This is a genomic window from Massilia sp., from assembly GCF_032106685.1.
Classification (GTDB): domain Bacteria; phylum Pseudomonadota; class Gammaproteobacteria; order Burkholderiales; family Burkholderiaceae_D; genus Telluria.
This window is the reverse complement of record NZ_DAMCPG010000015.1, coordinates 1-99,378: the sequence shown is the minus strand read 5'-3', so window position 1 is coordinate 99,378 and position 99,378 is coordinate 1. Positions and strand designations below refer to the sequence as shown.

General features: G+C 66.5%; 75 protein-coding genes and 1 tRNA gene. 57 read left to right on the top strand and 19 right to left on the bottom strand.

The genetic code is table 11. From position 1 onward, the window contains the following. Window positions 1-168: 168 nt before the first annotated feature. The 13 genes from RT688_RS11065 to sodC all read left to right on the top strand — a co-directional run bounded on the left by RT688_RS11065 (window position 169) and on the right by sodC (window position 15,340). Window positions 169-244: transfer RNA gene (locus RT688_RS11065), tRNA-Trp, on the top strand. A 36-nt stretch (window positions 245-280) separates the two neighbouring features. Beyond that, a complete protein-coding gene (gene secE / locus RT688_RS11060; protein WP_313704931.1) occupies window positions 281-670 on the top strand; it encodes a preprotein translocase subunit SecE in 390 nt (129 codons plus the stop codon). After that, entirely contained in the window at window positions 670-1,293 is a 624-nt protein-coding gene (gene nusG / locus RT688_RS11055) for a transcription termination/antitermination protein NusG (RefSeq protein WP_313704930.1), read from the top strand. The genes secE and nusG overlap by 1 nt, the downstream gene beginning before the upstream one ends. Window positions 1,294-1,405: 112 nt before the next feature. Next, window positions 1,406-1,837: a 50S ribosomal protein L11 gene (gene rplK, locus RT688_RS11050; protein WP_313704929.1), complete on the top strand. Its 432-nt coding sequence runs from the start codon at window positions 1,406-1,408 to the stop codon at window positions 1,835-1,837. Further along, window positions 1,837-2,535, top strand: a complete 699-nt coding sequence (gene rplA / locus RT688_RS11045; RefSeq protein WP_313704928.1) for a 50S ribosomal protein L1 — start codon at window positions 1,837-1,839, stop codon at window positions 2,533-2,535. Before rplK ends, rplA begins: the two co-directional genes overlap by 1 nt. 274 nt (window positions 2,536-2,809) lie before the next feature. Beyond that, complete coding sequence (gene rplJ / locus RT688_RS11040; protein WP_312550424.1) at window positions 2,810-3,334, top strand: 50S ribosomal protein L10; 525 nt, start codon at window positions 2,810-2,812, stop codon at window positions 3,332-3,334. A 69-nt stretch (window positions 3,335-3,403) separates the two neighbouring features. Further along, on the top strand, window positions 3,404-3,781 hold the full coding sequence (gene rplL / locus RT688_RS11035; RefSeq protein ID WP_036245558.1) for a 50S ribosomal protein L7/L12: 378 nt from the start codon (window positions 3,404-3,406) through the stop codon (window positions 3,779-3,781). Between the two features lie 280 nt (window positions 3,782-4,061). After that, a complete protein-coding gene (rpoB, locus tag RT688_RS11030) occupies window positions 4,062-8,171 on the top strand; it encodes a DNA-directed RNA polymerase subunit beta (RefSeq protein ID WP_313704927.1) in 4,110 nt (1,369 codons plus the stop codon). A 153-nt stretch (window positions 8,172-8,324) separates the two neighbouring features. Beyond that, window positions 8,325-12,569: a DNA-directed RNA polymerase subunit beta' gene (gene rpoC, locus RT688_RS11025; RefSeq protein WP_313704926.1), complete on the top strand. Its 4,245-nt coding sequence runs from the start codon at window positions 8,325-8,327 to the stop codon at window positions 12,567-12,569. Window positions 12,570-12,716: 147 nt separating this feature from the next. After that, entirely contained in the window at window positions 12,717-13,217 is a 501-nt protein-coding gene (locus tag RT688_RS11020) for an arsinothricin resistance N-acetyltransferase ArsN1 family B (protein WP_313704934.1), read from the top strand. A 230-nt stretch (window positions 13,218-13,447) separates the two neighbouring features. Next, entirely contained in the window at window positions 13,448-14,032 is a 585-nt protein-coding gene (locus RT688_RS11015) for a PEP-CTERM sorting domain-containing protein (protein ID WP_313704925.1), read from the top strand. Between the two features lie 412 nt (window positions 14,033-14,444). Beyond that, entirely contained in the window at window positions 14,445-14,627 is a 183-nt protein-coding gene (locus RT688_RS11010; RefSeq protein ID WP_313704924.1) for a hypothetical protein, read from the top strand. A 185-nt stretch (window positions 14,628-14,812) separates the two neighbouring features. Then, on the top strand, window positions 14,813-15,340 hold the full coding sequence (sodC, locus tag RT688_RS11005; protein WP_313704923.1) for a superoxide dismutase [Cu-Zn] SodC: 528 nt from the start codon (window positions 14,813-14,815) through the stop codon (window positions 15,338-15,340). 212 nt (window positions 15,341-15,552) lie between these two features. Here sodC and RT688_RS11000 read toward each other — a convergent pair whose 3' ends face one another. From RT688_RS11000 to RT688_RS10990, 3 genes are all read right to left on the bottom strand, one after another. Then, the gene (locus RT688_RS11000) at window positions 15,553-17,190 is read right to left on the bottom strand and encodes a M28 family peptidase (RefSeq protein ID WP_313704922.1); all 1,638 of its coding nucleotides are present in this window, start codon (window positions 17,188-17,190) and stop codon (window positions 15,553-15,555) included. A 70-nt stretch (window positions 17,191-17,260) separates the two neighbouring features. Beyond that, complete coding sequence (locus tag RT688_RS10995) at window positions 17,261-19,582, bottom strand: M28 family peptidase (protein ID WP_313704921.1); 2,322 nt, start codon at window positions 19,580-19,582, stop codon at window positions 17,261-17,263. A 128-nt stretch (window positions 19,583-19,710) separates the two neighbouring features. Beyond that, window positions 19,711-20,385, bottom strand: coding sequence for an energy transducer TonB (locus tag RT688_RS10990; protein WP_313704920.1), 675 nt, complete (start codon window positions 20,383-20,385; stop codon window positions 19,711-19,713). Window positions 20,386-20,701: 316 nt separating this feature from the next. Between RT688_RS10990 and RT688_RS10985 the strand changes: the two genes are divergently transcribed. The 5 genes from RT688_RS10985 to RT688_RS10965 all read left to right on the top strand — a co-directional run bounded on the left by RT688_RS10985 (window position 20,702) and on the right by RT688_RS10965 (window position 27,282). Next, entirely contained in the window at window positions 20,702-21,346 is a 645-nt protein-coding gene (locus RT688_RS10985; RefSeq protein ID WP_313704919.1) for a response regulator transcription factor, read from the top strand. Window positions 21,347-21,373: 27 nt separating this feature from the next. Beyond that, the gene (locus RT688_RS10980; protein WP_313704918.1) at window positions 21,374-22,249 is read left to right on the top strand and encodes a hypothetical protein; all 876 of its coding nucleotides are present in this window, start codon (window positions 21,374-21,376) and stop codon (window positions 22,247-22,249) included. Next, on the top strand, window positions 22,246-23,757 hold the full coding sequence (locus RT688_RS10975) for an ATP-binding protein (RefSeq protein ID WP_313704917.1): 1,512 nt from the start codon (window positions 22,246-22,248) through the stop codon (window positions 23,755-23,757). Before RT688_RS10980 ends, RT688_RS10975 begins: the two co-directional genes overlap by 4 nt. Before the next feature lie 32 nt (window positions 23,758-23,789). Beyond that, complete coding sequence (locus RT688_RS10970; RefSeq protein ID WP_313704916.1) at window positions 23,790-25,478, top strand: M14 family zinc carboxypeptidase; 1,689 nt, start codon at window positions 23,790-23,792, stop codon at window positions 25,476-25,478. A 109-nt stretch (window positions 25,479-25,587) separates the two neighbouring features. Beyond that, window positions 25,588-27,282 (top strand): PQQ-dependent sugar dehydrogenase, encoded by a 1,695-nt coding sequence (locus tag RT688_RS10965; RefSeq protein WP_313704915.1) that lies wholly within the window; start codon window positions 25,588-25,590, stop codon window positions 27,280-27,282. A 229-nt stretch (window positions 27,283-27,511) separates the two neighbouring features. Here RT688_RS10965 and RT688_RS10960 read toward each other — a convergent pair whose 3' ends face one another. From RT688_RS10960 to RT688_RS10950, 3 genes are all read right to left on the bottom strand, one after another. Then, entirely contained in the window at window positions 27,512-29,323 is a 1,812-nt protein-coding gene (locus tag RT688_RS10960) for a DUF885 domain-containing protein (protein WP_313704914.1), read from the bottom strand. A gap of 12 nt (window positions 29,324-29,335) precedes the next feature. After that, window positions 29,336-30,469 carry a branched-chain amino acid ABC transporter substrate-binding protein gene (locus RT688_RS10955; protein WP_313704913.1) on the bottom strand — a complete coding sequence of 378 codons (1,134 nt, stop codon included), beginning with the start codon at window positions 30,467-30,469 and terminating at the stop codon, window positions 29,336-29,338. Between the two features lie 91 nt (window positions 30,470-30,560). Continuing rightward, entirely contained in the window at window positions 30,561-31,046 is a 486-nt protein-coding gene (locus RT688_RS10950; RefSeq protein ID WP_313704912.1) for an Lrp/AsnC family transcriptional regulator, read from the bottom strand. A 138-nt stretch (window positions 31,047-31,184) separates the two neighbouring features. Between RT688_RS10950 and RT688_RS10945 the strand changes: the two genes are divergently transcribed. The 5 genes from RT688_RS10945 (at window position 31,185) to RT688_RS10925 (ending at window position 45,781) form a co-directional block, all read left to right on the top strand. Next, window positions 31,185-33,155, top strand: coding sequence for an aminotransferase class V-fold PLP-dependent enzyme (locus RT688_RS10945; RefSeq protein ID WP_313704911.1), 1,971 nt, complete (start codon window positions 31,185-31,187; stop codon window positions 33,153-33,155). A gap of 303 nt (window positions 33,156-33,458) precedes the next feature. Further along, window positions 33,459-41,954, top strand: coding sequence for a GH36-type glycosyl hydrolase domain-containing protein (locus RT688_RS10940; RefSeq protein WP_313704910.1), 8,496 nt, complete (start codon window positions 33,459-33,461; stop codon window positions 41,952-41,954). Continuing rightward, window positions 41,951-42,805: an outer envelope protein gene (locus RT688_RS10935; RefSeq protein WP_313704909.1), complete on the top strand. Its 855-nt coding sequence runs from the start codon at window positions 41,951-41,953 to the stop codon at window positions 42,803-42,805. The genes RT688_RS10940 and RT688_RS10935 overlap by 4 nt, the downstream gene beginning before the upstream one ends. A gap of 149 nt (window positions 42,806-42,954) precedes the next feature. Continuing rightward, window positions 42,955-44,025 (top strand): sugar-transfer associated ATP-grasp domain-containing protein, encoded by a 1,071-nt coding sequence (locus RT688_RS10930; RefSeq protein WP_313704908.1) that lies wholly within the window; start codon window positions 42,955-42,957, stop codon window positions 44,023-44,025. A 112-nt stretch (window positions 44,026-44,137) separates the two neighbouring features. Beyond that, a complete protein-coding gene (locus tag RT688_RS10925) occupies window positions 44,138-45,781 on the top strand; it encodes a CehA/McbA family metallohydrolase (RefSeq protein ID WP_313704907.1) in 1,644 nt (547 codons plus the stop codon). Window positions 45,782-45,962: 181 nt separating this feature from the next. Here the strand turns inward: RT688_RS10925 and bfr are convergent, their stop codons facing one another. Both bfr and RT688_RS10915 read right to left on the bottom strand, forming a co-directional pair. Beyond that, a complete protein-coding gene (bfr, locus tag RT688_RS10920; RefSeq protein WP_312551072.1) occupies window positions 45,963-46,433 on the bottom strand; it encodes a bacterioferritin in 471 nt (156 codons plus the stop codon). 104 nt (window positions 46,434-46,537) lie between these two features. Then, window positions 46,538-46,750: a bacterioferritin-associated ferredoxin gene (locus RT688_RS10915; RefSeq protein ID WP_313704906.1), complete on the bottom strand. Its 213-nt coding sequence runs from the start codon at window positions 46,748-46,750 to the stop codon at window positions 46,538-46,540. Window positions 46,751-46,960: 210 nt separating this feature from the next. Between RT688_RS10915 and RT688_RS10910 the strand changes: the two genes are divergently transcribed. The 4 genes from RT688_RS10910 to RT688_RS10895 all read left to right on the top strand — a co-directional run bounded on the left by RT688_RS10910 (window position 46,961) and on the right by RT688_RS10895 (window position 50,067). Continuing rightward, window positions 46,961-47,218, top strand: a complete 258-nt coding sequence (locus RT688_RS10910; protein ID WP_312551070.1) for a FeoA family protein — start codon at window positions 46,961-46,963, stop codon at window positions 47,216-47,218. A gap of 3 nt (window positions 47,219-47,221) precedes the next feature. After that, window positions 47,222-49,102 carry a ferrous iron transporter B gene (locus RT688_RS10905; RefSeq protein ID WP_313704905.1) on the top strand — a complete coding sequence of 627 codons (1,881 nt, stop codon included), beginning with the start codon at window positions 47,222-47,224 and terminating at the stop codon, window positions 49,100-49,102. Between the two features lie 2 nt (window positions 49,103-49,104). After that, window positions 49,105-49,368: a DUF6587 family protein gene (locus tag RT688_RS10900; RefSeq protein WP_313704904.1), complete on the top strand. Its 264-nt coding sequence runs from the start codon at window positions 49,105-49,107 to the stop codon at window positions 49,366-49,368. A 159-nt stretch (window positions 49,369-49,527) separates the two neighbouring features. Continuing rightward, the gene (locus tag RT688_RS10895; protein WP_313704903.1) at window positions 49,528-50,067 is read left to right on the top strand and encodes an REP-associated tyrosine transposase; all 540 of its coding nucleotides are present in this window, start codon (window positions 49,528-49,530) and stop codon (window positions 50,065-50,067) included. Window positions 50,068-50,114: 47 nt separating this feature from the next. On the opposite strand, the gene RT688_RS10890 is transcribed toward RT688_RS10895, so the two are convergent. Beyond that, complete coding sequence (locus RT688_RS10890) at window positions 50,115-50,981, bottom strand: DUF72 domain-containing protein (RefSeq protein ID WP_313704902.1); 867 nt, start codon at window positions 50,979-50,981, stop codon at window positions 50,115-50,117. Window positions 50,982-51,130: 149 nt separating this feature from the next. Between RT688_RS10890 and RT688_RS10885 the strand changes: the two genes are divergently transcribed. Genes RT688_RS10885 through RT688_RS10875 form a run of 3 tightly spaced genes read left to right on the top strand, consistent with a single transcriptional unit; the run spans window position 51,131 to window position 52,992 of the window. Further along, a complete protein-coding gene (locus tag RT688_RS10885) occupies window positions 51,131-51,802 on the top strand; it encodes a glutathione S-transferase (protein WP_313704901.1) in 672 nt (223 codons plus the stop codon). A gap of 6 nt (window positions 51,803-51,808) precedes the next feature. Next, a complete protein-coding gene (locus RT688_RS10880) occupies window positions 51,809-52,585 on the top strand; it encodes a 5'-3' exonuclease H3TH domain-containing protein (protein ID WP_313704900.1) in 777 nt (258 codons plus the stop codon). Between the two features lie 14 nt (window positions 52,586-52,599). Then, window positions 52,600-52,992: a response regulator gene (locus RT688_RS10875; RefSeq protein WP_313704899.1), complete on the top strand. Its 393-nt coding sequence runs from the start codon at window positions 52,600-52,602 to the stop codon at window positions 52,990-52,992. On the opposite strand, the gene RT688_RS10870 is transcribed toward RT688_RS10875, so the two are convergent. Continuing rightward, window positions 52,958-53,710 carry a GAF domain-containing protein gene (locus RT688_RS10870; RefSeq protein WP_313704898.1) on the bottom strand — a complete coding sequence of 251 codons (753 nt, stop codon included), beginning with the start codon at window positions 53,708-53,710 and terminating at the stop codon, window positions 52,958-52,960. The genes RT688_RS10875 and RT688_RS10870 overlap by 35 nt on opposite strands. A 240-nt stretch (window positions 53,711-53,950) precedes the next feature. Here RT688_RS10870 and RT688_RS10865 point away from each other — a divergent pair, with 240 nt between their 5' ends. Beyond that, window positions 53,951-55,777 carry a sensor domain-containing phosphodiesterase gene (locus RT688_RS10865; protein ID WP_313704897.1) on the top strand — a complete coding sequence of 609 codons (1,827 nt, stop codon included), beginning with the start codon at window positions 53,951-53,953 and terminating at the stop codon, window positions 55,775-55,777. 239 nt (window positions 55,778-56,016) lie between these two features. On the opposite strand, the gene mnmA is transcribed toward RT688_RS10865, so the two are convergent. Together mnmA and RT688_RS10855 are read right to left on the bottom strand one after the other, a co-directional pair. After that, window positions 56,017-57,120 carry a tRNA 2-thiouridine(34) synthase MnmA gene (gene mnmA, locus RT688_RS10860; protein ID WP_313704896.1) on the bottom strand — a complete coding sequence of 368 codons (1,104 nt, stop codon included), beginning with the start codon at window positions 57,118-57,120 and terminating at the stop codon, window positions 56,017-56,019. Then, a complete protein-coding gene (locus tag RT688_RS10855; RefSeq protein ID WP_313704895.1) occupies window positions 57,117-57,617 on the bottom strand; it encodes an NUDIX hydrolase in 501 nt (166 codons plus the stop codon). The genes mnmA and RT688_RS10855 overlap by 4 nt, the downstream gene beginning before the upstream one ends. Before the next feature lie 247 nt (window positions 57,618-57,864). On the opposite strand from RT688_RS10855, the gene RT688_RS10850 reads away from it, so the two are divergent. From RT688_RS10850 to RT688_RS10840, 3 genes are read left to right on the top strand one after another with little or no spacing between them, the layout of a single operon-like run. Next, window positions 57,865-58,977, top strand: a complete 1,113-nt coding sequence (locus RT688_RS10850) for a Re/Si-specific NAD(P)(+) transhydrogenase subunit alpha (RefSeq protein WP_313704894.1) — start codon at window positions 57,865-57,867, stop codon at window positions 58,975-58,977. A gap of 10 nt (window positions 58,978-58,987) precedes the next feature. Then, the gene (locus RT688_RS10845) at window positions 58,988-59,347 is read left to right on the top strand and encodes an NAD(P) transhydrogenase subunit alpha (protein WP_313704893.1); all 360 of its coding nucleotides are present in this window, start codon (window positions 58,988-58,990) and stop codon (window positions 59,345-59,347) included. Further along, window positions 59,344-60,807 carry an NAD(P)(+) transhydrogenase (Re/Si-specific) subunit beta gene (locus RT688_RS10840; RefSeq protein ID WP_313704892.1) on the top strand — a complete coding sequence of 488 codons (1,464 nt, stop codon included), beginning with the start codon at window positions 59,344-59,346 and terminating at the stop codon, window positions 60,805-60,807. Before RT688_RS10845 ends, RT688_RS10840 begins: the two co-directional genes overlap by 4 nt. A gap of 173 nt (window positions 60,808-60,980) precedes the next feature. Here RT688_RS10840 and RT688_RS10835 read toward each other — a convergent pair whose 3' ends face one another. The 4 genes from RT688_RS10835 to RT688_RS10820 are packed head-to-tail and all read right to left on the bottom strand — an operon-like array spanning window position 60,981 to window position 65,305. Next, complete coding sequence (locus RT688_RS10835; protein ID WP_313704891.1) at window positions 60,981-62,162, bottom strand: UbiH/UbiF/VisC/COQ6 family ubiquinone biosynthesis hydroxylase; 1,182 nt, start codon at window positions 62,160-62,162, stop codon at window positions 60,981-60,983. A 2-nt stretch (window positions 62,163-62,164) separates the two neighbouring features. Next, window positions 62,165-63,493: an aminopeptidase P N-terminal domain-containing protein gene (locus tag RT688_RS10830; protein ID WP_409521907.1), complete on the bottom strand. Its 1,329-nt coding sequence runs from the start codon at window positions 63,491-63,493 to the stop codon at window positions 62,165-62,167. Continuing rightward, window positions 63,490-64,209 (bottom strand): N-acetylmuramate alpha-1-phosphate uridylyltransferase MurU, encoded by a 720-nt coding sequence (gene murU, locus RT688_RS10825; protein ID WP_313704890.1) that lies wholly within the window; start codon window positions 64,207-64,209, stop codon window positions 63,490-63,492. The genes RT688_RS10830 and murU overlap by 4 nt, the downstream gene beginning before the upstream one ends. Window positions 64,210-64,234: 25 nt before the next feature. Continuing rightward, the gene (locus tag RT688_RS10820) at window positions 64,235-65,305 is read right to left on the bottom strand and encodes an aminoglycoside phosphotransferase family protein (RefSeq protein WP_313704889.1); all 1,071 of its coding nucleotides are present in this window, start codon (window positions 65,303-65,305) and stop codon (window positions 64,235-64,237) included. 95 nt (window positions 65,306-65,400) lie between these two features. On the opposite strand from RT688_RS10820, the gene RT688_RS10815 reads away from it, so the two are divergent. The 5 genes from RT688_RS10815 to RT688_RS10795 all read left to right on the top strand — a co-directional run bounded on the left by RT688_RS10815 (window position 65,401) and on the right by RT688_RS10795 (window position 71,408). After that, window positions 65,401-67,629 carry an LPS-assembly protein LptD gene (locus RT688_RS10815; protein ID WP_409521906.1) on the top strand — a complete coding sequence of 743 codons (2,229 nt, stop codon included), beginning with the start codon at window positions 65,401-65,403 and terminating at the stop codon, window positions 67,627-67,629. Window positions 67,630-67,680: 51 nt separating this feature from the next. Continuing rightward, the gene (locus RT688_RS10810) at window positions 67,681-69,099 is read left to right on the top strand and encodes a peptidylprolyl isomerase (protein ID WP_313704887.1); all 1,419 of its coding nucleotides are present in this window, start codon (window positions 67,681-67,683) and stop codon (window positions 69,097-69,099) included. 4 nt (window positions 69,100-69,103) lie between these two features. Then, window positions 69,104-70,168, top strand: coding sequence for a 4-hydroxythreonine-4-phosphate dehydrogenase PdxA (gene pdxA / locus RT688_RS10805; RefSeq protein ID WP_313704886.1), 1,065 nt, complete (start codon window positions 69,104-69,106; stop codon window positions 70,166-70,168). Window positions 70,169-70,179: 11 nt separating this feature from the next. Then, entirely contained in the window at window positions 70,180-70,956 is a 777-nt protein-coding gene (gene rsmA / locus RT688_RS10800; protein ID WP_313704885.1) for a 16S rRNA (adenine(1518)-N(6)/adenine(1519)-N(6))-dimethyltransferase RsmA, read from the top strand. A gap of 260 nt (window positions 70,957-71,216) precedes the next feature. Beyond that, complete coding sequence (locus tag RT688_RS10795; RefSeq protein ID WP_313704884.1) at window positions 71,217-71,408, top strand: hypothetical protein; 192 nt, start codon at window positions 71,217-71,219, stop codon at window positions 71,406-71,408. Between the two features lie 168 nt (window positions 71,409-71,576). Here RT688_RS10795 and RT688_RS10790 read toward each other — a convergent pair whose 3' ends face one another. Together RT688_RS10790 and RT688_RS10785 are read right to left on the bottom strand one after the other, a co-directional pair. Beyond that, window positions 71,577-72,257, bottom strand: a complete 681-nt coding sequence (locus RT688_RS10790; protein WP_313704883.1) for a hypothetical protein — start codon at window positions 72,255-72,257, stop codon at window positions 71,577-71,579. A 23-nt stretch (window positions 72,258-72,280) separates the two neighbouring features. Beyond that, the gene (locus RT688_RS10785; RefSeq protein WP_313704882.1) at window positions 72,281-72,877 is read right to left on the bottom strand and encodes a hypothetical protein; all 597 of its coding nucleotides are present in this window, start codon (window positions 72,875-72,877) and stop codon (window positions 72,281-72,283) included. Window positions 72,878-73,092: 215 nt separating this feature from the next. On the opposite strand from RT688_RS10785, the gene RT688_RS10780 reads away from it, so the two are divergent. Both RT688_RS10780 and hrcA read left to right on the top strand, forming a co-directional pair. After that, window positions 73,093-73,809, top strand: a complete 717-nt coding sequence (locus tag RT688_RS10780; protein WP_313704881.1) for an HAD family hydrolase — start codon at window positions 73,093-73,095, stop codon at window positions 73,807-73,809. A gap of 61 nt (window positions 73,810-73,870) precedes the next feature. Next, on the top strand, window positions 73,871-74,887 hold the full coding sequence (gene hrcA, locus RT688_RS10775; RefSeq protein WP_313704880.1) for a heat-inducible transcriptional repressor HrcA: 1,017 nt from the start codon (window positions 73,871-73,873) through the stop codon (window positions 74,885-74,887). Between the two features lie 328 nt (window positions 74,888-75,215). Here the strand turns inward: hrcA and fur are convergent, their stop codons facing one another. Continuing rightward, window positions 75,216-75,650, bottom strand: a complete 435-nt coding sequence (gene fur, locus RT688_RS10770) for a ferric iron uptake transcriptional regulator (protein WP_313704879.1) — start codon at window positions 75,648-75,650, stop codon at window positions 75,216-75,218. A 79-nt stretch (window positions 75,651-75,729) separates the two neighbouring features. On the opposite strand from fur, the gene RT688_RS10765 reads away from it, so the two are divergent. From RT688_RS10765 to RT688_RS10690, 16 genes are all read left to right on the top strand, one after another. After that, entirely contained in the window at window positions 75,730-76,341 is a 612-nt protein-coding gene (locus tag RT688_RS10765; protein WP_313704878.1) for an outer membrane protein assembly factor BamE, read from the top strand. A 7-nt stretch (window positions 76,342-76,348) separates the two neighbouring features. Next, a complete protein-coding gene (dapB, locus tag RT688_RS10760) occupies window positions 76,349-77,158 on the top strand; it encodes a 4-hydroxy-tetrahydrodipicolinate reductase (RefSeq protein ID WP_313704877.1) in 810 nt (269 codons plus the stop codon). Between the two features lies 1 nt (window position 77,159). Then, the gene (locus RT688_RS10755; RefSeq protein ID WP_313704876.1) at window positions 77,160-77,486 is read left to right on the top strand and encodes a barstar family protein; all 327 of its coding nucleotides are present in this window, start codon (window positions 77,160-77,162) and stop codon (window positions 77,484-77,486) included. Window positions 77,487-77,857: 371 nt separating this feature from the next. Then, a complete protein-coding gene (gene leuS / locus RT688_RS10750) occupies window positions 77,858-80,500 on the top strand; it encodes a leucine--tRNA ligase (protein ID WP_313704875.1) in 2,643 nt (880 codons plus the stop codon). Between the two features lie 3 nt (window positions 80,501-80,503). Further along, window positions 80,504-81,016 (top strand): LPS assembly lipoprotein LptE, encoded by a 513-nt coding sequence (gene lptE / locus RT688_RS10745; protein ID WP_313704874.1) that lies wholly within the window; start codon window positions 80,504-80,506, stop codon window positions 81,014-81,016. A gap of 21 nt (window positions 81,017-81,037) precedes the next feature. Then, window positions 81,038-82,051 carry a DNA polymerase III subunit delta gene (holA, locus tag RT688_RS10740; protein WP_313704873.1) on the top strand — a complete coding sequence of 338 codons (1,014 nt, stop codon included), beginning with the start codon at window positions 81,038-81,040 and terminating at the stop codon, window positions 82,049-82,051. A 183-nt stretch (window positions 82,052-82,234) separates the two neighbouring features. Continuing rightward, entirely contained in the window at window positions 82,235-83,500 is a 1,266-nt protein-coding gene (locus tag RT688_RS10735; RefSeq protein ID WP_313704872.1) for a glutamate-5-semialdehyde dehydrogenase, read from the top strand. 39 nt (window positions 83,501-83,539) lie between these two features. Continuing rightward, the gene (locus tag RT688_RS10730) at window positions 83,540-83,956 is read left to right on the top strand and encodes a CopD family protein (protein WP_313704871.1); all 417 of its coding nucleotides are present in this window, start codon (window positions 83,540-83,542) and stop codon (window positions 83,954-83,956) included. 222 nt (window positions 83,957-84,178) lie between these two features. Then, window positions 84,179-85,396: a class I SAM-dependent RNA methyltransferase gene (locus tag RT688_RS10725; protein ID WP_409521905.1), complete on the top strand. Its 1,218-nt coding sequence runs from the start codon at window positions 84,179-84,181 to the stop codon at window positions 85,394-85,396. Window position 85,397: 1 nt separating this feature from the next. Further along, window positions 85,398-86,678, top strand: coding sequence for a multidrug effflux MFS transporter (locus tag RT688_RS10720; protein WP_313704870.1), 1,281 nt, complete (start codon window positions 85,398-85,400; stop codon window positions 86,676-86,678). Between the two features lie 389 nt (window positions 86,679-87,067). After that, window positions 87,068-89,224: an HDOD domain-containing protein gene (locus RT688_RS10715; RefSeq protein WP_313704869.1), complete on the top strand. Its 2,157-nt coding sequence runs from the start codon at window positions 87,068-87,070 to the stop codon at window positions 89,222-89,224. Between the two features lie 40 nt (window positions 89,225-89,264). After that, the gene (locus RT688_RS10710; RefSeq protein ID WP_313704868.1) at window positions 89,265-91,502 is read left to right on the top strand and encodes an EAL domain-containing protein; all 2,238 of its coding nucleotides are present in this window, start codon (window positions 89,265-89,267) and stop codon (window positions 91,500-91,502) included. A gap of 13 nt (window positions 91,503-91,515) precedes the next feature. Beyond that, entirely contained in the window at window positions 91,516-93,090 is a 1,575-nt protein-coding gene (locus tag RT688_RS10705; protein WP_313704867.1) for a hypothetical protein, read from the top strand. 234 nt (window positions 93,091-93,324) lie between these two features. Continuing rightward, window positions 93,325-96,099 (top strand): pitrilysin family protein, encoded by a 2,775-nt coding sequence (locus RT688_RS10700; protein ID WP_313704866.1) that lies wholly within the window; start codon window positions 93,325-93,327, stop codon window positions 96,097-96,099. Window positions 96,100-96,430: 331 nt separating this feature from the next. Further along, complete coding sequence (locus tag RT688_RS10695) at window positions 96,431-97,663, top strand: putative DNA modification/repair radical SAM protein (RefSeq protein ID WP_313704865.1); 1,233 nt, start codon at window positions 96,431-96,433, stop codon at window positions 97,661-97,663. Beyond that, entirely contained in the window at window positions 97,660-99,153 is a 1,494-nt protein-coding gene (locus tag RT688_RS10690) for a UdgX family uracil-DNA binding protein (RefSeq protein ID WP_313704864.1), read from the top strand. The genes RT688_RS10695 and RT688_RS10690 overlap by 4 nt, the downstream gene beginning before the upstream one ends. Window positions 99,154-99,378: the final 225 nt, after the last annotated feature.

Sequence of the window (99,378 nt, the reverse complement as noted above, 5' to 3'; positions counted from 1 at the left end):
CCGCGAAGGCGGCCGTACCGTCGGCGCCGGCGTGGTTGCCAAGATCATCGCCTAAGTAATTTGTAGTAAGTAGTACTTTTAGAGGAGGAATTGTTTCCTCCTCTAAAAAAACATTCCCCGCCATGCGCGCGCATGGTGTAGAATGTGTGATTCAGCTGAAGTCTTCGTAGGGGTGTAGCTCAATTGGCAGAGCGTCGGTCTCCAAAACCGAAGGTCGCGGGTTCGATTCCCTCCGCCCCTGCCACCGAATTCTGGTGCGCAGCACCGAAAGTAAAGAAGAATGTCTAATCAATCCGTGCAAACCGTTAGCACCTCGAATGACAAGTTCAAGGTTGCCCTGGCGGTGGTTGCTGCGATTGCAGGCGTAGTCGGGTTCTTTTACCTGAAAGGCCAGAACAAACCAGCCTTGGTCGCCGCCGGCGCCCTCGTGGCTGGTTTAGTTTTTGCTGTCCTGCTTTTGTGGACGTCCACCACCGGCCGCGAGTTCCTGAACTTCGCCAAAGAGTCCGTTCGCGAAACCAAGAAGGTTGTTTGGCCGAGCCATAAGGAAGCGCGCATGATCACCATGATCGTGTTTGCCTTCGTCGTCGTGATGGCGATCTTCCTCTGGGGCACGGATAAGATTCTCGAGCTCCTGCTGTACGACCTGATCCTGGGATGGAAACAATGATGAGCGAAAACGCTGACAACGTGCCGGGTGAAGTCCCGGCGGCCGGCGTTCCGGCACAAGACGCTGCTGCGCCGCTGAGCGTCCCGGTCAGCAACAAGCGCTGGTACGTCGTACATGTCTACTCCGGCATGGAAAAGAGCGTCATGCGTGCGCTCACCGAGCGCATCGACCGCGCCGGCATGCAGGAACAATTCGGCCGCATCCTGGTCCCGACCGAAGAAGTCGTGGAAGTCAAGAATGGCAGCAAATCGGTTTCCGAGCGCCGCTTCTTCCCTGGCTACGTGCTGGTCGAGATGGAAATGACCGACGAGACCTGGCACCTGGTGAAGAACACCAGCAAGGTCACCGGCTTCATCGGCGGCAAATCGAACAAGCCGACCCCGATTCCGGCGCGCGAGATCGACAAGATCATGCAGCAGGTCCAGGAGGGCGTCGAAAAGCCAAGGCCGAAAGTGCTGTACGAAGTGGGCGAGCAAGTCCGCATCAAGGAAGGCCCGTTCACCGACTTCAACGGCAACGTCGAGGAAGTCAACTACGAAAAATCGAAGGTGCGTGTCACTGTCACCATCTTCGGCCGCGCAACTCCGGTGGAACTGGAGTTCGGGCAGGTAGAGAAAGTCTAAAACGCTTTAATCGGAGCGTCGCAGCAGCAAGGCGGAATCCGGTAAGAGGAGCCCCGCCGAGCGAGTTGTAGCGGTGGGGCGCTACTACTCAATGCCAATCTAGGAGCCATTCATGGCAAAGAAAATTATTGGCTTTATCAAGCTGCAAGTCCCGGCTGGTAAGGCAAACCCATCCCCACCGATCGGTCCTGCACTCGGTCAGCGCGGCCTGAACATCATGGAATTCTGCAAGGCGTTCAACGCCCAGACCCAAGGTTTCGAGCCAGGCATGCCGATCCCGGTCGTGATCACCGCGTTCGCCGACAAGTCCTTCACCTTCGTGATGAAGACCCCGCCGGCAACCTACCTGATCAAGAAAGCCGCTGGCATCACCAAGGGTTCCGCCAAGCCGCACACCGACAAGGTGGGCTCGCTGACCCGTGCTCAGGCTGAAGAAATCGCAAAAACCAAGCAGCCGGACCTGACCGCCGCCGACATGGACGCCGCAGTGCGTATCATCGCCGGCTCGGCACGTTCGATGGGCATCACGGTGGAGGGTGTGTAATGGCTAAGCTGTCCAAGCGCGTCAAAGAAATGAAAGCGAAAGTCGACCGTAACAAGGTCTACGCCTTCGACAACGCACTGTCGATCGTCAAGGAATTCGCAACCGCCAAGTTCAACGAGTCGATCGATGTCGCCGTTCAGCTGGGCGTGGATCCGAAGAAGTCGGACCAGGTCGTTCGTGGTTCGGTCGTCCTGCCAGCAGGCACCGGCAAGACCGTGCGCGTCGCCGTGTTCGCTTCGGGCGACAAGGCTGAAGCCGCCAAGGCAGCCGGCGCCGACATCGTCGGCATGGAAGACCTGGCAGAGCGCGTCAAGGCCGGCGACATGCCGTTCGACGTCGTCATCGCTTCGCCGGACACCATGCGTATCGTCGGTACCCTGGGCCAGATCCTGGGCCCGCGCGGCCTGATGCCGAACCCGAAGGTTGGCACCGTGACCCCGGACGTGGCTGGCGCCGTCAAGAACGCCAAGGCCGGTCAGGTCCAGTACCGTACCGACAAGGCAGGTATCATCCACGCGACCATCGGCCGCAAGTCGTTCTCGGACGCCGATCTGAAGGCCAACCTGGCCGCGCTGATCGACGCCCTGAACAAGGCCAAGCCGGCTACCTCGAAGGGCGTGTACCTGCGCAAGGTCGCGATCTCGTCGACCATGGGCGCTGGCGTCCGTGTCGATCACGCTTCGATCGCCGCTGCTTAATTAAAGCAAGAATCAAGTCCCCGCAGAACAGCGCGGGGCGCATCTTTGGGCTGCCGGGGCAGGAACACCGCTCCGGCAGGCAATCAAAGACCGTTGGGCCGAATGCAGAGGTTGGGCAGGAGGTTAAAAGCACACCCAACGCAGATGGTGTACCCGAACAAGTTTTGTAGTCCACGCTGCGTGAGTTCATCCGCGTTAGATTGACTTCTTAACTTCGGACGCCGTGTTCGAACCGATGCAGACATGTTGTCCGCATCATTTAAGGAGATTGACCGTGGGTCTTAATCTGAATGACAAAAAGGCCGTCGTCGAAGAGGTAAGCGCTAAAGTTGCAACCGCGCAAACCATCGTCGTGGCTGAGTACCGTGGCATCCAGGTTGCTCACTTGACCAAACTCCGTGCAGCCGCACGTGCCCAGGGCGTCTACCTGCGTGTTCTGAAGAACACGCTGGCTCGTCGCTCGGTTGAGGGCACGCAGTTTGCCTCGCTGGCCGATTCCATGACCGGTCCGCTGATCTACTCGATCTCGGACGATGCCGTTGCAGCAGCTAAAGTCATCAACGACTTCGCTAAAACCAACGACAAGCTGGTCGTGAAAGCCGGTAACTACGCTGGTAAGGCACTGGATGTCGCCGGCGTGACCGCGCTGGCAAGCATCCCGAGCCGTGAAGTCCTCATCGCCCAGCTGCTGGGCGTCATGCAGGCACCGGTGTCGGGCTTTGCACGAGTTCTGGCTGCAGTCGCAGCACAAAAAGGCGAAGGCGCCGCTGCTCCGGCAGCGGAAGCCACCGAAGCGTAATCGCTTCGCGACTTTCTGTTCAAGTAGAACCAAACCTGTACTACACACACACAATATTTGGAGTTTCAAATGGCAATTAGCAAAGAAGAGTTCCTGGACGCAGTTGGCGCAATGTCGGTCATGGAACTGAACGACCTGGTCAAGGCTTTCGAAGAGAAGTTCGGCGTGTCGGCAGCTGCAATGGCAGCACCGGCAGCTGGCGGTGCCGCTGGCGGCGCAGCTGCTGCTGAAGAGCAGACCGAGTTCAACGTTGTTCTGGCCGAAGTCGGCGCGAACAAGGTCGGCGTCATCAAGGCCGTCCGCGAAATCACCGGTCTGGGCCTGAAAGAAGCCAAGGACCTGGTCGACGGCGCACCGAAGACCGTCAAGGAAGCCCTGCCGAAAGCTGACGCTGAAGCCGCCAAGAAGAAGCTGGAAGAAGCTGGCGCCAAGGCCGAGCTCAAGTAATACATACGCAAAGGGCGCCGTTCAGGCGCCCGGAGCCGGAGTCAAAGCTTGCACACCCCTGCCGGAAGGCGGGGGCTGCGGCTTTGGCTCTTTTGTCGTCCCTGCGGCAAAAACGCTATCCCTGCAGTACCGGCATCACGCAGCACAGAATAAATCGTAACACAGCAGTACGGTTGTCCTTTTCATCTGGCGGAACAAGAAGAGACTTGAGGCCTTGTATGTGGTGACCGCCACTGGCAATCCCTGAATTCTCATCCTTTCTGTCACTCACGGAGTGTCCATGCACTACTCATTTACTGAGAAGAAACGCATTCGCAAGTCGTTCGCGAAGCGCGCCAACGTTCACAACGTTCCATATCTTCTGGCTACCCAGCTTGAATCCTACGAGAATTTCCTGCAAGCGGACGCCGTCCCCTCCGTGCGCAAGAACGAAGGCCTGCAATCGGCTTTCACCTCGATTTTCCCGATCGTGTCGCATAACGGCTTTGCGCGCCTCGAGTTCCTGTCCTACGTGCTGGGCGACCCCGCGTTTGACGTCAAGGAATGCCAGCAGCGTGGCCTGACCTTCGCTTCGCCGCTGCGCGCCAAGGTGCGCCTGGTGATCCTGGACAAGGAATCGCCGACCAAGCCGGTCGTCAAGGAAATGAAAGAGCAGGAAGTGTACATGGGCGAACTGCCGCTCATGACCGCCAACGGTTCGTTCGTCATCAACGGCACCGAGCGTGTGATCGTCTCCCAGCTGCACCGTTCGCCGGGCGTGTTCTTCGAGCACGACCGCGGCAAGACGCACTCGTCGGGCAAGCTGCTGTTCTCGGCCCGTATCATTCCTTACCGCGGCTCGTGGCTGGACTTCGAGTTCGACCCGAAGGACATCCTGTTCTTCCGCGTCGACCGCCGCCGCAAGATGCCGGTGACGATCCTGCTGAAGGCCATTGGCATGACGCCGGAACAGATCCTGGCGAACTTCTTCGTCTTCGACAATTTCACCCTGCGCTCGGAAGGCGCCGAGCTGGAGTTCGTGTCCGAACGCCTGCGCGGCGAAGTCGCGCGCTTCGACATCGTCGATCCGAAGACCGGCAAGACCATCGTGACGAAGGATAAGCGCATCAACGCCAAGCACGTGCGCGACATCGAGGCGGCCGGCATCAAGGCCATCTCGGTACCGGAAGACTACCTGGTCGGCCGCGTGCTGGCGACCAACGTCGTCGACGGCGACACCGGCGAAGTCATCGCCAACGCCAACGACGAGCTGACCGACGAACTGCTGGGCAAGCTGCGCGACGCCAACATCGAATCGATCCAGACCCTGTACACCAACGACCTGGACCAGGGCGCCTACATCTCGCAGACCCTGCGCACCGACGACACCGCCGACCAGATGGCCGCGCGCGTGGCGATCTACCGCATGATGCGTCCTGGCGAACCGCCGACCGAAGAATCGGTCGAGGCCCTGTTCAACGGCCTGTTCTACAGCCCTGAGCGCTACGACCTGTCGGCTGTCGGCCGCATGAAGTTCAACCGCCGCATCGGTCGCGACGAGCTGACCGGCGACATGACCCTGTCGAACGACGACATCCTGGCCGTGATCAAGATCCTGGTCGAGCTGCGCAATGGCCGCGGCGAAGTCGACGACATCGACCACCTGGGCAACCGCCGCGTGCGTTGCGTCGGCGAACTGGCAGAAAACCAGTTCCGCGCCGGCCTGGTGCGCGTCGAGCGCGCCGTCAAGGAACGCCTCGGCCAGGCCGAAGCGGACAACCTGATGCCGCACGATTTGATCAATTCGAAGCCCATCTCTGCGGCTATCCGCGAATTCTTCGGTTCGTCGCAGCTGTCGCAGTTCATGGACCAGACCAACCCGCTGTCGGAAATCACGCACAAGCGCCGCGTTTCCGCACTGGGCCCGGGCGGCCTGACCCGCGAACGCGCCGGCTTCGAGGTGCGCGACGTGCACCCGACCCACTACGGCCGCGTCTGCCCGATCGAAACGCCTGAAGGCCCGAACATCGGCCTGATCAACTCGCTGGCTCTGTACGCCCGCCTGAACGAATACGGCTTCCTGGAAACCCCGTACCGCAAGGTCGAAGGTTCGAAGGTCACCGACAAGATCGACTACCTGTCGGCGATCGAAGAGGGCCGCTACATCATCGCCCAGGCCAACGCCAAAATCAACGACGAAGGCCAGCTGATCGACGAACTGGTGTCGGCGCGCGAAGCCGGCGAAACCATCCTGGTCTCGCCAGAGCGCATCCAGTACATGGACGTGGCCCCGGGCCAGATCGTGTCGGTCGCAGCCTCGCTGATTCCGTTCCTCGAGCACGATGACGCGAACCGTGCACTGATGGGCGCCAACATGCAGCGCCAGGCGGTTCCTTGCCTGCGTCCTGAAAAGGCCGTGGTCGGCACCGGCATCGAGCGCACCGTCGCGGTCGACTCGGGCACGACCGTGCAGGCCGTCCGTGGTGGCGTCGTCGACTACATCGACGCGGGCCGTGTGGTTATTCGTGTCAACGACGACGAGGCGCAAGCCGGCGAAGTCGGTGTCGACATCTACAACCTGATCAAGTACACCCGTTCGAACCAGAACACCAACATCAACCAGCGTCCGATCGTGCAGGTGGGTGACCGTGTCGCCCGCGGCGACGTGATCGCCGACGGCGCATCGACCGACCTGGGCGAACTGGCACTCGGCCAGAACATGCTGGTGGCCTTCATGCCGTGGAACGGCCTGAACTTCGAGGACTCGATCCTGATCTCGGAAAACGTGGTCAAGGACGATCGCTACACCTCGATCCACATCGAAGAGCTGTCGGTCGTCGCGCGCGACACCAAGCTCGGTGCGGAAGAGATCACCCGCGACATCTCGAACCTGGCGGAAAACCAGCTGGCTCGCCTCGACGAGTCGGGCATCGTCTACATCGGCGCGGAAGTGACCGCCGGCGACGTGCTGGTCGGTAAGGTGACCCCGAAGGGCGAAACCCAGCTGACCCCGGAAGAAAAGCTGCTGCGCGCGATCTTCGGCGAAAAAGCCTCGGACGTGAAGGACACCTCGCTGCGCGTGCCGTCGGGCATGGTTGGTACCGTCATCGACGTGCAAGTGTTCACCCGCGAAGGCATCCAGCGCGACAAGCGCGCCCAGCAGATCATCGACGACGAGCTGAAGCGTTTCCGCCTGGACCTGAACGACCAGATGCGTATCGTGGAAGGCGACGCCTTCCAGCGTCTGGAGCGTATGCTGATCGGTAAAGTCGTCAACGGCGGTCCGAAGAAGCTGTCGAAAGGCGCTGTCATCACCGCCGAGTACCTGGCCGACCTGGACAAGTTCCACTGGTTCGACATCCGTCCGGCCGACGACGAGACCGCCAACGCACTGGAGGCGATCAAGGAGTCGATCAACGAGAAGCGCCACCAGTACGACCTGGCCTTCGAAGAGAAGCGCAAGAAGTTGACGCAAGGCGACGAGCTGCAGCCTGGCGTGCAGAAGATGGTCAAGGTCTACCTGGCCGTCAAGCGCCGCCTGCAGTCGGGCGACAAGATGGCGGGCCGCCACGGTAACAAGGGTGTGGTCTCGCGTATCGTGCCGGTCGAAGACATGCCGTTCATGGCCGATGGCCGTCCGGCTGACGTCGTGCTGAACCCGCTGGGCGTTCCGTCGCGTATGAACGTCGGCCAGATCCTGGAAACCCACCTCGGTTGGGCAGCCAAGGGCCTGGGCTGGCGCATCGGCGAAATGCTGGCGGCGCAAGCGAAGGCAGCGGATCTGCGCACCTTCCTGGGCAAGATCTACAACGAAACCGGCCGCAAGGAAGACCTGGACAACTTCAGCGATGAAGAAATCCTGAGCCTGGCGCACAACCTCAAGAACGGCGTGCCGTTCGCGACCCCGGTGTTCGATGGCGCCCACGAGGAAGACATCCGCCGCATGCTGGACCTGGCGTTCCCGGACGACATCGCCGCCAACCTCGGCATGACCCCGTCGAAGAACCAGGTCACGATGTACGACGGCCGCACCGGCGAAGCATTCGAGCGCAAGGTCACCGTCGGCTTCATGCACATGCTGAAGCTGCACCACCTGGTCGACGACAAGATGCACGCCCGTTCGACCGGTCCGTACTCGCTGGTGACGCAGCAGCCGCTGGGCGGTAAAGCCCAGTTCGGTGGCCAGCGCTTCGGTGAGATGGAGGTGTGGGCACTGGAAGCGTACGGCGCATCGTACGTGCTGCAGGAAATGCTGACTGTCAAGTCGGATGACGTGAATGGCCGTACCAAGGTGTACGAGAACCTGGTCAAGGGTGACCACGTGATCGACGCCGGCATGCCTGAATCGTTCAACGTGCTGGTCAAGGAAATCCGCTCGCTGGGTATCGACATCGACCTCGAGCGCAACTAAGAAGCAGGACGGAGGGGCAAGGCTGAGAGATTGGTCTTGCCATCCGGGCGGGAGCCCCAAAGTACTCCTGTCCGACTCCTGAATTGCCGCTTGGTTTGAGGCGCTGCGCAAGCGGCGCCTCGCAATGAAATTTAGTCACCTCTGGAGTGATACATGAAAGCACTGCTCGATCTATTCAAGCAAGTACAGCAAAATGAAAGTTTCGACGCCATCAAGATTGGCCTGGCGTCGCCTGAAAAAATTCGTTCGTGGTCGTTCGGTGAAGTCAAGAAGCCCGAGACCATCAACTACCGTACCTTCAAGCCGGAGCGTGACGGCCTGTTCTGCGCCAAGATCTTTGGCCCGATCAAGGATTATGAGTGCCTGTGCGGCAAGTACAAGCGCCTGAAACACCGCGGCGTGATCTGCGAAAAGTGCGGCGTCGAAGTGACGCTGGCCAAGGTGCGTCGTGAGCGCATGGGCCACATCGAGCTGGCCTCGCCGACCGCGCACATCTGGTTCCTGAAGTCGCTGCCGTCGCGTCTGGGCATGGTCCTGGACATGACCCTGCGCGACATCGAACGCGTGTTGTACTTCGAAGCATACGTCGTGACCGATCCTGGCATGACTCCGCTGAAGAAGTGCCAGATCATGTCGGAAGACGATTACGCCGCCAAGTACGAAGAGTACGGCGACGACTTCACCGCGTACATGGGCGCCGAAGGCATCCGTGAACTGCTGCGCTCGATCGACATCCACCGCGATGCCGAAGCCCTGCGCGTCGAGCTGAAGGAATCGAAGTCCGAAGCGAAGATCAAGAAATACGCCAAGCGCCTGAAAGTGCTCGAGGCGTTCCAGCGCTCGGGCATCAAGCCTGAATGGATGATCATGGAAGTGCTCCCGGTCCTGCCGCCGGAGCTGCGTCCGCTCGTCCCGCTGGACGGCGGCCGTTTCGCGACGTCCGACCTGAACGACCTGTACCGCCGCGTCATCAACCGTAATAACCGCCTGAAGCGCCTGATGGAACTGCGCGCGCCGGAAATCATTACGCGTAACGAAAAGCGCATGCTGCAGGAAGCAGTGGACTCGCTGCTGGACAACGGCCGTCGCGGCAAGGCGATGACCGGCGCCAACAAGCGTCCGCTGAAGTCGCTGGCCGAAATGATCAAGGGTAAGGGCGGCCGTTTCCGTCAAAACCTGCTGGGCAAGCGCGTCGACTACTCGGGCCGTTCGGTCATCGTGGTCGGCCCGCAGCTGAAACTGCACCAGTGCGGCCTGCCGAAGCTGATGGCCCTGGAACTGTTCAAGCCCTTCATCTTCAACAAGCTGGAACTGATGGGTCTCGCGACCACCATCAAGGCCGCCAAGAAGCTGGTCGAAGTGCAAGAGCCGGTCGTCTGGGACATCCTGGAAGACGTCATCAAGGAACACCCGGTCATGCTGAACCGTGCACCAACCCTGCACCGTCTCGGTATCCAGGCGTTCGAGCCGGTCCTGATCGAAGGCAAGGCAATCCAGCTGCACCCGCTGGTCTGCGCGGCGTTTAACGCCGACTTCGACGGTGACCAGATGGCAGTCCACGTCCCCCTGTCGATCGAAGCGCAGATGGAAGCCCGCACCCTGATGCTGGCCTCGAACAACATCCTGTTCCCGTCGAACGGCGAACCGTCGATCGTGCCGTCGCAGGATATCGTGCTGGGTCTGTACTACGCGACCCGCGAGGCGATCAACGCCAAGGGCGAAGGCATGATGTTCCCGGACGTGTCGGAAGTCATCCGCGCGTACGACAACAAGGAAGTCGAACTGGCGACCCGCATCACCGTGCGTATCGTCGAGTACCCGCGCGTTGCCGGTACCGATGAATTCGAACGCACCGTGACCCGCTACGAGACCACCGTCGGCCGTGCAATTCTCTCCGAGATCCTGCCGAAAGGCCTGCCGTTCTCGGTGCTGAACCGCGCCCTGAAGAAGAAGGAAATCTCGAAGCTGATCAACACGTCGTTCCGCAAGTGCGGCCTGCGTGCGACCGTCGTCTTCGCGGACAAGCTGATGCAGTCGGGCTTCCGCCTGGCGACCCGCGCCGGCATCTCGATCGCCGTCGACGACATGCTGATCCCGGACGTCAAGAAGGGCATGATCGCGACCGCCGAAGCGGAAGTGAAGCAGATCGAGCAGCAGTACGCCTCGGGTCTGGTCACCGCCGGCGAGCGTTACAACAAGGTCGTCGACATCTGGGGCAAGACCTCGGACGAAGTCGGCAAGGCGATGATGGACCAGCTGAAAGTGGAACCGGTCACCAAGCGTGACGGCACCGAAAGCACCCAGGAATCGTTCAACGCGATTTACATGATGGCCGACTCGGGCGCCCGTGGTTCGGCAGCCCAGATCCGCCAGCTGGCCGGTATGCGCGGCCTGATGGCGAAACCGGACGGCTCGATTATCGAGACGCCGATTACGGCGAACTTCCGCGAAGGCCTGAACGTTCTGCAGTACTTCATCTCGACCCACGGCGCTCGTAAAGGTCTGGCGGATACGGCACTGAAGACCGCGAACTCGGGTTACCTGACCCGCCGCCTGGTCGACGTGACCCAGGATCTGGTCGTCATCGAGGACGATTGCGGCACCACCAACGGCACGCACATGAAGGCGATGGTCGAAGGCGGTGAAGTCATCGAGCCGCTGCGCGACCGTATCCTCGGCCGCGTTGCCGGTACCGACATCGTGAATCCGGAAACCCAGGAAACCCTGTTCGAAGCCGGCACGCTGCTGGACGAAGACATGGTCGAAGAGATCGAACGCGTCGGCATCGACGAAGTGAAGGTCCGCACCCCGCTGAACTGCGACACCCGCTACGGCCTGTGCGCCAAGTGCTACGGCCGCGACCTGGGCCGCGGCTTGCTGGTCAACGCCGGCGAAGCGGTTGGTGTGGTCGCTGCACAGTCGATCGGTGAGCCGGGTACCCAGCTGACCATGCGTACCTTCCACATCGGTGGTGCGGCATCGCGTGCGGCAGTGGCCTCGTCGGTCGAAGCCAAGTCGAACGGCACGGTCCGCTTCACCGCGACCATGCGTTACGTCACCAACGGCAAGGGCGCCCAGATCGTCATTTCGCGTTCCGGCGAAGTGCTGATCACGGACGACCACGGCCGCGAGCGCGAGCGTCACAAGGTGCCGTACGGCGCGACCCTGATCGTCAAGGACGGCCAGCAAGTCAAGGCCGGTACCGCGCTGTCGACCTGGGATCCGCTGACCCGTCCGATCATCACCGAGTACGCAGGTACCATCAAGTTCGAAAACGTGGAAGAGGGCGTCACCGTCGCTCGCCAGGTGGACGAAGTGACCGGCCTGTCGACCCTGGTGGCAATCGATCCGAAGCGCCGTGGTTCGGGCAAGGTCCTGCGTCCGCAGGTCAAGCTGCTGAACGAAGAAGGCCAGGAAGTCAAGATCGCCGGCACCGAGCACGCCGTGACGATCGGCTTCCAGGTCGGCGCGCTGATCATGGTCAAGGATGGCCAGCAGGTATCGGTGGGTGAAGTGCTGGCACGTATCCCGACCGAATCGCAGAAGACCCGCGACATTACCGGTGGTCTGCCGCGCGTTGCCGAACTGTTCGAAGCACGTTCGCCGAAAGACGCGGGCATGCTGGCGGAAGTCACCGGTACGGTTGCATTCGGTAAGGAAACCAAAGGCAAGCAGCGTCTGGAAATCACGGACATGGACGGCAACAAGCACGAGTTCCTGATCACCAAGGACAAGCAAGTGCTGGTGCACGACGGCCAGGTGGTGAACAAGGGCGAGATGATTGTCGATGGTCCGGCCGATCCGCAGGACATCCTGCGCCTGCTGGGTATCGAAGCGCTGGCCCGTTACATCGTCGACGAAGTGCAGGACGTCTACCGTCTGCAGGGCGTGAAGATCAACGACAAGCACATCGAGGTGATCGTTCGCCAGATGCTGCGCCGCGTGCAGATCACCGACGCCGGCGACACCGACTACATCGTCGGCGAGCAGGTGGAGCGTTCGGAGCTGCTGGAAGAGAACGACAAGGTCAACGCCGTCGGCAAGCTGCCGGCACAGTACGAAAACGTGCTGCTGGGTATTACCAAGGCATCGCTGTCGACCGACTCGTTCATCTCGGCCGCATCGTTCCAGGAAACCACCCGCGTCCTCACCGAAGCGGCGATCATGGGCAAGCGCGACGGTCTGCGCGGCCTGAAGGAAAACGTCATCGTCGGCCGCCTGATCCCAGGCGGTACGGGTCTCGCATTCCACCGCGCCCGCAAGGAGAAGGAAGTGTGGGAAGCGGAAGAGCGCCAGGCGCTGCTGCAGCAGGAGAAGGCCAACATGGCTGCCGAGCTGCAGGCGATGGAAGACCAGGCGCAGGCGCAGACCACGGAGCATCACGGCGACGCCGAGTAATCAGATTAGCTGCTGAGCTTTGCTAGCGAAAACGGCACCCCTTGGGGTGCCGTTTTTTTTCGTCCATTTCTTGTCAATGGATGGCCAATGCGCGCTACCATGGTTTGCAACTTGCTCAACATGCAACCTGAACAACCTGCCCACATCATGCCTTCGCTATCCATTCACCTCGTCGGCAGCGCCGATGCCGCAGCGATCTGCGTCATCTACAACCACTACATTACGCAGACCACGATATCGTTCGAGGAAGAGCCGATCACGCCCGCCGACATGGCCCAGCGCATTGCGGATGTGGCTAGCGCGAACCTGCCCTGGCTGGTCCTGATGGATGGCGACACGCTGGTCGGCTACGCCTACGCCACCAAATGGCGGGTGCGCCCGGCATACCGGTTTTCGGTCGAGACGTCGGTCTACCTTGACCGTCAACGGACCGGGCAGGGGGCCGGGCGCATGCTGTACGAGGCCCTGCTCACCGAGCTGCGCCAGCGCGAACTGCACCTGGCGATCGCCGGTATCGCCCAGCCGAACGACGCCAGCGTGCGCCTGCACGAGCGGCTGGGGTTTCGCAAGGTTGCGCATTTCAGCGAGGTGGGCCGCAAGTTCGGTAACTGGATCGATGTCGGTTACTGGCAGCTGCAGTTGGGCTGACCCGGCAAGGCCGACAAATGGAGGGGAGCGGAGAACGTGGAGGAGGTGGTCGAGCGCTTCGTCGATCAGGGGTGGTCATTGTCGGGCCCGATTTTCTGTCGAAAAACCTTACACACCCCGATATGCAGCACGAATTTCCTCAGGTAACTAATTGACTCAAATAATTATTTTCTCGTAGGCATGAGTATTGCTACTAGGATCGTGTCCAACCCAAACTAGGAAGCAATAACATGAAAAACAAGCTCATCGCAGCAGCCGCTTTCGCACTTCTTGCCAACACCGCTTCGGCCGGCGTCATCGTCAACGGCGATTTCGGCACCGGCGATTTCACCGGCTGGGAGACCGAAGGCAACGTGATGGTCACCGGCACGGTCGAGACCAAGGTGGCGGCCCTGTATGCAGGCCTTGGCGCCGGTGTCTACACGACGATTTCGCAGGCGATCGAACTCGATGCCGGCGACGTGCTGACCGGTTACGCCCAGTTTTATGCCGTCGACTACCTGCCTTATAACGACAGCAGCTTCGTCTCGATCAACGGCATGAACCTGTTCGCGCGCGACGTGTCGAACACCGGCCAGGCGAACAATTCCGGCGCGGTGAAATTCAGCTATACGGCCGCCACCGCGGGCGTGTACCAGCTGGTGGCCGGCGTCGCCAACATCGGCGACAACGTGAATAGCAGCTACCTGAACGTGTGGAACTTCGCGATCGCGAATGCCAACCAGGTACCGGAACCGGGCAATGTCGCCCTGTTCGGCCTGGGCCTGTTCGGCGCCGCCGCCGCGCGCCGCAAATTCGCGGCCAAACGCGGCTGAGATTGCCCGCCAGCGGGACGCCGCCAGCGCGTCCCGTTCTTTCCTTCCCACGCAAGCGGCGCAGCGCCGCCCGGCATGGCGCATTCGTTCGCATCGCGGCTGAGCTGCGGCGAAAATGGATCGCCAGCCCTTCCTTCCGTAACGAGAATCACACCTTCCGTTATCGCGCTCGACTTGGGCGAACCGATGAGGCGAGGGAACAGCTCATCCATAGCATGGATATTTGGAATCAATTATGCAATGAGCGTGAAAATTATTTATTCGGCATGAATCGATAAAGACAAAATGCCAAACGGGTAAAAATAGTTTTTGCCATCATAAAATTGCAATGCTAGTATTTATTACCGCTTTTTTATGGCGGAAACAGCAGGATTTTCAATCGCATAAATATTCCAATAATGGAGAGTGCACGATGAATATCTTTAAAAAAGCCGTATTTGCCGTCGCCGTGGCGTCGGGCGTGATGGTGTCCGCAATGGCGCCGGCCTGGGCGCTGCCGTCGTACGAAACCTGCCTCGAAATGCAGGAAATCTGCTATGCCGGTGGCGACTGCACCACCTTCCGCCGCCTGTGTCACGTCTACGGCCTGGACTGAAATACCGCAAGGCGCAGCAATTCATAAGCGTCCAGCGCGCGCAACGAACGACATTGGACCGGCCCAGGCCGGTCCTTTTTTTTGCCGCCGGCTTGACCGGGCAAGCCGGACGGCCCGGTTCGGGCGGATGTTCTACACTGATGCGCGTTGTCTCGTTCAATAACTGTCGAAGAAAGGGATATGCGATGAAAGCTCAATGGATCTGCGCGGCGCTGCTGTGCTCCACCTGGCTGGGAGCGTCCGTGCACGCCGCCGAGATGCGCGCGACGATGAACACGGTGTCCGATGCCGGCGTCGGCAAATCGGCCGGCACCGTCACCATCAGCGAAACGAAATACGGCCTGGTGTTCACGCCTGCGCTGACCGGCCTGCCGCCGGGCGTGCACGGCTTCCACGTCCACGAGAACAACAGCTGCGCGACCAACCAGAAGGATGGCAAGCCGGTGCCGGCGGGCGCCGCGGGCGGCCACCTGGATACGACCGGCAGCAAGAAGCATGGCCTGCCGTGGGGCGATGGCCATATCGGCGATTTGCCGGCGCTGTATGTCGAGAGCTCGGGGGCGGCCAACAATCCGGTGCTGGCGCCGCGTTTGAAGCTGTCCGACGTCAAGGGCAAGGCCTTGATGGTGCATGCGGGCGGGGATAATCACTCGGATCACCCGGCGCCGCTGGGCGGTGGCGGGGCGAGGATCGTGTGCGGGATTATTGAGTGAAATAATATTTCAACGTAAGGCGTCACATGAAATAATATTTCAACGTACTTCGGCGACAGTAGTGCGTGCCATTGTGCAGGAGCCGTACCGCGTGGACACAGGTGTCCACCCTACGCCAATGCATTGGCCACCGCGCAGAACATTGTCGACAATGTGCAGGAACAAAAACGCCCGGTCATTTGACCGGGCGTTTTGCGTTTACCGCTGACGAATTACTTGGCGGCGGCGGTGCGTGCCTTGCCGAAAGGATCGCCGGCTTTCCAGGCCGGCATCTTCGGCGCATCGGCGACCATGCGGCCCAGGTTCAGCGTGAACTGCGCCTGCTGCACCATGCCCGACAGGTCCCAGCTCGGATCGTATTCGTCGTTCGCTTGGTGGTACTTGGCGCGGTAGGTCTTGGCCTTCGCGCTGTTCGCTTCGGCGTCCTTGGCCCAGGTGCTGCCGGCGCCGACCGAGAAGGCCGGCACGCCGGCTTTCGCGAAGCTGAAGTGGTCGCTGCGGAAGTAGCCGCCGGCCAGGTCCGGCCTGGACGGGGCGACCGTCAGGCCCATGGCCTTGGCGGTGGCCGCTGCCATGGCGCCCAGTTCGGTGCGCTCGCTGCCCGGCACGCTGACGTCCTTGACCAGGCCGACCCAGTTCAGGCTGTCCAGGTTGAGGTTGGCGGCGGTCTTCTCGATCGGCCACAGCGGTTTCGCGGCATAGGCCGCGCTGCCCAGCAGGCCCTGCTCCTCGGCCGCGACCCACAGGAACATCTGGCTGCGCTTGCTCGGTGCGCGCGCCGCTTCCTGCGCCATCGCCAGCAGGGCGGCGGTGCCGGAGGCGTTGTCGACCGCGCCATTGAAGATGGTGTCGCCTTCGGTGCCCTGCTTGCCCATGTGGTCCCAGTGCGCGCTGTAGATGACGACTTCGTCCTTCAGCTTCGGATCGGTACCCGGCACGATGCCGGCCACGTTGTACTCGTTCAGGGTGCGCACGGCGGCGCGCGCCTCGCCTTTGACGCGCGCGTTCAGCACGACCGGCTTGAAGTTCTTGTCTTCGGCGGCGGCGCGCAGCTTGTCGAGGTCCTGGCCGGCGGCGGCGAACAGCTTGCGCGCGGTGGCGTCGGTGATCCAGCCCTGCATGCCGGTGCCGAGATCGGCGTCGGCCAGCTGGAAGCGCTCGGCGGCGGCCCAGCTGTTCTGCACCACGCTCCAGCCGTAGGAAGCCGAGGCGTCGGTGTGGATCAGCAGGACGCCGGCCGCGCCCTGGCGCGCCGCTTCGGCCAGTTTATAGGTCCAGCGGCCGTAAAAGGTCAGGCCGGCGCCGTTGAAGCGGTTCGGCTCGGCGGCGGTCGGGGCCGGGTCGTTGACCATCATGACCAGCACCTTGCCCTTGGCGTCCAGGCCCTTGAAGTCGTCCCAGCCTTCTTCCGGCGCGCTGATGCCGTAGCCGACGAAGACCAGTTCCGCGTCCATGCTGTGATCCGGCTTGGCGTCGCCCGGACCCCAGACCCAGTCGGCGCCGAAGTTCAGGGGCAGCGCCTGGCCGCCGGCGACAATGCCGACATTGCTCTTCTCCGGCAGCGCGCGCACGCCCGCGATCTTGACTTCCTGGCGGTAGCTGGTGCCGTTGGCCGGCAGCAGGCCGGCGGCCATGGCCTGGGTCTCGAGATAGGTGACGGTCAGTTCGCCGCCGCGCTGGCCGGTGCCGCGGCCCTCGACGGCGTCGGATGCGAGGAAGGCCAGGTGCGCGCGCAGCGGCGCTTCCTTGACGGTGGCGGCGGGCGCCTTGCCTGCGGCGTGGGCGGGATAGGCGAGCGCCAGGCTGCTGGCGAGGGCGGTAACGACAACGGAGGAGACGATCTTGTGCATGGAATCCTGCTGCGATGGTTAGTGGAAGCGCACTGCTGAGTGCGCGCCACATTGTAGGGCATTGTTGTTTCTAGTAGAACCACAGCGTGTCCGCGGACACCGATGTTCCGCTCAGCGGAATGGGCGGCGCGGCGCCGACGGGCCGTGGCGGCAGCAGGTGTTCCGGCAGGCCCGGCACGATTTCCTCGACCCGCACGGCGAAGATCGGATCGCCCAGCACGCCGATGCGAAAGTGCAGCAACGCGTCTTCCATCCCGTAGACGACGATCTTCAGGGTCTTGGCCTCCTTGTCGGTCAAGACGCGGCCGTTCATCGTGGTGCGCAGCGCGCGTGCGCCGATCACCTCCAGGCGGATCGCGGGCGCGTGGTTCTTGGAGACCAGCGTGAAGTCGGCGTGGCGGTCGGGCGCCTTGCCGTTGCGCAGGATGCGGATGAAAGGGAATTCCAGGCCGGTGCGCGGCGCCCAGGCATACCACTGCTCGGGCTTCTCCCAGCCGAACACGTTCACGAAACGATGCGGCCGGCTCAGGTTGGCGAACAGCGCTTTTTCCCATGCGTCGAGCGGCCCGGCGGGCTTCAGCCAGTAGGCGTCCCAGGTCGGCATGTCCTTGTAGTAGACCAGGCGGTTCGCGCGCGCGGGCGGCGCCTCGTCGAATTCCTCGGCCGTGCCGGCCAGCGCCAGCGAGCCCAGTCCCGCCAGCAGCAGGGCGCGCGCCACGTAGCGCCGCGCATGCAGCGCCAGCAGCACCGTCGACAGCCCGAGCAGCAGCGCCAGCATCGCCACCGGCAGGTTCATGCGCTGCGGCGAGAGCACCAGGAAGGTCTCGCGCAGCGCCGGCAGCACCAGCAGGATCGCCGGCGCGCTGCTGGCCAGCAGCAGGGCCAGGCGCGCGTTCGGCGGCCAGGCGGCCACGCGGCGCGTGTGCAGGGCGGCGAAGCAGGCGAGGGCGGCGACCAGCGGCCAGGCGACCAGGTAGCTGGCGCCGGGCGCGCGCCAGCTCGCCAGCAGCAGCACCAGGGTCCATGCCGCCAGCGCGGCCAGCGCCGCCGCCGTGACGCCGGTATGCCGCTGCAGGCGGCGCTGGGCCAGGACGAAGCCGGCCGCCGCCAGCGCGCATACGCCAACTAGGTAGGCCAGGGCATGGCGCGCCAGCTGCGGCGCCGCCGGGTTCCAGGCGCGGTGCAGCTCGGGCACGTGCAGCCACAACTGCCAGGCGCCGATGCCCAGCGCCACCGCGATCGCGGGCACGACGAAGACCGCCTGCAGGAAGGGGACGTAGCGCAGGCCCGCGCGCTGGCAGGCAAGGCAGGCCGCGCCGAACAGCAGCAGGCAGGTCAGGCGCGCGAGGGGCCACACCACCTCGCCGCTGTAGTGGACCATGGCCCCGAACGGTAATTCGAAAAACACCTGCACACCGGCGCGGCGCGGGTCCAGCGCCGCGTTCCCGAACTGGCGTGCCAGGCGCAGCATCGCGTCGCCGGTTTGCTGGACGGTCGACCCGTCCAGGCGCGCGAGGCTGTCGCGCTCCCCGTCGCGGTCCAGCGGCAAACCGATGTTCGCGAACTGCAGCACCGGCGCATCGAGCTTGTCGAGGGCGCCGATGCGCAGCGCGCCTGGCGCGAGCTGGTAGATGTCGTGCATCAGCGAGGAGCCGCGCACGCTTGGCGCGGCGCGGCGCCAGCCGTCGATCGCGCCGACGTTCGCGCCGCGCGCGTTGTACAGCATCAGCGGCCCGCCGCTGCCGCCGGCATCGAAACGCAGCGCCAGGCCGACGTCACGCGCCCACGGATGCTGCTCGGCGAAGGCCTGCATGCCCAGGCCGCCGGCATGCTCGCCGTCGGCGAACAGCACGATCACGTCGTTCGCCAGGGGCGGCCCCGTGCGCAGCGCACGCAGCATCTCGAGCAGCGCCGCCGCCGGCGCGCCCTTGGCGGCGCCGGCGCTGGCGGGGGCGCTGTCGTAGTGCGCCGCGACCAGCAGGGCCCGGCGGCGCAGCCGGTCAGGGCTGGTTCCGGGCAGCCGCACCAGCACGTTGTGCACCACGCCGACGATGGCCTCGTAGTTGGCGTTGTAGTCGACGTAGTTCTTCTGCACGGTCGCGCGCTGCACCTGCGGATCCAGGCCGAGCGTCTGCAACTGCCCCACGAAGTAGCCGCGCGCCCGGCGGTTCGCGTCGCTGGCGATCGGGCGCGGCGTTTGCGCGAGCATGGCCAGGTGCGCGAGGGCGCGGCCGGCGGCGAACTGCGCAGCGGGCGCGTCGACCGGCGCGGGCGGCGGCCGCGGCGCATCCGGCTCGCGCAGCGCCAGCCAGGCGACGAGAACGACGAACAGGAGGGCGGCGGCAATGCCGGCCGGCGTGCCGGGCGCAGTCCGGTCTGGATCGGGGATCATGGGTCAGTCCTTGCGTTGTTATCGTTATTGCGGGCCGAGCTGCTGCCTGCCCTCGTTCGAGGGCGCTAAAAGGCACAAAAAAACCCGCCAGGCTGAGGGATGGCGGGCACAAACGGGGATTGGTTCGGCTAGCCTTCGAGCTTCCAGTCGAAGGCGATCTGGCCCCAGCCGGCTTCCGGCACGCCGTTGTTCATGCCGGGCTTGAACTGGCACATGCTCAGGGCGTTCAGGGCGGCCTTGTCGAGGTCGCGCGAGCCGCTCGACTTCTGCACGCGGGCATTCGCGACGCGCCCGTCGGTGCCGATCAGGAGCGCCAGGACGACGGTGCCGGTTTCCTGGTTGCGCGCGGCGCGCGCCGGATAGGCGGGCGTGGCGCAACCGCTCGCTTCGGCCAGGGCGATGCTGCGCATCGCGCCGTTGTTCGCGGCGGTGTTCGATGGCTGGGCCGGGACCTCGGCCTGCATCGGCTGGGCCGGCTGCGGCGGCGCGGGATCGATGTCGGTGGTGGCGCGCACCGGGTTCTCCATTGGCGGCGGCGGCACCTCGACTTCGACCTTCGGCACCACGATCTCGGGCGGCGCGACTTGCGGCATCGGCCGCGGCGGATCGGGCGGCGGTGGCGGCGGCACCAGCGGCTCGGGCGTCATGAAGACGGTCAGGTCCTTGGGCAGGTTCGGCAGCGAGATGACTTTCGCATTCATCATGTTGACCACGCCGACCGCGATCAGCGCGTGCAGGCCGGCGACCAGGGCGAACTTGCCGGCCTTGCCGCCGTTGCCATCGTAGGTATGAGAGAAATGCATGGCGATCTCCTTTTGTTGGTGCCCATGCGGCGGCCGGGAAGGCCAATGCAGGGCTTTTACTACGGAAGGAACAGCATGTTTCTAACTTGTGGAATAAATATATGCTACATGGTAGCAAAGAGTAAAGCGTTTTCTCGGCAACCGTGTCGATCTCTTCCTGAAGGCATGGGCCGCGCATCGCGACCGGCGTCGCCTGCTCGCCACCCGTTCCGTTGTATGAAATAATCAACCCTCAAGGATTCATGTTCCGTTTATTGGCACACATAGCTACCAGGGATTGGTAAGCGAATGTAAAGAAACACCAGGGAGAAGTAGCGTGCAGACAAAAGCAATCCGCGTGATGCTGGCCGACGACCACCCGATCGTGATGACCGGCTTCGCCATGTCGCTGGCGGCCGAGGGCATGGACGTGGTGGGGCAGGCGCGCACGCCGAGCGATGCGGTGGCGCTGTATGCCGAGTGCCAGCCGGACGTGGTGATCCTCGACATCCGCTTCGGCACCGAGCTGACCGGCCTGGACGCCGCGCAAAACATCCTCAAAAGCGACCCGCGCGCGAAGGTCGTCTTCCTGAGCCAGTTCGACCAGGACAGCCTGATCAAGGAGACATACCGCATCGGGGCGCACGCTTTCGTCACCAAGGACTGCGATCCGGCAGACCTGGCCACGGCCGTGCGCCAGGCGCATGCGGGCAAGCTGTATTTCCCGCCGCAGATCGCCGAGCGCCTGGCCAGCATCGCGGTGCGCGGCGACGTCTCGCCGCAGTCGCAGCTCGACGAGCGCGGTCTCGAGATCTTCAAGCTGATGGCCGAAGGCCTCACCAACGCCGAGATCGCCGAGCGCTTGAACCTGTCGACCAAGACCATCAGCAATACCAGCCAGTCGATCAAGGAAAAGCTGGGCGTGGAGCGCCAGGCCCACATCACCCGGCTGGCCGTGAAGTACGGCCTGATCGAGCCCTAAGCGCCGATGCGCCGCGCCGCGCGAGCGATGCGCCGCCTGGCCGCCGCATTGGCGCTGGGCCTGGCCGCCTGCATGTCGAGCGCCGCCGCGCCGGACAAGACGCAGGGCTACCGCTTCGAGATCGTCACCGGCGACGACGACAGCGCCGTCACCGCGCGCATCACGGACGACCTGTACAAGCGCCTGGTGCCGACCTTCGCCGCCTTCCGCACCGAACTGGCCCAGCGCCGCCGCATGGTCACCATCGCGGTGGGGCCGGACGCGCTGCGCAAGGTCGCCGCGCGCCGCTGCGACTGCGTGGTGATCGCGGCCTTCACGTCTAGCCAGGTGTGGCGCGCAGTGCTCGAGAAGCTGCCGCCGGCGCGCGCGGCCGCCATGACGGCGGTGTATGCCGAGCCGGCGCCCGCGGACCAGCTGCAGCTGGTTAAGCTGCTGTACCGGCGTGCGGCGCGGGTCGCGGCCATCATCGGCCGGCACACGGCCTTCTACGTCCCCAGCCTGCAGGGCAGGGCCGACCTGGTGCGGGCCGCGCCTGACGACGACGTCAACGACCTGCTGGCGCGCGTCAAGCGCAGCGAGGTCTTGCTGGCGCTGCCCGACAGCGCGGTGTACACGCCCGAGAACGTGCGCAGCATCCTGCTCTCGACCTACCGCAGGAAACAGGCGGTGATCGGCTTCTCGGCCGACATGGTGAAGGTGGGTGCGCTCGCTTCCACCTATTCCGAAGTCGAGGACATCAATGCCCAGGTGGCGGAAGTCGCGGCCGCTTTCGTGGCCACCGGCGAGCTGCCGGCGCCGCAGTTCCCGCATTACTTCCGCACCGCGATCAACGAGGGCGTGGCGCGCTCGCTCGACATCGACGTGAGCGAGGAGGCGCGCCGCTTCGCAAGGCCGCGGCCATGAACCTGCGGCGCATCCTGCAGCCCTGGCGCAGCTGGAGCATCGGCCTGCGCATGGCCTTCATCACCATGCTGCCGGTGGTGTTCCTGTTCACCTCCTTCGTGTGGTACTCGTGGTACGCGCACCGCGCCCAGGTGGCCGAAGAGCTGGCCGAGCGCGGCCGCATCCTGGCGCGTGCGCTGGCCGAGACCAGCGAATACAACGTCATTTCCGGCAACCTGACCGACCTGCGCCTGACCATCAACGGCCTGGTCCAGTCCGATAAAAGCATCTTCCGGATCGACGTCGTCGACGCGCACGGCAAGCGCGCGGTGCGCGTCACCTCCGAATCGGCGCTCGACGCCGAGCCGCATTACTACGAGGCGCCGATCCGCAAGCAGGTGGTGTGGATCAACCTGTTCTCGGACAACGGCATCCCGCACGTCTCGGCCTCGAGCGACACGCGCCCGCCGACGCTGACCACCGAGGTGGTCGGCGCGGTGCGGGTGACGATGTCGCCGGCGCACCTGCTGGCCAAGCAGACGCGCCGCTTCCAGGTCGAGGTGGCGATCGCCGCGCTGGCGCTGGCCGCCAGCGGCGTGCTGGCCTGGGTGCTGGCGCGCTCGCTGACGCTGCCCCTGCGCGACGCGATCGGCGCCCTGCGCGAAATCCGCGGCGGTAACTTCCGGGTCGCGCTGCCGGTGACGACCGGCGGCGAGGTCGGCGAATTGCAGGGCTCGATCGGCGAGATGTCGGTGGCGCTCGACCAGTCCAAGCAGGACCTGGAGAACAAGGTGGCGGCCCGCACCCGGGACCTGCTCGCATCGCGCAACGAGGCGCTGCGCGCGGACGCCGACAAGCGCAAGCTGATCCAGAAGGTGAACAGCATCATCGAGGACGAGCGCAAGAGCATCGCGGTCGAGATCCACGACGAACTGAACGCTTCGCTGATCGCGGTGCGGCTGGAGGCGCAGAGCATCGGCATGCTGGCCGCGAAGGCCGTGGCCAGCGCCGAGGTGGAAGAGATCCGCGCCAAGGCGCAAGCCATCACGCGCCTGGCGCTCGATTTGTACGCCAACGGCCGGCGCCTGGTGCGGCGCCTGCGCCCCGAGGTGCTCGACATGCTCGGCCTGCACGGTGCGGTCGAAGAGATGCTGCGCCACTACGACAGCGGTTCCGGCTGCCGCTTCGCTTTTCATTCGGAGGGCGATTTTTCTCGCCTCGGCAACGAGCTGGCGATCTCGGCCTACCGCATCGTGCAGGAAGCGCTGTCGAACGTGATGAAGCACGCGCAGGCGTCGAACGCCGAGGTCACGCTGGCGCTCGACGACGCGCACGAGGTGCTGCGGATCGTGGTCGAGGACGACGGCCAGGGTTTCGATCCAGCCGTCAGCTCGGAGGGCATCGGCATCATCGGCATGCGCGAGCGCGTCTACGCACTGCACGGTACGATGGACGTGCGCTCGGCGCCGCGACGCGGCACCACGGTCGAGATCACCTTGCCACTGACGAGTCCAACTCCTGTATCGTAACGTTTTAGTCCAACCACCCTAGCCGGATCCCCATGTCGAACGAATTGAAGACGCCCTACGAACAGGGCAACCAGAACCAGACCACCACCTGGAGCGATTGCATCGCCTGGTACGAAGAGCTGGCGCGCCGCTACCCGAGCGTGCTGCGCTTCGGCGCGATCGGCACCTCGGATGCGGGCGTGCCGATCCACGCCGGCGTGGTCAGCAGCGACGGCGTGTTCAGCCGCGAGGCGATCAAGGGGAGCGGGCGTCCGGTCTTCTTCAACAACAACGGCATCCACCCGGGCGAGCCGGAAGGCGTCGACGGCTGCATGGCGCTGGTGCGCGACTTCTGCACGCAACCGTCGCGCCTGGCCGCACTGGGCGAGACCGTATTAATCTTCATCCCGCTCTACAACGTCGACGGCAGCCTGAACCGCGCGAATACCTCGCGCGTGAACCAGGACGGCCCGGAGCAGTTCGGCTTCCGCGGCAACAGCCGCCACCTCGACCTGAACCGCGACTTCGTCAAGTGCGACACCCTGACGGCCCAGGTCTTCAACAAGTTCTTCACGTCCTGGGATCCGGACGTGATGGTCGACACCCATACCTCGAACGGCGCCGACTACAGCTACACCATGACCCTGATCCACACCCAGCCGGACAAGCTGGGCGGAGACCTCGGCGCCTTCCTGCGCGACACCATGCTGCCGGCGATGTACGAACAAATGGAAGCGCGCGGCTGGCCGACCTGTCCGTACGTGAACCCGGTCAAGGACAGCCCGGACCACGGCATCGCCGACTTCCTGGAAACCGCGCGCTTCTCGACCGGCTACGCGGCCCTGCACCACACCATCGGTTTCATGCCCGAGACCCACATGCTGAAGCCCTTCAAGGACCGCTACGACTCGATGCGCGCCCTGGTCGAGACCGCGCTCGACTTCACGGTGAAGCACGCCGCGCAGATCCAGGCGCTGCGCCGCGCCGCGAAAGAGGCGGGCCGCACCCGCGTCGAATGGCCGATCCACTGGACGATGGACGAGCAGAATCCCGGCAGCTTCCGTTTCAAGGGCTACGAGGCCGGCTACAAGACTAGCGTGCTGGGCGACTACAGCCGTCTGTACTACGACCGTTCCAAACCCTGGGAACGCGACATCGCCTGGTACAACCGCTTCAACGCCGACATCACCGTGCCGGCGCCGAAAGCCTACGTCATCCCGCAGGCCTGGCGCGAAGCCATCGAGCGCCTGGAACTGAACGGCGTGAAAATGGAGCGCGTGGCCGAGGACCGCATGGAAGAGGTGGGCTACTACCACATCGTCTCGGTCGCCTCGCGCCCGAACGCCTACGAGGGCCACATGTTCCACGACGACGTCCAGCTGGACCGGCGCCGCGGCCAGGTCCTGCTGCGCGCCGGCGACGTCATCGTTTCGCTGGACCAGGACCGGGCGCGCTACGTCGTCGAAACCCTCGAGCCGCTGGCCCACGACAGCTTCTTCCGCTGGGGCTTCTTCAACAGCGTGCTGGAAAAGAAGGAAGCCTATTCCGACTACGTGTTCGAAGACGAAGCCAAGCGCCTGCTGAACGAGGAACCCGAGCTGGCCGCGAAGTTCGCCACCTGGAAGGCCGCGAACGCTGCGCTGCTGTCCAACCAGGAAGCCGTCCTCGACTTCATCTTCGCCAACTGCGCGAAATACCGCGAACCCGAGTGGGGCCGCTACCCGGTCTTCATGCTCGGCTAATCGCCGACGAGTCCCGTAGGGTGGGCACGCTGTGTCCACGCGGGGATACGCGCCGCCATCGCCGCCGCAACCGCTCCGGTAACGCACCTGCAAACCGATAAAAAACACCATGAGACACCCCACCCACGCCGCCATCGCCGCCGCCTGCCTCACCCTGACCGGCCTCGCCTGCGCAGGCCCGGCAACCACCGCCGGCCAAACCTACTTCAACCAGAACTGCGCCAGCTGCCACACCGTCGACAACAAACTGTCCTCGCGCGCCGGCCCCGGCCTCTATAACGTCATTGGCCGCAAGGCCGGCGCCGTCCCCGGCTACAACTACAGCGACGCCCTGTCGAAAGCCGGCGCGGCCGGCAAGACCTGGACCCGCGAAGAACTCGACGTCTTCCTGCGCGACCCGAACAAGGACGTCCCCGGCACGACGATGCCGATCGGGATCGCCGATGCGAAGCATCGCGCCGCCGTGATTGCCTACCTGGCCACGCAAAGCGGCAAGGCCGCCGCGCCCGCCGCAGCGGTAGCGAGCAAGCGCGCCGCCGCCGACAAGACCGGCGCCTCGCTTGATGACAAACCGGGCGACCTGCACCACATCAAGCCGACCGAGCTGGTCAAACCCTACGCCAGCGAGAGCGCCGGCAACGGCCCGAAACTCGCCGCTCGTCCGGAGGGCGTCATGCCGGCCGTCCCGCCAGGCTTCAAGGTCGGCATCTACGCCGAGGGCCTGGGCAAATCGCGCCTGCCGCTGCGCGCGCCGAACGGCGACATCATCCTGTCGGAAGCCGCCAAGGGCCAGGTCACGGTCCTGCGTTCGAAAGACGGCGAGAAGGCCGACACGGTCAGCGTCTACGCCACCGGCCTGTCGCGTCCCTACGGCATGGCCCTGTGGCCGGCCGACAAGCCGCAGTACCTGTACGTCGCCAACGTCAACTCTGTCGTGCGCTTCCCCTACAGCGTGGGCGACCTGAAGGCGAAGGGCGAGCCGGAAACCGTGATCGAGAAGATCAGCGACACCAGCGGCGGCCACGTCACGCGCACCATCGCCTTCTCGAAGGACGGCAAGACCATGTTCCTGTCGGTCGGTTCGGCCACCAACGTCGCCGCCAGCATCGGCCCGCAGCCGCCGCAGCCGCTGGCGCAGTGGGAAGCAAAATATGGCGTGGGCGCCGCCTGGGGCGAAGAAACCGAGCGCGCCGCGGTGCTGGCTTTTGATGCGGACGGCAAGCACCGCCGGGCGTATGCGAACGGCCTGCGCAACTGCGTCGGCATGATCGTGCACCCGACGACGGGAGACCTGTTCTGCAGCGTGAACGAGCGCGACGAACTCGGCGACAACCTGCCGCCGGACTACGTCACGCGCGTCAAACAGGGCGGCTTCTACGGCTGGCCGTGGTACTACATCGGCGCCAACGAAGACCCGCGCCTGAAGGGCATTCGCCCGGACCTGAAGGACAAGACCATCGTGCCCGACACCCTGATCCAGTCGCACTCGGCGCCGCTGGGCATGGTCGTGTACCAGGCGCCGAAAGGCGCGAAGCACGCCTTCCCGCCGGAGTACGAGGGCGACATCTTCGTCGCGCTGCACGGTTCCTGGAACCGCGGCATCCGCACCGGCTACAAGGTCGTGCGCGTGTTCATGAAGAACGGCGTGCCGACCGGGCAGTACCAGGACTTCATGACCGGCATGGTGCTCAGCGACCGCGATGTGTGGGGGCGTCCGGCGGCCGTGGAGGTGGCGGCGGATGGGGCCTTGCTGGTGGTGGATGATGGCGGTGGGGTGGTGTGGCGGATCGTGCCCGGTAAGTAAGGCTCTGGCGCGCTACCCGTGACGTATCCCGTAGGGTGGGCGCGGCCGGCGTAGGCACGCCGTGCCCACGCTGCTTGAATGGTCCGATAGCGGGGCAGGCAACAGCCCCGGTTGCCCCAGCGGGTCAGTGGAAGGACCCAGACTGCTACTGCATCTGGCGGAGCAAGCCTTGTTTTCGCTTCGGACGTTCGTTCTTTGCGTCGAACGTCCGAAGCGAAGCATCGCGTTTTTACTTGCTCTGTGCAATCCACCGATCCACCTTCGCCTCCAGCAGCGACAGCGGCAGCGTCCCTTCACCCAGCACGATGTCGTGGAACTTGCGGATGTCGAACCTGGCTCCCAGCGCGCTCTCCGCGCGGCGGCGCAGTTCCAGGATCTTCAGCGAACCGATCTTGTAGCCCAGCGCCTGGCCCGGCCAGACCATGTAGCGTTCGATCTGCGCGCGCGAATCCGCTTCGCTGTAGCCCAGCGTCTCCTGGAAGTACTGGATGCCCTGTTCGCGTGTCCAGCCCTTGGTGTGCATGCCGGTGTCGACCACCAGGCGCGCGGCGCGCAGCATTTCGTCGTTCAGGTGGCCAAAATAATCTTCCGGCTTGTCGAACAAGCCCATGTCCTTGCCCAGGGTTTCCGCGTACAGCGCCCAGCCTTCGGTGAAGGCGTTGTTGCCGCCGAATTTGCGGAAGTTCGGCAGGCCCAGTTCCTGCACCAGGGCGATGTGGAAGTGGTGGCCCGGCTGGCCTTCGTGCAGGTAGAGCGTGACCATGCCGGTGCTGCCGTACTGGCGCGGGTCGTTCACGACCGACCAGAACACGCCCGGGCGCGAGCCGTCCACGGCAGGCGGGGTGTAGTGGTCCGAGGCCGTGGCGCGGCTCAGTTCCGGTTCGAGGCGCAGGTCGAGCGGCGACTTCGGCATCAGGTTGAACATCGACGGCAGCTTGGTGCGCAGCTGGGCGTCGAGCTTGCGGTAGACGTCGATGACTTCCTGGTCGGTCTTGAACGGCTTGTATTTCGCCTGCTGCGAGACCCAGGCCGGCAGGCCGGCGGCAGGACCCGTGTAGCCCATCTTCGGACCGATGCGGCCGTACTCGCCCTGGATGCGCGCGACTTCCTTCAGGCCGATCTCGTGGATCTGGTCCGGCGTCAGGCTGGTCGTGGTCTGGCTCGCCACGCGGACCTTGTACCAGTCGGCGCCGTTCGGCAGCGCGTTCCAGCCGGTGCTGGTGCGCGCGGCCGGGATGTATTCCTTCTCGAGGAAGTTGGATAAGCGCGCCAGCGCCGGGTTCAGTTTGCCGCCGATGATGTCGCCATACAGCTTCGTCAGGCTGCGCTTGTCGGCGTCCGAGAAACCGGCCGGGAAGCTCTTCACCGGCGAGTAGTAGATGCTGGCGTCCGGCGAGCTGGCGACCAGCTGGCGGAACTGGGGCAGGGCAGAAGTCATGACCGACTTCGGATGCACGATGCCGCGCTTGATCCCTTCGCGCATGTTGGCGATCGCCTGGTCGATCCAGGGGCCGAGCTGGTCCAGGCGGCTGGCGTAGGCGCGGTAATCCTTCACGCTGGACAGCGGCTGGGCGCCCTGGCCGCTGGCGTAGTTCGCCAGCGTGACCGGCAGGCTGTCCATCTGGTTGATCGGCAACAGGTGCTCGGGGAAGGGCTCGAAGCGCAGCGCGGTGGCCAGTTCGTAGTCGAGGATGTCGTAGCTGGTCTGGTCGCGGCTGCTCAGCTGGTCGCGCTTGATCGCATGCAGGCGCTTCTGGAACGATTTATACCGTTCAAACTGTTTGGCGCGTTCCGCCGGCGCGATCGACATGCCGATCTGGTCGATGAAGCGGTTGTCGCCGCTCTCGCTGGCGGACACCGGATCGAAGCGCGCCACGGCGTCGTAGTACGCGTCGGCGAGCAGGTTGAGGGCCTTGCCGGCCTGCGGATGCACGGCGGCCTGGCTGGCCGCGGCGCTTGCCGGCTGTTCGGCGGCGAGTGCCGGCGCGCAGGCGATGAGGCTTGCCGCGGCGAGTGCGCCGAGCTTGAAAAACGGGGTCATGTGGGTGTTTCCTTAATAGCTGGCCAGTGGCGCCAGGGCGCCGTTCTTGAAGGTGTAGACGGTGACGGCGGTCTTCTTGATGTTGCCCTTGTCGTCGTAGCCGTAGGTGCCGACCACGCCCTGGTAGCTCAGCGTGCGCAGCTGCTGCGCCACCGCGGCCGGCGCGGTGCTGTTCGCCGCTTTCATGGCCTCGGCGATGAACATGGTCTGGTCGTAGAAGGAGGGGGCGTAGACGTCCGGGTCGCGCTTGAAGCGCGCCTTGTACTTGGTCAGGAAGGCCGGGCCGCCCGGCTGCTTGGCGATGATCGCGCCGGCCTGGGCGCAGCGCACGTTCTCGCCGACGGCCGGGCCGCCGAGCTTGGCCATCTCGGGGCTGCACAGGGTGTCGCCGCCGAGCAGCGGCACGTTCAGGCCGAGCGCCTTCATCTGGCGCGCCATCGGCGCCCCTTGCGGCGCATAACCGCCGAAGAAGATCGCGTCGACCTTCTTCGCGCGCAGCGAGGTGAGAATCGCGGCGAAGTCGCTCGCCTTGTCGTTGGTGAATTCGTGGCCCGCGACCTTGATGCCGGCGGCCTGCGCCTGGCGCTTGAATTCGGTGGCGACGCCGGTGCCGAAGGCGGTGCGGTCGTCGATCACGCCGACGTTCCTGACCTTCAGTTCCTTCGCGGCGTAGCTGGCCATCGAGCCGCCGACCTGCGAATCGCTGGCGACGATGCGGAACACCGTCTTGTAGTTCGCCTGCGTGATCTTCGGATTGGTGCCGACCGTGGACATCAGCGCGCCGGCGTCGTTGTAGACGCGCGAGGCGGGAATGGCGACGCCGGAGTTGTACGGGCCGAGGACGAACTTCACGCCGCCGTCGACCAGCTTTTGCGCCACCGTCACGCCCTGTTTCGGGTCGCCGGCATCGTCTTCGGACTGCAGCTCGAAGCGCAGCAGCTTGCCCGCTACCTTGATCTTCTGGGCGTTCAGGTCTTCGACGGCGAGGCGTACGCCGTTCTCGTTGTCCTTGCCGGCAAAGGCATTGGCGCCCGACAGCGGGCCGGTCACGCCGATTTTCACGACTTGTTCCTGCGCCAGTGCGGTGTTGGAAGCGCACAGCAGCGCGGCCAGCGCCAGCGGCGCCATGTTCATTTTCGATGGCATCAGCCTGTCTCCGTTATTGATCCAAACGGCCGCCATCATCGCATGAAAAAGCGCAGGTCGAAAACCCGCGATGTCTCCAGGAGCGGAAGACTCAGGCAGGCAAACCGTGCGCGATCAGCTCCAGCGGCAGGGCGGTGCTGCACTTGATCTGCTCCATCGAGAAGGCCGAGGACACGCCGGTCAGCTGGGCGGTCTTGATCAGCTTCTTGTAGAAGCGGTCGTAGCCCTCGATGTCGGTGGTGGCCACTTTCAGCAGGTAGTCGACGTCGCCGCTCATGCGGTGGAACTCGAGCACTTCGGGCAGGGCGACGACGGCGGCCGCGAAGCGCTCGAGCCACTTTTCGTCGTGCTCCCGCGTGCGCACGCTGACGAACACGGTGACCGGCAGGCCGACCTTTTGGCGGTTGACGATGGTGACGCGGCTTTCGATGTAGCCCTCTTCCTCCAGGCGTTTGACGCGCTTCCAGCACGGGGTGCTGGACAGGCCCACTTTTTCGCTCAGGCCCGAGATCGACAGCGTTGCGTCTGCCTGCAACGCCGCGAGGATGGCGCAATCAAATTTGTCTAGTGAATTCATTCTATTTATAGCTCACTATGAGAACAAACATGCTTAGTTTTGGATTAAATGGAACGAATATAGAACGTGCGCTTCGACACATATCCGTAACATATTGCTGAACAATAACACGATCCTTGCCTCATTTTTCAGTTTTTTATGGACGCAGAAATCTACCTCGACGCGAACGCCACTTCTCCCGTCCTGCCGGCCGCCATCGCGGCGGCGCAGGCCGCGTTGCAGGAGGATTTCGGCAATCCCAGCAGCAGCCACGGCGCCGGCCTGCGCGCCCGCGCCATCCTCGACGCCGCGCGCGCCAGTGCGCGCCGCGTGCTCGGGGCGGCCATCGGGCGGGTGCTGTTCACCAGCGGCGCCACCGAAGGCATCCAGACCGCCGTGCTCTCGGCCCTGTGCGCGCTGCGCGAGCGGCGCGCCGCCGGGCTGCCCTGCGGCGACCTGCTGCTGTACGGCGTCACCGAGCACAAGGCGGTGCCGGAAAGCCTGGCGCACTGGAACCGCATCCTCGGCACCGGCTTGACCCTGCAGGCGTTGCCGGTCGACGCCAGCGGCCGCCACCGGCTCGACCTGCTGCGCGAACTGGCGCCGCGCACCGCCTTCCTGTGCACGATGGCGGCCAACAACGAGAGCGGCGTGGTGTCCGACCTGGACGGCATCGCGGCCGTGCTCGAAGAGACGGACAGCCCCGCGTTGTGGATGGTCGACTGCGTGCAGGCGCTGGGCAAGCTGCCCTTGCTACTGGACCGCACGCGCATCGACTACGCGCCCTTCTCGGGCCACAAACTGTATGCGCCGAAGGGCATCGGCCTGCTCTACGTGCGCGCCGGCGCGCCCTTTACGCCGCTGGTCTGCGGCGGCGGCCAGGAAGCCGGACAGCGCTCGGGTACCGAGAACATGGGAGGCATCGCCGCGTTCGGCGCCGTGCTGCGGGCGCTGGAAGAGGGCGGCACTTTCCGCTCGCACGCCGACATGCTGGCGGCGCGCGAGCGGCTGGCGGGCGCGCTGCGCGAGGCTTTCCCGGCGATCGAATTCAATGCGCCCTTCGAGCACGCGCTGCCGACCACCCTGAACTTCGCCGTGCCCGGCTGGACCAGCAAGGAACTGCTCGACCTGTTCGACGCCGCCGGCGTCCGCGTCAGCGCGGGCTCGGCCTGTTCGGCGGCGAAATCCGCGCCCAGTTACGTGCTGCAGGCGATGGGTTTGTCCGACTGGCGCTGCGCCAACGCGGTGCGCCTGTCGTTCGGGCCGCTGTTCGATGCCGCATTCATCGACGAGGCCTGCCGGCGCATCGCGCGCTGCGGCGAAGCCTTGCGTAAGCCGGTGTTGTCCGCCTCGCGCTGCGGTGGCGGACGCGCCGGGGTCTACCAGTTCGTCGGCGACGAGGGCTGGCTGGTGTTCGATCCGGACCGGCGCGAGTGCGTGGCGATCGACCTGGGCCCAGGCCTGGCCGAGCGCGTGGCGGCAATGCTGCGCCAGCACGGTTACCGCCTGCGCGCGGTGCTCGGCACCGGGCTTGAGGAGGAAGCCGTCAGCGCCCTGCGCGCGCGGTTTGACGTCGGCGGCTGGCCGGCCTACTGCGATGCGGTGCGCATGGAGGACGGCGCGCCGGCCGAGGCGATCCGCCTGGGCCGCGAGATGCTGGTGCGGCGCCCGGGCCAGCCCGGCTACCTGCTCGGCAGCCTGGAAGACGGCGTGGTGCGCCAGGTACGGCTGGCGTTCGGCGCCGCTCCCGCGCAGACGCAGGCGCAGGCGGTGGTGTGCGCGCCGGCCGGCATCCGCGCGCCGGCTCCGGCGGCGCAGGACACGGCCACGCTGCAGGGCGCGCAGCTGGCGCGCTTCTTCGAGGAGCACCCGGACACGCTCCTGATCGACGTGCGCGAAGCCTGCGAGCACGCGGCCGGCACGCCGACGCTGCTCGGGCGCGCAGCCTACAATTTGCCGCTGTCGCGGCTGGCCGAGTATGCCTTCTGGCTGCGCGGCGAAGCGCGGCCGCTGGTGTTCTTCTGCCGCAGCGGGAACCGCAGCCTGAAGGCGGTGCAAGTCCTGCAAGGACTGGGGCGCGGGCAGGTCTGGCACCTGGCCGGCGGCTTGGCCTTGAACCGCGCCGGGTAGTCGTAGCGCATACCCATATCGCGTGGTAAATCGCACACTGCCCATCACCGCCTGGGCAGCGAGGCTGCCCACCCTACGGCGCCGCCCACGCGCTGATCGATAACGGTTGCGCGGCCACCGCCGCACCGCTACCCGTTTCGTTCCGGCGGCCGCCACCTTGCGCCCCACGCAACACCAGCGTACGTTAGCGCACGGTTTCTCATCCGATGACGCCTTAGCATGACGCCAGTCGTGCATCGTGTTCCCTCCAGACCGGCCAGGCCGCGCAAGGGCCGGCATGCATGCTCATCGTCGAGGCCCCTGTTGAACGAAGAATCGCATCTCCTGCCCGGCGCGCAGCGTGAAGGGTACCAGCCTGTCCGCCCATTCGGCGCGGACGAGGCCCCGCTGCGCGCCGAGCCGTTCAGCGCCGCGCAGATGGCGGTGCATGGGCGCCAGCTGGCCGCGCGCCACGAACTGGTGCGGGACGGCTTCCCCGGGCGCCTGCTGGCGCGCCTGGAGCGCAATGCCGACGCGATCCGGGATGCCTGTGCCGCCCTGGCGCATGCGGCCGGCGGCGCCGACCCGCTCGCGCCGGCCGCCGCGTCGCTGCTCGACCATTACCCCCTGATCGACGAACAGGTCCGCTTCGCGCGCCACCACCTGGCGCCGGGCGACACCCGGGCGCTGCCCTGCCTAACCAACGGCAACGCCCGCGCCTACCAGCTCGCGCTCGAAGCCGTCTCCCATGGCGACGGCCGCCTGGAGCGCGACAGCCTGGCGCGCTTCGTCGCCGCCTACCAGGAAGGCGCGCCGCTGCTGCTGGCCGAACTGCGGGCGATCCCGGTCATGCTGCGCCTGGCCCTGGTCGAGAACCTGCGCCGCCTGGCGCTGCGCCTGGCGCAGGCACGCGCGCAGCGCGCGCTGGCCCGGGACTGGGCCGAGCGCATGATCGCCACCGCCGGCGTCCGCCCCGGCGACCTGGTCCTCGCGATGGCCGACATGGCGCGCACCGTGCAGCCGATGGGAAGTGCGTTCGTGGCCGAACTGGCGCGGCGCCTGCAGGGACGCGGCGGCGCGCTGGCCCAGGTGCTGCAATGGCTCGATACCCGCCTGGCCGACGAGGATTCCGGCATCGGGGCCGAAGTGCGGGCGGACGACCAGGGCCAGGCCGCCGACCGGGCTTCGCTCGCCAACAGCATCGCCAGCCTGCGCCTGCTCGGCGTGGTCGACTGGGGCGACTTCCTCGAAACCGTGAGTCCGGTCGAGCAGGCCCTGCGCCAGGACCCCTGCGGCAGCTATGGCCGCATGGACGCCGCCACGCGCGGCCACTACCGGCGCGCGGTCGAGCGCCTGGCGCGCGCCTCGCGCCGCGGCGAAGCCGACGTCGCCGCCGAGGCGCTGGCGCTGGCCGGCGCGGCCCCGGAGGGGGACGGACAGGACGCGCGCGGGCGCCACGTCGGCTACTATCTGGTCGGCGACGGCGCGCCGGCGCTGCGCGCCAGGCTGGGGATGCGCGCCGCGCCATTGGCCGCGCTGCGCCGTGCCGCACGGCGCAGGCCGCTGCTGACGTATCTCGGCGCCGTTGGCGCCTTGACCCTGCTGTTCACGGCGGCGCTGCTGGTGCACGCCTGGCGCGGCGGCGCCGGCGCCCCGCTGTTGGTCGTGTTCGGCATCCTGGCCGCGTTCGGCGCCAGCGAGCTGGGGCAGGCGCTGGCCAGGATGATGGCCGCGCGCCTGGCGACGCCGAGGCCGCTGCCGCGCATGGATTTGAGCGCCGGTATCCCGATTGCGGCGCGCACGCTGGTCGCGGTCCCGGCGCTGCTCGACAGCGAAGAAAAGATCGCGGCCCTGTGCGGCGCGCTCGAGGCGCATTACCTGGCCAACCGCGATCCGAACCTGCGTTTCTGCCTGCTGAGCGATTTCGCCGACGCGGCGCAGGAAACCGTCTTCGGCGACGCCGAACTGCTGGAGCAAGCGCGCGCGGCGATCGCGGCCCTGAACGCGCGTCACGGCGCAGCGACCGGACAAGGCTCGCCCTTCCTGCTGCTGCACCGTCCGCGCAGCTGGAGCGCGGGCGAGGGCGCGTGGATCGGCCGCGAGCGCAAGCGCGGCCAATTCGCCGACCTGAACGCCTTGCTGCGCGGCGGCGCGCGCGAGCGCTTCTGCCTGGTCGAAGGAAAGCTCGAGGGCCTGGAAGAGGTCCGCTACGTGATCGCGCTCGACGCTGGCGCCAGCCTGCCGCGCGACGGCGCGCGCCGGCTGGTGGCGGCGATGATTCACCCCTTGAACCGGCCGCTGCTGGACGCGGCCGGCCGCCGCGTCGTCGCCGGCCACGCGCTGCTGCAGCCGCGCACGACATCGGCGCTGCCCCCGGAGGATGCCTCGCGCTACGCCCGGCTTGGCAGCGGCAACGGCAGCGGCAACGGCATCCATCCGGCAGCGCGCGGCGCGCCCGAGCTCGACCAGGACCTGTTCGGCGCGTGCGTCTACGGCGGCCAGGGGATCTACGAGGTCGATGCCTGCGCGCGCGTGCTGGACCGCCTGCCGCAGGGGCAGGTGCTGGCGCACGACCTGCTGGCCGGCTGCTGCCTGCGCGCCGGCCTGCTGGACGAGGTGGCGCTCGCCGCCCCGGTCCCGGCGCGCTACAGCGACGACGTCGCGCGCCGCCACCGCTGGATCCGCGGCGATTGGCAGCTGGCCGGCTGGCTGCGCGCGCGCGTGCCGGGCACGGACGGAAAGCGCGAGCCGAATCCGCTGCCGCCGCTGGCGCGCTGGCACCTGTTCGATGGCCTGCGCCGCAGCCTGGTCGCGCCGACCCTGCTGGCGGCGCTGCTGCTGTGCTGGGCGCTGCTGCCGGAGCCGGCGTTCTGGAGCGGCGCCGCGCTGGCCGTGTTCTTCCTGCCGGCCTTCCTCGGCATGTTCGTCAGGCTGGCCGACCAGCCGCACGACATGCTGTGGCGCCAGCACCTGGCCAACTGGTGGCGCGACACCCGCTTCGCGCTCGGCCACGCCGCGCTGGACACCGCCTTCCTGCCGCACCGGGCCTGGTACGGCATGGATGCGATCGTCCGCAGCGGCTGGCGCATGCTGGTCTCGCGCCGCAAGCTGCTGCAGTGGCGCTCGACCCGGCTGGTGCGCTCGAGCACGGACATGGAATCGAACTGGCGCAGCATGTGGTTCGCGCCCGCGTTCGCGGTGGGCACGGCGGTGCTGCTCAGCTTCCTGCATCCGTTCGCGCTGTTCGCGGCGGCGCCCTTGCTGCTGCTGTGGTTCCTGTCGCCGGTCCTGGCCTGGTGGCTCAGCCTGCCGCACCCTCCGCGCGCGCCGCGTCTCTCCGCCGCGCAAACCCGTTTCCTGGCCGCGCTGGCGCGCCGCCACTGGGACTATTTCGAGACCCTGGCCGGCGCGCAGGACAACTGGTTCGCGCCGGACCGGCTGCAGGAGCACCCGGACACGATGCTGGCGCACCGCACCTCGCCGGCCAGCATCGGCATCGGCTTGCTGTCCACCCTGAGCGCCCGGGACTTCGGCTTCATCCCCCAGTCCGCGCTGCTGGCGCGGCTGCGCGCGAGCTTCGACAGCATGGCGCTGCTGGAGCGCCACCACGGCCACTTCTACGCCGGCTACGACACGCGCACGCTGGCGCCGCTGGCGCCGGTCCGCATCGACACCGCCGCCAGCGGCAACCTGGCCGGCCACCTGCTCACCCTGGCCGCCGGCCTGGAGCAACTGGCGGACCTGCCGATCGCCGGAGAACAGGCGCTGGCCGGCATGCGCGCCACGCTGCGCGTCGTCGAGGACCACGCGGCCACGGCGTCTCGCGTCTTGCATGCAGCCCTGGCGCACTGCGCGCAGGTGCTGGACCCGGACAACTGCCGCAAGGCCGGCACGCTGCCAGGCCTGGCCGACTGCCTGCAATCGGCCAGCGCGGCCGCCGCGGCCTTGCCCGCGCTGCTGCCCGACGATGCCGACCCCGAGCTGCGCGCATGGTGCGCGCGCCTGGACGAGGATGGCCGCGCGGCGCATGCCGACCTGCTGGCGCAGGCGCCGTGGATGCGCGCGGTGCACGAATACGTGCTCGACGCCAGCCTGACGCGCATTCCGACGCTGCGCGAACTGGCCGCTTTCACCGCCCCGGCCGGCGACGACGAGGCCACGCGCATGCTGGCCGCGCTGGTGGAAGAGGGCGTGGCCGCCGCCCGCGCGCGCCTGCGCGAGATCGCCGCGCTGGCCGGGCAGGCACGCGCCTTTGCCGACATGGATTTCGGCCTGCTCTACGACCGCGACACGAGGCTGCTGGCGGCCGGCTATGACGTGACCGAGGACCGCCTGGAAGACGCCGCCTGCGACCAGCTGGCGTCGGAAGCGCGCCTGGCCAGTTTCATCGGCATCGCCCATGGCCAGCTGCCGCAGGAACACTGGTTCGCGCTCGGGCGCCAGCTGGGCGTGGTCGGCGGCGAGCAGGTGCTGCTGTCGCGCGGCGGCGCGCTGCGCGACTACCTGATGCCCTCCCTGGTGATGCCGGCCTGGCGCGGCACGCTGCTCGACCAGTCCGCGCGCGCCGCCGTCCACGTCCAGGCCGATCACGCGCGCCGCCACGGCGTTCCCTGGGGCGTCTCGGACTGCGCCTGCAATACGGTCGACGCCGCGCTGCACTACGAGTACCGCGCCTTCGGCGTGCCGGGCCTGGGCCTGCGGCGCGGATTGAAACGCGACCTGGTGATCGCGCCGCATGCGGCCATGCTTGGCCTGTTGGTGGCGCCGGAACCGGCCTGCGCCAACCTCGAGCGCATGGCCGGGCTCGGCCTGGTTGGCCGCTACGGTTTCTACGAAGCGATCGACTATACCGGCGCGCGCCTGCCGCAGGGACATGGGCAGCGCCAGGCGGTCGTGCGCGCTTTCCTGGCGCAGCACCAAGGGATGGGCTTGCTGGCGCTGTCGCACCTGCTGCTCGATCGTCCGATGCAGAAGCGTTTCGAGGCCGATCCGCGCTTGCGGGCCGCGCTCCCGCTGCTGCAGGAACGGGTGCCGAGGTCGGGCGCCTTCGACGTCGCCGACATCGAGCCGGCGGCGCGGCCGCGGGCGCCGCTGCCGATGCGCGCCGCGCCGCGTCCGGGGCGGTCGCAGCCCGAGGTGCAGCTGCTGTCGAACGGCCGCTATCACCTGGTGCTCGACAGCGAAGGCGGCGGCGACAGCCGCTGGCACGGCCTGGCCCTCACGCGCCGGCGCGGCGGCGCCACGGACGGCGGCGGCGGCCTGTCCTGCTACCTGCGCGACCTCGACAGCGGTGCGGTCTGGACCGCCGCGTGGCAGCCGGCGCTGGCCGAACCGGAACAGTACGAAGCCCTGTTCCCGGAAGGGAGCGCGCAACTGCGCCGGCGCGACCGCGGCATCGAGCTGGTCACCGAGATCGTCGTCTCGCCCGAGGACGACGTCGAGCTGCGCCGCATGCGCATTCGCAACCGCTCCGGCCAGGCGCGCGCGATCGAGCTGACGAGCTACGTGGAAGTGCTGCCGGCGCCGGATGACCCGGACCGCGCCTGGCCGGCGCAATGCGCCATCCTGGCCGACGATGGCGCCATCCTGTGCACGCGGCCGCCGCGCGTGCAGGACGAGCCGCCGCCCTGGCTGCTGAACCTCATGACGGTCCACGGCGGCAAGCCCGAGGCGGCTGCGTTCGAAACCAGCCGCGCGCGCTTCCTGGGCCGCGCTGACGGCAATCCGCTGCCGGCCGCGCTGCGCAGCCGGGCGCCGCTGGCCGGCGCGGACGGCGCCGAGCCCGATCCGGCGCTGGCGATCCGCCGCGTGCTCGCGCTCGCCCCGGACGACGAAGTGGTGGTCGACCTGGTGCTGGGTGTGGCTGAAACCCGCGCCGCGGCGCTGGCATTGGCGGCGAAGCTGCGCGACCGCGACGCGGCCGGGCGCGTGTTCGCGCTGGCCTGGACCCACAGCCAGGCCTTCCTGGCCTCGCTGGATATCGGCCCGGCCGACGCCCGGCTCCACGGCCGCCTGGCCGGTCACGTGCTGTACCCGCGCCGCGCGCTGCGCGCCGATCCCGCCCTGGTTGCGCGCAACCGGCTGGGCCAGTCCGGCCTGTGGCCGTACGCGATCTCGGGCGACCATCCGCTCGTCCTGCTGCACCTGCGCGACGCCGCGAACCTCACGCTGGCGCGCCAGGTAGTGCAGGCGCACGCCGGCTGGAGCCTGAAGGGGCTGGCGGTCGACCTGGTGATCTGGTACGAGGGCGAGGCGCTGGGCGAGCAGCTCACGGAACTCGTCGCGGCGCTGGCGCCGCCGTCCGGGCGCCCCGGCGCCGTCTTCGTGCTCGCCTTCGACCAGATGGCGGCAGAAGACCGCATGCTGATGCAGGCGGCAGCGCGCGTGGTGCTGACGGACGAACGCGGCAGCCTGGCCGAGCAGCTGCATTGCGCAGCGGCGGCGCCGGCGCCGCCGCAGCCGCCGACGATGTATCCGGAAGAGGCGAGCGAGAACTGGACGCTGCGCGCGCCCGATCCGGCGCCGCGCCAGCTCGTGCTCGACAACGGCATCGGCGGCTTCAGCGAGGACGGCCGCGAATACCTGGTCCGCACCGGGCCGGGCCGGCGCGCGCCGGCGCCATGGTCGAACGTGCTGGCCAGCCCGGTGTTCGGTTCGCGGGTGTCGGAAAGCGGCCAGGCCACCAGCTGGAGCGAGAACGGGCGGGACTTCCGTATCACGGCATCGGATGACGACCCGCTGCGCGAGGCCGGCGGCGAAGCCTTCTACCTGCGCGACGAGCACAGCGGCGCATTCTGGTCGCCGACCGCGCTGCCCGCGCCGTCCGGTGGCGAATACCTGACGCGCCACGGCTTCGGCTACAGCGTGTTCGAGCACGCGGCGCACGGCATCCATTCCGAACTGACCAGCTTTGTCGCGCTGGACGCGCCGCTGAAGTACACGGTGCTGCGGGTACGCAACGACAGCAGCGCGCCGCGCCGGCTGTCGGCCACCGGCTACGTCGCCTGGGTGCTGGGACGCGCGCATGAGGAAGCCATGCACGTCGTGACCGGGCGCGACCCGGCCAGCGGCGCCCTGGTCGCGCGCAATGCCTGGCATGCCGACTTCGCGGGGCGCACCGGCTTCTTCCACGTCGACGCCGAGCCGGCCGCCTTCACCTGCGACCGCATGGAATTCATCGGCCGCGGGCGCGACCTGGCCAACCCGGCGGCGCTGGCGCGCGCCACGCTTTCCAGTGCCGGTGGCGCCGCGATGGGCGCCGCGCTCGACCCCTGCGCCGCGCTGCAGATGGCGTTCGAGCTGCAACCGGGCGAGCAGAAGGAGCTGGTGTTCGTGCTCGGCGTCGGCGACGACGACCAATACGGCGCCGCCGGCCTGGTGCGGCGTTGCGGCGGGGCGGTGGCCGCCGGCGCCGCGCTGGAAAAGGTGCGCGCCTGGTGGAACGAGACCCTGGGCGCCGTGCGCGTGGCGACACCCGACCCGGCGCTCGACGCCCTGGCCAACGGCTGGCTGTTGTACCAGGCGATTGCGGGCCGCATGTGGGCGCATGCCGGGGGCGCCACCGTGGTCGGCGAGGTCCTGCAGGACGCGCTGGCGCTGGTCCACGCCCGGCCGCAGCTGCTGCGCGCGCAACTGCTGCTGTGCGCGGCGCGCCAGTACGTCGAGGGCGACGTCCAGCACTGCTGGCATGCGCCGTCCGGCCGTGGCCTGCGCACGGGCGGCACGATCGAGGCGCTGTGGCTGCCGTTCGCGGTGTGCCGCTACGTCGCCGCGACCGGAGACGACGCCGTGCTGGACGAATCGCTGCCCTACCTGGAGGGGCGTGCGCCCGAGCCGGGAGCTGGGGCACATGAGGACCAGCCGGCCGAATCGAACCTGCGCGGCGACCTATACGAACACTGCGTGCGCGCGCTGCGCCACGCAATGCGCTTCGGCGCGCACGGCCTGCCCGTCCACGCAGGCGAGGGCGAGGGCGGTTACGAAAGCACCTGGCTGGGCTGGTTCATGGCCGAGGTACTGCAGCGCTTCGCCGGGCTGGCCGAGCGCCGCGCCGACTACGGCTTCGCCACCACTTGCCGCGCGACGGCCCAGGTGCTCGCCGCCCAGGCCGAGGAGCACGCCTGGGACGGCGAACGCTATCGCCGCACTCCCGGCGAGGACGGCAGCCCGCCCGGCCCGGCGGACCGGGACGCGCAGAGCTGGAGCGTGCTGTCCGGCGTGGCCGATCCGCAACGCGCGGCCAGGGCGCTGGATGCGCTCGCGGCGGACGAGGGCGAGCGCCTGGACACCCGCTCCGCCGCCTGGGCCGCGATGGCCTTCGCCCAGCTGGGACAGGGCGAACGCGCCTGGGCCTTGCTGGACGCGATCAACCCGGCGCGGCGCACGGCGACGCCGGAAGCCTGCGCGCGCTACGCGATGGCACCCTATGCGATGGCGGAAGAGGTGCCGCCAGCTCATCCTTACGTTGGTTGCGGGCGCGGGAGCTGGTACACTTCCCCGGCTGGCTGGACGTACCGGCTGATCGTCGAATCGCTGCTCGGAATCGGGCGGCAGGGCGAGCGCCTGGTGCTGTCGCCGCAGCTGCCCCGCGGGTGGCCGGGCTTTCGCCTGGACTACCGCTACCGTAATTCCCTGTACGAGATCGAGGTGCGCTTCGCCGAGGCGGACGCGCTGCTGGTCGACGGCCGGGAAGAACAGGGCAACCAGGTCGCCCTGGCCGACGACGGCCGGACGCACCGGGTCGAGCTGCTGGTCGCGCGCTGGCATGGGACCGCCATTGCGGCGGCAAGCGAAGAACCTCAGTCGAAGTCCATCACATGAAGAAAATCACGCTGGCGGCCGGTGCCGCCTTCCTGCTGGCGGCAAGCGCCGCGCACGCCGCCGACTGGAGCGATACCTCGGTCAGCTGGCGCTACGGCACCCGTTTCGCCGAGCCGTACAATCCGGAACACATCTCGAAACACATCTTTGCGCTGACCCACGCCAGCGGCTACAAGTACGGCAGCAACTTCTTCAACGTCGACCTGCTGCAGTCCGACAAGAACGACCCGGCCTCGCTGACCCAGTCCGAGGGCGCGCAGGAAGCCTACATCGTCTACCGCCACACGCTCGACATCGGCGCGTTGCGCGGCACCGAGATGCGCTACGGCGCGGTCAAGGGCGTGGGCCTGACCTTCGGCTTCGACTGGAACACCAAGAACGACGTCGGCTACAACTCGCGCAAGCGCATGCTGGTTGCTGGCCCGACCCTGATGTGGGACGTGCCGGGCTTCCTGAACACCAGCATCCTGCTGCTGCGCGAATCGAACGCCCCGAGCGGCGCCTTCCCGCCGATCTCGAACGTCAACGGCCGCTACACCTACGACACCCACGCCATGCTGTCGGCGACCTGGGGCATCCCGGTGGCCGAGCGCCTGTCCTTCGAGGGCTACCTGAACTACATCGCCGCCAAGGGCCGCGACGAGGTCGGCAACGGCACCGGCGCCGAGACCAACCTCGACATGGCGCTGATGTACGACATCGGCTATCACTTCGGCCAGCCGAAGAACCGCTTCCGCCTCGGCCTCGAGTACCAGTTCTGGAACAACAAGTTCGGCAACACGCGCAAGACCACGGGCGGCCAGGGCCAGCGCGCCAGCACGCCGATGGTGCGGGCCGAGTACCACTTCTGATCGTTCAGAAACCGAGCCGCAACGCGGCGGCAGGCGGCGCGACAGCCCCTGCCGCCGCCGCACACGCTTCAATGTTTGCATATCGGAATTGCATAATATAATGGCAATTTCGAGGCCTTTGCGCCGAGTTGACGAACACTGGATTGTGAATGCAAGTCATTAAAGACATACAGCGCGCCTGGTCGCAATTGCGCGCCGGAAAAGCCGATCAGCCTTACCTGCCGTTCTGGCGCCAGCTCGCCGAGATGACGGCCCTGTTCCTGGTGCGCCGCATCGGCCCCGGCTACTACCTGCAGGCGCGCTGGTGGCGCACCTCGGTTCCCTTCGCCGACAAGTGGGCCCACGTCAACAAGAAGGAATACAACGACTTCATCGACCGCTGGAACCGCCGTCCCTACCAGAAGAGTTCCCAGCACAAGGTAATCGAAAAGGCGATCCTGCAACTGGTCGGCGTGCCGACCCCGGAATTCATCGGTTTCATTCATCCGCAGCGCGGCGCGCGCGCCGACGGTACGGCGCTGCGCAGCCTGGCCGACCTCGAGGCCCTGAGCCGCGAGCTGGTCGGCAATAAAATCTGCTTCAAGCTGGTGGAGGGGTATGGCGGCGCCGGCTTCTTCGCGTTCCAGGTGGAAGAGCGGAACGGCCAGCCGGTCTTCGTCCATCCCTTCAGCGGCGCGGTGACCACCCTGGCCGAGTGGTGGGACAAGAGCGGCAACAACCGCGACGGCTACATCGTCGAACACTACCTGCCGCAGCATCCGGTGCTGGCGGCGATCCACCCGAATTCGCTCAACACCCTGCGCATCTGGCTTTACCAGGCGCGCGGCGAATGCCGCATCGCCGGCGCTTTCCTGCGCGTGGGGCGCAAGGGCAGCCTGGTCGACAACACCAGCAGCGGCGGCATCTTCTGCCCGGTCGACCTGGCGACCGGCATCCTGACCCATGCCGCCAACGCGAAAAATCCGCTTGACACCATGGACGCGCACCCGGACACGGGCGGGCGCATCAGCGGCGTGCAGCTGCCCTACTGGAGAGAGTGCCAGGAAGTGGCGATGCGCGCGCTGCAGGCCTTCCCGCACGTGAACGTGGCCGGCGTGGACGTCGCGATCGGCGTCGACGGCCCGCGCATGATCGAGCTGAATGTGCGGCCGGACCAGATTGGTTGTGCGCGGATCAATTTGCCGCTGAAGCAGGTGGATCGGTGGATGAGCGCGGCCTGATGGTTGCCTGAAGTATTGATATTGTCTTTTTGTCAAAATATCTGTAATAAGTAGCACCGGTTTTTGTTGCTGGCGCAAGGGGCATAAGTGATGCAATTGCAAAAATTGCATCATGAAAACTTCAATCCTCTCGCCATCCTTCCTCGCCCTCATTCTTCTGTCGGGCTGCGCTTCGGCGCCAGCCGCCATAGACGAGCACAGCGAGTTCGAAGCCACCCTGCACGCGCCTTACCGGGCGCCGGATGCCGCGCGTCCCGATGCGCGTACCTTCACGCTGACCTTCGATTACCCGAACGCGCGCCGCGCCCAGCGCGTCGACTGGCGGCTCGAACTCATCAACCCCCTTGGCCGCGTGGTGCGCCGCTGGCAGGACAGCACGCCCATGACTCACGGCCCGGTCGCGGTGCCGGTCGCCTGGTCGGGGCTGGATGCGGGCAAGCTGGCCGCCGGCATCTACCAGGTGCGGCTGCGCGCCGGCAGCCGCGACGCCGACGAGCAGGCGCCGTCGGCGGACGTGCACGAACAGAGCTGGCAGATCGAGATCGGCCCGGCGCAGGCCCCCGCGACGCCGCAGTTCGCGCCGCTGCCGGTGGGGCGCGGCACGCTGCAGGCTGCGCCGGCAACCGGCGCACTGCCCTACACGGTCTACCTCGGCAACCTGCACAGCCAGACCAACCACAGCGACGGCGGCGCCGAGCTCGACAACTGCAAGGGCGCCCAGGACCCCTTGACCGCGAAATACGGCCCGGATACGGCATTCGCCTACGCCCACAAGCATGGGCTGGACATCCTGGTCGCTTCCGAACACAACCACATGTACGACGGCTCGGACGGCTCCAACGCGAACGCCGATCCGGCCGCGGCGATTGGCCTCTACCGCAAGGGCTTGCAAACGGCAGCTGCCTACAGCGCGGCCAACCCGGGCTTCCTGGCGCTGTACGGGATGGAGTGGGGCGTCATCAACAAGGGCGGGCACGTCAACATCTTCAACAGCGACCAGTTGCTGGGCTGGGAAAAGAACGGCAAGGGCGAGCTGCTGGCCGACGTCGCCACGCCGCGCAGCGACTACGCGGCCTTGTACACCCTGATGCGCGAGCGCGGCTGGATCGGCCAGTTCAACCACCCGTCGACCAGCGGCCAGTTCGCCATCGACGGCCAGGCGCTCGGCTATACAAAGGACGGCGACGAGGCGATGGCGCTGTGCGAGGTGGCCAACAGCACGGCCTTCTCGACCAACGACCGCGAGAGCGAAACCCGGCGCAGCAATTACGAGGCGGCCTGCAACAAGCTGCTGGAAGCGGGCTTTCACGTTGCCTTCAGCACCAACCAGGACAACCACTGCGCCAACTGGGGCACGGCCTACAGCAACCGCACCGGCATCCTGGTCCCGAACGGCACGGCTTTGGGCCGCGACAGCTTTGTCGAGGCAGTGCGGGCGCGGCGCGTATTCGCGACCATGGACAAGGGCTCGCAACTGGTCCTCACCGCCAATGGCCGCCTGATGGGCGAACGCTTCACCAACAGCGGGCCCCTGACCCTGGTGGCGAACTTCGCCAGCACGACCGGCAAGCAGGTGGCGGCGGTGGCGATCATGGAAGGGGTGCCGGGGCGCGGCGGCATGGTCGCGCAATTGTCGAGCGAGGCGACGACGACGTTCACGCCGGCGCCCGGGGCGCATTTTTATTATGCGAAGGTGACGCAGGCCGACGGCAACGTGCTGTGGTCGGCGCCGGTGTGGGTGACGCAAACACCGTAGGGTGGGCGGCTGCGCCCACGCGGGGATACGTACCGGCTGAGCATCCAGGTGCGCAGGCGGATCGTCCCGCGCGTATCGCCGCGTGGGCACAGAGTGCCCACCCTACGAGAACGTCGGCGCTGCTAGCAAACAAAAACGGCGACCCCAAGGGCCGCCGTTTTCCAGTGCGATGCGATACGGCTTATTCGCCCATCTGGCTTTGCAGGTAGTTCTGGATGCCGACCTTGACGATCAGGTCGAGCTGGGTCTCGAGCCACTCGATGTGCTCTTCGGTGTCTTCCAGGATCATCAGGAGCAGGTCGCGCGAGACGTAGTCGGCGGCGGCTTCGCAGGCGGCGATGCCTTCCTTGACGGTCAGCTGGGCGGCGCGTTCGAGCTTCAGGTCGCATTCCAGCATTTCCTGGGTCGATTCGCCGATCAGGATCTTGTGCAGGGCTTGCAGGTTCGGCAGGCCGTCGAGCATCAGGATGCGGTCGATCAGCTTGTCGGCGTGCTTCATTTCGCCGATCGATTCGTCGTATTCCTTCTTGCCGAGCTTCTCGAAGCCCCAGTGGCGGTACATGCGCGCGTGCAGGAAGTACTGGTTGATCGCGGTGAGTTCGTTGGTCAGCTGCGCGTTGAGCAGCCGGATGACGTTGGGATCGCCCTTCATGATTGTTTACCTTGTTGTGGTGATGTTGACGCAATCATAGCAAAGGGCGCGTCAAGGCGTGCCGGAAAGCCGGCGAGATGCCGGCCCGGCAGGGGAGAGCCAGCTCAGGCGAGCTGGGTCGAGCGGAAGCTCAATTCGGTCACGGTCGTCTTGCTGTCGATGGCTTCGTGCAGGACTTCGCGGGCGTAGCTGACGCATTTGCCGCAGCAGGTGCCCAGGCCCAGTTCCTTGCGCAGCTCGGCCACCGAGGTGATGCCGAGGTCGACCGCCTGGCGGATTTCACGGTCGGAGATGTTGTTGCAGACACAGACGATCATCGTGGTTCCTTGGTACCGTATTAAGCTTGCTTGTCTAATAATGAGAATCGTTCTCATTCGTGTTCTATTCTGCTGAAACTCGGCGGGGAACGCAAGCGTTTTTGTTGCGTATCGATCCTGCAAATAGAAATAATTCGCATTTAGGTTTATGATGCTAGTATCTGTCTCATCAGCGCTACATATAGTGCGTCACATCAACGGAACGTTGCCATGACTCTTGCTCCCACCCTGACCACCCTCGATGCCCTGAAGGTCGGGCAGACTGCCACCGTGATCCACCTCGCGCCGACCGCGCAGGGCGGTGCCGACGTTCCGCGTCGCCTGATGGAACTGGGCTTCGTGCCGGGCGAACGCATCCGCATGCTCAAGCGCGGCCTGCCGGGCGGCCCGGTGGCGGTGAAGGTCGGCGAGTCGACCTTCGCGCTGCGCAAGTTCGAGGCCGCACTCGTATCAATTCAGCCGGAATAATCGATGGGTGTCATGGAACAACAGGTGGCGACACGCGCGCCCCTGATCGCATTGCTGGGTAATCCGAACTGCGGCAAGACCGCACTGTTCAACCGTCTCACCGGCTCGCGCCAGAAGGTCGCGAACTACGCCGGCGTCACCATCGAACGCAAGGAAGGCAGCTTCACTTCGCCCGCCGGACGCGCGCTGCGCGTGCTCGACCTGCCGGGCGCCTACAGCCTGTCGGCGCAGACGCCGGACGAGGCGATCACGCGCGACGTGGTCGCCGGCCTGCGCAAGGGCGAAAGCGCGCCCGACGCCATCGTCTGCGTCGTCAACGCCACCAATCTGCGCCTGAACCTGCGCCTGGTGCTGGAGATCCAGCGCCTCGGCCTGCCGATGGTGCTGGCCCTGAACATGGTCGACGTCGCGAAAAAGCGCGGCATCGAGATCGACACCGCGGCCCTGTCGAAGGAACTCGGCATGCCGGTGGTGGAAACCGTCGCCATCCAGGCCGGCGGCGAGCGCGCGCTGCTGGACGTGCTCGACCGCATCGACCTCGACGCCGGCGTCAAGCCGCAGCCGCTGGCCGCGATCGACGCCGTCCCGGTCGAACAGACCCAGCGCGAAGTGCGCCGCATCGTCGACGCCTGCGCCAGCTATGCCCACGACAAGGGCAACCTGTCGGAATCGATCGACAACGTGGTGCTGCATCCGGTCGCCGGCCCGGTGATCCTGGCCGTGATGATGTTCGTGATCTTCCAGGCCGTGTTCAGCTGGGCCGAAGCGCCGATGGACTTCATTACCGGCACGGTCGAGGGCATCGGCCAGTGGATCGGCGCCGGCATGGCCGACGGCCCGCTGCGCAGCCTGCTGGTGGACGGCCTCATCGCCGGCGTCGGCGGGGTGCTGGTGTTCCTGCCGCAGATCCTGATCCTGTTCTTCTTCATCCTCATCCTGGAAGACATCGGCTACCTGCCGCGCGCGGCTTTTCTCCTCGACCGCATGATGGGCGGCGTCGGCCTGTCGGGCCGCGCCTTCATTCCGCTCTTGTCCTCGTTCGCCTGTGCGATCCCCGGCGTGATGGCCGCGCGCACCATCCAGAACCCGCGCGACCGCCTGGTGACGATCATGATCGCGCCGCTGATGACCTGCTCGGCGCGCCTGCCGGTGTACGCGCTGATCATCGCGGCCTTCATTCCCGACCGCGCCGTCGGCATCTTCAACCTGCAGGGCCTGGTGCTGTTCGCGCTGTACGCGCTGGGCATCGTCAGCGCGATGGGCGTGGCCTGGTACATGAAGCGCCGCAGCGGCAGCGCCCAGCATCCCTTGATGATGGAACTGCCGGCCTACCACTGGCCCCAGTTGCGCACGCTGGCGATCGGCCTGTGGGAACGCGCCATGATCTTCCTGCGCCGCGTCGGCACCCTGATCCTCACGCTGATGGTGCTGGTCTGGTTCCTGTCGAGCTTCCCGGGCGCGCCCGAAGGCGCGACGCAACCGCCGATCTACTACAGCGTGGCCGGCATGCTGGGCCGCGCGCTGGCGGTGATCTTCGAGCCGATCGGCTTCGGCTGGCAGATCTGCATCGCGCTGGTGCCGGGCATGGCCGCGCGCGAAGTGGCGGTCGGCGCCCTGGGCACGGTGTACGCCCTGGCCGGCTCGGGCGACGACGTCGCCGGCACCCTGGGCCCGCTGATCGCCGGCTCCTGGTCGATGGCGACCGCGCTGTCGCTGCTGGCCTGGTACGTGTACGCGCCGCAGTGCCTGTCGACCCTGTCGGTGGTGCGCCGCGAGACCGGCAGCGCCAAATATGCCTGGATGATGGCGGGCTACATGTTCGCCCTGGCCTACGTCGCTTCCTTCATCACCTACCGCGTCGCGCTGGCGCTGGGCGGAGGCTGAGCATGTGGCAGGAACTGGTGGTCGGCCTGTTCGTCGTGCTGGCGGCGGTGTACGTCGGCGCCAAGTACCTGCCGGCCGCCTGGCGCATCAGGATCGTCAACCGCCTCTCGCGCGGCGGCGCCGACTCGAAGCTGGTGCGCTGGCTCGATACCGGCGGCAGCTGCGGGAGCGGGTGCAACAGCTGCAATACCTGCGAGACCCCCGCCGAGCCGACGCCGCCGGCGGGGAGTAAGCATCGGGTGATCAAGCTGCACGAGAAACGCTGACGGTTCATTGCTGGCTGATGGTGCTTGCTCGGGGCGTAGGGTGGGTACTTGTACCCACGCGTTCTCACCGCCGGCATATGTCAACGTTTCCGCTACGTCCCACACACGATTGACCAATCACACACCGCGGACTCGACCGGCGGCCTACGATGCCGCACCATGCCACGCTACCGCCGCCTCCATACGGGCTCCACGTTCTTCTTCACGGTCGTCGCCCACCGACGCCGCCCGATCTTTTGCGATCCGGCGCTCCGCGCAAGTCTCAGGAAAGCGATCCAGTTCGTTCGCACGACCCGCCCATTCGTGATCAATGCGTGGGTCATCTTGCCTGATCACATGCATTGCATCTGGACCTTGCCCGATGGCGATTCCGATTACTCGAAACGCTGGTTTGCGATCAAGCGCTTCGTGTCGACGGACTCTAGTAGAGGACTGCACGATCCGCGACTATTGACGCCATCACGACAGGCGAAGTGTGAATCGACCATTTGGCAGCGGCGGTTCTGGGAGCACGGCATTCGGAACGAAAACGATTTCGAGCGGCACATGGATTACATCCATTTCAATCCGGTCAAGCATCGGTATGTGCAGCAGGTGAGTGAATGGCCGCATTCGACGTTTCATCGGTATGTCCGTGAAGGTGTGTATCCGGCCGATTGGGGCGGGGCGCCAGGTATCAGCGAGATGTTGATCGAGTAGGCGGTGGGGTGTGCCGGAGTACGGACAGGTGGGTACGAGTACCCACCCTACAGCCCCAGGGCCGCAATCAAGCGCTTCGCATCATACGGCGCATGCACCTTGATATCGTTATCGAAGTAGCAGTACACATCCCGGCTCTTCCGCTTCGGCGGCGGCTTGCTCGACACCCGCCGGCATGCCTCCGGTTCTCCACCCGTGCTCCAGGCCCGGATCCGCTTGGCCCAGCGTTCGATGGCATCGTCATCGTAGCCGCTGGCATACAGCTCCTTGTCGCCGTGCAGCCGCAGGTACATGAAGTCGGCCGTCACGTCTTCCATATAGGGCCACTTGCCGGCGGTGTCGGCCACCACCAAGGCGACGTTGTACTTGCGTAGCAGGGCGATGAAGCGTTCGTCGCGGAAACTCTCGTGGCGGACCTCGACCGCGTGGCGTATCGGGCGTTTCGTCTCCATCGCCAGCGAGACTTTCCCTTCCATGCGCGGCTGGTACTGGCGCGCGCGTTCCAGTGCCGCCTCGGTGTCGTGCGGCAGCAGGCAGAGGAAGTGCTCGAAGCGCGCGGGGTCGAACTTCACCATGTCGGGAAACTGCCACAGGAAGGGGCCGAGCTTTTCGCGCAGCTCGAACACGCCGGAGGCCAGCACGTTGGCCAGCGGGCCTTCGATGTCCTTCAGTTTCAGCATGTGGGTCAGGAAGCGGTTGCCCTTCACCGCGAACAGGAAGCCGGGCGGCGTGGCCGCATACCAAGCGGCATAGCTTTCCGGGCGCTGCAGGGAATAGAAGGAGCCGTTGATCTCGATCGTCGGCAGCTGGCGCGAGGCGTAATCGAGCTCGCGCGCCTGCGCCAGCCCTTTGGGATAGAACACGCCGCGCCAGGGCACGTAGCGCCAGCCGGATATGCCAATATGGATCGCCATGGGGCGATCATAGAGTCCTTGTGCCGCCGCGTTCGGTGCGTTGCCGAACGCGGCAGGCGGGGCTGGCTGCGGCGGCAAAGCGGTCGATGTCTTTTTGTGCTGGCGCAACAGTGCTAAGCTAGCGGTCCTTTCACACTGCGGTTGCCGCCATGATCATCGTCCACCACCTGAACAATTCGCGTTCGCAGCGCATCCTCTGGCTGCTGGAGGAACTGGGTCTGGAATACGAGATCAAAAAATACCAGCGCGACCCGAAGACGATGTTGGCGCCGCCGGAACTGAAGGCCGTGCACCCGCTGGGCAAGTCGCCGGTGATCACCGACGGCGACACCGTGGTGGCGGAATCCGGCGCGATCGTCGAGTACCTGGTCGAGCGCTACGGCAATGGGCGCCTGGCGCCGGCGGCCGGCACGCCGGAGAAGCTGAAGTACACCTATTTCCTGCATTTCGCGGAAGGGTCGGCCATGTCGCCGCTCTTGATGAAGCTGGTGTTCGACCGTGTCGAGAACGGCCCGATGCCGTTCTTCGCCAAGCCGATCGCGCGCGCCATCGCGCGCAAGGTGAAGGACGGTTTCGTCAACCCGAACATCCGGGCCCAGCTCGACTACCTGGAATCCGAGCTGGCGGTGCGGCCCTGGTTCACCGGCAGTGCGTTTTCCGCCGCCGACATCCAGATGAGTTTCCCGCTGGAGGCGGCCACCGCGCGCGGCGGGCTCGGCGCGCAGTACCCGAATCTCTCCGGCTTCGTGCAGCGCATCCATGCGCGCCCGGCCTACCAGCGCGCCCTCGAGCGCGGCGGCAAGTACGACTACGCAAGGTAAGAATTGATGGGAAAGCTGCTCGCGATCGACGGACTGAACATCGTGCGCCGGGTCTACGAAGCCAGCCCGGAGCCCGACTCCGACCTGAAGGCCAGCATCGCGCTGCGCCACGCGTTCTCGTCGTTTCGCAACGTGCTCGAGGCGCATGCGCCGACCCACGTGCTGGCCGCCTTCGACTACGGCGGCCAGACCTGGCGCCATGCGTTGTATCCGCGCTACCGCGAGCACCGTGCGCCGATGCCTTCGGTGCTGCGCGAGGCGCTGCCGGAATTCCAGGAACGCTTGACCCGTGCCGGCGTGCACGTCGCGATGCTGCCCGAGGTCGAGGCCGACGACGTGGTCGCGACCTGCGTGATGCGCTGGCTGCGGGAGAACCGCGGCGAGGCGATCGTCGCCACCACCGACAAGGACCTGCACGCGCTGATCGCGCACGGCGCCCTGGTGTGGGACCATTTCAAGAACGAGTGGCACGACGACGCCTGGGTGCGCAGCAAGTTCGGCGTCGCGCCCGAGCTGCTGCACGATCTGCTGGCGCTGATGGGCGACGCCACCGACGGCGTGCCGGGCGTGTCGAAGGTCGGCATGAAGACCGCGGCGCGCCTGCTCAACGCCTATGGCGGCCTCGACGCCGTGATGGCCGGCGCCGGCATCCTCATGACGCCGCTGGGCGAGCGCCTGCGCGCCGAACGAGAAATATTGTATTTGTCGCGCCAGCTGGTGCAGCTCAAGACCGACGTGCGCCTGGGCGTCACGTGGAAGATGCTGGCCTACGACGCGACCTGACGGAAGGAACAGGCATGCTCAAGGCAGTTTTGGTGGACTCGAACGCGATCTCGCGCGGACTGTTGAATACGGTGCTGACCGACGGCAGCTACGAGGTCGTCGGCCAGACCCACACGGCCCACGGGGCGCTGCTGCTGGCCGCGAAGTTCCGGCCGCAGCTGATCTGCATCGCGCGCGAGCAGATCGAGGAGGGCGACGTCGTCGAGCAGCTGCGCGCCTCGCTGCCCAAGACCTTCATCTTTATGGTCTCCGGCACCCTCGACGCGCCGACCATCCAGGCCGCCCTGGCGCGCGGCGTGCACGGTTTCATCGTCAAGCCCTTCAAGGCCGACGCCGTCCTGAAAACCATCCGCAACACCGTGATCGCCGCCGTCAGGAAGCAGCAACAGGCGGGCGGCGGCGCCTGATTTCCTCCATCGCGATTTTGGCCAGCTCGCACAGGGCGCGCAGCTCGCGCTCGCGCAGCCGGCGCGGCTCGCGGTCGAGCACGCACAGCGTCCCGAGCCGGTAACCCTGGGCATCGAGCAGCGGCACGCCCGCGTAGAAGCGGATGTGCGGTGCGCCGGTCACCAGCGGATTGTCGGCGAAGCGCAGGTCCTGCTGGGCATCGAACACCAGCATCGGCTGCTCGCCCAGGATCGCGTGGCTGCAGAACGACTGCGCGCGCGGGGTTTCCGCCAGCGCCAGGCCGACGCGCGACTTGAACCACTGGCGCCGCGCGTCGACCAGGGTGAGCAGGGCCATCGGGCTGTCGGTGGCCTGGGCCGCGAGAAAGGTCAGGCGGTCGAACACGGCTTCCTGCGCGCTGTCGAGCAGGCCGCTGGCGGCCAGCGCCGCCAGGCGCGCCTTTTCGTTCGCCGGCAACGGACAAGGGCTGTCCGCGCGCTGCCAGGCGCCAAGCGCGCTGTCCCGCGGGGCGGCAGGCGGCAGCCCGGCGCGCTCGCGCAACAAGGCACTGACGGCGCTCAAGCGCACGCGGCGGTGCCCGCCCGGCGTCTTCCAGGCCGGCAGCATGCCGTTCTCGATCCACTGCTGGGCCGTGCTGACTGCGATCCCGAGCAGGGCGGCCGCTTCGCGGGTCGTCAGGATCGGGTCATCCAGCGCATCGGAAGAGGGTGCGGACATGACAAGCATTCTTTCAAGCAGAAAAACTAAACGAGGGTATTTTACTGTAGGAAATAGAAAATTTATCGAATTTGATGATGCGGGTAACCATAAAACATACCACATCGTCTCCCATTCCCTACCTATCCGTAACTCTTCGTGAAATTTTTGTTGACCGTTGGAAATTTGACGAACAGAATGGTGCTTGTCGTCATTTTCGTCATTTGAGCCGTCGCCTGGCTCAGCTTGCCAAGGAATTCCATGCCCCACTCCGTCCCGTCCGCGCAGCAGGAAGCCGAACGCCTCGATGCCCTGCGCAAGCTGGAGCTGCTCGATACCTCGCCCAGCGAGGCTTTCGACCGCATCACGCGCATGGCGGCGCAGCTGTTCGACCTGCCGGTGGCCGCGGTGTCGCTGACCGATGCCGACCGCCAGTGGTTCAAGTCGCGCGTGGGCGTCGAGCACACGTCGATTCCGCGCGAGCGCGCGCCCTGCGCCAGGGTGGCCGAGAGCGGCAGTTTGCTGGTGGTGCCGGACCTGCAACGGGACGCCTTCTTCCACGACAGCCACCTGGCCGATACCGGCGTGCGCTTCTACGCCGGCGCGCCGCTGCTGACGCGCGACGGCTACTGCTTGGGCGCGATGTGCGTGCTGGGACCGGAGCCGCGCCAGATCACCGAGGGCGAGCGCCAGGGATTGGCCGACCTGGCCTCGATGGTGATGGCCCAGATCGAGCTGCAGCACGCGTTCGGGCGCATCGACCCGATCAGCGGCCTGCCGAACCGCAGCCAGTTCATCGAGGACCTGGTCGACCTGGCCAACGAGCGCGCGCCGGGCGAGGCGCGCCTGGCGGCGATGGTGAACCTGACCACGCCCGAGCAGCTCAGCGACGCGCTGCGCGCGCTGGGCGCCGGCTACCTCGACGAGATCGTCGGCGAGGCGGTGCGCATGCTGCGCGCGGCGCTCGGCCCCGGGCGCAAGCTGTACCACGTGGCGGCGACCCAGTTCGTGTTCCTGGCCGAGCCGGGCGCCGACCTCCATCGTTTCTGCGACTGGCTCGGCTGCTGGCTCGACGTGCGCGCCGACACCATGACCTCGCGCTTCGTCACCACCACCACGATCGGCGTCGCGCCATTCGCGGTCGGCCGCAGCGACCCGCACGACGTCCTGCGCGACATGCACAGCGCCGCCCACGATGCATTGGAGGGCGCGCGCCGCGTGCGCGTGTTCTCGGTCGAGCAGAACGCCGTGTTCCTGCGCCGCTTCTACCTGGCCAACGAGTTCGGCGCGGCGCTCGAGGGAGACGGCCAGCTGCGCCTGGTGTTCCAGCCGAAGGTCGAGCTGGCGACCGGCCGCTGCATCGGCGCCGAGGCGCTGCTGCGCTGGAACCATCCGGTGCTGGGCGAGATCTCGCCGGGCGAATTCTTCCCGGTCATCGAGCAAACCTCGCTGGCGCGCGCGACCACGCGCTGGGTGCTGGCGCGGGCATTGCGCCAGCTGGCGGCCTGGCGCGCCTCGGGCCTGGCGTTGCAGATGGCGGTCAACGTGTCGGCCGTGAACCTGCTCGAAATGGATTTCTGCGCCCACGTGAGCGAACAGCTGCGCCTGCATGGGCTGCCGCCCGAGGCGCTGGCGCTGGAGATCACGGAAAGCGCGCTGATGAAGAACCGCGCGCTGGCGATGCAGACCCTGAACAGCCTGGCGGCGGCCGGCGTGCAGCTGGCGATCGACGATTTCGGCACCGGCTACAGCAGCCTGGCCTACCTGCAGAGCCTGCCGGCGCGGGTGGTCAAGATCGACCAGAGCTTCGTGCGCGACGTCGACACCGACGCCCACAAGCGCGCCCTGGTGAGCACCATGATCAAGCTGTCGCACGACCTCGGGCGCCAGGTCGTGGCCGAGGGCGTCGAGACCGCCGCGGTGGCCGGCTACCTGAAGGATGCCGGTTGCGACCAGGTGCAGGGCTACCTGTACGCGCGCCCGCTGGCGGCCGAGGATTTCGAGCGCTGGCTCTGCGCCAAGTGGACGCTGCCAAGGGTGCGTGCGGCCAGGCCGGCGGCAGACATGGCGGAGCTGAGCTGCGCCTGACCGGAGGGCGTAGGGTGGGCACTTGTGCCCACGCGGTGATCGTGATCGGCTCCGTGACCGGGTTCGATGATCTTGCCGTCAGCTATCAACGCTTGGACCCAGATCGTGATCGGCTCCGTGATCGGGCTCGATGACCTTGCCGTCAGCTATCACCGCGTGGGCACAGGTGCCCACCCTACGAAAAACGGCGCAGCGGATTTCTCCGGTGCGCCGTTTTTTTGCATGCTAGGCGGTGGAACTCAGCCCTTGACCATCCCGTCGATGATGCCGCCACCCAGGCAGATATCGCCGTCGTACAGCACGGCCGACTGCCCCGGCGTGACCGCCCATTGCGGCTCCGTGAAATTCAGCGCGAAGCGCTCCAGGCCGTCGGCGACGACTTCGCAGGCGACGTCCTGCTGGCGGTAGCGCGTCTTGGCCGACAGCATGCCGGCCGGCGGCTCGCCCGCGATCCAGCTGGCTTGTCCCGCTTCCAGGCACGACGACAGCAGCCACGGGTGGTCGTGGCCCTGCACGATATATAAAGTGTTGGTCGCGATGTCCTTGCGCGCGACGAACCACGGTTCGCTGGTGCCGTCGGCGTTCTTGTGCGACTTCAGGCCGCCGATGCCGATGCCCTTTCTCTGGCCGAGCGTGTAGAACGACAGGCCGATGTGCTCGCCCACGGTCTGGCCGTTGTCGAGCTTGATCGGGCCCGGCTTGTGCGACAGGTAGCGGTTCAGGAATTCGCGGAACGGGCGCTCGCCGATGAAGCAGATGCCGGTCGAATCCTTCTTCGCCGCGTTCGGCAACTGCAGCTTCTCGGCGATCTTGCGCACCTCGGTCTTCGGGATCTCGCCCAGCGGGAACAGCGACTTCGACAGCTGCGCCTGGTTCAGGCGGTGCAGGAAGTAGCTTTGATCTTTCGTTGCGTCGAACGCCTTGAGCAGCTCGAATTTGCCCGCGTCGTTCTGGCGCACGCGCGCGTAGTGGCCGGTCGCGATCAGGTCGGCGCCCAGCTTCATGGCGTGGTCGAGGAAGGCCTTGAACTTGATCTCGGCATTGCACAGCACGTCCGGGTTCGGCGTGCGGCCGGCCTGGTACTCGCGCAGGAATTCGGCGAACACGCGGTCCTTGTATTCCGCGGCGAAGTTGACGGCCTCGATGTCGACGCCGACCACGTCGGCGACGCTGGCCGCGTCGATCCAGTCCTGGCGCGACGAGCAGTATTCGGAATCGTCGTCGTCTTCCCAGTTCTTCATGAACAGGCCGACCACGTCGTAGCCCTGTTCCTTCAGCATCCATGCCGCGACCGAGGAGTCGACTCCGCCCGACATCCCGATCACGACTTTTTTCTTGCTCATGTTACGTCCGTTGTTGATAGCCCGCCCTCGAACACCGAAGGGTGGGTGTGCAGCAGCGCCAGTTCGGTGCGCTTGCCGGCCAGGTAATCGTCCACGCATTGCAGCACGATCGGGCTGCGGTGGCGTTCCGGGCAGGCGGCGATCTCATCGCGCGTCATCCACAGGGTGCGCAGGATGCCCTCGTCGAGCGGCTGGTCGAACTGGCGGCCGGCCTTGCCGCAGAAGGTGAAACGCAAATAGGTGACATCGGCCTTGCGCGACTTCGAGTGGTAGCGCGACATGTACATGCCGACCAGCGCCTCGGGAATGAATTCGTGCGCGGTTTCTTCCAGGGATTCGCGCACCACCGCCTGCTCGAGCGACTCGTGCGGGTCGAGATGGCCCGCCGGCTGGTTGAGCTTGATTCCTTCGCTTGTCTCTTCCTCGATCAGCAGGAAACGTCCATCGCGTTCGATGATGGCGGCAACGGTGACTGACGGTCTGAAGGTATGGGTCATGCGCGTCCTCGGAAATGAGCCGGTATTTTACAGTGCCGCGCAAAGCGTTGCTCGCCGGTACGTGTGCAGCGCAGCAAAAAATCGCCAATTGCGTTGATCTGATACAAAAAAACAGCACATCCGGCCCCAGCTGTATCGTATTTACCTCGAAAATGACCGGTCGGCCGGGATTGCCATTTTTAGTAGAAAAAATCCAATGTTTACGTGTTAGATTTCATACAGAAAACAAACAACCAGGGAGGCGTGCATGAGAATCGGCATACCGGCTGAGACACGGCCGGGCGAAACCCGCGTAGCAGCAACTCCGGAAACAGTCAAAAAACTGGCGGCCCGGCACCAGGTCATGGTGCAAGCCGGCGCCGGCGTCCATGCCGCCGCCCTTGACGACGCCTACGCCGCCGCCGGCGCCACGATCGTCGGCGTGGAGCAGGTCTTCGACGCCGACATGGTGCTGAAAGTGCGCGCCCCGAACGAGCTTGAGCGGGCGCGCATGAAGCCGGGCACGGTCCTGGTTGGCATGCTCAATCCCTTCGACACCGACAATCTCGCCGCCATGGCCAGCGCGCGCCTGACCGCCTTTGCCCTGGAAGCGGCGCCGCGCATCACGCGCGCGCAGTCGATGGACGTGCTGTCGAGTCAAGCCAACATCGCCGGCTACAAGGCGGTGATGCTGGCGGCGAACACGTATCAACGCTTCATGCCGATGCTGATGACCGCCGCCGGCACCGTCAAGGCGGCGCGCGTGCTGATCATGGGCGTCGGCGTGGCCGGTTTGCAGGCGATCGCCACCGCCAAGCGCCTGGGCGCCGTGATCGAGGCGTCGGACGTGCGCCCGCCGGTGAAGGAACAGGTCGAGTCGCTCGGCGCCAAGTTCATCGACGTGCCCTTCCTGACCGACGAGGAGCGCGACATCGCGCAGGGCGTGGGCGGCTATGCGCGGCCGATGCCGGCCGACTGGATGCGGCGCCAGGCCGAACTGGTGCACGAACGCGCCAGACTGGCCGACATCATCATCACCACCGCGCTGATTCCCGGCCGCCCGGCGCCGGTGCTGATCAAGGAAGAAACGGTGCAGGCGATGAAACCCGGTTCGGTGATCGTCGACATGGCGATCGAGCAGGGCGGCAACTGCCCGCTGACCGAACTTGGCAAGACGGTCGTCAAGCATGGCGTGTACATCATCGGCGAGCCGAACCTGGCGGCGCTGGTCGCGGCCGACGCCTCGGCCCTGTACGCGCGCAACGTGCTGGACTTCCTCAAGCTCGTGATCGACAAGGAAGACAAGTTCTTCATCGACCGCGAGGACGAGATCGTGCGCGCGACCCTGCTGTGCGCGGACGGCGAAACGCTGCGCAAATAAGGAGAGCGCCATGGACATCAGCCACACCATCATCAACCTGATCATCTTCGTGCTGGCGATCTACGTCGGCTACCACGTCATCTGGACCGTCACGCCGGCCCTGCACACGCCGCTGATGGCTGTGACCAACGCGATCTCCGCGATCATCATCGTCGGCGCCATGCTGGCTGCCGGCCTGACCGAAGGCGTCCTGGGCCAGGCGATGGGCACCGTCGCCGTCGCGCTGGCCGCCGTGAACGTGTTCGGCGGCTTCCTCGTCACCCAGCGCATGCTGGAGATGTTCAAGAAGAAGGAACCGAAGCGGCCCGCAGACGCGGCCGCCTCCACGAAAGCCGCGCCGGAAGCATCGAGCAGGAAGGAGACCGCATGAACCTCATCAGCATGAACATGGTGACGCTGCTTTACCTGGTGGCGTCGGTCTGCTTCATCCAGGCGCTGAAGGGCCTGTCCTCTCCGTCCTCGGCGCGCGCCGGCAATGCCTTCGGCATGACCGGGATGGCGATCGCGGTGGCGACCACCATCGCCCTGATCTTCAAGCTGCAGGCGGAGTTCGCCGAGCGCAGCGGCGGCATGGGCTTCACGCTGGTGCTGCTGGGCGTGGTGGTGGGCGGCGCGATCGGGGCCTATGCCGCGAAAAAGGTCGAGATGACCAAGATGCCGGAACTGGTGGCGGCGATGCACTCGCTGATCGGCCTCGCCGCGGTGTGCATCGCGATCGCCGCCGTGTCCGAACCCTGGGCTTTTAATATTGCCGAGCGCGGCGGCGCGCTGCCCTTCGGGAACCGCCTGGAGCTCTTCCTCGGCACCTTTGTGGGCGCCGTGACCTTCTCCGGTTCGGTGATCGCCTTCGGCAAGCTGTCGGGCAAATATAAATTCCGCCTGTTCCAGGGCGCGCCGGTGCGCTTCGGCGGCCAGCACATCCTGAACCTGGTGCTGGCCATCGGCATCATCGCGCTCGGCCTGATGTTCTGCTTCTCCGATGCGGTGGAGCCGGCCTGGACGCCCTTCGTCCTGATGGCGGCGCTGTCCTTCGTCCTGGGCGTCTTGATCATCATCCCGATCGGCGGCGCCGACATGCCGGTGGTGGTGTCGATGCTGAACTCGTATTCGGGCTGGGCGGCGGCCGGCATCGGCTTCTCGCTGAACAACTCGATGCTGATCATCGCCGGGTCGCTGGTGGGTTCGAGCGGCGCGATCCTCTCCTACATCATGTGCAAGGCGATGAACCGCTCCTTCTTCAACGTGATCCTGGGCGGCTTCGGCGGCGAGGCGTCCGTTGACGCCGGCGCCGGCGCGCAGGAGCAGCGTCCGGTGAAATCCGGCTCGGCCGAGGACGCGGCTTTCATCCTGCAAAATGCGGAATCGGTCATCATCGTTCCCGGCTACGGCCTGGCGGTGGCGCGCGCCCAGCACTCGGTGAAGGAACTGGTCGACAAGCTGACCGAACACGGCGTCACGGTGCGCTACGCGATCCACCCGGTGGCCGGACGCATGCCGGGCCACATGAACGTGCTGCTGGCCGAGGCCGAGGTGCCCTACGACCAGGTGGCCGAGATGGAGGACATCAACGGCGAATTCGGCCAGACCGACGTGGTGCTGGTGCTGGGCGCGAACGACGTGGTGAACCCGGCCGCGAAAGACCCGAAGTCGCCCATCGCCGGCATGCCGATCCTCGAGGCCTATAAAGCCAAGAGCATCATCGTCAACAAGCGCTCGATGGCGTCCGGTTATGCGGGCCTGGACAACGACCTGTTCTACCAGCCGAACACGATGATGGTGTTCGGCGACGCCAAGAAAGTGATCGAATCGATGGTGAAGGCGGTGGAGTAGGTAGGCGTTGCTATTGTAGGGTGGGCGCCCTGTGCCCACGCGTAAACGATGGGCAGACGCAGCGCTTATGCACGCCAACACGGCGCAGGCTTCACGCGTGGGCACGGGGCGCCCACCCTACGGGATTCAGGCGCAGGTGGAATGGGTGAGCAAAGTATGGTCCACGCCGCGGATCAGCCCTGCCGGTGCGGCAGCAACGACGACCCGCCGCGCCGCCCGTACATCATGACTTCCGCCAGCAGCGTGCGCGCTGGCTTCACCGCGTCGAGCGTGGCCAGGCCCAAACCCAGGACCGACTGCAGCGGACCGCTGCCGACAAAGGCGCGCGCCATGGCGTCGGTGAGGGCGATGGTCAGCTTGCGGTCCTGAGCGCGCTCGTCCAGGAAGCGGCCGATGCCTTCCGGACCCGGGCAGCGCGCCAGCAGCCGCGCCAGCACGGCGGCGTCGCGCAGGCCCAGGTTCAGGCCCTGGCCGGCCACCGGGTGCAGCGTCTGCGCCGCGTTGCCGATGGCGACGGTGCGGGTGGTGGCGTGGGCCTCGGCGTTCAGGCCGAGCGGGTAGCTCATGCGCGGCGAAACCTTCGTGAAGCGGCCCAGGCGGCCGCCGAAGGCCTCGTTCAGCTCAAGCAGGAAGCGGCTTTCTTCCATCGCCTGCAGCACCGAGGCGCGTTCCGGCTTCACGCACCAGACCAGCGCGTATCGATGGCCGTCGGCGCCCTCCTGCGGCAGCAGGGCCAGCGGACCCTCGTCGGTGAAGCGCTCGAAGGCGCGGTGCGGGATCGGGCTGCTGCAGGATACGCGCGCGATCACGGCGCTCTGTCCGTAGTCGCGCGTGTGCGCCTTGTCTTCCTGCTGGCCGAACACGCCGCCCTCGGCGCCGACCGCCACCTGGGCCGTCAATGTGCGGCCGTCATCGAGCGTGATGGCGACGTGGTCGGCGCCTTCGTCGAGCGACGCGACGCGCGCCGGGCGGATCACCTCGACGCCCGCGCGATCGACCGCGCGCGCCAGCGCGTCGACCACCTCGCCGTAGCGGGTGACGTAGCCGAGCGCCTCGAGGTCTTGTTCGTCGCGGTCCAGCAGGCTGCGTCCCAGGTGGCCGCGGCGCGAGACGTGGATGCTGTGGATCGGGGTCGCCGGGAATGGCCACGCAGCGACTTCTTCCAGCAGCATGCGGCTGCCCCAGGCCAGCGCGATCGAGCGCGGGTCGGAAATCGACTGGCCAAGCGCGCGTGCGTCGATCAGGGCGATCCGTTTGCCCTCGATGCCGCGCCGCGCGAGCAGGGCGGCCAGCGCCAGGCCGACCGGGCCGGCGCCGCAGATCGCCACTTCATAGGTGTCGTGATGCTGTTCCATCTTCAATTCCCCATCAGGGCCTCGATCTCGGCCACCGTTTTCGGCGCCGCGCCCGACAGCACGCGCGCGCCGCCATCGCCGACGATCACGTCGTCCTCGATGCGGATGCCGATGTTCCAGAATTGTTCGGGCACGCCCGGGGCCGGGCGTACGTAGATGCCCGGTTCCACCGTCAGCGCCATGCCGGCCAGCAGCGGCCGCGAAGGTTTGTCGTCGCGCGCCAGGTCGCGGTAGACGCCGGCGTCGTGCACGTCCAGGCCCAGCCAGTGGCCGGTGCCGTGCATGTAGAACTGCGTGTGGGCGCGCTCGGCCAGCACGTTCTCGACGCTGCCGTATTTCGCCTTGTCGAGCAGGCCGAGCTCGAGCATGCCCGCGACCAGCACGTCGACGGCGGCGTCATGGAAATCGCTGTAGCGGCGGCCCGGGACGATCGCCGCCAGCGCCGCTTCCTGGGCGCGCAGCACCAGTTCGTACAGGATCTTCTGCGGCGCGCTGAAATGGCCGCCCACCGGGAAGGTGCGGGTGATGTCGGACGCGTAGCTGTCGAATTCGCAGCCGGCGTCGATCAGCACCAGGTCGCCGTCCTTCGTGCGTGCGTTGTTGGCGTTGTAGTGCAGGATGCAGGCGTTGGCGCCGCTCGCCACGATCGGGGTATAGGCCGGGAACTGCGCGCCGTTCCTGCGGAATTCGTAGAGCAGCTCGGCCTCGATCTCGTACTCGAACATGCCGGGTTTCGCCGCGCGCATGGCGCGCAGGTGGGCGGCGCCGGCGATGGCGGCGGACTTCGCCAGCAGCGCCTGTTCGGCCTCGTCCTTCAGCAGGCGCATCTCGTCGAGCAGGGGCAGCAGGTGGTGGATGCGCGCCGGCGCAGCGACGCCGCTGCGCGACTGCCCGCGCACGGCCTTGATCCACCCGGCGACCTGGGCGTCGAAGGCCGCGCTGTGGGCGTTTGCGTAGTACAGGGCGGGGATGTCGGCCAGCAGGCGCGCCATCTGCGCGTCGAGTTCGGCGATAGCAAACGCCTCGTCGAAGCCGAAGGCGTCGCGCGCCGCTTCGGGGCCGTGCCTGAAACCTTCCCAGATCTCGCGCTCGGCGTTCTTCTCGCGGCAGAACAGGATGGAACGGGCCGGCGCTTCGCCCTTCGCGGCGACCAGCACCAGCACGCTTTCCGGTTCGGTAAAGCCCGTCAGGTAATAGAAATAGCTGTCGTGGCGGTAGGGATACTCGCTGTCGGCGTTGCGCAGCGTTTCCGGCGCCGTGGCCAGCACCGCCACCGCGCCCGGCTCCATGCCGGCCGCCAGGCGGGCGCGGCGCGCGGCGAACGGGTTCACGCGCCGGCCCTCCGGGCCAGCGGCGCGTTCAGTTCCTCGAGCTGTTCGACCGTGCCGACGTTGACCCAGGGGCCGTGGTAGATCTCGCCGCCGACGCGCTTCATGTCGATGAACTTGCGCATCAGGGGGCCGAACTTGAGGAACTCGCCGGCCCGGATGCCCTCGAACATCTCGGGACGGTAGACGCCGATGCCGGCGAAGTTCCACTTCGGGTCGCCGTCGTTGGCGAGCGTGTACATGTCCAGGCCGAAGTCGCCGCCCGGGTTGTGCCAGGGGTTGGGCGTCAGGTACAGCCAGGCGATGTCGCGTTTTTCAGGCGGAATCGGCTGGCCCAGCATGTCGGTGTCCGGCAGCGCCTCGAGCACCTGGGAGAAATCGAAGTAGGGCGCGTAGATGTCGCCCGACACCGCCAGGAAGGGTTCGTCGCCCAGCAGGTGCAGCGCGTTGGCGATGCCGCCGGCCGTTTCCAGCGGGGTCGGCTCGTGCGAATAGACGATGCGCGCGCCGTAGCGGCTGCCGTCGCCCAGTTCCGCCTCGATCATGTGGCCGAGGTGAGAATGGTTGATGACGATGTCGACGATCCCGGCGCGCACCAGGTTCAGGACGTGCCAGGTGATGAGCGGACGGCCGCGCACCTTGAGCAGGGGTTTCGGGCAGCTGTCCGTCAGCGGACGCATGCGCTCGCCGCGGCCGGCGGCGAAGATCATGGCTTTCATGGGTTTCTCGACTCTCGAAACGGGCTCAGAACGTGTAGCCGACTTGCGGCGCGCCGCCGTCGCCAAAGGCGTCGAACGCGTCGAGCAGGCGCAGCAGCGGCTTCAGTTCGGTATAGCGGTTGGCGGTCTTGCGCACGTAGTCCATCACGGTCGGCAGGTCGCCCATGTAGATCGGCTTGCCGTCGCGGTAGTTCAGGCGGCAGAAGATGCCCAGGATCTTCAGGTGGCGCTGCAGCGCCATGAATTCGAAGTCGCGGTAGAAGGCGTCGATGTCCGGGTTGACCGGCAGGCCGACCTGCTTCGCGCTCTGCCAGTAGCGCACCACCCAGTCCAGCACGATTTCCTCGTCCCACTGGATGTAGGCGTCGCGCAGCAGCGAGGCCAGGTCGTAGGTGACCGGGCCGTAGGCGGCGTCCTGGAAGTCGAGCACGCCCGGGTTGCCCTGGTCGAGGAACATCAGGTTACGCGAGTGAAAATCGCGGTGCATGAACACCTGCTGCTGCGCCAGCACGTTGTTGGTGATGGTCTCGAACACCTTGTCCAACTGCGCCTGCTGGGCCTCGGTCAGGGTCACGCCGAGGTGGCGGCCGAGGAACCATTCCGGGAACAGGTTCATCTCGCGCAGGACGAAGGCGCGGTCGAATTCGGGCAGCACGCCGGGCTGGCTGTGCAGCTGGAACTTGATCAGGGCGTCGACCGCGTCCGAATACATGAAGGCGGCGTTGTCGGGATCGAGGCGCTGCAGGTACGTGGTAGTGCCCAGGTCCGACAACAGCAGGAAGCCGCGCTCGACGTCGCGCGCGACGATGCTCGGGACGGTGACGCCGGCTTCCTGCAGCAGGCCCTGGACGTGGATGAAGGCCGGGACGTTCTCGCGCTCGGGCGGGGCGTCCATCGCGATCAGGGTGTCACCCAGTTTCGCGCGTAGCGCCGGCACCACATCCAGACGGAAATAGCGACGGAAGCTGGCATCCGACGAAGCCGGGCGGCGCGAACCGACTTCCACCAGGTCGAGCGAGCCCAGCCATTCGGTGAGCAGGGTCAGGCGTGCATCCTGCCCGGCGGAAGTAGGAATGTTTTGATACAAAGAAGACATGAAACGTCCAGGTGAAACCGGTTGAGGGAGAGTATTCCCATATAATAAGGGATTCAATCCAAAAAATCGCCCTTTATGGTGCAGCCCAAGAATCCATGAGCTGGTTTACGGCCCTACCATTCCCGCAGCGGCGGGCAGTTGCCTTGTCCGCCCTCGTTACCGTGGCCTCGGGGCCCTTGCACGCGCAAGTCGCGCCGGCTGTGCCCCCCGCCAACGAACAAGACCTTCCCGTCACCGTGCGCGCCGAGGAAATCGGCGGCCGCCCGGACCGCGAGATCAATCTCAACCGCGACGTCGAGATCACCCGCGGCCAGACCAGAATGACCGCCGACACGGCCTGCTATCGCCTGGTCGAGGACGAGGTCACGGCCAGCGGCAACGTCAACATGTGGCGTTTCGGCGACCGCTACCAGGGCGATGCGCTGCAGCTGAATCTCGAGACCGGGCGCGGCTGGGTGCTCAACCCCCAGTACCGCCTGCAGATGAACAATGCCCAGGGCCGGGCCGACCGCATCGATTTCCTCGGCGAGAACGAGGCGCTGGTGGTCGACGGCACCTACAGCACCTGCGAGGGGACGGACCCCGACTGGTACCTGAAGTCGAGCACCCTGCGCCTCGATTCCGGGCGCGACGTCGGCACCGCCGGCAAGACCATCATCTATTTCAAGGACGTGCCCATCCTCGGCACGCCGGCCATGTCGTTCTCGCTCTCGGGCGCGCGCCGCTCGGGCTGGCTGCCGCCCTCGATCGGCTTCGGCTCCAAGGGCAAGACCGAGATCATGGTGCCGTATTACTTCAACATCGCCCCCAACCGCGATTTGACGGTGTTCCCGCGCATGATGTTCGACCGCGGCCTGCAGCTGGGCGCGACCGGCCGCTACATCGGCGCCACCGACGGCGGCACCTATGGCGGCGAAACCCATTTCGAGGGCCTGCGCAACGACCGCATCTCCAAGACCGACCGCTGGCTGGTCGACTCGCTGCACAACCAGCAGCTGAGCCCAAGCTGGTCCTACGGCTGGAACCTGCACGCGGCCTCGGACGACCAGTACCTCAGCGACTTCTCGCGCTCGGTCTCGACCAGCGCCGAGCGCCAGCTGGTGCGCGAGGTCTACACCAGCTACGCCACGCAGTACTGGAACCTGACGGCGCGCGCCCAGAACTTCCAGGTGCTGCAGGAACCGGCGGCGGCGGCCAATCCGGCGCTGACGATCCCGAAGCCCTACGCGCGCCTGCCGCAGATTAACTTCCACACCGGCCGTTTCGACGTCAACGGCTTCGACTGGGCCATCGACGCCGAGGCGACCCGCTTCACCCATTCGACCTGGGACAGCGGCAACCGCGCGGTGATGATTTCGCAGGTGAGCTATCCCTGGGTGCGTCCGGGCTATTACATTACGCCCAAGGTGATGCTCCATGCCAGCAAGTACGACATGGACAGCAACGCCGGCCGTCCGACCAGCCTGTCGCGTACGCTGCCGACGTTCTCGGTCGACGCCGGCATGGTGTTCGAGCGCGAAGCGAGCCTGTTCGGCACCGCCGCCACCCAGACGCTGGAACCGCGCCTGTTCTATGTGCGCACGCCCTACAAGAACCAGGACGACTTCCCGATCTTCGATACCGGCGAGGCCGGCTTCAGTTACGCCCAGTTGTTCAGCGAGAACCGTTTCGTCGGCAACGACCGCGTCTCCGACGCCAACCAGCTAACGGCGGCCGTGGTGTCGCGCTTTATCGAGGGCAGCGGCGCCGAGCGCCTGCGCCTGGCCTTCGGCCAGCGCTTCTACTTCACCGAGCCGCGCGTGCAGCTGCCGGGCCGCCCGGTGCAGGACCGCAAGGACCGCTCCGACCTGCTGCTGGCGGCATCGGGCCGCGTTATCGAGAACCTGAACGTCGACGCCAGCGTACAATATGACGCGACGAGTTCGAGCGTGTATAGCCGCAACTACGGCGTGCGCTGGACCCCGGGCCTGCTGAAGGTGCTCAACGCCGAGTACCGCTACGTGCGCGACAGCTTCCGCAACGCCGACATCTCGGGCCAGTGGCCGCTGTCGAAGCGCTGGTTCGGCGTGGGCCGGGTCAGCTATTCGCTGCAGGACCACAAGGTGCTCGAGAGCCTGGTCGGGCTCGAGTACAAGGCCGATTGCTGGATCTTCCGGATGGGCGCGCAGCGCTTCGTGACGGCGGCCCAGTCGACCTCGACGCCGGTGTTCTTCCAGCTCGAGCTCAACGGCCTGTCGGGCATCGGCATGGGCAACCCGCTGGATTCGTTTTACAAGAGTATTCCCGGCTATACGCGGCTGAACACCAATGTCGGCCGTCCCTGATCGACCGGGACCATGGATGTTTTTTTGACCTGAATGAGTGCTTCCCAGATTATGCGTACTACCCGTTTGCATCACCTCCAGCTCGCAGCGGCGCTGCTGTGCGCGCTCACGGCCGGCACCGCGTTCGGCCAGGCCGCTCCGGCGGCCGGTACTCCCGCCAATGCCACCCCGGCAACCGGCGGCGCCCCGGCCAACCCTGGCAGCGGCTTCCTGCCGCCGGCCTCGAGCAGCGCCAAGGTCGTCGACGCCGTCCGCGTCGTCGTCAACGACGAGGTCATCACCCGTAACGAAGTGCGCAACCGCGTGGCGCAGATCGTCCAGCGCCTGCGCGCCCAGAACACCCAGCTGCCGCCGCAGGAAGACCTGGAGCGCCAGGTGATCGAGGCCATGATCGTCGAGCGCGCCCAGGTCCAGCTGGCCAAGGAAATGGGCGTGCGCGTCGACGACCGCATGCTCGACGCCGCCATCGGCCGTATCGCCCAGGACCAGAAGATGTCGGTCCAGGAAATGCGCAACCAGATGGAAAAGGAGGGCATGGCCTTCGCCGCCTTCCGCGAAGAGATCCGCAACGAGATCATGATGCAGCGCCTGCGCGAGCACGAGGTCGACAGCAAGATCCAGGTCTCGGACGCCGAGGTCGACACCTTCCTGGCCGCCGAGAAGGCCGCCGCCGCCGACCGCATCGAGGTCGACATCGCCCAGATCCTGGTCGGCATTCCGGCCAACGCCACGCCCGAGCAGATCGCCGCCCGCAGCGCCCGCGCCGACGAGGTGATGCGCCAGTTGCGTACCGGCGCCGATTTCGCCAAGGTCGCCGCCACCTATTCCGACGCCGCCGACGCCCTGAAGGGCGGCGCGGTCGGCTGGCGCGAGGCGGACCGCCTGCCGCCGGTGTTCGCCAACGCGCTGCGTAAACTCAGCCCGGGCCAGGTCACGCCGATCATCAAGACCAACATCGGCTTCTACATCCTGAAGCTGAACGACAAGCGCAGCCTGGCGAACAGCACGCCGGAGCAGAACGTGATCGAGCAGACCCGCGCGCGCCACATCATGATGCGGGCGACGCCGACCATGTCGGCCGACGAGGTCAAGCGCCGGCTGGAAGAAATGAAAGCCAAGATCGAGAGCAAGGCCGCCACCTTCGAGGACCTGGCGCGCCAGAACTCGCAGGACAACAGTTCGTCCACCAAGGGCGGCGACCTGGGCTGGCTGTATCCGGGCGACGTGATGCCGGAGTTCGAGGCGGCGATGGCGGCCATGAAGCCGGGCGAGCTGTCGGGCGTGGTCCAGACCCCGTTCGGCTTCCACCTGATCCAGGTCCTGGAACGCAAGAGCGAAGACGTCACCCAGCAGAAGGAACGCAACCGCGCGCGCGCCATCATCCGCGAGCGTAAGCTGGGCGAAGCCTTCGAGGACTGGTCGCGCCAGGTGCGCGACCGCGCCTACGTCGAGTATCGCGAGGAGCAGTAAGCCCATGGCCGCGCCGCAGGCAGTGCGCCCGACCCTGGCGCTCACGGTCGGCGAGCCGGCCGGCATCGGCCCGGAGATCTCGATCCGCGCGGCCTGGGCGCTGCGCGAGGCGGCCAATTGCGTGCTGGTCGGCGACGCCGCCTTCCTGGCGCTGACCGCCAGCCTGGTCGACCCGTCGATCCGGCTGTCCGCGCTGTCGGTCCAGGCATTGCGCAACGGCGGCCTGCCGCATTTCGGCAAGGACCGCATCGCCGTGGTCGACGTGCCGCTCGCGGCCCACGTCGTGCCCGGCACCCTCGATGCCGACAACGGCCGCGCGGTGCTGGCCACGCTCGACCTGGCGGTCGAGGGCGTGCAGGCGGGCTGGTTCGACGCCATCGTCACCGCGCCGCTGCAAAAGAGCACCATCAACCAGGCCGGGATCGCGTTTTCCGGCCATACCGAATACCTGGCCGAAAAGACCGGCACCGCGCGCGTGGTCATGATGCTGGCGGGCCAGCCTGTGAACGACCAGCCCTACCTGCGCGTGGCGTTGGCCACCACCCACCTGCCGCTCAAGGACGTACCCGCCGCGATCACGGCGGACGGCCTGGGGCAGGTGCTCGACATCCTGCACGCTGACCTGCGCGCCAAGTTCGGCATCGCCGCGCCGCGCATCCTGGTCACCGGCCTGAACCCGCACGCCGGCGAGAACGGCTACCTGGGGCGCGAGGAAATCGACGTCATCGAGCCAAGCCTGGCGGCGGCGCGCGCGCGCGGCATCGACGCGCGCGGCCCGTACCCGGCCGACACCCTGTTCCAGCCGAAGTACCTGCGCGATGCCGACTGCGTGCTGGCGATGTACCACGACCAGGGCCTGCCCGTGCTCAAGCACGCCACCTTCGGGCGCGGCATCAACGTCACGCTCGGCCTGCCCCTGATCCGCACCTCGGTCGACCACGGCACCGCGCTCGACCTGGCGGCGCAAGGCCTCGGCCACGCCGACTGCGGCAGCATGGAAGAGGCGATCCGCGCCGCCATGCTCATGGTGGCGGCCAGCAAGGGCGCCGGCGGCGCCAACCCCATTTAACGAAAGTCCCAATGAAACACGTAGCACGCAAGCGTTTCGGCCAGAACTTCCTGACCGACGACCATGTCCTGAACAACATCATCGACGCGATCGGCCCGCGCCGCGGCCAGGCCATGGTCGAGATCGGCCCGGGCCTGGCGGCGATGACGGCGTTGCTGCTGAAGGAACTGGACCACATGCACGTGGTCGAGCTCGACCGCGACCTGGTGGCGCGTCTCGAGAAAGCCTATCCGCGCGAAAAACTGACCATCCACGCCGGCGACGCCCTGAAGTTCGACTTCGGTTCGATCCCGGTGCCGGAAGGGCAGAAGCTGCGCGTGGTCGGCAACCTGCCGTACAACATCTCCAGCCCGCTCTTGTTCCACCTGGCCGAGTTTGCCCACCTGGTCGAGGACCAGCACTTCATGCTGCAGAAGGAAGTGGTCGAGCGCATGGTGGCCGAGCCCGGCACCAAGGCCTACAGCCGCCTGTCGGTGATGCTGCAATGGCGCTACGATATGGCAATGCTGTTCGTCGTGCCGCCCACCGCCTTCGATCCGCCGCCGCAGGTCGATTCGGCGATCGTGCGCATGGTGCCGACCCGCAGGAAGCTCCCGGCCGACGGCCCGACCCTGGAAGCGGTGGTGCAGAAGGCCTTTTCCCAGCGCCGCAAGGTGATCCGCAATTGCGTGGCTGGCATGTTCACCGAGCAGCAGCTGATCGATGCCGGCATCGACCCGGGCGCCCGCCCGGAAGCGGTCGGCCTCGAGCAGTACGTGGCGCTGGCGAACATCCTCAAACCCGTCTGAAGCACCCCGGCGGCCTCCTTTGCCGCCCCTTCCGGGCCGCCAACAGGGCGGCCCGCCATCCGGCCCCGGATTTCCCCTCATCAGTTCGCTTGCGGCGCCGCACAAACGCGGTACATCGCCACATGGCGCGCTTCGGCGCCCCCTTTTTGCAGTTCGTCGCAGGCCGATGGAAGGGGACATAGGGGCTTGCTAAAGTACTCCCATCGACAGCCCGAACGCACAGCGAAGGGCCCCACCAGCCAACCGAAGGGAGTAGCAAAATGAACGTCCTCAAGCACATGGAAGCCATCTTCGTCGTCGCCGCCCTGCTCGTCGGCGTCAGCACCTACGCCAGCGCCGAGAGCTACAAGGCCGAGGTCCGCGCCGCCTCGATGGTGACGATCGGCACCGAAAAAATGGCGGTGGTGAAGGTCGTCGGCAAGCGCCTGGCCCCGGTCACCAAGCTCGGCTGAGCCGGCGTGCCGGCGACGGGCGAAAAAAAAGCCCACCGTTGCGGGTGGGCTTAAATCCAATTCTTTTCTGAGGAGAGTTGGAGGAGACAGGTAGGATTATGCTGCGCTACAGCATATAAATCCAATTTTCTTTTGGAATGATCGTCATAAGCGCAGCAAATGTCTCCATCAGGTCGGATTGGCGACGCAGTTGACGACGATATTCGTAATGCTGTCGTCGCCCATCGTGCCCGCACCGTTGCTGACCGTGCAGCTGACCTTGTCCTGTTCCAGGACCGTAACGCCATAGGTCATGCCGTAGGTCACCAGTGGGCCGAAGGTGAAGTTGACATCGCCTGGCGTGGCCGGAGCGAAGATCTTGACGCTGCCGCCGGCGGTGCCGTTGAGCAGGGTGACGCTGCCGGTAGTCAGGCCCTTGACGACGCCGCCGATGCTGCGGCTGACGAGGTTGCACTGGTAATCCGCACGGATTTCGGACAGGCGCCCGGCGGTGTCGCTGATACGGCCGCTGGACGCCGGGCTGCAATCCTGGTGCTCAGGCATCTGGTACTTCGGGCTGCCGTCGCTGTACGTGCCGATCTGCTTCGGCAGCACGTTGTAGACTTCGCCGTATTCGAGCTGGCTCGGGAAGGCGTAAGCCACGGGAGGGAGATTCCCATTCGCATCTTTCGGCTGCTTCTGCTCGACCGTCACTTCCATGCCGTTGGTGGTCAACACCAACTTGCTGCCGGTCTGCAGGTTGTAGACAGTGCCTCCAATGGTGAAGTTGGAGCTGCCGCCGCCGCAGGCGGCGAGCGCGGCCGCCAGGGCCAGCGCGGCCGCCGTGCGGGCAAAAATCGTTTTCTTCAAGGTATTCTCCAAGATGCGTCGGCTCAAGGCGCGGTCGGGGCGCAGTTGACCTGAACGTTCGAGATGTCGGCCTTCAGCATGGTGCCCACGCCATTGACGACCGTGCAGCTGCGGCCGGCCGGCTGGTTCAGGACAGTGACGCCATAGGGCGAATCCTCGGGCACATTGGCCATGGTGAAGGTGGTCGCGCCGGCAGGCACGGCGACGCGATCGGCGCCGTTGACCAGTTCCAGTCCGCTTGCATTGCCCAGGCCGGTAATGCTGCCCGACAACTGGTGGGTGTTGATGGTGCAGTTGACCAGGACCGTGTTGATGTTGAATGTGGCCTTGCCATTGCCCTGGGTAACCACGCACTTGTCGATGCTGGCGATGTTGTCGGGCACGGACTGGACGACCACGTTGTAGCTGGAATCCGCCTCGACCAGTTCCGGGAAGTAGAACTCGCCGGGCCTGGTGATCGTCACCGTGGCGCCATTGTTTTCATTTTTCAACACCAACGGGCCCTTGTTGATGCCTTGGACGTAACCGCCCAGGTAGAACTCGCCGTCACCGCCGCCGCAGGCGGACAGGCTCAGCGCGCATGCCAGCGCCAGGCTGGCACGCAGGGGGGAACGCATCATAATTTCTCCAAATAAAAGGGAACTGGACAAGACGCGCTACGGCGTCCGTGCCGCGTCGAATGCTTGAGTTTTGCCCATCATTTTAGAGCATTTGACAAGGGCCGGGCTCATCGTCGTTTGTATCACGGTGTAACGGCAAGGGCGCGCCCTGGCGTGCGTTTGCATTTCGCCGCGCGCCTCGCTATGCTTGTTCGCCCTCTTCAGCATGCCACCCGATGACGACCACGCCCCGCTGCCCCTGGCCCCGAGCCGTCCTGTTCGACCTCGACGATACCCTGTGGCCGATCGCCCCCGTGATCCTGCAGGCCGAGCAGATCCTGTTCGCCTGGCTCGCCGAGAACGCGCCGCGCGTGGCCGAGCGTTTTACCATCGACAGCCTGCGCCAGGCGCGCCTGGAACTGCTGGCGCGGCGTCCCGAGTTCCAGCTCGACCTGGGCGCGCTGCGCCGCGCCGGGCTGGAGGCCGCCTTCGAGCAGGTCGGCGAGGACTTGTCCAAGGTGGAGCTGGCGATGACCGAATTCTTCGCCGCGCGCAACGCCGTGGTTCCCTACGACGACGTGCTGCCGGGCCTGTTGCGCCTGAAGGGCAAGGTCCTGATCGGTTCGGTCACCAACGGCAATGCCGACCTGCAGACCATCGGCCTGGCCCACCATTTCGAGGCCTCGGTGGCGGCGCCGCGCTTCGGCCGCGCCAAGCCGGATCCGGCGATCTTCCACGCCGGCTGCGCGGCCCTGGGCGTGGCGCCGAGCGATGCGGTCTACGTCGGCGACGACCTCATCCTCGATGTGCAGGGCGCCCAGCGCGCCGGGCTGCGCGCCGTGTGGATGAACCGCACCGCCAGCCGGCGCCACCTGGAGGAGGGCGTGCAGCCGGACGCCATCGTCGCCGATTTCGACGAACTGCTGGCCTGGCTCAGGCAAGAGCACGGCTGACTGCACAGGCGCCGGACTAAGGTGCATAATAGGAGCGGAACCATTTTCCGCTTCTCCCTCCATGCAACTTGATACCCGTGCCCAAACCCTGCTGAAAGCCCTGGTCGAGCGCTACATCGCCGATGGCCAGCCGGTCGGGTCGCGCGCGCTGTCGAAGATTTCGGGCCTGGACCTGTCGCCGGCCACGATCCGCAACATCATGGCCGACCTCGAGGAGATGGGCTACGTCGCCAGTCCCCATACCTCGGCCGGCCGCGTGCCCACGCCGCGCGGCTACCGCCTGTTCGTCGATACCCTGCTGACCGTGCAGCACCTGAACGAGCAGGGCGTCGACGCCGAGCGCATGCGCCTGGCGGCCCAGCAGCCGCAAAAGATCATCGCCAACGCGGCGCAGATGCTCTCGTCGCTCACCCAGTTCGCCGGCGTGGTGCAGAGCCCGCGGCGCGAATCGGTGTTCCAGCAGATCGAATTCCTGCGCCTGTCCGAGCGCCGCATCCTGCTCGTCATCGTCGATCCGCGCGGCGACGTGCAGAATCGCCTGCTGCACACCGACGTCGACTACACGCCGGCCCAGCTGGTGCAGTCGGCCAACTACCTGAACCAGAACTTTGCCGGCCTCTCGTTCGACGAGGTGCGCGCGCGCCTGGCCGGCGAACTGCGCCAGCTGCGCGACGACATCGGCGGCCTGATGACGGTCGCGGTCGAGGCCGGCAGCGAAGCGATGGCCGAAGGCGAGGACATGGTCATCGCCGGCGAACGCAACCTGCTGTCGGTATCGGATCTGTCGTCGAACATGAGTTCGCTGCGCCAGCTGTTCGAGATGTTCGAGCAGAAGACCGGCCTGATGCAGCTGCTCGACGTTTCCAGCCGCGCCGGCGGCGTGCAGATCTTCATCGGCGGCGAATCGAACCTGGTGCCGATGGACGAAATGAGCGTGGTCACCGCCCCCTACGAGGTGAACGGCAGGATCGTCGGCACCCTGGGCGTGATCGGCCCCACGCGCATGGCCTACGAGCGCGTGATCCCGATCGTCGACATCACGGCCAAGCTGCTGTCGAACGCGCTGAGCCATTCGTAATCCACGCACGGGACGTGCACATGCCGCCTGCGTGGGCAAGGTAACCCGTAGGGTGGGCGGCTATACCTCGACGGTGGCGTTCACGCTGCGTGTGCGCCGCCCACGCGTTCAACTCCCGGTCGTTCAGCCACTGCGCTTCCGGCAGTCGTTCGCACGCTCTTTGGCAAGCGTTACCGCAATTCATGCGGCGGTCGAACGCGTGGGCGGCATACACGCCACCAATGTGCATGCGTCCAGGTGGAGCCGCCCACCCCAGGGGTCTTCGGCAGATGCCGGTAATAAAAAACGGCGCCGCGGCGCCGTTGTTCTTTGAAGCGAAGAATTCCGCTCAGTTATTGCCGCGATGCGGGCAAGCCGTCTTGACGCAGTTGCCGTAGATCGCCAGCGCGTGCTCGGCGATCTTGAAGCCGCGTTCGACCGCGATCTTGTTCTGGCGCGACTCGATCTCTTCGTCGAAGAACTCTTCGACGTGGCCGCAGTCGAGACAGACGAGGTGGTCGTGGTGCGAGCCGGCGTTGAGCTCGTAGATGGCCTTGCCGGTTTCGAAGTGGTTGCGGTTGAGCAGGCCGGCCTGCTCGAACTGGGTCAGCACGCGATAGACCGTCGCCAGGCCCACGTCCATGTTGTCGGCCAGGAGGATTTTGTAGACATCTTCCGCCGTCAGGTGCCGCACTTCGCTGTTCTGGAAAATTTCCAGGATCTTCAGGCGTGGCAAAGTTGCCTTCAGGCCGCTCGCCTTCAGGTCGGTGGGTTTGTTACTCATGTTTGTTACTCGTAGATGGGCGGAGTGCTTTATGATATAGCGTTTTGGAAGCTCCCGCTTAAACGTTTTGAGGTTACATATGCGCGTCACCCATGCCGTAGATCATCGTCCCTATGCCCGGGCTGCGCTCGCCGCGGGCCTCGCATGCACGCTGCTGCTGTCCGGCTGCGCATCCTGGCGCAACCAGACCAAGCCGGCCGCGCCGGTCAGCACCGACGCGGCGGCAGTGGAAGCCGATGCCGACAAGGCGGCCGCGCTCGCCAATTCCGGCGCCCAGACGACCCGGGTGACCAAGCTGCAGAAATTCCTGTGGATCTTCTCGCCCTACCGCCCGGACATCCAGCAGGGTAATTTCGTCTCGCAGGAAATGCTGGACCAGTTGAAGGTCGGCCAGACCCGCGACCAGGTGCGCTTCATCCTCGGCTCCCCGATGCTGGCGGACATGTTCCATGCCGACCGCTGGGACTACCCCTTCTACCTGGCGCGCGGCAACGGCGAGCTGACCACCAGCCGCGTCACCGTCTACTTCAAGGACAACGTCGTCGAGCGCTTCGATGGCGGCAACCTGCCGACCGAGCGCGAGTACATCGACCGCATCGCCGGCCCGACCAAGTTCCCGTCGAAGAATGCGCCGACCCGGGCGGTGGCGCCGGTGACGAATGCCGCACCGGCCAATACCAATATCCAGTAAGACTGACATGACGCAACTGAAAATCGCGGTCGCCGGCGCCAGCGGGCGCATGGGCCGCATGCTGATCGAGGCGATCGCCGCCTCGCCCGACGCCACCCTGTCCGGCGCGCTCGACGTCGCCGGTTCGCCCTTCATCGGCACCGATGCCGGCGCCTTCTCGGGCCAGCTCACCGGCGTGATCATCCAGTCCGACCTCGACCGCGCGCTGGCAGGCGCCGACTGCCTGATCGACTTCACCCGTCCGGAAGGCACGCTGCAGCACCTGGCCTACTGCGCCGCGCACGGCGTCAAGATCGTGATCGGCACCACCGGCTTCGACGAGGCGGGCAAGGCCGCGATTCGCGCCGCCGCCGAGAAGACCGCGGTGGTGTTCGCTCCCAACATGAGCGTGGGCGTGAACGTCACCCTGAAACTGCTGGAAATGGCGGCGAAAAGCTTTGCCGAAGGCTACGACATCGAGATCATCGAAGCCCACCACCGCCACAAGGTCGACGCGCCTTCCGGCACCGCCCTGAAGATGGGCGAAGTCATCGCCGACGCCCTGGGCCGTGACCTGAAGGACTGCGCCGTCTACGGCCGCGAAGGCGTGACCGGCGAGCGCGACCCGTCGACCATCGGCTTCGCCACCGTGCGCGGCGGCGACATCGTGGGCGACCACACCGTGCTGTTCGCCGGCACCGGCGAGCGCATCGAGATCACCCATAAATCGAGCAGCCGCGTCACCTACGCCCACGGCGCGCTGCGCGGCGCCCGCTTCATCGCCGACAAGGCAACCGGCCTGTACGACATGCAGGACGTGCTGGGCCTGAAGGGCTGACATGGCCAGCGTACAGTTGAACGGCGCCGCCATCGTCGACGAGGCGGCCTTCCACGCCGAGAGCCGCCGCGCCTTCGGCTTCCCGGCGTCCTACACCGACACCATCGACGCCTGGGTCGACTGCCTCAGTTACCTGCGCGACGACGAGAACATGACGGCCTTGCGTCTCAAGCCGAACGAGGTGCTGGAGATCGTCATCACCGACGGGCAAGCGCTGCAGCAGCGCCTGCCCGACCTGGTCGAGGAAATCGCCTATTGTGTCGGCGGCATCAACGAGCGCTACGAGGACTACGGCGAAAAGCCGGCCTTGAAACTGGTGCTGCGCTAGAAAAGCGGCGACGTTCCGGCCTTTTGCCTGCAAACGGCCCGGAACGTTACCCGTAGGGTGGGCACCTGTGCCCACGCGGATCACGCCCACCGCTGACAGGGCAGCCACAGCTGCGCCAGCTGCCGCATACCCCGGGCACCGCAACAACGCCCACTACCATGAGCGCCGACGGCCTCCTGCCTGTCCCATCCCACCATCAACGCGACGTCATGGCGCGCATCGGCGCGATAACTGCGCATCTTGATATTGCTTGTGCATCGTTTTCGCCGCTTCTTTAGCGGGAGCCGGCTGCTCCCGCCGCGCTTCGCCGCAGTGCAAGATGAACCAGTATAATGTCCCGTTCCACCTCCAAATTTCGTCCGCAGAACATCATGCAAGATAAATATAGTCCAGCCGAAGTTGAACAGGCCGCCCAGGCATACTGGAAGTCGATCGACGCCTATAAAGCCGTCGAGAACGATCCACGTTTCCCGAAGGGCAAGTACTACGCCTGCTCGATGCTGCCTTACCCGTCCGGCAAGCTGCACATGGGCCATGTGCGCAACTATACGATCAACGACGTGATGTACCGCTACCTGCGGATGAACGGCTACAACGTGCTGATGCCGATGGGCTGGGATGCCTTCGGCATGCCGGCCGAGAACGCGGCGATGGCGAACAACGTGCCGCCGGCCGAGTGGACCTACTCGAACATCGCGCACATGAAGAAGCAGATGGAATCGATGGGCCTGGCCATCGACTGGTCGCGCGAAATGACCGCCTGCAAGCCGGAATACTACAAGTGGAACCAGTGGATGTTCCTGAAGATGTTGGAAAAAGGAATCATCTACCAGAAGACCGGCACCGTGAACTGGGACCCGGTCGACCAGACCGTGCTGGCCAACGAGCAGGTCGTGGACGGCCGCGGCTGGCGTTCGGGCGCGCTGATCGAAAAGCGCGAGATCCCGATGTACTACGTGCGCATCACCGAGTACGCCGACGAGCTGCTGGACTTCGTCGACAACAAGCTGCCGGGCTGGCCGGAGCGCGTGCGCACCATGCAGACCAACTGGATCGGCAAGTCGACCGGCGTGCGTTTCGCCTTCCCGCACGTGATCATGGACGAAGCCGGTGAACTGATCAACGAGGGCAAGCTCTACGTCTTCACCACCCGCGCCGACACCATCATGGGCGTGACCTTCTGCGCCGTCGCCGCCGAGCACCCGCTGGCCCAGCACGCCGCGAAGAACAACCCGGAACTGGCCGAATTTATCGCCGAGTGCAAGAAGGGCTCGGTCATCGAAGCCGACATGGCGACGATGGAGAAGAAGGGCATGCCGACCGGCCTGTTCGTCACCCACCCGGTGTCGGGCGAGCAGGTCCCGGTCTGGGTCGGCAACTACGTCCTGATCACCTATGGCGACGGCGCCGTGATGGGCGTGCCGGGCCACGACGAGCGCGATTTCGCGTTCGCGAAAAAATACGACCTGCCGATCAAGCAGGTGGTCGCGGTCGAAGGCCAGGAATTCTCGCTCGAGGCCTGGCAGGAGTGGTACGGCGACAAGGAGAACGGCCGCACCATCAACTCCGGCAAGTACGACGGCCTGGATTACACCGCCGCCGTCAACGCCGTCGCCGGCGACCTGGCCGCGCAGGGCCTGGGCGACAAGAAGGTCACCTTCCGCCTGCGCGACTGGGGCATCTCGCGCCAGCGCTACTGGGGCACCCCGATCCCGATGATCCACTGCGGCGATTGCGGCGCGGTGCCGGTGCCGGAAGCCGACCTGCCGGTCGTGCTGCCCGAGCACCTGGTCCCGGACGGCACCGGCAACCCGCTGAACAAGGACGAAGCGTTCCTGGCCTGCTCCTGCCCGAAGTGCGGCAAGCCGGCGCGCCGCGAGACCGACACGATGGACACCTTCATCGATTCGTCCTGGTACTACATGCGCTATACCTCGCCGGGCTCGAACGACGCCATGGTCGACGCGCGCAACGACTACTGGATGCCGATGGACCAGTACATCGGCGGCATCGAGCACGCCGTCATGCACCTGCTGTACGCGCGCTTCTGGACCAAGGTCATGCGCGACTTCGGTCTCGTAAAATTTGACGAGCCGTTCGTCAACCTGCTGACCCAGGGCATGGTGCTGAACGAGACCTATTATCGCGAAGACGCATCCGGCAAGAAGACCTGGTTCAACCCGGCCGACGTCGAGCTGGTGTTCGACGACAAGGGCCGCCCGCAGAGCGCGACCCTGAAGAGCGACGGCCAGCCGGTCGACATCGGCGGCACCGAGAAGATGTCGAAGTCGAAGAACAACGGCATCGATCCGCAGGCCCAGATCGAGCAGTACGGCGCCGACACCGCGCGCCTGTTCACCATGTTCGCCTCGCCGCCGGAGCAGACCCTGGAGTGGTCGGACAGCGGCGTCGAGGGCGCCAGCCGCTTCCTGCGCCGCGTCTGGGCCTATGGCTACGCCCAGCGCGAACGCATCGCCGCCGCGCTGGCCGGCCAGCAGCAGGGTGCGTTGGACGAAGCGCACAAGACCCTGCGCCGCGAAGTCCACAAACTGCTGCAGCAGGCCGACTACGACCTGAAGCGCATCCAGTACAACACGGTCGTCTCGGCCTGCATGAAGATGCTCAACACGCTGGAGTCGAGCAAGCTGGCCGAAGGCGCGGCCGGTGACGCCGTCATCGCCGAAGGCCTGTCGATCTTCCTGCGCATGCTGAACCCGGTGGCGCCGCACATCACCCACGCGCTGTGGCAGGAACTCGGCTACGCCAAGGCCTACGGCGATATCCTCGACGTGCAGTGGCCGCAGGTCGACCCGCAGGCGCTGGAGCAGGCCGAGATCGAGCTGATGATCCAGGTGAACGGCAAGCTGCGCGGCTCGGTCAAGGTCGGCAAGGATGCCGACAAGGCGGCGATCGAGGCGGCCGCGCTGGCCTCCGAGGCGGCGCAGAAGTTCGTGGAAGGCACGCCGAAGAAGGTCATCGTCGTGCCCGGCAAACTCATCAACATCGTGGTGTAACCCATGCGCGCTTCCTCCCTTCTCATGACGCGCGCCTTGGGCGCCCTGCTGCTGGCGACCGTCCTGGCCGCCTGCGGCTTCCAGCTGCGCGGCTCGAACGGCGCGTACAACATGCCGTTCCAGAGCATCTACCTGGCCTTCGGTGAGACTTCCCCGCTGGGCAATGAGCTCAAGCGCAACCTGCGCGCGCTCGACAATGTCCGCGTCGTGGGCAAGCCGGAGGAGGCGCAGGCGCGTTTCGAAGTGGTCTCGGAGGCGCGCAACAAGGCGATCCTGTCGCTGAACAACCTGGGCCGGGTGCGCGAGTACCTGCTCGGCTACACCCTGGTGTTCCAGGTGCGCGACACCAACGGCCAGCTGCTGCTGGGCCCGACCGAGATCACGCTGCACCGCAACCTGGCCTTCAGCGAAGAGGCGGTCCTGGCGAAAGAGGGCGAGGAAGCGCTGCTGTACCGCGACATGCAGTCCGACCTGGTGCAGCAGATCATCCGCCGCCTGGCGGCAATCAAGACGTGAGCGACGGGGCAGGATTGAACGATGCAACTGCGGCCTGAGGCACTCGAAGGCCACCTGTCGAAAGGCCTGGCGCCGCTGTACGTCATCACCAGCGACGAGCACCTGCTGGCGCTGGAAGCGGCCGACAAGATCCGCCGCGCCGCGCGCGCGGCGGGCCACACCGAGCGCGACGTGCTCACCGTCGAGCGCACCTTCAAGTGGGGCGAGCTGCTGGCCGCCAACCAGGCGCTGTCCCTGTTCGGCGACAAGAAGCTGATCGAGCTGCGCATCCCGAGCGGCAAGCCGGGCAAGGACGGCAGCGCCGCCCTGCAGGCCTATGCCAAGGACCTGTCCCCCGACAACCTGACCTTGATCACCCTGCCCAAGCTCGACTGGCAGACGGCCAAGGCGTCCTGGGTCGCGGCCTTGCAGCAGGCCGCGGTCTACATCGAGATCCCGAACGTGGAGCGCGCCCAGCTGCCTGGCTGGATCGGCATGCGCCTGTCCAGCCAGGGGCAGGGCGCCGACCGCCAGAGCCTGGACTTCATCGCCGATCGCGTCGAGGGCAATTTGCTGGCGGCGCACCAGGAAATCCAGAAGCTGGGCCTGCTGTACGAGCCGGGCAAGCTGACGTACGAGCAGGTGCACGACGCCGTGCTGAACGTGGCGCGCTACGACGTGTTCAAGCTCTCGGAGGCCATGCTGTCGGGCGACGCGGCGCGCCTGGCGCGCATGCTCGACGGCCTGAAGGGAGAAGGCGAGGCGCTGCCGCTGGTGCTGTGGGCCGTCAGTGAAGAAATCCGCACGCTGCTAAAATTGAAGTCGGGGATGGCGCAGGGCAGGCCGCTGGGCGCGCTGATGAAGGAATACCGGATCTGGGGCCCGCGCGAGCGCATGATGGAGCCGGCGCTGCGGCGCGTGTCGCTGCCGACCCTGGAAGCGGCGCTGCAGGATGCGGCGCAGGTCGACAAGATGGTCAAGGGCCTGCGCGCGAAGCAGTTCGCGGGGGATGCGTGGGATGCGATGCTGCAGCTGGCGTTGCGGGTGGCGCGGTAAATCGTTCGTCGCGCGTTGGCGGTGATATGACGTAGGGTGGGCGCCCCGTGCCCACGCGTGAACGATGAGCAGACGCGACGCCCGATAAGCGCCAACACGGCGCATGCTTTACGCGTGGGCACGGGGCGCCCACCCTACTATCTCTCGCTTATCCACCGCATAACGCTAACTGGAACCAACACGATGGACATCACCGACTACATGCACACGCTGGGCCGCAATGCCCGGGCCGCGTCGCGGGCGATGGCGCGCGCCGACGGCGCGACGCGCAACCGCGCGCTGCTCCTGATCGCCGACGCCATCGAGCGCGACGCCGCTATACTTTCGGCCGCCAACGGCCGCGACCTCGACGCCGCGCGCGCCGCCGGCCTGGCGCCGGCGCTGCTCGACCGCCTGGCGCTGTCGCCCGCCGCGATCGCCACCATGGTCGACGGCCTGCGCCAGATCGCGACCCTGCCCGACCCGATCGGTGAAATCTCGAACATGAAGTCGCGCCCAAGCGGCATCCAGGTTGGCCAGATGCGCGTGCCGCTGGGCGTGATCGGCATCATCTATGAAGCCCGTCCGAACGTGACGGTCGACGCCGCCGGCCTGTGCATCAAGAGCGGCAACGCGGCGATCCTGCGCGGCGGTTCGGAGGCGATCCACTGCAACCGCGCGCTGGCGAAACTGGTCACCGAGGGCCTGGTCGAGGCCGGCCTGCCGGTCGATGCGGTGCAGGTGGTCGATACGACCGACCGCGCCGCCGTCGGCACGCTCATCACCATGCCGCAGTACGTCGACGTGATCGTGCCGCGCGGCGGCAAGGGCCTGATCGCGCGCCTGATCGAGGAAGCGACGGTCCCGATGATCAAGCACCTGGACGGCATCTGCCACGTCTACATCGACGACAAGGCCGACATCGAGAAGGCATTGCGAATCGCCTTCAACGCCAAGTGCCACCGCTACGGCACCTGCAACACGATGGAGACCCTGCTGGTCGCGCGCGCGATCGCGCCAAGCGTGCTGCCCCGGCTGGCGGCGCTGTACCGCGAAAAGCAGGTCGAGCTGCGCGCCGACGAGGAGGCGCGCGCGATCCTGGCCGGCTATCCGCATCTCATCGCCGCAACTGAAGAAGACTGGAGCACCGAATACCTGGCGCCGATGCTGGCCGTGAAGGTGGTGGCCGGCATCGACGAGGCGATGGACCACATCGAGCGCTATTCGTCGAAGCACACCGAGGCCATCGTCACCGAGGACTACAGCGCCGCGCTGCGCTTCCTGCGCGAGGTCGATTCGGCCTCCGTGATGGCGAACGCTTCGACGCGCTTCGCCGACGGCTTCGAATACGGCCTGGGCGCCGAGATCGGCATCTCGAACGACAAGCTGCACGCGCGCGGCCCGGTCGGGCTCGAGGGGCTGACCTCGCTGAAGTACGTCGTGTTCGGCCACGGCGAAGTACGCACCTGATAAGACAAAGCTAACGGAACAACAACCACAAGGACCCGCATGCTCTACCTCTGGATCAAAGCCCTCCACATCGTCTTCATCGCCTCCTGGTTCGCCGGCCTGTTCTACCTGCCGCGCATCTTCGTGAACCTGGCCCAGGAAACCAACAACGTCGCCACCGCGCGCCTCTTGCTGATGGCGCGCCGCCTGTACCGCTTCACCTCGATGCTGGCGGTGCCGGCGCTGCTGCTGGGTCTCTGGCTGTGGCTGGGCTTCGGGATCAAGGGCGGCTGGCTGCACGCGAAACTGGCGCTGGTGGTGCTGACGATCGGCTACCATCACGCCTGCGGCTCGCTGCTCAAGAAATTCGAGGCGGGCGTGAACAAGCGCAGCCATACCTGGTACCGCTGGTTCAACGAGGTGCCGGTGATCCTGCTGCTGCTGATCGTGATCCTGGTGGTGGTGAAGCCGTTCTGATTTTGCCGAGCAGGTCATCCGCGCGGCAGGCTCGCGCGTTGAACGGTGGGTACAAGTACCCACCCTACGATGCGATACGGGCCGTAGGGTGGGTACTTGTACCCACCGTTTGCACCCCCTGAGCAGCGTTAGCCGTACAAGAAACAACGAACCAACACGTGGCTGCAAGCGATCGGCGCTTGCAGCCACATTATTTTTTATTAACGGACAAAGGGTACCCCCATGACGTCATACTTTTGCCCATGCCCGCGCGGCATGGAAGCGGCGCTCGCCGAAGAACTCACCGAAATCGCCCAGCAGTACAGCCCCACGCTGAAGGTGCACAACCAGGTGCCGGGCGGCGTGCACTGCTCGGGCACGCTGGTCGATTCCTACCGCATCAACCTGCACTCGCGCATTGCCTCGCGGGTGCTGATGCGCATGGGCCAGCGCAGCTACCTGAACGAAAACGACATCTACGACCTGGTGCTCGAGCAGCCCTGGGAAGACTGGTTCGGCGTCCACCATACGATCCGGGTCGACGTCACCGCTGTCAAGTCGCCCCTGAAAAGCCTGGAATTCACCACCCTGAAGATCAAGGACGCCGTCTGCGACCGCTTCCGCGACCAGTTCAACAAGCGTCCCTCGGTCGACACCCGCGAGCCGGACATGCGCATCGTCGGCTTCCTCGACCAGCGCAATTTCATCATCTACCTCGACACCTCGGGCGAAGCGCTGTTCAAGCGCGGCTGGCGCGAAGAGACGGGCGACGCGCCGCTGCGCGAAAACCTTGCCGCCGGCATGCTGCGCGTGTCGGGCTGGAAGCCGGGCGTGCCGCTGTTCGACCCGATGTGCGGCTCGGGCACGATCCTGATCGAGGCGGCGCAGATGGTGCAGGGCATCCCGCCTGGCGCGCGGCGCCGCTTCGCCTTCGAAAAATTCGCCGACTTCGACCGCGACGCCTGGCAGGAGATGAAGGCCGCGATCAAGGCCAATCCGCTGCCTTCCGAACCGACCATCTTCGGCTCCGACATCTCGGGCGACATGGTGGCCATGACCCGGCATAACCTGAAGATCGCCGGCGTCCTGTTCGAGGTGCCGCTGAAGCAGATCGAGGCCCAGCACGTCTCGCCGCCCACAAGCCAGCCGGGCATCCTGCTGACCAACCCGCCGTACGGCGAGCGCATCGGCGTGCGTGGCGACTCCACCATGCCGCAGGACGAGATGGCCGTGTCCTTCTATTCGGCGCTGGGCACCACGCTCAAGCAGCGTTTCGCCGGCTGGACCGTGTTCCTGTTCACCGCCGACCTGTCGCTGCCCAAGCTCCTGCGCCTGAAGGAAGCGCGCAAGACCCCGTTCTTCAACGGCGCCCTCGAATGCCGCCTGTTCCGCTTCGACATGGTGGCGGGCTACAACCGCCGCGAAGAGGCAAAACCGAAACAGGAACCGGGCGCGAACTGAGATGCTGCCACCCACAGAACCCGACGAACTACCGAAGGACCCGGTGATCCCGGTTCCGCTGCCTGAACCGCACAAGATCACGATGCTGTCGGCCGGCGGCCTGGCCACCCTGCTGGCCGGGCTGTCGATGCTGGGGCCGTTCTCGATCGACGCCTACCTGCCGGCCTTCCCGCAGATCCAGTCGACCCTGCACGCCTCCAGCCTGGAGGTGCAGCAGACCCTGACCGCCTACATGCTGGCCTTTGCCGGCATGGTGCTGTGGCACGGCGCGCTGTCGGACGCCTTTGGACGGCGCAACGTGATCCTGGTGGCGCTGGTGGTGTTCGCGATCGGCACCTTCGGTTGCGCCGCCGCGTCGTCGGTCCATTACCTGTGGGTGTTCCGCATCATGCAGGGGGTGTCGGCCGGGGCCGGCGTCGTGGTCGGGCGCGCGATCATCCGCGACCTGTATTCCGACACGGCGGCCGCGCGCCTGCTGTCGATGGTGACCATGATCTTCTCGATCGCGCCGGCCATCGCGCCGGTGCTGGGCGGCTGGATCGTGATCTTCTTCGGCTGGCGCGCGATCTTCCTGGCGCTGTGCCTGTTCACCGTGGTGCTGGGCTGGGTGTGCTGGCAGCACCTGCCCGAAACCGTGCCGAAGGAGCGGCGCCAGCCCTTCAATCCGCGCTTCCTGGCGGGAAGCTACAGCGCGATCTTCGGTTCCTTCCTGTTCCACATGAAGGCCGGCATCACGGCGCTGAACTTCGCCGGGCTGTTCCTCTACATCACGGCCTCGCCCGTGATGCTGCCGCAGCAGCTGCACCTCGGCCCCTCGGGCTTCGCCTGGCTGTTCGTGCCGACCGTGAGCGGGATCTTCCTCGGCTCGATGGCGGCCAACCGGATGGCCGGCAAGAAGAGCTTCGCCAAGCAGATCTGGATCGGCTTCGGCTTCATGCTCAGTGCCGTGGCCTTCAACGTCGGCTACCACCTGTTCCTGCCGCCGGCGCTGCCCTGGACCGTGCTGCCGATGTTCTTCTTCACCTTCGGCAGCTCGATCATCGCGCCGGGCGCGACCCTGCTCGCGCTCGACCTGTTCCCGCACATCCGCGGCACGGTGGCGTCCTGCCAGTCCTTCGTCTCGACCCTGCTGGGGGCGATCGTGGCGGGCGTGATCGCGCCGGCGCTGTCGCATTCGGTGCTGGCGCTGGCGCTGGGGCAGGCGGGGTTCGCGCTGGCGGCGCTGGCGTGCTGGGTGGTGGCGCGGCAGTATCGGCGCAGGTTGGCGCGCAGCGGTCGGTGAGGTCCTGGTAACAGCCCAGCGCGAGCGTCGTGGGGCTGTTGCCTGGTTCGTTCGGGGGTAGGCATTATCCGCGTGGGCTCGAGAGCCCACCCTACGGAAATCGCTGCGGACTGCCGGTAACGCCACCCGGTGCAGCCACCGGCTCTTCCTCCAAATTGCCACTCGGCAATAAATGAAGGTGAAATACATCATTCATCGGGGAAAAACTCACACTTTTAACAGAAAGTATTGTTCCCGATCAGAAATGTATATATGCTAAGACCCTTAATTTAGCGTCGGAACAACTGTTGAAAGCGTGTCTTGTTTCGACGATGCGTGAATACCATGTTGTGGTAGCTCAGGAAAGGGGCGCCACCCCGCAACTTTCAGTGGCATCTGCGATCGAGACCATGCACCAAACTGACCAGGATATCCGTCATCGCCTGCTCGTTGCCCGGTTGCCGGCGATGCCGCAGATTCTCGTGAAACTGCTCGGGCATCTGCAGGCCGACGACCTGGGAATGGAAGAGCTGGCCGAGCTGATCGCCAAGGATGCGGGCATGACCGGCAAGCTGCTGGCGGTCGCCAACAGCTCGGCCTACCATCGGGGCAGCCGTACCGCCAACCTGGAGCAGTCGCTGGTGTCGCTCGGCACCGACATGATCAAGACCCTGGTCATCAGCGATTCGGTGTTTCAGACCTTTAACAACTTCCCCCATTCGGGCAGCACCGACCTGCGCGCGTTCTGGAAGAACTCGCTGGCCGCGGCGGTGATCGCGCGCGACGTCGCGCGCCGCATCGACTATCCGCACCTGGAAGAGGCCTACCTCGCCGGCCTGCTGCACAACGTCGGGCGCCTGGCGCTGCTGGCGACCGCGCCCAAGGAATACGGCTTCAACTTCGGCGCGCGCGACGACGAGGACCTGTGCGCGGTCGAGCAGCGCACGCTGCAGATCACCCACGCCGAGGCGGGCGCCTGGCTGGTCGAGCGCTGGCAGCTCGATTCCTTCCTGGCCGACGCCGTGCTGTACCACCACGAGTCGAGCGAGCGCCTGGAGGCGGCCCACCCCCTGATCCGCATCGTGCGCCTGGCGCACCTGATGGCCGGCCACCCGGACGATACCGACGCGCTGCTGGACGGCGCGGCGCTGTGCGGCCTGGCGCCGGGCGACATCGACGAGATGCTGGCCGCCGCCGCGCGCCAGGTCGATCGGGCCGCCGTCCACCTGGGCATCGACTTGACGGGCGCGGACGATATCCCGGCGCCGCCGGCCTATGCGCCGCCGGTCGTCGATCCGGTCCAGCAGCGCCTGTCGGAAGAGGTGCGCAACCTGGTGCTGGTGTCCGAGGTCAGCCAGACCTTCGCGCGCCAGCAGGGAGAAAGCGCGCTGCTCGAATCGATGACGCGCAGCGCGCGCATCCTGTTCGACTTCGACAACACCGTGGTCCTGCTCGAAAACCCGACCGGCCAGATGCTGGTCGGCGCGCCCGGCGTGGCCACGGCGCGCATCGCCGAATTCGCGATCCCGCTGGCCAAGGGCGGCCCGATCGCCGCCGCCACCCTGGCGCGCAAGCCCGCCTACCTGCAGCGCGGCAGCGAGCCGCTCGGGCTGCCGGAAGAGCAGCTGCTGCGCATGCTCGGCACCGACAGCCTGGTCTGCCTGCCGCTGGTGGCCGGCGGCCGTTGCCTGGGCGTGCTGGTTGGCGGCGTGGCCGCGTGGCAGCTGGCGGCCTGCCAGAAGCGCGAGCGCTTCCTGCAATCCTTCGGCGCCCAGGCCGCGGCCGCGCTGGAGACCGCGCTGCTCGAACGCAGCCAGGCGCGGCGCCAGATCGCCAGCGTCGCCGAGGAATACCGCGAAGCGTCGCGCCGCGTGCTGCACGAGGTGAACAACCCGCTGTCGATCATCAAGAACTACCTCAGTGTCCTCGACAGCAAGCTGGCGCGCCAGGAACCGGTGGCCAGCGAGATGTCGGTGCTGAACGAGGAAATCGACCGCGTCGGCCAGCTGATCGGTACGCTGGCCGACATCAAGCCGGCCGCCGATGCCGGCCCGCGCCCGACCGACGCCGCGAAGGTGGTCGAGGACGTGGTGCGCCTGTTCCGCGCCGGCCAGTTCGTGCCGGCCAACGTGCAGATCGTCACCGCGATGCACGACGAGGCGCGCCTGGTCGCGGGCGACGCCGACGTGCTCAAGCAGATCCTGGTCAACCTCGTGAAAAACGCGGTCGAGGCCTTGGCCGGCAGCGGCGGCGGGCGCATCGAGATCGCCAACCGCGGCCACGTGCACCGCGAGCGCAAGCTCTACCTGGAGCTGACCGTGTCCGACACCGGCCCCGGCCTCGCGCCCGAGGTGATGGCCAACCTGTTCTCGGCGGTGAAGAGCACCAAGGATGGCGCGCATCGCGGCCTGGGCCTGTCGATCGTGCACGGCCTGGTCAAGAAGCTCAACGGCCAGATCGCCTGCCGCAGCGGCAGGAGCGGCACCGCATTTGAAATTCTGCTGCCGGCATGGTCCGGCGCCAGCGCCGCGCCGGCCCTGCCGGCGCGCGCCCTGGGTTCTGTATAAGGTATTGACGAACGTGACCTCAGCCAGCGCAACTTCAGTCATGTTCCAGGGTGCGGACGCTCCGGCCGGGAGCATCGGGGCAACCGACCAACCCCGGCTGCTGCTCGTGGACGACGAGCCGCGCCTGCTGGCCTCGCTCTACGAACTGCTGCGCGACCGCGACTACCATTTGACCACCGCCAGCTCGGGCGCCGAGGCGATCGCCCACCTGTCGACGCTGCGCTTCGACCTGGTGCTGCTCGACCTGCGCCTGCCCGACATCGGCGGCCACGAGATCATGGACTTCATCAATGCCAAGGGCATCGATGCCGACGTGATCGTGATGAGCGGGGAGGTCGGCATCGACGCCGCGATCGGCGCCCTGAAGCGCGGCGCCTACGACTACCTGCGCAAGCCCTATGCGCGCGAGGAACTGCTCAAGACCGTCGGCAACGCGCTCGAGCAGCGCCGCCTGGCGGCAAGCCACGCCCGCATCGCCAACCAGCTGGAAAACTCGGAGAAGATGTACCGCTACCTGGTCGACAGCTCGCCGGACATCATCTACACCCTGAACCACGAGGGCCGCTTCACTTTCGTGAACGACCGCGCCTACCAGCTGCTGGGCTTCACGCGCGACGAACTGATCGGCAAGCACTACTCGATCCTGGTGCACGACGAGGACCTGGAGCGCGCCCGTTACGTGTTCAACGAGAGACGGGTCGACGAGCGCGCTTCGCGCAACGTCGAGCTGCGCCTGAAGTGCCGCGGCGCCACCGGCAAGCTTGGCAACAGCGGCGACCGCACCTTCAATAACACCTTGATGACGATCTCGCTGAACTCGATCGGCATGCACGTGCCCGACCAGGAGGTCAAGAAGCTCGAGTTCTTCGGCACCTACGGCGTGGCGCGCGACATCACCGACCGCAAGCGCGCCGAAGAGGTCATCTCCTACCAGGCCTACCACGACATCCTGACCGACCTGCCGAACCGCATCCTGTTCAAGGACCGCCTCGGCCTGGCCGTGATCCAGGCCAAGCGCAAGCAGACCGAGCTGGCGGTGATGTTCATCGACCTGGACCGTTTCAAGCTGGTCAACGACACGCTCGGCCACGTCAAGGGCGACGAGCTGCTGCAGCAGGTCGCGGTGCGCCTGAAGGAATGCCTGCGCAAGGGCGACACGCTGGCGCGCCAGGGCGGCGACGAATTCACCATCGTGCTGCCGGAACTGCGCGACCGCGACGACGCGCGCATGGTGGCCGACAAGTTCCTCGAATGCCTGCACAAGCCCTTCGACCTCGACGGCCACGAAGTGCACATCTCGGCCTCGATCGGCATCGCGATCTACCCGGGCGACGGCGAATCGATCGACGAGCTGCTGCGCCACGCCGACATCGCGATGTACCAGGTGAAAGCCCTGGGCAAGAACGGCCACAGCTTCTACCACGACTCGATGCTCGACGTGTCGCACCAGAAGATCGCGCTCGAGCAGGCGCTGCGCCGCGCGCTCGAACACAACGAGCTGGAGATGTACTACCAGCCGCAGATCGACGCCGCCACCGGCCGCATCGTCGGCGCCGAGGCGCTGATGCGCTGGAACCACCCGACCCGCGGCCTGCTGTCGGCCGGCGAGTTCCTGCCCTTCGCGGAAGAGAACGGCCTGATGCTGCCGATCTCGGACTGGATGATCGGCGCCCTGTGCCGCGACATGCTGCAGTGGAACCTGGCCAGCGGCCAGGCGGTACGGCTGTCGCTGAACCTGTCGCCGCAATACCTGGACCGCGGCGACTTCTTCGAGAAGATGCGCGGCGCGCTGGTGCGCTACGGGATCTCGCCAGCCCAGATCGAGGTCGAGATCACCGAGAACATCTGCATCCGCAACCCGCAGTACGCGATCGAGCAGCTCAATAAACTGTGCCAGCTCGGCGTGTCGGTCGCGATCGACGACTTCGGCACCGGCTACTCGTCGCTGTCCTACCTGCACCGCTTCCCGATCCACACGATGAAGATCGACCAGTCGTTCGTGAAGGAGATCCATGACGAGAACGGCCACTATCCGGTGATCCTGGCGATCATCTCGATCGCGCGCGGCCTCGGGCTGCACCTGATCGCCGAAGGCGTCGAGACCGAGGTGCAGGCCAACTACCTGAAGGCCAACGGCTGCGAGACCATGCAGGGCTACCTCTACTACCGCCCGATCTCGCTGTCGAACTTCATCGGCGTGCTGCGCGCGCAGGCGCTGGGTGCGCAGCAGGCGGCGCTGGGCGGCCCCGCGACCCAGGTGCGCGCGATCCGCGCCTGAGGCCCTGCCCGCCATGGACACCGCGACGACCGCGCCCGCAGCAGGGGAACGCCACACGGCCGAATTCCTGCGCGTGAAGGGCCTGGCCGAGCGCGGCGTGGCCAGCGCCCAGCACAGCCTGGGTTTCATGTACGTGAACGGCCAGGGCGTGCCGCGCAACTACGAGCTGGCCGTCGCCTGGTACCGCATGGCCGCCGCCGCCGGCCTGGAACAGGCCCAGTACAACCTCGGCGTGATGTACCAGAAGGGCCAGGGCGTGGCCCGGGACGACGAGCAGGCGCTGTACTGGTACGGCTGCGCGGCTGAACAGGGTTATGCTCCGGCCCAGTACAACCTGGGCTGGCTGTATGCGAAAGGGCAGGGCGTCGCGAGCGACGTGCACCAGGCGCTGCACTGGTTCCGCCGCGCCGCGGCGCAGGGCGACGCCGGCGCCCAGCACAACCTGGGCCTGATGTACGAGGGCGGCAAGGGCGTCGCCCAGGACCAGGAACAGGCACTGGACTGGTACCGCCGCGCCGCCGCCCAGGGCTATGCGCGCTCCCAGTTCGCCCTCGCGCTGCGCTACGAGAGCGGGCAGGGCGTGGCGCGCGATCCGGCGCAGGCGCTGGACTGGCTGCGCCGCGCCGCCGGGCAGGGCCATGCGCCGGCCCAGTTCAACCTCGGCCTGCGCTACGACAAGGGGCAGGACGTCGAGCAGGACAGCGCCCAGGCGATTCATTGGTACGAGCGCGCCGCCGAGCAGGGACACCTGAGCTCGCAGTTCAACCTGGCGCTGATCTTCGACAGCGGCCACGGCGTGGCGCGCGACGAGGAGAAGGCGCTCGCGTGGTACCGCCGCGCGGCCGAACAGGGCCACGCCGGCGCCCAGGACAACCTCGGCCTGCGCTACGAGCACGGCCACGGCGTGGCGCGCGACGCCGGCCTGGCCGCGCACTGGTACCGCAAGGCCGGCGAGCAGGGCCTGCCGGCCGCGCAATACCACCTGGGCCAGCTCTATGATGCCGGCCAGGGCGTCGAGCACGATCCGGCGCAGGCGGCCGCGTGGTACCGCAAGGCGGCCGAGCAGGGCCACCTGCGCGCCCAGTTCGACCTCGGCCTGCGTTTCGAGGCCGGCAACGGCGTGCCGCGCGACGTGGCACGCGCGCTCGAATGGTACCGGCGCGCGGCGGCCCAGGAATATGCGCCGGCCCAGCACATGGTCGGCACCCTGATCGACCGCGAGGACATGGGCGACCCGCGCGAGGCGACCGACTGGTACCGCAGGGCGGCGGAGCAGGGCCACGCGCCGGCCCAGTTCGCGCTGGCGCTGCGCTACGACAGCGCGCATGGCGCCGAACGCGACTACGAGGCGGCCCATTTCTGGTACCTGTGCGCGGCGCGCCAGGGCCATGCGCGCGCCCAGTTCAACCTCGGCGTGATGTACGCCACCGGGCAGGGCACCGGGCGCGACCCGGTCGAAGCCTATGGCTGGCTGCACCGCGCGGCGGCGGGCGGAATGCCGGCGGCCGCGCCTTATTTGAAGCGCATCGCGTCCCGGATGGCGCCGCTGCAGCTGGCGCAGGCGCAGGTATTGACCGAAGGCGCCTAAGTACTCACCCAGCGGCGCGGTCGATCGAACGCTGTTTGAACGCGTGGACGGCCAGCCGTCCACCCCACGCAGGCTTGCGAACACGTGACCGGTATCGATGGGACGCAGGGTGGACGGCTTTGCCGTCCACGCGTCCAACGAACGGCCGAATCATCGTGGCCCGTAAAACTCCGCACGCCTGGCCGCCCGGCCATTAGAATACCGCCCACAACAACCACCCGTCCTCGGAGACCCATGAACAAGAAGCTCCTCGCCGCGCTGTCGCTGGCCTTTGCCGCGACCGCGACGGCGCCGCTGCACGCCGCACCCGCCGCCCCCGCCGCCAGCGTCAAGGCCGCGCCCTTCGACCGCGCCGCCTACGCCATCAACCATCAAAAATTCGTACTGCAGAACGGCCTGACCCTGATCGTCCACGAAGACCACAGCGTGCCCGTGGTCGCCGTCAACATGTGGTACCACGTCGGCTCGCGCAACGAGAAGCGCGGCAAGACCGGCTTCGCCCACCTGTTCGAACACTTCTTCTTCAACGGCTCCGAGAACTACCCGCACGGCTTCCGCGAGGCGATGGACGACCTCGGCGCGAACAACCGCAACGGCACCACCAACACCGACCGCACCAACTTCTTCGAGGACGTGCCGGTGTCGGCGCTGGAACGCACCCTGTTCCTCGAATCGGACCGCATGGGCTTCCTCGGCAACTACATCTCGCAGGCCATGCTCGAGCGCGAGCGCGGCGTGGTGCAGAACGAGAAGCGCCAGGGCGAGAACCAGCCCTACGGGCGCGTGCGCATGGAAGTCTCCGCCAAGATGTACCCGTACTCGCACCCGTACTCGTGGTCGACGATCGGCTACATGGAAGACCTGCAGGCCGCCTCGCTGGACGACATCAAGGAGTGGTACCGCACCTATTACGGCCCGAACAACGCGGTGATCTCGCTGGCCGGCGACATCACGCCCGAGCGCGCGCTGGAACTGGTGAACAAATACTTCGGCGCGATCCCGCCGGGCCCGCCGCTGCCACGCCTTGAAACCTGGATCCCGACGCTCGACCGGAACATCCGCGACGAGATGGAAGACCACGTGCCGCAGGTGCGCATCTACCGCAGCTGGCACGCGGCCTCGTGGAAGGACGCGGACACGCCGCGCCTGGCGCTGCTGGCCGAAGTGCTGGCCGGCTCGAAGAGCGCGCGCCTGGACAAGCGCCTGGTCTACGACAAGGGCCTGGCCACCAACGTCAGCACCTACGTCAACGACGCCGAACTGGGCGGCACCTTCAACATCGTCGTCACCGTCAAGCCGGGCGTCGACCCGTTGCTGGTGGAGCGCGAGCTGGACGCCGTCGTCGCCGAGGCGCTGGACAAGGGCCCGAGCGCGGCCGAACTGGCGCGCGTGAAGACCAGCAACCTGGCCGGCTTCTCGCGCAGCATCGAGCGCCTGGGCGGCATGGGCGGACGCTCGGACGTGCTGGCCGAAAGCATGACCTATGGCGGTACGCCGGACGCCTACCTGGACCGCCTGGAGCAGATGGCGAAAACGACCCCGGCCGAGGTGAAGGCCGCCGGCCAGCGCTGGCTGCGCGCCAACCACTACACGATGACGGTGCGTCCGTTCGCCAAGCTGGCGGCGACGAAATCGACCATCGACCGCAAGCAGCTGCCGGCATTGGGCGAGGCGCCGGACGTGAAGTTCCCGGCCCTGCAGCGCGCCCAGCTGAAGAACGGCCTGAAGGTGATCCTGGTCGAGCGCCACAGCGCGCCGATCGTGAACGCGACCCTGGCGGTGGACGCCGGCACCGCCTCGGACACCGGCGCGAAAGCCGGCGCCGCCGCACTGACCCTGGACCTGCTCGACAAGGGCACGAAGACGCGCGACGCCTTTGCGCTGTCGGACGCGCTGGAAAACCTGGGCGCGAGCCTGTCCACCGGCACCAGCCCCGACCAGTCGCTGGTGCGCCTGCAGGCCACCGCCGCCAACCTGGCGCCTTCGCTGGCGATCATGGCCGAGGCGGCGCTGGCGCCGAGCTTCCCGCAAGACCAGTTCGCGCTGCAAAAGCAGCGTCGCGTGGCCCAGATCGGCCAGGAGAAGGCGCAGCCGAACAGCCTGGCGCTGCGCCTCGTGCCGGGCCTGCTGTACGGCCAGGATCACGTCTACGGCAAGCCGGCCAGCGGCTACGAGACCAGCGTCGCCGGCATCACGCGCGACGACCTGGCGCAGTGGCACGCCACCTGGTTCAAGCCGGGCAGCGCGACCCTGGTCGTGGCCGGCGACGTCACCATGGACAAGCTGCTGCCGGCGCTCGAAGCGTCGTTCGGCAAGTGGGCCGCCGGCACGGCGCCGGCCAAGCAGGTGAATGGCAAGCCGAATAGCGCACCGCGCAAGATCTACCTGATCGACAAGCCGGACGCGCCGCAGTCGACCATCGTGGCCGCCCAGCTGTCGCTGCCTTACGGCCAGCCGGAAGACCTGGCGATCGAGCCGGTGATGACCAACTTCGGCGGCATCGCCACCTCGCGCCTGAACCGCAACCTGCGCCTGGACAAGCACTGGAGCTACGGCACCAGCGCGCGCCTGTCGGAAGTGCGCGGCCAGCGCAGCTTCGTCACCATCGCGCCGGTGCAGACCGACAAGACGGTCGAGGCGATGCGCGAAGTGCGCAAGGAAGTGCAGGGCGTGGCGGGCGAGCGTCCGCTGGTCGGCGCCGAGTACGAGAGCATCATGCGCAACATGACCTCGCGCCTGGCCGGCCGCTTCGGCACCCTGAACGCGCTCGAAGGCGCGGCGCTGGCGACCGTCAACCTGGGCCTGCCGGATGACTACTGGAGCAAGTACGCCGCCAACGTCAAGGCGCTGACCCCGCAGCAGCTGGGCCAGGCCGCCGGCAAGTTCGTCAAGCCGGACGAGGTGACCTGGATCGTGATCGGCGACCTGCGCAAGGTGGAAGCCGGGATCCGCGCGCTGGGCTGGGGCGAGGTGGTGGTGCTCGACCAGGACGGCAAGCCGGTCCGGTAAGCGGCAGGGGTTCCGTAGGGTGGGCGCTCGAGCCCACGCGGTCTCGCACCGTTGAGCAATCGCGCGTAATGCGTGGTGAAGACGGCAGCATCGTAGGGTGGACACCTGTGTCCACGCTGTACGGCACGGTTAATCGATCGCGGCGCGTCGTCATGATGCGCCCGCCAACGATCTCCGCTTGCATTGCGGTATTCATACGTACGACCGCGTGGACACAGGTGTCCACCCTACAACGTCATACCCACGCCACTGTTGTCCCCCAACCTCACCCGCGCGCCGCGCGGGACGCGACTGGTATATACTGTACATCCATACAGCTCCACCTTTCGCGATGGAACTTACCGACAAGCTCGAAATCCTGGCGGACGCCGCCAAATACGACGCCTCCTGCGCCAGCAGCGGCGCGCCCAAGCGCGCCTCCGACGGCAGTGACGGCGGCATCGGCGCCACCACCGGCATGGGCATCTGCCACAGCTACACGCCCGACGGGCGCTGCGTGTCGCTGCTGAAGATCCTGCTCACCAACTTCTGCATCTACGACTGCCAGTACTGCGTCAACCGGCGCAGCTCGAACGTGCCGCGCGCCCGTTTCTCGGTCGACGAAGTGGTCAAGCTCACCCACGATTTCTACCTGCGCAACTACATCGACGGCCTGTTCCTCAGCTCCGGCATCATCCGCTCGAGCGACTACACGATGGAGCAGCTGGTGGAAGTCGCGCGCCGCCTGCGCGAAGACCACAACTTCCGCGGCTACATCCACCTCAAGACCATTCCCGACGCCGACCCGGCCCTGATCGCCAGGGGCGGGCGCTATGCCGACCGCCTGTCGGTGAACATCGAGCTGCCGACCCACGACAGCGTCACCCGCCTGGCGCCGGAAAAGAACGTGCACACGATCAAACTGGCGATGGGCTCGATCCGCCGCAAGCTCGACGAAAAGGCCGAGGAACCGAAGGCGCCGAGCTTCGCCCCGGCCGGCCAGAGCACGCAGATGATCGTCGGCGCCGACGCCAGCGACGACCACACCATCCTGAACACCGCCGAAACCCTGTACGGCAGCTATAAACTCAAGCGCGTGTACTACTCGGCCTTCAGCCCGATCCCGCAAAGCCCGAAGAGCGTGCCGCTGGCGCCGCCGCCGCTGTTGCGCGAGCACCGCCTGTACCAGGCCGACTTCCTGCTGCGCGGCTACGGTTTCACGGCCGGGGAGCTGATGCCGAAGGCCGGCAACCTGGCGCTCGACGTCGACCCGAAACTCGCCTGGGCGCTGGCCAACCGCGAGCACTTCCCGATGGACCTGAACCGGGTCGACGCCGAGATGATCGCGCGCATCCCCGGCATCGGCCTGCGCAACGCCAAGCGCATCGTCGAGCTGCGCCGCGTGCGGCGGGTGCGCTGGGAAGACCTGTCCCGCCTGCGCTGCAGCATGAAGAAGATCGCGCCCTTCGTCGTCACGGCCGACTACAAGCCGGCCCAGGGACAATCCAGTTCCGACCTGCTGCGGCGCCACCTGGCCGACGCGCCCCAGCAGATGAACCTCTGGCCGGAATTGCAGGCGGCATGAGCGCGGCCGCAGCGGTTGCCGCCGGCCAGCCGCTGGTGGTCGCCAACTTCGCCGAGTGGCGCGCAGCCGCGCGCGATCTCCTCATCCATGCCGTCGCACCCGAGCTCGTCACCTGGAGCCAGCCCGGTGCGCCGGACCTGCTCGCGGCCGACCTGTTCTCGGGTGCGCCGGCGCCAGCCGAGCCCACGCATAATGGTTCCATCGGTCTGGATCAACCAAGACCCGCGCCGCACTTGCCGCGCTCGCTGATGGACATGCTGCAGACGGCGGCCTGCTGCCGCATGCCGGACCGCTGGGCCTTCCTGTACCGCGTGATCTGGCGCTGGACCCAGGGCGAGCACGACGTGCAGTCCGCCGCCGACGCCGACGGCGCGCGACTGCACTCGATGGTGAAGGCGGTGCGCCGCGAGGAGCACGACATGCATGCCTACATTCGTTTTCGCGAGCGGCCCGAACAAGCCGGCCCGCCGCGCTTCGTCGCCTGGTTCGAGCCGCGCCACGACGTGCTGCCCCAGGTCGCGGAGCACTTCGTCAACCGCATGGGCAATGTGAGCTGGATGATCGCCACGCCCGATGCCAGCGTGCTGTGGGACGGCCACACCCTGCACAACGCCGGCCCCCTGATGAGCAGCGCGGCCGAGCTCGACGACGCCGGCGAAGCGCTCTGGCTCACCTATTACCGCAGCATTTTCAACCCCGCGCGCCTGAACACCCAGGTCATGCAAAGCCATATCCCCTCGCGCTTCTGGAAGAACCTGCCCGAGGGCGCGATCGTGCCGGAGATGATCACCAACGCCGCGCTCGGCGCGCGCCGCACCGGCCAGGCCCAGGCGGTCGGGCGCAAGAGCGGCGCCACCATCCCGATCGCCCCTGCCGACGCCCAGCCCGAGCGCCAGCAGCCCTCGAAACTCGACGAGTGCCGGCGCTGCGACCTGTGGCAGTACGCCACCCAGGCCGTGGGCGGCGAAGGCTCGAAGAAAGCGCCGATCATGCTGGTGGGCGAGCAGCCGGGCGACCAGGAGGATCTCGCCGGCCATCCCTTCGTCGGCCCGGCCGGCAAGCTGCTCGACAAGGTCTTCGACGCCGCCGGCGTCGAACGCCGCGAGATTTATCTCACCAACGCCGTCAAGCATTTCAAGTGGGAGCCGCGCGGCAAGCGCCGCCTGCACAAGACGCCGGCCCAGCGCGAGATCGAAGCCTGCCATTATTGGCTGGACAAGGAACTGGCATCCATCAAGCCCAAGGTCGTCGTGGCGCTGGGCGCGACGGCCTTGAAGTCGGTGCTGGGCAGCGGCAGCGTGACGCTGAAGGACAAGCTCGGCAAGCCGATCCTGCACGAGGGCAGGTGGGTGGTGACGGTCTACCACCCTTCGTACATCCTGCGCGTGCCCGACGAGGAAACCAAGCGGGAGGCGTTCAAGGTGATGGTCGATGGCCTGAAGCTGGCGCATGAATTGCTGAGCAGGCCGCCGGAAGAGCCGCCGGCGTGATGCGTTTTAAATGGCGGCGTTACGCTATCGGTATTGGCAATCACGGACGCCGAGGAAGGGTAGGGTGGGTTCTCGAACCCACGCAGTACGACATCGGCAAGCGATGGCAGATGATCTCGCAAGCGGCCTTCACGCAGGCGTAGGGTGGACACCTGTGTCCACGCGGTACAGCAGCGGCAAGTGGTGAAAGCTGAGCTTGCATGCGGCATCACATCGCCGTTTGCA

Bases quoted from the DNA above. Each gene is read 5' to 3' on its own strand.
- bfr (WP_312551072.1), bottom strand. From the start codon at position 46,433: ATGAAGGGCGATCCCAACGTCATCCGGCTGCTCAACGCGCAGCTGACC.
- RT688_RS10950 (WP_313704912.1), bottom strand. From the start codon at position 31,046: ATGAATTCACTAGACAAATTTGATTGCGCCATCCTCGCGGCGTTGCAG.
- RT688_RS10980 (WP_313704918.1), top strand. From the start codon at position 21,374: ATGCGCCGCCTGGCCGCCGCATTGGCGCTGGGCCTGGCCGCCTGCATG.
- RT688_RS10955 (WP_313704913.1), bottom strand. From the start codon at position 30,469: ATGCCATCGAAAATGAACATGGCGCCGCTGGCGCTGGCCGCGCTGCTG.
- rplL (WP_036245558.1), top strand. From the start codon at position 3,404: ATGGCAATTAGCAAAGAAGAGTTCCTGGACGCAGTTGGCGCAATGTCG.
- dapB (WP_313704877.1), top strand. From the start codon at position 76,349: ATGACGCAACTGAAAATCGCGGTCGCCGGCGCCAGCGGGCGCATGGGC.
- murU (WP_313704890.1), bottom strand. From the start codon at position 64,209: ATGAAAGCCATGATCTTCGCCGCCGGCCGCGGCGAGCGCATGCGTCCG.
- nusG (WP_313704930.1), top strand. From the start codon at position 670: ATGAGCGAAAACGCTGACAACGTGCCGGGTGAAGTCCCGGCGGCCGGC.
- RT688_RS10915 (WP_313704906.1), bottom strand. From the start codon at position 46,750: ATGATCGTCTGTGTCTGCAACAACATCTCCGACCGTGAAATCCGCCAG.
- RT688_RS10925 (WP_313704907.1), top strand. From the start codon at position 44,138: ATGAAAACTTCAATCCTCTCGCCATCCTTCCTCGCCCTCATTCTTCTG.
- secE (WP_313704931.1), top strand. From the start codon at position 281: ATGTCTAATCAATCCGTGCAAACCGTTAGCACCTCGAATGACAAGTTC.
- RT688_RS10930 (WP_313704908.1), top strand. From the start codon at position 42,955: ATGCAAGTCATTAAAGACATACAGCGCGCCTGGTCGCAATTGCGCGCC.
- RT688_RS10850 (WP_313704894.1), top strand. From the start codon at position 57,865: ATGAGAATCGGCATACCGGCTGAGACACGGCCGGGCGAAACCCGCGTA.
- RT688_RS10730 (WP_313704871.1), top strand. From the start codon at position 83,540: ATGCTCTACCTCTGGATCAAAGCCCTCCACATCGTCTTCATCGCCTCC.
- RT688_RS10795 (WP_313704884.1), top strand. From the start codon at position 71,217: ATGAACGTCCTCAAGCACATGGAAGCCATCTTCGTCGTCGCCGCCCTG.
- RT688_RS10990 (WP_313704920.1), bottom strand. From the start codon at position 20,385: ATGCATTTCTCTCATACCTACGATGGCAACGGCGGCAAGGCCGGCAAG.
- RT688_RS10905 (WP_313704905.1), top strand. From the start codon at position 47,222: ATGGGTGTCATGGAACAACAGGTGGCGACACGCGCGCCCCTGATCGCA.
- pdxA (WP_313704886.1), top strand. From the start codon at position 69,104: ATGGCCGCGCCGCAGGCAGTGCGCCCGACCCTGGCGCTCACGGTCGGC.
- RT688_RS10735 (WP_313704872.1), top strand. From the start codon at position 82,235: ATGGACATCACCGACTACATGCACACGCTGGGCCGCAATGCCCGGGCC.
- RT688_RS10880 (WP_313704900.1), top strand. From the start codon at position 51,809: ATGGGAAAGCTGCTCGCGATCGACGGACTGAACATCGTGCGCCGGGTC.
- RT688_RS10820 (WP_313704889.1), bottom strand. From the start codon at position 65,305: ATGTCTTCTTTGTATCAAAACATTCCTACTTCCGCCGGGCAGGATGCA.
- RT688_RS10690 (WP_313704864.1), top strand. From the start codon at position 97,660: ATGAGCGCGGCCGCAGCGGTTGCCGCCGGCCAGCCGCTGGTGGTCGCC.
- RT688_RS10840 (WP_313704892.1), top strand. From the start codon at position 59,344: ATGAACCTCATCAGCATGAACATGGTGACGCTGCTTTACCTGGTGGCG.
- RT688_RS10970 (WP_313704916.1), top strand. From the start codon at position 23,790: ATGTCGAACGAATTGAAGACGCCCTACGAACAGGGCAACCAGAACCAG.
- RT688_RS11015 (WP_313704925.1), top strand. From the start codon at position 13,448: ATGAAAAACAAGCTCATCGCAGCAGCCGCTTTCGCACTTCTTGCCAAC.
- RT688_RS10875 (WP_313704899.1), top strand. From the start codon at position 52,600: ATGCTCAAGGCAGTTTTGGTGGACTCGAACGCGATCTCGCGCGGACTG.
- RT688_RS10780 (WP_313704881.1), top strand. From the start codon at position 73,093: ATGACGACCACGCCCCGCTGCCCCTGGCCCCGAGCCGTCCTGTTCGAC.
- RT688_RS10720 (WP_313704870.1), top strand. From the start codon at position 85,398: ATGCTGCCACCCACAGAACCCGACGAACTACCGAAGGACCCGGTGATC.
- RT688_RS10910 (WP_312551070.1), top strand. From the start codon at position 46,961: ATGACTCTTGCTCCCACCCTGACCACCCTCGATGCCCTGAAGGTCGGG.
- RT688_RS10755 (WP_313704876.1), top strand. From the start codon at position 77,160: ATGGCCAGCGTACAGTTGAACGGCGCCGCCATCGTCGACGAGGCGGCC.
- RT688_RS10715 (WP_313704869.1), top strand. From the start codon at position 87,068: ATGCACCAAACTGACCAGGATATCCGTCATCGCCTGCTCGTTGCCCGG.
- RT688_RS10700 (WP_313704866.1), top strand. From the start codon at position 93,325: ATGAACAAGAAGCTCCTCGCCGCGCTGTCGCTGGCCTTTGCCGCGACC.
- fur (WP_313704879.1), bottom strand. From the start codon at position 75,650: ATGAGTAACAAACCCACCGACCTGAAGGCGAGCGGCCTGAAGGCAACT.
- hrcA (WP_313704880.1), top strand. From the start codon at position 73,871: ATGCAACTTGATACCCGTGCCCAAACCCTGCTGAAAGCCCTGGTCGAG.
- RT688_RS10765 (WP_313704878.1), top strand. From the start codon at position 75,730: ATGCGCGTCACCCATGCCGTAGATCATCGTCCCTATGCCCGGGCTGCG.
- RT688_RS10695 (WP_313704865.1), top strand. From the start codon at position 96,431: ATGGAACTTACCGACAAGCTCGAAATCCTGGCGGACGCCGCCAAATAC.
- RT688_RS10960 (WP_313704914.1), bottom strand. From the start codon at position 29,323: ATGACCCCGTTTTTCAAGCTCGGCGCACTCGCCGCGGCAAGCCTCATC.
- RT688_RS11010 (WP_313704924.1), top strand. From the start codon at position 14,445: ATGAATATCTTTAAAAAAGCCGTATTTGCCGTCGCCGTGGCGTCGGGC.
- RT688_RS11020 (WP_313704934.1), top strand. From the start codon at position 12,717: ATGCCTTCGCTATCCATTCACCTCGTCGGCAGCGCCGATGCCGCAGCG.
- rplA (WP_313704928.1), top strand. From the start codon at position 1,837: ATGGCTAAGCTGTCCAAGCGCGTCAAAGAAATGAAAGCGAAAGTCGAC.
- RT688_RS10945 (WP_313704911.1), top strand. From the start codon at position 31,185: ATGGACGCAGAAATCTACCTCGACGCGAACGCCACTTCTCCCGTCCTG.
- RT688_RS10710 (WP_313704868.1), top strand. From the start codon at position 89,265: ATGTTCCAGGGTGCGGACGCTCCGGCCGGGAGCATCGGGGCAACCGAC.
- RT688_RS10885 (WP_313704901.1), top strand. From the start codon at position 51,131: ATGATCATCGTCCACCACCTGAACAATTCGCGTTCGCAGCGCATCCTC.
- rsmA (WP_313704885.1), top strand. From the start codon at position 70,180: ATGAAACACGTAGCACGCAAGCGTTTCGGCCAGAACTTCCTGACCGAC.
- RT688_RS10995 (WP_313704921.1), bottom strand. From the start codon at position 19,582: ATGATCCCCGATCCAGACCGGACTGCGCCCGGCACGCCGGCCGGCATT.
- lptE (WP_313704874.1), top strand. From the start codon at position 80,504: ATGCGCGCTTCCTCCCTTCTCATGACGCGCGCCTTGGGCGCCCTGCTG.
- RT688_RS10835 (WP_313704891.1), bottom strand. From the start codon at position 62,162: ATGGAACAGCATCACGACACCTATGAAGTGGCGATCTGCGGCGCCGGC.
- RT688_RS10855 (WP_313704895.1), bottom strand. From the start codon at position 57,617: ATGACCCATACCTTCAGACCGTCAGTCACCGTTGCCGCCATCATCGAA.
- rpoB (WP_313704927.1), top strand. From the start codon at position 4,062: ATGCACTACTCATTTACTGAGAAGAAACGCATTCGCAAGTCGTTCGCG.
- RT688_RS10865 (WP_313704897.1), top strand. From the start codon at position 53,951: ATGCCCCACTCCGTCCCGTCCGCGCAGCAGGAAGCCGAACGCCTCGAT.
- RT688_RS10965 (WP_313704915.1), top strand. From the start codon at position 25,588: ATGAGACACCCCACCCACGCCGCCATCGCCGCCGCCTGCCTCACCCTG.
- rplK (WP_313704929.1), top strand. From the start codon at position 1,406: ATGGCAAAGAAAATTATTGGCTTTATCAAGCTGCAAGTCCCGGCTGGT.
- RT688_RS10890 (WP_313704902.1), bottom strand. From the start codon at position 50,981: ATGGCGATCCATATTGGCATATCCGGCTGGCGCTACGTGCCCTGGCGC.
- mnmA (WP_313704896.1), bottom strand. From the start codon at position 57,120: ATGAGCAAGAAAAAAGTCGTGATCGGGATGTCGGGCGGAGTCGACTCC.
- RT688_RS10725 (WP_409521905.1), top strand. From the start codon at position 84,179: ATGACGTCATACTTTTGCCCATGCCCGCGCGGCATGGAAGCGGCGCTC.
- RT688_RS10705 (WP_313704867.1), top strand. From the start codon at position 91,516: ATGGACACCGCGACGACCGCGCCCGCAGCAGGGGAACGCCACACGGCC.
- RT688_RS10870 (WP_313704898.1), bottom strand. From the start codon at position 53,710: ATGTCCGCACCCTCTTCCGATGCGCTGGATGACCCGATCCTGACGACC.
- RT688_RS10975 (WP_313704917.1), top strand. From the start codon at position 22,246: ATGAACCTGCGGCGCATCCTGCAGCCCTGGCGCAGCTGGAGCATCGGC.
- holA (WP_313704873.1), top strand. From the start codon at position 81,038: ATGCAACTGCGGCCTGAGGCACTCGAAGGCCACCTGTCGAAAGGCCTG.
- RT688_RS10900 (WP_313704904.1), top strand. From the start codon at position 49,105: ATGTGGCAGGAACTGGTGGTCGGCCTGTTCGTCGTGCTGGCGGCGGTG.
- RT688_RS10810 (WP_313704887.1), top strand. From the start codon at position 67,681: ATGCGTACTACCCGTTTGCATCACCTCCAGCTCGCAGCGGCGCTGCTG.
- RT688_RS11000 (WP_313704922.1), bottom strand. From the start codon at position 17,190: ATGCACAAGATCGTCTCCTCCGTTGTCGTTACCGCCCTCGCCAGCAGC.
- rpoC (WP_313704926.1), top strand. From the start codon at position 8,325: ATGAAAGCACTGCTCGATCTATTCAAGCAAGTACAGCAAAATGAAAGT.
- sodC (WP_313704923.1), top strand. From the start codon at position 14,813: ATGAAAGCTCAATGGATCTGCGCGGCGCTGCTGTGCTCCACCTGGCTG.
- RT688_RS10845 (WP_313704893.1), top strand. From the start codon at position 58,988: ATGGACATCAGCCACACCATCATCAACCTGATCATCTTCGTGCTGGCG.
- leuS (WP_313704875.1), top strand. From the start codon at position 77,858: ATGCAAGATAAATATAGTCCAGCCGAAGTTGAACAGGCCGCCCAGGCA.
- RT688_RS10895 (WP_313704903.1), top strand. From the start codon at position 49,528: ATGCCACGCTACCGCCGCCTCCATACGGGCTCCACGTTCTTCTTCACG.
- RT688_RS10935 (WP_313704909.1), top strand. From the start codon at position 41,951: ATGAAGAAAATCACGCTGGCGGCCGGTGCCGCCTTCCTGCTGGCGGCA.
- RT688_RS10785 (WP_313704882.1), bottom strand. From the start codon at position 72,877: ATGATGCGTTCCCCCCTGCGTGCCAGCCTGGCGCTGGCATGCGCGCTG.
- RT688_RS10815 (WP_409521906.1), top strand. From the start codon at position 65,401: ATGAGCTGGTTTACGGCCCTACCATTCCCGCAGCGGCGGGCAGTTGCC.